Raw genomic sequence first — 115,343 nt, forward strand, 5'->3', positions numbered from 1 at the left:
ACGAGCCAACAGCAGCTGCACTTGCCTACGGTTTTGAAAAAGAAGAAGACCAGACGATTCTTGTATATGACCTTGGTGGCGGAACGTTTGACGTTTCCATCCTTGAGCTTGGTGACGGATTTTTTGAAGTGCGTGCAACATCCGGTGACAACAAACTTGGCGGGGACGACTTTGACCAGGTTATCATCGACTACCTTGTAGCTGAATTCAAAAAAGACAATGGTATCGATCTTGCTCAGGACAAAATGGCTCTTCAGCGCTTGAAAGATGCAGCTGAAAAAGCGAAGAAAGATCTTTCCGGTGTATCCCAGACCCAGATCTCACTTCCATTTATCACAGCTGATGCATCAGGTCCTAAGCACTTGGAGCTTACTCTTTCCCGTGCGAAGTTTGAAGACATGAGTTCCGACCTTGTGGAAAGAACAATGGGACCTACCCGCCAGGCGATGAACGATGCTGGTCTTTCTCCAAATGAAATCGACAAGATTGTTCTTGTAGGTGGATCTACTCGTATTCCGGCTGTTCAGGAAGCAATCAAAAAAGTAACAGGGAAAGATTCACACAAAGGTGTAAACCCTGATGAAGTAGTAGCTCTTGGTGCTGCAGTTCAGGCAGGAGTTCTGACTGGTGACGTAAAGGACGTTGTTCTTCTTGACGTAACACCACTTTCTCTTGGAATTGAAACAATGGGCGGTGTGTTTACGAAGCTGATCGACCGTAACACGACGATTCCAACAAGCAAATCGCAGACATTCTCAACAGCTGCTGACAACCAGCCATCTGTTGATATCCATGTCCTTCAGGGTGAGCGTGAGATGGCAGCTGACAACAAAACACTCGGACGTTTCCAGCTTAACGATATCCCCCCGGCACCTCGTGGTGTACCTCAAATCGAAGTATCCTTCGATATTGATGCGAACGGTATCGTAAACGTACGTGCGAAAGACCTTGGAACAAATAAAGAGCAGTCGATCACAATCACGTCTTCTTCAGGCCTTGATGAGAATGAAATCGAGCGTATGGTCAAAGAAGCCGAAGAAAATGCTGAAGCGGACAAGAAGCGCCGTGAAGAAGTAGATCTACGCAACGAAGCGGATCAGCTTGTCTTTACTACAGACAAAACGATCAAAGAGCTTGGTGAGAGCGTAGAGCAAGAAGATAAGGACAAAGCGGAAGCTGCAAAAGAAAAAGTACAAGAAGCTCTTAAAGGCGACGACATCGAAGCAATCCGAACTGCAAAAGACGAGTTGCAGGAAGTTGTTCAACAACTTTCCACAAAGATGTATGAGCAAGCAGCACAGCAAGCTCAGGCTCAGCAAGAAGCTGAAGGCCAAGGCGGTGCTGAAGGTTCAAAGCAAGACGACGACAACGTTGTTGATGCTGAATACGAAGAAGTGAACAACGAAGATAAAAAGCAGTAATGTCACTCGCGTGTTGAAACGAAGTCAAAGTCAAGGGCTCCTTGACTTTGACTTTTTACACGTTATGGGATTATTTAACCTGAAGCGTGTTGCAGTAATACCCTGGTGAATGATAAGATAATCGTTATGGATTAGCAGTCGGGAGTGGATACGATGAGCAAAAAAGACTTTTATGATGTACTCGGTGTATCTCAGGATGCATCTGATGCAGATATAAAAAAGGCGTACCGGAAACTTGCACGTCAATATCATCCGGACGTAAACAAAGAAGCAAACGCAGAAGATAAATTCAAGGAAGTCAAAGAAGCGTATGACACATTAAGCGACTCACAAAAGCGTGCACATTACGATCGATTTGGTCATACGGATCCGAATCAGTTCGGAGGCGGAGGAGCCGGTGCAGGAGACTTTGGTGGCTTTGGTGACATCTTTGACATGTTCTTTGGTGGCGGTGGCAGACGTGATCCGAATGCTCCACGTCAAGGATCTGACCTTCAGTATACGATGACTCTTGAGTTTAAAGAAGCCGTTTTCGGAAAAGAAATGGACATTGAGATCCCGCGTGAAGAAACGTGTGATACGTGTCATGGTTCAGGAGCGAAACCGGGAACAAAACCGGAAACGTGTAAGCACTGTGGTGGAGCAGGGCAACTTAACGTGGAGCAAAACACGCCATTCGGTCGTGTCGTTAACCGGCGAGTATGTAACCACTGTAGCGGTACCGGACAGATGATCAAAGACAAGTGCCGTACGTGCGGTGGTCAAGGAAAAGTGAAGAAACGCAAAAAGATTCACATTAAAATTCCTGCAGGTGTTGATACAGGACAGCAGATCCGTGTAGCCGGTCAAGGAGAGCCCGGTGTGAATGGCGGACCTGCCGGTGACTTGTTCGTGGTGTTCAACGTAAGACCTCATGAGTTCTTCAAGCGCGATGGCGATGATCTTTATTGCGAAATGCCATTAACCTTTGTTCAAGCAGCTTTAGGAGACGAGATTGAAGTACCAACGCTAAAAGGGAAAGTGAAGCTTAAAATCCCTGCAGGTACACAAACCGGTACGGATTTCCGTCTAAAAGGAAAAGGTGTAGCGAACGTACGAGGAGCCGGTCAAGGCGACCAGCATATTCGCGTTCGTGTTATTACTCCGAAAAACTTGAATGACAGTCAAAAAGACATTTTGCGACAGTTTGCGGAAGAAAGCGGAACGGAAGTACCTGATGAACAAAACGACAACTTCTTTGCAAAAGCGAAGCGTGCTTTTAAAAACTTTGGCGAGTAAATCATCCTTTGGGGAGCTGGTAGAATAATGAAATGGTCAGAAATTAGCATTCATACAACACAAGAAGCGGTAGAACCTGTGAGTAACATTATGCACGAAGCAGGGGCCAGCGGCGTTGTCTTGGAAGACCCGGGTGACCTTACCCGTGAATGGGACACAACGTACGGTGAAGTCTACCAGCTTTCCCCTGATGATTACCCGACTGAAGGCGTCATTTTAAAAGCTTATTTACCCGTAAACAGCTTTCTTGGTGAAACGGTCGAAGAAATTAAAGAAGCGATCAATAACCTTATCGTTCATGATATTGACTTGGGTCAAAACACCGTAACGGTGAGTGAAGTAAACGAAGAAGAGTGGGCGACCGCGTGGAAAAAGTATTATAAGCCCGTGAAAGTGTCCGGCAGGATCACCATCACACCTACATGGGAAGAGTACGAAAGAGTGTCTGATGAAGAACTCATTATCGAACTTGACCCGGGTATGGCATTTGGAACAGGGACTCACCCGACAACGGTTCTATGTATTCAAGCTTTGGAAAAGTATATGAACGAAGGGGACCGTGTGTTGGATGTTGGAACAGGTTCTGGCGTACTCAGTATTGCTTGTGCCAAATTGGGAGCCAAAGAGGTTTTAGCTTTGGACTTGGATGAAGTAGCGGTCAACTCGGCCCGCATTAACACGAAGCTAAACAAAGTCCAGGACGTTGTAACCGTCAATAAGGGCAATTTGCTCGAAGGTGTTGACGAAAAGCCGGATTTAATTGTAGCTAACATTCTGGCAGAAGTGATTGTCCGTATGACCGATGACGCTTTTGAACAGCTGCAGCCCGGGGGTACTTTAATTACCTCCGGAATCATTAAAGGAAAAAAAGAGTTGGTTAAAGACAGCCTGATCAACAGCGGTTTTACCATCACAGAAACAATCGAAATGGAAGACTGGCTGTCGATCGTGGCTAAAAAGTAAGGATAAAGGTGATGAATGTGCAGCGGTATTTTCTGGATGATACGCAATTTGAGGACAAATATGTTATTATAGCGGGTGATGACTCAAAGCATATCCAAAAAGTCATGAGGATGAATGAGGGAGACCAGATCATCTGCTGCAACAAGGCAGGTGACTGTTATTTGTCGAGGATTGAAGAGATTGAACCCGAAAAGGTAAGAGCATCTCTTCAGAAAGAAGAAGAGCGTATGTGCGAAATACCGGTGCACGTTACAATTGCCTGTGGTCTGACAAAATCAGACAAGCTCGAATGGGTTATTCAGAAAGGTACCGAGATGGGGGCATATGCCTGCATACCATTTGAGGCTGAACGTTCTGTTGTAAAGCTCAATGGAAAGAAAGCAGCGAAGAAACATGAGCGCTGGAACAAAATTGCCAAAGAAGCTGCAGAACAGTCACATCGGAAGCGGGTCCCGGAAGTTCATGAACTCGCTGCTTTTAAGCGGTTGTTATCCGAGATTGATAAGTACGACCACGTTTTGGTTGCTTATGAAGAAGAAGCCAGAAACGATGAGAAAAGCCGCTTGGTTAATACGCTTTCCAAGGCTGATGAAGGAGATACGATCCTTCTGATCTTTGGCCCGGAAGGCGGTTTTTCTGATCGGGAAATTGATGAGTTAGTCAGAGCAGGAGCAGGTACTTGTGCCCTCGGCCCGCGTATTTTACGAGCTGAAACAGCGCCATTATATGCCCTCTCAGCGATTTCTTACCATATTGAATTTTTGAGGTGAAGATGAATGCCTGCAGTAGCTTTTCATACATTAGGCTGTAAAGTAAATCATTATGAAACGGAAGCCATCTGGCAGTTATTTAAGTCCGAAGGCTATGAGAAAACGGATTTTGATCAAACCGCAGATGTCTATGTAATCAATACATGTACGGTAACCAATACTGGTGATAAAAAAAGCCGTCAGGTTATCCGCAGAGCAATTCGTAAAAACCCGGAGGCGGTTATTTGTGTTACTGGCTGTTACGCTCAAACATCCCCTGCGGAAATTATGGCAATCCCGGGTGTTGATATTGTTGTCGGAACACAGGACCGTCACAAAATGATTCCATACATTGAGCAGTTCCGTAAAGAGCGGGAACCGATTAACGGTGTAGGAAACATTATGAAAACCCGTGTTTATGAAGAACTCGATGTGCCTGCATTTACTGACCGCACCCGTGCATCTCTGAAGATTCAAGAGGGTTGCAATAATTTCTGCACATTCTGCATCATACCATGGGCTCGTGGTCTGCTTCGTTCCAGAAAGCCTGAGGATGTCCTCACACAGGCGCGTCAGCTTGTAGATGCAGGCTATAAAGAGATTGTCCTTACAGGCATTCATACAGGAGGATATGGCGAAGATTTTAAAGATTACAGTTTAGCAGACTTGCTGCTTGAACTGGAAAAAGTTGAAGGTCTCAAGCGAATCCGTATTTCATCAATTGAAGCCAGCCAGATTACAGATCGGGTGATTGACGTTATTGACCAGTCCGAAAAAATTGTCCGTCATCTTCACGTACCTCTTCAGTCCGGCTCTGACACTGTGCTTAAACGTATGCGCCGGAAGTATACGAATGAGTTTTTTGCTGAGAGGGTCGGCCGTCTTCATAAGGCACTGCCAGGTCTTGCAGTTACAACCGATGTCATTGTAGGGTTTCCTGGTGAAACAGACAAAGAATACCAGGAAACCTATGACTTTATCCGCGACCTGAAGTTTTCCGAGCTTCATGTATTCCCATATTCGAAGCGTACAGGCACACCTGCTGCCCGCATGGAAGACCAAGTCGATGATAATGTGAAAAATGACAGGGTTCACCGGTTAATCGAACTTTCCAATCAACTTGCTAAAGAATATGCGACTGCATTTGAAGACGACGTTCTAGAGATGATTCCAGAAGAAAAAGCAAGTGAAGGAGACCTTCTTGTAGGGTACACTGATAACTACATGAAAGTGAAAGTTCAGGGTGATGAAAACCTGATCGGTGAGATTGTGAAAGTGAAAATTACGAAAGCGGGTTACCCTTATAACGAAGGGCAATTTGTCCGTGTTGTAGATGAGACGAAAAAGGCTGCTGTTGCAGGTGACTGAATGTAATGAGGCTGTTCTTTAAGGGGTGTGATCCTTAGAGAACAGCCGTTTTTTGTTCGGAAGGAAAGGATGAATTTATGGTAAACTGCGAGGTTTGATATTAAATGATTCAGAATTCGACATAAAACAAAAAGTTCATCCGCTCTCCTTCAACAGCCTCTTTTCCCATATACTGTGTTAAATACGCTGAGGAGGCTCTTGAACCGCCCGTGCAAAGTGCAATGAGCGCAAATCAGCCCCTGAGTATAACAGAGCCCTAATATAAACAAGTAAGCGCTTCATGAATGAGTTTTCTTCTCTCGTCAAAAAATAGTAAACATGCTATGATTGTGAATGGACATTTATGTTGTACGTACGTCTATAAAAAATGGAAAGAGAGTGTGAAACAAATGAGTCAACAGCTTGCATCACTAATCGACCATACTTTATTAAAGCCAGAAGCCACGAAGGAGCAGATTGTAAAGCTTTCTGAAGAGGCTAAGGAATACAAGTTTGCTTCTGTATGTGTAAATCCAACCTGGGTCTCCACAGCATATGAAGTTCTTAAAGAAACACCAGAAGTTAAAGTCTGTACCGTTATCGGTTTCCCTCTGGGTGCATCCACTCCGGAAACAAAAGCGTTTGAAACAAAAGACGCGATTGGCAAAGGTGCAACGGAAGTGGATATGGTTATTAACGTAGGTGCATTGAAAACAGGGGACTTTGACCTTGTGAAGCGTGACGTACAAGCCGTTGCAGATGCAGCAAAAGGAAAAGCGTTAACAAAGGTAATCATTGAAACCGCTTTGCTTACTGATGATGAGAAAATAAAGGCATGTGAAATTTCAGTTGAAGCTGGAGCTGATTTTGTTAAAACGTCAACTGGATTCTCCACTGGTGGAGCTACGGTTGAGGATATCGCTCTTATGAGAAAAACGGTTGGTCCTGACATTGGCGTGAAAGCTTCAGGAGGAGTCCGTGACACACAAGCCACCCTGGCAATGGTCGAAGCAGGTGCTACCCGAATTGGAGCAAGTGCCGGAATTGCGATTGTTAAAGGTGAAAAATCTGATTCTGACTATTAATTTTATGTAAGGCCCGGCTTTCCATTGAGGATGCCGGGCTTTTTTTGGATTGGGTGGCGGTTACGATGAGGGTTATGCAGACATTTCATTGATTTATGGAGAGCTATCCGGATTTTATGCAGACTTTCCGGCTGTTTATGAAGAATTTCTGACTATTTATGGAGAGTTGAAAATTTAAAGAGAATTAGACACAATTCGACCTTTTGGTCGTCAACCAGTCAATCATCTTCCTCACTTTAGATTCTCATATCCTTCACCCTGTGAACCCATAACAGAAAGCCCGCAAACCGGTCTGTAAAGGGTAGGATAACGGCTGAGGAAATAACATTAAAGACGGTTGCAGCGTGGGCCAGCTGTACTGCAGGAGATTCTGCTGTGTACATAATCAGATCTGAAAACAAATGAATAAAAGGGAAGAAGAGAAGAGCTCCGATCACATTAATCCAGATATGGGCGTACGCAGTTAACCGGGATTCGAGGCTGCCGCCGATACTGGCAAGCCAGGCTGTCACACAAGTACCGATATTTGCCCCGAGCATTATGGCAATGCCTGTCGGGAGTGATAAGATGTTTTCATTCATAAATGACATGGTAATTGCCGAAACTGCCGAGCTGGATTGAATAATACCGCTCATAACAACACCGAGCATGAGGGCTATTGTTCCTTTCTCATCAGTGGAAATGAGCCAGTCATGAACAGATGCAAGAGAAGACAGTGGGTAGGCAAGGGTTTCAAAACCATGCATGGCAACAAAAATACTGCCGAGCCCAAAGGAAAAACACCCGAGACAAAATAAAACCTGGTTTTTTGTCATTAAAAGAGGCAATCCGATAATGAGAAGGGGAATTATCAGCCAGTTTATATCAAGTGCAACAATTTCGAGTGTCAGGCAAGTACCGATATTTGCTCCCAGCATAATCCCGATGGAATGGCGAAAAGAAATGACGCGGGTCGCCACAAGACCGACTGTCATTATCATCACTGCCGAGCTGCTTTGAAGGAGGCCGGTTACAACGGTCCCGATTATCAGACCTTTGTAAGGCTTGTCGATAAAGGATATGAGCAACTCAGACATCCGTCTTCTCTGAAGATTGAAAAGGCCCTGCCTCATCACAGTCATTCCAAATAGAAACAGGGAGATATAGATTGCAAATAATGAAAACAATTCTTTCATGGTCAACACCTCAGTTTATGTTTATGGATGAATGAGACAACCATGACAAGGAATTATTAGCGGATAAATGTTGACCAGGCGGAGCCATTCGTATATAATCATGAAAGACATGCAATTCAAGTGTGTCGTGATTGGTTGTTTGGAGGGAGGGAAACAGAATGGCAGAAACAAAAGTACGTAAAAATGAATCTATCGATGCTGCCCTTCGTCGCTTCAAGAAAACGATGTCTAAAGAGGGTACATTAGCAGAGGTTCGTAAACGTAAACACTATGAAAAACCGAGCATCAAGAAAAAGAAGAAATCAGAAGCAGCTCGTAAGCGTAAGTTCTAAGGAGAGGGTGTTTTTTTCTTGGATCTTCAAAAGCAATTAAATGAAGACATGAAGCAAGCGATGAAGAACAAAGAGAAGCAACGTCTCGTGGTAATTCGTTCCGTAAAGTCAGCTTTGCAAAACGAACAGATCAAACAGGGGAAAGAACTTACTGAAGATGAAGCACTCACCGTTCTGGGTCGTGAGATGAAACAACGAAAAGAATCCCTCCAAGAGTTTGAAAAAGCCAATCGTGATGATTTGGTTGCAAAAATCAAGGCGGAAATGGAAGTACTTGAAACCTATTTACCTGAACAACTGTCAGATGATGAGCTCCAAAAAATTGTTGATGAAACTATCGTTCAAGTAGGAGCCTCAAGCAAATCAGATATGGGTAAAGTAATGGGAGCCATTATGCCAAAAGTCAAAGGAAAAGCCGATGGGAATCAAGTGAATCGTCTCGTGGTTAAATCCTTGTCATAATAAAACAAGCAAGAGGATGTGCCTGAAAAAGGCCATCCTCTTTTTGTGAATTGCTGTGTTAATGAACATAGCCGGTTTCTTAACCATGTTGACTGTAGCGAATGCAGGACACTCCTGCGGAACCAGGTGGCAGGTTTAGACACAGGAGTGCAGAGGCGGGCGCTGAAAAAATCAAAGTCCGAAAATAGTGCCAACACTTCAGGGATATATTCTGGGGAAAAGTGGGTAAAACTATCCACTTGAGCAGCTAAAAAGCGCTTGAAATGAGATTTTGGTTTTAAAATGGACTTTTTCAGTGCCCTTGCGAAGCAAGAGCAGGCTCACCGGTGCCCCGGGGAAAGGGAGTGGAATGAACGTAAATCACAACCTGAACTTAACCGATCCTTGTGAACAGGAATAAATATTATGAAAAAGTATGAAACTTTCTTATAATGGTATTCGTATACACTAGTACCGCGCTTTCCATCACGATACTTACATAATTGAAAGGGGGGATGGACGGATGGTGATGAGATCTGTACGGATTTCAATCTATTCAATCTTTTTGCTCGCTGCCTTTTTGCTTCTCTTGTTTCCACCCGCGGCACAGAGTGACGGGGAAGGAAAGCTTGTTTACTATATTCCTGTTGAACAGACAGTAGAGCGTGGCCTTCTTGCTTTTATGGAACGTTCTTTTGAAGCTGCCGCTGAAGAAGGAGCAGACCATATTGTTCTTGAGGTGGACACACCAGGAGGCTTTGTGGATGCTGCCGGGCGTATAGCCAGTTTAATGAACAATACGGATATCCCCATAACAGCCTTTGTTGTCAATGAAGCTCTTAGTGCAGGAGCTTACATTTCTTTAATTGCAGACAACATTGTCATGATGCCAGGAACGGATATGGGGTCGGCAGCAGTAATTGACGGAGCGGGAAACGCAGCAGAGGAAAAGTCGCAATCAGTGTGGCTTGCCAGGATGCAGGATGCTGCTGAGAAAAATGACCGTGACCCGAAGTATGCATTGGCGATGGCTGATAATTCGATTTCCCTACCTGAATACAGGGCTGGTGAAGGTGAGCTTTTAACTTTTAACGCAAGGGAAGCTTTGGAAGCAGATTATGCTGAAGCAATTGTAAACAACCGCGAGGAACTTCTTGAGTTCCTGGAACTTGAAGGTGCGATTGAAAGAGAGATGGAAGTGAGCTTTGCTGAACAGATTGCCCGCATTGTTACTCACCCGGTCGTTGTTCCGATTCTGCTTTCCATAGGCAGCCTGGGGCTTGTTCTTGAACTGTATTCACCTGGATTTGGGATCCCGGGCTTTATGGGTACAGGCGCATTACTCCTCTATTTCTTTGGTCATACGGTGGCAGGTTTTGCAGGGTGGGAAACCTATATTTTATTTGGAATAGGCATTATCCTTGTAGTCATCGAGATATTAGTCCCCGGTTTCGGTATCTTCGGGATTTTGGGGATAGGGGCCATTATTGCAAGTCTTGTACTCGGATCCTACAGTACGGCGAACATAATGGTGTCTATCCTGATCGCGGCAGTGGTTACAATCGTCGCTGTCATCCTCTTATTTAAATATGCGGGCTACCGGGGACCGATGAAAAGAGTCATTCTATCAGATTCTACGAACACAGAAAAAGGATACATTTCAAACGTAACAAGAAATGAACTTCTGGGGGTCTCAGGAGAAGCTCTGACCGTTTTACGACCTTCAGGAACGGCTCTTATTGAAGATGAACGACTTGACGTGGTTTCTGAAGGAGGCTATATTGAACAAGGAAGGAAAGTAAAGGTAATCTCAACTGCCGGTTCAAGAATTGTTGTACGGGAAGTAAGTGACAACGGGTAATTGAATAGCTTTTGGATTATGAAAAAACGAGGAGGAAATACACATGGCAACAGATCAATTAATGATCCTGATAGGATTAGGAGCAGTTATTATTTTCTTTGTGGTACTATTCACTTTCGTACCTGTTATGCTCTGGATTTCTGCATGGGCAGCCGGCGTAAAGCTTGGCATTTGGCAACTGGTAGGAATGAGACTGCGTCGCGTAATTCCACACCGCGTTGTTAACCCATTGATTAAGGCTGTAAAAGCCGGACTTGATTTGAACACAAACAAACTTGAAGGTCACTACCTTGCAGGTGGTAACGTAGACCGCGTGGTAAATGCTTTGATCGCTGCACAGCGTGCGAACATTGAACTAAGCTTCGAACGTGCTGCTGCTATTGACCTTGCCGGCCGTGACGTACTTGAAGCCGTGCAAATGAGTGTAAACCCTAAGGTTATTGAAACACCTTTCATTGCCGGTGTAGCAATGGACGGGATTGAAGTGAAAGCGAAAGCACGTATCACGGTTCGTGCGAATATTGACCGCCTTGTCGGGGGTGCCGGTGAAGATACGGTAATCGCCCGTGTCGGTGAAGGTATCGTATCTACAATCGGTTCTTCCGAGAGTCACAAAAAAGTACTTGAGAATCCTGACTTAATTTCTCAGACGGTCCTTAAAAAAGGATTGGACTCCGGTACAGCATTTGAAATTTTATCGATCGATATTGCTGATATTGATATCGGTAAAAACATTGGTGCAGGGCTGCAGACAGATCAGGCGGAAGCAGATAAGAAGATTGCTCAGGCAAAAGCCGAAGAACGTCGTGCCATGGCTGTTGCGCAAGAACAAGAGATGAAGGCCCGGGTAGAAGAAATGCGCGCGAAAGTTGTGGAAGCAGAAGCGGAAGTGCCACTTGCAATGTCAGAAGCGCTTCGTTCCGGAAATCTCGGTGTAATGGACTACATGAACTTCAACAACGTTAAAGCCGATACAGATATGAGAGACTCCATCGGGAAGGCTACGGATGATGGAGAAGAGGGCGACAAAACAAAACGACCAACAGATCGATAATGGTCGTTGTACCGCTTTCATGAAGGGAGCGCTGAATAATGGAAGGGTTAATTAATCTGCTGCTCAACAACCCTCTGTTGTTATTGTTTGCGATCTTTGGTCTGATCAGTCTCCTTGGAGGAGCAGGTGCTGCTAAAAAAGGTGATCAAAACCAAAGGCAACGACCGCAACAAAGACAACAGAGCGGTCAGCCGGCACAAAAAGAACGGGATATCGATTGGAAGCAAATCTTCGGAGTGGAAGAAGAAGAGCAATACGACCGAAAACAGCCTCGTGCTGAGTCTGAAACATATCGGGCTCCAAGGTCTATGAATGATTCAGACCCCAGACCTGATCAATATGCAGCGGATCAACAAGGCCGTAAAGAGCTTGCTCAAACCACCGATGCTCTTAATGATCGATATGAAGAAATGAAGCGAAGAAAACAAGAAGCGAAACGGAGATCCGGTAAGATTGATGATGATTCTCCGATTTTCCAGAAAGACATCACTCGAAAAGAGAAGGTGGAATTGGATTTCAGCTCAATTTCAAAAGAAGATGCAGTCAAAGGTGTGGTCTGGTCAGAGATTCTCGGACCGCCGCGATCACGAAACCCGAGACGCCAAAACGGATACGGAAGAAGACGAGGGTAATTCCCCGTCTTCTTTTTTTATGTACTTACAATCCTCCAACAATCATTTCTTAAGAACAAGGCTGTGTTAAAGATCATTGTTGATTTATTAAAAATATTGATTGGAGCGAACGCACGACACTCCTGCGGGAGAAATAAACGTTTATATCATGAATGAGGTTTCGAATTACTCGGACGCAGAAAGCTGCGAAGCATACCTGGCAGAGGAAGAAGCAGGGGTACATCATATGCATGCAACAAGGCTTGTCGGCGCTCCCGCGGAAAGGGAGTGCGATAAGCGTAAATCAACATCTGAGTTTAACAAAGCCAATAAAAAAATGCCCTCATGCCGATTAGAAAGCGATTACCTTCCCAAAGACGAAAATTCCTTAAACAAGTGATACCTTACTCTTTTTTTACATAGATATGAGTGGAAAGGGGGTTCATCATGAAAAAGATGAGACGATGGGTCAAACAGTGGATGACAGAGAGAATGGAATTGCCTGCTGATGTCATGATGGACCTTCCCCGTATTACTATGGTCGGTCACCTTCACATTTACATAGAGAATCATCGGGGTGTTCTCCGTTTTTCAAAGGAGGAAATGCGTCTTCGTCTTGATGATGGCCAATTGCTTATCCGGGGGCAGGGGTTTGTGATTAAAAACATTCTCCCGGAAGAAATCCTTTTGGAAGGCAGAATTCTAAGCGTTCAGTATGTGTTTGAAACCTAGACGGGCAGGTGGGTGTTGATATGAAAAATATGTGGATAAACACATTTTCAGGCTACGTTCGTGTCAAGGTTGAAGGGACGTATCCGGAGTTGTTCATCAATCGCTGTAACGATAATAAAATCATGATCTGGGATATCAGACAAGCTGGTGAAAAGACCTATGTCTGTTCTGTTTTGCTTGATGACGTGAAGCGTTTACGGAAGGTTTCGAGGGAATCAGGGTGTAAGATCCGCTTTTTGGAACGAAAAGGAGCTCCGTTCTTTATCCGGAAGATGGTTATTAGAAATGGATTTGTAACGGGTACGGCAATTTTTGTAGCGCTTTTGTTTTTACTGGCTAATATGGTGTGGAATATCGAAATTGACGGTGCTTCGCCTGCTATGGAGCATGACATCAGGCAAAAGGTGGACGAACTCGGTATTCAGAGGGGGAAGCTCCAGTTCAGACTTCCTCCACCTGAAGTAATTCAGGAGGAAATCAGTGATGAGATACCGGATGCAACCTGGATCGGTGTTACGATCAGAGGTACCACCTATCACTTTCAGGTAGTGGAAAAGGAACTTGCGGAAAAAGAGCCGGCAGAGGCGCCTGGTCACCTTGTAGCTTCAAGGAAAGCGGTAATTCACCATATGTTTGTTGAACAGGGAAGCGCTGTAGTCGAAGCAAACCAGGTTGTTAAAAAAGGGGACTTGCTTGTTACAGGTCTTATAGGCAGGGAAGGAAAGGAACAGCGGGTAGCGGCAAAAGGAGAGGTGTTCGGTGAAGTTTGGTATAAAGCACATGTGACTGTCCCGCTGGAGCAGACGTTTCATGCTGTCACAGGTAATTATGATACACATCACTATATTAATTTCGGCAGGTTTCAGATGCCTGTGTGGGGTTTTGGAGATTCTGAATTTGAAGCCATTACAGAAGAGGAGTTCACCCGTTCTTTTTCACCATTTGGCTATACCCTTCCGTTTCAGTACAAAAGAGTAACGAATCGTGAAACAGAAACGGTGAATCAAGTACTGGCGTATGAAGAAGCACTCGAAACCGCAAAGGACAAATCGCGAATTGAGGTAATGGAACGGTTTAGTGAGAAAGCCGAAATTATGGGAGAAAAAGTTTTGCACGAAGAAGAGCAGAATGGTAAAGTTAAGGTAACCATACACTATCGAATAATCGATAACATATCCAGAAAACAACCGATCATCCAAGGAGATTGAGACTATTGACAGATATCAGACAAACGATTGATTTACAGGTACAGGACGGGAATGAAGTGCAAGGATTATTCGGTCCGAATGACCGTCACCTGACCCGTTTGGAAGAAAAACTGAATGTTACAATATTAACAAGAGGCGAGCAGGTGACTGTAGTTGGTACAGAAGACACGGTCCTGCTCGTCCAAAATGTATTGCAGATGCTTTTGGATCTGATCAGGAAAGGAACAACACTTCAGGAACGTGATGTTGTTTATGCAGCCCAGCTTGCCCAAAGGGGGCAACTGGATAAGCTTTCAGATTTATTTGATGAAAAAATCACCGTCAATGCAAAGGGCAAACCGATCCTCGCTAAAACAATTGGACAAAGGCATTATGTAAGTTCTATAAGAAAACGCGACATCGTATTCGGAATCGGTCCTGCAGGAACAGGGAAAACGTACCTGGCTGTTGTCATGGCTGTTCATGCGCTGAAAGAAGGACACGTGAAAAGGATTGTGCTCACAAGACCGGCTGTAGAAGCAGGGGAAAACCTCGGTTTTCTGCCTGGAGACTTAAAAGAAAAGGTAGATCCTTATCTGAGACCGCTTTACGATGCTCTTCATGATGTGCTGGGACAGGAACAGACAGTCCGTTTACTGGAGCGGGGAACTATTGAAATTGCACCTCTTGCCTACATGAGAGGCCGGACTCTTGATGACTCCTTTGTCATCCTTGACGAAGCCCAGAATACAACAAAAGAACAAATTAAAATGTTTTTAACCAGGCTCGGCTTTGGCTCAAAGATGGTCATAACCGGGGATTTATCTCAAATCGACCTGCCCAGGGGGAAGGTTTCCGGATTAAAAGTAGCCGCGGGAATTCTATCAAAAGTAAACGGAATTGATTTTCATTACCTTGAAGCTTCTGATGTGGTCCGCCATACACTTGTTCAGCGAATTATTGATGCGTATGATTCGGGAGAAAAAACTGAGGAGTAATCTTTAGGTAAAGACAGTCCAGCCTTTCACAGGGGATCGTCAGGAATATGAGGTGAAAAGAGTGGGGAAACGTTCATCACCCATAGATCAGCAGAAATGGTGGCAAAAACTTAAGGAGCACCGCTACATCAGGCATAGTTTATTTGTATTACTCGGGTTCCTTTTATATGCCGCTATGGTATCAAATGTTATACCTGAAACGTTAAATATAAGCCCGGGAACGATGTCAGACCAGGACATTCGTTCCCCGGTTACTGTTGAAGACAGGGATGAGACAGAGCAGAAGAAACAAGAAGCTGCTGAATCAGTCGACAGCGTTTATTCAATTGAAAGCAGATATGCTCAAAACCGTGTAGAAAAAATAAATGAAATTTTCCTTCTTGCAAAACAGGTACTTGATACTCAGGAAGAAAGAATACAGGCCTATGAAGCTTTTGAAGATAATGAGGATGCCGGACCTTCAGGTGCAGAGGGTGATCTGGAAGACGAAGAGAGGGAAATCCCCCCCGAGCCCCTGACTGAAGAGGAGAAGCTTGAAAACCTCCGGGCATTAATGTCTTCAAGGACAAGTCAGGAGCTGAGTGACCAGACACTGACTGCTCTGCTCAACTCTGATGAGGAGCAGCTGGATCAGGCTGAGCAGATTATTACCAATACGATCTACGATGTTATGGACGACGAGATCCGCATGGATGAACTTGATGTGGCGAGAGACCAGGCTGAGAGAAGGGTCTCTATCTCCATTGCCGACCAGGATCTGTACGAGGGCATGGTAGAGCTTGTCCGGTTTGGAGTGACAGCAAATTACCTTTATGATCAGGCTGCTACAGAAGAAGCGAGACAGCTTGCTGTGGAGACTGTTGAACCGGTTATGATTCGTGAAGGACAGCTTCTTGTGGCCCAGGGCCAGCTTGTCACAAGCGAAGTCTACCATCAGCTGGCTCTCGCGGGTCTGCTGGATGATCATACCAATATCTATCCTTACATAGGACTTGCCATCCTTGTCTTAATTATGACGGGTTTGATCGGGTATTTTTTAAGCGATGCGAAAACGTCTCTCAGAACGAATAATACCCATTTACTTATGTATGTCCTTATTTTTGGCCTTACTCTTGTAGTGATGAAGGTTGTGAGTTTTACACACCTGATTGAACTGCCGGGAATCAGTCTGATAGCCCCGGTAGCTATGGGTACGATGCTTATGACGATTCTTCTTCATCCGAGGGTGGCATTGTTTTCAAGTATGATGTTTGCTGTGACAGCAAGTATTATCTTCAATAATGAAACTACGAGTGTTGTAAATTTCACACACGGAATTTATGTATTTTTCAGCTGTGTAGCCGGAACCTTTTTTCTTAGCCAGTCACACAGAATGGCCCGGATCCTGCAGGCGGGATTATTTGTCGCAGGACTTAATATTCTAATTGTCATTGCTATTCTTATGCTGAGAAACGCTCAGTTCTCATTGTGGGAAGCAGGGCTGAGCGGAGCATTTGCAGCTGGGGCGGGGTTTTTGGCTGCAGTTCTTACGATCGGTCTTATCCCGTTTTTCGAAGCTGGTTTTGGTATTTTGTCTACAATGAAGCTTATCGAACTTTCAAGTCCCAACCACCCGCTCCTCAGGAAAATCCTCCTTGAAGCACCGGGGACTTATCATCACAGTGTTATTGTAGCTAATTTGGCTGAAGCGGGGTGCGAGTCCGTTGGGGCAAATGGGTTGCTGGCAAGAGTCGGGTCTTATTACCATGATCTTGGTAAAACAAGGCGTCCGCACTTTTTTATTGAAAATCAGATGAAAATGGATAACCCACACGATAAAATTTCTCCTCAACTGAGTAAAACCATCATTACAGCACACCCGTATGATGGGGCTGCAATGCTCAGGGAGCACCGGATGCCAAAGGAAATAATCGATATTGCAGAACAGCATCACGGGACAACGCTGTTAAAATACTTTTATTTTAAAGCGAAACAGGACGATGAATCTAGCGTAACTGAAGAAGAATTCAGGTACCCCGGACCGAGAGCACAGACCCGGGAATCAGCAATTGTCGGGATTGCCGATTCGGTAGAAGCTGCAGTCAGGTCCATGTCCAAACCGACACCGGAGAAGATTGAATCCCTGGTAAATAAAATTATTGCAGACAGGCTTGAAGACGGGCAGTTCAACGAGTGTGACCTGACCCTCAAAGAGCTGAATACTGTTGCTACTTCCATCTGTGAAACGCTTCAGGGGACTTTCCATTCCCGGATTGAATATCCCGATGAAATTACGGAGAAGAATGTGGATAAAGAGAAGGTGAAAAAACATGGATAAAGAAATTGTGTTAGTGGATGAAACAGAAGAGCTTTCAGACGTGCACGTTGAACTTGTACGCAGCGTCCTGGAAACAGCTTACGATGTTAAAGAAGTCAATCACGCAGCAGAAGTCAGTGTAACGTTTGTGACTGATGAAAAAATTCATGAATTGAACCGTGATTACAGAGGTATTGACCGCCCTACCGATGTTTTGTCGTTTGCTTTAAACGAAGGAGAAGATGAATTACCCCATTTTGAAGAAGGTGAAGATATTCCCGATCTTTTGGGGGACATCGTTATTTCCGTTCAGAAGGCACGGGAGCAGGCGGAGGAATACGGTCACACTTTTGAGCGTGAGCTTGGTTTTCTGGCAGTTCATGGCTTTCTTCATCTCATCGGCTATGACCATCAGACAGAGGAAGAGGAACAGGGAATGTTTAAACTTCAAGAGGAGATTCTGAAGCAGCATGACCTCAAAAAATAAACAGGCTTTTGTATCCTGGTCCAGGCTGATAAAAAGTTTTCGTTATGCATCTGAGGGTATTAAACATACATGGGCAAATGAACAAAACTTCCGAATTCACTCTATACTTGCCGGGATCGTATTAATTGCCTCAACACTTTTAGGTGTCAGCGTAGTTGAACAGGCGCTCCTGATACTTGTTATCGGTGGCGTTCTTGGACTTGAGCTGATTAATACCGCACTTGAGCGGTGCGTAGATATGATCACAAAGGAATACGCAATTGAGGCAAAAATTATTAAAGATGTAGCGGCAGGGGCTGTGATGGTGTTTTCCATTACAGCTGTTCTTGTTGGTATTACGATTTTCCTTCCAAAAATTATTGCACTTTTATTTTAGGCTTATATAGAGCTCCCGCTTTCCTTCACCTTCATGCGTGCTGTTCCGGAGCTTTGCAATCACAGGAAGTCTGTCTCCCATATTACGTTCACGGAGCACGATCCCTTGCAACTCAAATATAAGGCACTGAAAAAGTTGTTTTGTACTTTTTCAGTGGCCTCCTTTAGATTAAGGAGGCTTGCCGGCACCTCCACGGAAAGCGAAGGGCACGCAGAAAGGGCATCTTTATTTCCTGTACTCATAAGGAAGTAATTTCAACAGCAATAAAAAGAGCGGTTACCAGAACATGTTAAGGAAAGAGAAGGGAGACTCTGTTATGTGGAAGACTTTTCAAAGAAACCTTGTGGCAGGGTTTCTCTTTTTGCTTCCTGCAATTGCAACAATTTATGTTCTCCAGCTTTTATTTTCCATCATTGATAATTTCCTCGGCCCGTTTATCACTGATGTTCTCCGGGTAATGAGAGTCGTCAGCGTAGAGGAAGGAGGGCTTTATTTTCTCGGGGTATATACGCCGTTTACCGAACGCCTTGTGGGGATCGGCTTTATATTTACCCTGATACTGGTTGCCTGGATCGGAGCGGTAAAAAGAAAGGGAACAAAAGAGGAAGCCTTTACAGGAGTAGATCGCTTTTTCAGGAAAGTACCCGTGGTGAATTACATATATGGAACGGTGGATCAGCTGATTAATGCCTTTACTCAGGAAAGATCGTCTTTTCAGAAGGTGGTTATGGTAGAATATCCTCGTAAAGGTGTTTACACTCTTGGTTTTCTGACCGGTGAAACAAAAGGGGAAGTTCAGCGAATTACACAAAAGGATTCCATTAACGTCTTTCTTCCTACTACACCCAACCCTACATCGGGCTGGCTTGTCATTGTTCCTTTGGAGGATGTGACAATCCTTACAATGAGTGTGGAAGAGGGGCTGAAGTTTATTATCTCCGGGGGCGTTGTGGTCCCGCCGGATAAGGCAAAGGAACTGAATGAAGAATTTAATGAACAGCAAAAGGCTGAAAAGGAAAAGCTATTTAAAGACTTCGTAGTAAACGTAAGAAAGCATCGAAAGGGTGATTTGGATGGTCGACGCAAAGACATTGATAGCTGAAGCGAAAACAGCGAGGGAAAAAGCATACGTCCCTTATTCTAAATTTAAAGTTGGAGCTGCCCTTCTGTCAGCGGATGGACAGGTCTTTCACGGTTGTAATATTGAAAATGCTGCTTACAGCATGTGTAACTGTGCAGAAAGAACAGCGTTATTTAAAGCGGTCTCTGACGGGGTAACGAAATTCGAGGCGATTGCAGTAGTGGCCGATACAGAAGGACCGGTATCCCCGTGCGGCGCGTGCAGACAGGTGATGAGTGAACTCTGTGCCCCTCAAACGAAGGTTATTCTTACGAACCTTAAGGGAGATGTGTCGGAATGGACAGTACAGGATATCCTGCCAGGCGCTTTTTCAGGAGCTGATCTCGATGACTGAAAAAGTGTTTAAGTCAGGTTTCGTATCTCTGATCGGGCGTCCAAATGTAGGGAAATCCACCCTGTTAAATCAAATGCTGGGCCAAAAAGTAGCGATCATGAGTGACAAGGCCCAGACAACGAGAAATAAAATACAGGGTGTATATACAGAAGAGAGGGGACAGGTCGTGTTTATCGACACACCTGGTATTCACAAACCGAAGCACCGGCTCGGCGATTTTATGATGAAAGTTGTCGGAACAACGTTTAATGAAGTGGACACCATTTTATTTCTGGTTGACGCAAAAGAAGGCATGGGCCGTGGAGACGAGTTCATCATGGAGCGTCTTGCGTCTGTTAAAACCCCTGTATTTCTTGTGGTAAATAAAATCGACGAGGTTCACCCTGATGAGCTGCTTCCGTTTATTGATAAATACCGGAGCAAGTTTGATTTTGCAGAGATCATTCCTATTTCCGCTCTTCAGGGAAACAATGTAGAGACGCTAAAGGAGCAGATTTTTGCGAACCTTGAAGAAGGTCCCCAATATTATCCTTCCGACCAGATAACAGACCACCCGGAACGTTTCCTCATAAGCGAAATGATCCGTGAAAAAGTCCTTCACCTTACGAGGGATGAAGTGCCCCATTCCATTGCTGTGGATATCGAGCAGATAAAACTGCGGGAAGACGGGGAAACCGTTTATGTTTCAGCAGTCGTGGTAGTTGAGCGGAGCTCCCAGAAGGGAATTATTATCGGCAAAAGCGGCAGCATGCTCAAAGAAATCGGCAAACGTTCAAGAGAGGATATCCAGGCTCTGCTGGGTTCAAAAGTATTTCTTGAGCTGTTTGTCAAAGTAGAAAAAGACTGGCGAAACAAAGCCAAATACCTTAAAGAATTCGGCTACCGAGCTGATGAGTACTAAAAATTTTTGTTATTAAGGAAGGCTGATTTTGCAAAAATTGTTTTCTTTTTTGTGAAAAAGTAATAAACCCGTAGTGCCAAAGACTCCGGTTGCCGTGGGGGCCATGCAAGACCCTTCAAAGCTTCAGGAGGCTTGCCCACATCGCCCGGAAAGCAAAGGGCACTCAGGATTAATCTACATTTTTGTAGTGAGAATATCAGCGAAAGCAATCAATCAGAAAGGAAGGGATGCTCTTTTTGCCCGTGAAATCTGTTAATTTTTCCAAGTCATGAAAATGACTGATTAGAGGCACGCTAGTATGTAACGAAAGAATCAGCAAAATAAAGTCTGTTTGAAAGGGTGGAACCGTAAGTGAAAGAATTTTCTTGGAAGGTTTTCTCAGTCACAGGCAGTATTGATTCGTACTTGTTATTTAAGGAAATGGACAACAGAGACGCTGATAATCAGGATGAGGAAGAAGGAACAGAACAGGAACTTCAGCCTCCGGTGCATTAAAGGGTATCCCTTCTGCTGAGCTCGAGTGATTAAGCAAACAGCGAAGTGTGGTGTATGAATATGCTTCAAAAAGCAGAAGGCATTATTATCCGGACGAATGACTACGGAGAAACAAACAAAATCATTACGCTTTTCACAAGAGAGCAAGGGAAGCTGGCACTGATGGCGAAAGGTGCAAAACGGCCTAAAAGCCGGTTTGCCTCAAGTGCACAGCTTTTTATTTATGGCACATTTATTTTTCATCAGTCCAAAGGAGTAGGGACATTAAATCAGGCGGATATTACCGAATCCTTCAGAGATGTAAGAACCGATTTAATACTTACAGCCTATGGGGCATACATGGCGGAAATGATTGATAAGCTTACAGAGGACCGTCAGAGAAATCCGTATTTATTTGAACTGCTGTTTCAGCTTCTGAACAGGATGAATGAAGGTGAGGACAGTGAAGTCCTCATACGAATGTTTGAAACGAAGATGCTGCAGGTGGCGGGGATTGTTCCAATGCTCGATGCATGTGTCAACTGCGGGAGGCAGGAAGGAACCTTTGCTTTTTCCATAAAAGAGGCAGGCATTCTTTGTCATGCCTGTTATGATGTCGATCCGTACAGACTTGAAGCAGCGCCTGGAGTGCTTAAGCTTCTCCGCCTTTTTCACCATCTGGATGTGAGCCGGATCGGTAATATTCAGGTGAAACCGGAAACAAAAAAACAGCTGAAGTATATCCTTGAGCTGTATTACGATGAGTATTCAGGTCTCAGACTGAAATCGAAGCGTTTTTTAAGCCAGATGGAAAAATTAGAGTAAGGAAAGTTGACACCTCCATGCTTTTTAAGTAAGATACGAAATAACTACATACGTGTGCATGCATTGAAGAAGAGGAGTATTTAACCCCTCTGTATAAATCCTTAATTGAGGAAAAGCGAGCCCGGGACAGTGAGAGCCGGGTGTACAGAAGTTAAAGAAGGCGCTTTGGAGCATGGCTTTTTCGAAAAAGCAGGCTGACTTTTGTCAGCAATTAGGGTGGAACCGCGGGTAACTCTCGTCCCTATGTTCATGTTGAGCATAGGGGCGGGATTTTTTTGTTCCTGTTTCCAAGAATGGCCGTATCTCTCATGCAGCACACAGTTAGAATAGCGAATGGAGGGAACGTTATGAACGTTCAAGATATGATATTAACGCTCCAGAACTTCTGGGCAAAACAAAACTGTCTGATCACCCAGCCTTATGATGTTGAAAAAGGTGCCGGCACAATGAATCCCATGACCTTTTTGAAAAGTATCGGACCGGAGCCATGGAATGTGGCTTATGTTGAGCCTTCCAGAAGACCGGCGGACGGACGCTATGGTGAAAACCCGAACCGTCTCTATCAGCATCACCAGTTTCAGGTGATTATGAAACCTTCTCCTGATAACATTCAGGAGCTTTACCTTGAGAGCTTGAAGGAGCTTGGAATCAAGGCGGAAGAGCATGACATCCGTTTCGTTGAAGATAACTGGGAGCACCCTGCACTTGCTGCATGGGGGCTTGGCTGGGAAGTGTGGCTTGATGGAATGGAAATCACACAGTTCACTTACTTCCAGCAGGTTGGAGGACTGGAGGCAAACCCTGTCAGTGTCGAAATTACTTATGGTATTGAAAGACTTGCTTCTTATATTCAGGACAAAGAAAATGTTTACGACCTGGAATGGGTTAACGGAACAACATACGGTGATGTATTCCTTCAAAATGAATACGAGCAGTCTAAATATGCCTTTGAGATTGCAGATGCGAACATGTGGTTTACACTCTTCTCTACCTACGAGCAGGAAGGGATCAGGACGCTTGATGCAGGACTCGTTATCCCTGCTTATGATTATGTACTTAAGTGTTCACATGCCTTTAATATGCTTGATGCCCAGGGGGCGGTTAGTGTGACGGAACGTACAGGTTACATTGGCAGAATCCGTAATCTGGCCAGAAAGTGTGCCAAGGCTTATTACGATGAGAGGGAACGCCTTGGCTTTCCGCTTTTAAAAGAAGAGGAGGTATCAGACAATGAGTAATCGTACTTTTTTACTTGAGATCGGACTGGAAGAAATGCCAGCTCGTTTTGTTACTGATGCAATGAACCAGCTGAAAGAGAAAATGACTGCCTGGCTTAAAGAAAATCGTCTCAGCTATGAAGCTGTTCGTTCTTTCTCCACTCCCCGTCGTCTTGCTGTTCTTGTTGAAGGTCTTGAAGAGAAGCAGGAAGACAGAAGCGAAGAAGCGAAGGGTCCATCAAAGAAAATAGCTCGTGATAACGAAGGAAACTGGTCGAAAGCTGCCCAGGGATTTGCCCGTGGACAAAAAGTCGCAGTTGATGACCTTTACTTCAAGGAAGTAAAAGGAGAAGAATATGTGTTTGTTGACAAGTATATTAAAGGAAAATCAACAATTGAGCTTCTCGCAAGGGTTGACCAGCTGTTAACAGGCATCACTTTTGCGAAAAATATGCGCTGGGGAAATGGAAAGCTACGTTATGTGAGACCAATTAAATGGCTTGCAGCCCTTTATGGCAATGAAATTATTGATTTCAATATTGCCGGGGTACAGTCTTCCAATGTCACAACGGGACACCGTTTTCTAGGGGAAACAGTTGTTATCGAAGAAGCTTCTGAATATACGAGAACTCTTCTGAAGGAGCACGTACTCGCTGATCCTGCAGAACGTAAAAGTGCCATCGTAAAGCAGATTGACCAGCTGGCGGAAACGGAAGGCTGGGATGTGCCGGTGGATGAAGACCTTCTTGAAGAAGTTAACAATCTTGTTGAATATCCAACAGTCTTTTTCGGAACGTTTGATGAAAGTTTTCTTCATGTACCTGACGATGTCCTGATAACGTCCATGAAAGAGCATCAGCGTTATTTCCCGGTATTGAATAAAGAGGGAGAACTGCTGCCTAACTTCATTACTGTCAGAAATGGTGACCACCGTCACTTGGAAAATGTTCAAAAAGGGAACGAAAAGGTTCTCCGGGCAAGACTTGCGGATGCAGAGTTTTTCTACAAAGAAGATTTGAAATTGAACATTGATGATGCAGCAAACCGTCTTGAAAATGTTGTTTATCATGAAGAGCTTGGATCAATCGGGGATAAAGTCCGCCGTATAAAAGACTTATCTTCCCGTTTTGCAAAAAGGCTTAATTTTGACCAGGAGGCTGTCGGAACAGTAGAAAGAGCAGCCCACCTGAGTAAGTTTGACCTCGTCACCCATATGGTAGATGAATTTCCTGAACTGGAAGGCCGTATGGGTGAAGAGTATGCTGAAAAGGCAGGTGAAAAACCTGAAGTGGCCGCTGCTATCCGGGAGCATTATTTACCCCGCCACGCAAAAGATACACTGCCACAAAGGTCTGAATCTGCCGTATTGAGTGTGGCAGACAAACTCGATACTGTAGTGACCAGCTTTGGTATCGGGCAGATTCCGACTGGTTCACAGGATCCTCATGGATTGAGAAGGCAGACCGCGGCTGTTATCAGCATTCTTCTTGACCAGAAGTGGGATATAAAAGTAACCGACCTGTTTGATGAAGCGTTGGCCTTGAGTGAACAGCGTGGTGTATTGAAGCGAAGTAAGGAAGATGTTAAGGCGGACCTGATGGAGTTTACCGTCCTCAGGATAAAGAACATGCTCCAGGACAAAAACGTACGTTATGATATTATTGAAGCAGTGTTATCTGCAGGGATAAGCCGTGTGGATACGATTGTTGAAAAAGGCAGATTTTTAACGGAGCAGGCGAAAAAGCAGGATTTCAAGCATTTGGTTGAAGCGTTCAGCCGGGTTACAAATATTTCGAAAAAAGCTGAAGGAAATGTAATCCGGGCAGACGAATCTTTATTTAAACAGCCAGAAGAAAATCAGTTATATGCAACGCTCAGAGAGGTTAAACAGCAAGTTGTGAAGGCCCGGAGCAATGCAGATATTGAGAGTGAGTTTGAAGCATTAAAACAGCTTGAACCTGCGATTCATACCTATTTTGATAACATTATGGTTATGACTGATGATGCAAAAGTAAAGCAAAACCGTCTGGCTCAGATGAAGGAAGCTTCTGATGTCATACTGGCATTTGCAGACTTCCAGGCAATTGTTTTTCATTCGGAATAAAAGAAAGAACCTATGAAGGTAAAGAAGAATCCAGTTATATGAATGTCTCTGGATGAGGCGGTGATGATAATCGAGCTTAATAAACGACAGCAGCGTATTTTAGAGATTGTAAAAGATAAAGGCCCTATAACAGGGGAGCAGATTGCAGAAAAGCTCTCATTAACACGGGCGACGCTCAGGCCGGATTTGGCAATCCTGACAATGGCCGGCTTTCTGGATGCCCGTCCCCGGGTCGGATATTTTTATACGGGGAAAACCGGTGCGCAGCTTCTCACTGAAAAAATAGGAAAGCTGACCGTCAAAAATTATCAGTCGATACCGGTAGTAGTAAATGAATCAGCTTCTGTCTATGATGCAATTTGTACGATGTTTTTGGAGGATGTAGGTACATTATTTGTCGTTAACCGGACTTCTCATCTTGTTGGGATTCTATCCAGAAAAGATCTGTTAAGAGCCAGCATGGGCAAACAGGATCTGGAATCCATGCCGGTCAACATTATCATGACTAGAATGCCTAATATTACAACGTGTGAACCAACAGATCTTCTACTGGATGTTGCTCAGATTCTCATTACAAAACAAATTGACGGGCTGCCTGTTGTCAATTTCAAAGAGACTGATGGAGAGACCAAGATGGAAGTAGTAGGAAGAGTCACAAAAACCAGCATTACGAAAGCGTTTGTAGACATAGCGAACAACAAGATTGTTTAACAAACTCACCGGTAAAGATGCCTGCTTGCTTACCGGTACTGTTTTCGCACGTGTTGCTGTTATTACTGAATACTTTGCGTTCCCCTAGGAGTGACGCACATCAATCAAATAATTCAACAATGCTCTTTAACACAGCCATTGAATAGGATAATAAAGCAGGGGTTTCGAGACTCCTGCGGAAATCAACACCCGGGTTTTACAATCATTAAGCTTTATTCAATGCAAGACTGTTTTCGTAAAAATCGTTGCTTTAGCTAAAAAAAGTAAAAAAGTCGAAGTACTGAGGCTACTGTGGCGTGTGGGCCAGGCAAGTTCCCGAAGACCTATTGTTTTAGTAGGTTTGCCGGCACCGCCACGGATAGCGAAAGGCACGCAGGCTCCATCTTCTTTTTCTGTTCTCTTAGAGAAGTGAAAATAACAACAATCGATGCGGAAAAAGCGTAATCCAAAGATAAGCATTATCCACGCCAATCAGATAAAAGAGCAGTGTAAACAGGAGGGCGTCTCCCTTTATCTGCTCTAATGCGGGAATCAGGAGGTCGAAAGCGTATGAGCAAACGTCCGGTTGTATATGTTCTATCCGACTCAGTGGGTGAAACGGCGGAGTTGGTCGTTAAAGCATCAGCAAGCCAGTTTAACCACACGGGTATCGATGTGCGCAGAGTCCCTTACGTTGAAGACGAGGGGACAATTGATGAAGTGATTGCACAGGCAAAGGAAGACAATGGCATCATCGCCTTTACTCTCGTTGTTCCTGAGCTGAAAGATTACCTCATACAAAAGTCCAGCCATGCCGGTGTGCCAATTCATGACATTATCACTCCGATGATGGATTTACTGGAAAAACGTACAGGGGAAAAACCCCGCCTTCAGCCAGGGTTGATTCATACTCTTGATGAAGACTACTTTCGCAAAGTCGAAGCTATTGAGTTTGCGGTTAAGTACGATGACGGACGTGATCCAAGAGGAGTGAAAAGAGCTGATATCGTCCTGGTCGGTGTTTCGAGGACATCGAAAACCCCACTATCACAATACCTGGCACATAAACGTCTGAAAGTAGCCAATATTCCTCTTGTGCCGGAAGTGGATCCGCCGGAGGAACTTTTTCAGCTGGACAAGAAAAAGGTCATCGGTCTTAAAATCAGTCCGGAAAAACTCAACAGTATCCGCTCTGAGCGCTTGAAAAGCCTGGGGTTAAAAGAGGAAGCGAATTATGCTACTCTTAACCGGATTGAAGAAGAGCTGAGGTTTTCCGACAAAGTGATGGAAAGGATCGGATGCCAGTATATTGATGTGTCAAATAAAGCTGTTGAAGAGACAGCGAACATCATTTATAACATATACCGGAAAAACAACAATTAGTCCTGGCTGGGCTGACTAAGAGGGAATCACCTCTTAAGTCAGCCTTTTTTTTCACTCCGGTTGTATTTGCGGAATAAAGGTGTTCACGGAAGACCGGAATAAATGGCCGGGAGGTTTCCTGACCCTTTACTGAAAAGGAACTAAAGAAAGCAGTTGTAATGAACATAAAAATATATAAGTGCCAAATTTTAAAATCTCATTTAAAATGCTGGCGAAATCAATGCAGTTACTATATAATGAAAAATTGTGATTTATTTTTTTGTTTACAGAATGGAATATTGGAAAAAAGAACAAATAAATTTCAGATGTCAAGACTTTTTATCTTATTTTTGGTAAAGATAGTAAGTGTGTAATGAAAAAACGGCAGGAAAAGAAGGATTCGAACAGGAGATGTAGAATAGAGAATTATGTCACATAACTCCAGAACCGTTTTTATTGATGGAGATGCATGCCCGGTTCGTGATGAAGCTGTCAGGATATCCGGCCGGTATGATCTGCCTGTAGTATTGGTGAGTTCATATGCTCACGAAACAAGTAAAACGTTTCCCTCCCATGTTCAAAAAATCACAGTGGACCAGGAAGCCGAAGCTGCTGACATGGCTATTGTAAAAGGCGTTAAAAAGGGAGATGTCGTTATCACCCAGGACCATGGTCTTGCTGGATTACTTATTGCTAAGGGGGTTCATGTACTTACACCAAGAGGCAGAATCATTACAGATCTATACATTAATACGCTGCTGTCCATCCGGCACGATCAGGGAAAGCTCAGACGAGCAGGTAAGAAAACAAAAGGCCCTAAGAAGATGTCGAATGAAGACCGCAGACACTTTGAAAATCAGTTTGAAAAAATTCTGTCTAACAGGCAGGAATTTTGACGAATGAGGCGAATCTATAATAGCCATCCCTTAATAAAGAATGGTAATTTAGGGTGGTGAATCAACCTGAGTATGCGTATACCACAAGAAAAAATAGAAGAAATCCGGAAATCACAGGACATTGTTGATGTTATCGGTGATTATGTCCAACTAAAGAAGCAGGGCAGGAATATGTCCGGCCTGTGCCCTTTCCACGGTGAAAAAACACCTTCATTCTCCGTGTCTCCCGATAAACAGTTGTATCACTGTTTCGGCTGTGGAGCGGGCGGAAATGTCTTTTCATTTATTATGGAAATTGAAGGTGTCAGTTTTGTGGAATCGGTTGGTAAGCTGGCAGAGCGGGCAGGTATTCCCCTTCCCGAAGCCGCGGGTCAGACTCCCGAGAATTCAAAGGAACAGCGCAGAACCCGTTACTGGGTTGAAGCGCACAAACTGGCTGCAAAGCTCTATCAGCATGTATTACTGCAAACTGACGAGGGCAAAGAAGCAAAGCAGTACCTAGAAGAACGAGGGTTTGATGAAGAAACGATTAAAGAATTCCAACTGGGGTTTGCACCTGATTCGTGGGATTTTCTTACGTCCTTTCTGTCAAAACGGAACTATAACATGGATGAAATGATTGAAGCAGGTCTTCTCGCCAGACGGGACTTCGACGGAAAGCCATTCGACAGATTCCGAGGGCGAATCATGTTTCCCATCTGGGACCGTAAAGGCCAGACAGTTGGTTTCAGCGGACGCGTTCTTGGCAGTGGTCATCCCAAGTACATGAACAGTCCCGAATCTGATCTCTTCAATAAAAGCCAGCTACTGTATGCCTTTAACCGTGCCCGGCCATCCATCCGGAAAAAAAATGAAGTTATTCTGTTTGAAGGCTATGCCGATGTTATTTCTGCATACAGAGTGGGTATAGGTAATGGTGTTGCTTCCATGGGTACTGCCCTTACGGACCGGCAGATCAAAATGCTGAAGAGAAATGCCGACAAGGCAGTTCTTTGTTTTGATTTTGATGATGCAGGTCAGAATGCGACATACAAGAATGCAGAAATGCTCGAAAGTGCAGGAATGAACGTAAGGGTTGCCAAACTCGAAGAAGGGCTTGACCCTGACGATTATATCAACCGGCACGGAGGAAAAAAGTTTAAAGAAGAAGTTCTTGAAGGAAGCCTGACATTAATGGGGTTTAAATTCCGTTATTTCAGGAAAGGATTAAATCTCCAGGATGAAGGGGACCAAATTGAATATGTTGAAAAAATGCTGAGTGAAGTAAGCAAACTGAACCGGGCGGTGGAACGAGACCACTATATCCGGCAGCTCGCTGAAGAATTCAATTTATCACTCGACGCATTAAAACAGGAACTCATCCAAATTTATAAGAGACGTAAAAAAGGCAGGAAAGACGAACCGGCTGAAAGAAAGCCGGAGAGAAAAAGACTGTCGGTTCAGGCCGGGAAAAGGCTTCTGCCTGCTTATGCAAATGCCGAGCGTTTTCTGCTTGCTCACATGCTTCAGGATGCTGAAGTAGCCTTCAGGGTTCAGGAAAAACTTGGAGCATCTTTTAATATAGATGACTATCATGCGATTGCTGCTCATCTGTACAGTTATTACGGTGAGGGTCACCTGTCTCTTGCGGGCTTTATCGAACAGCTGTCAGATGAAGGACTCAAGCGGACCGTGAGTGAACTTGCGATGATGACAATCAATGTTGAATTGTCTGAGCAGGAATTGAACGATTATATTAAACAAATTCTTAACTATCCCAAAAGGCTTGAGATAGAAAGAATGAAGCAAGAGATGAAAGCATCACGGGATCCGAATGAGGCTGCTGTGATTGCTAAAAAAATAAGTGAAATGGAACAACAGCTTAAAAACAGCCTGTTAACATAGTGAGTGTCCGGCAGGGCATTCTCTAATACAAGAAGTTGTCGTGAACCAATGGAAGGAGGGATCGCATGGCTGAGAAACCTATTCGTCCTATGGCGGAAGGCGATCTAACCATCGATCAGGTGAAGGAACAATTAGTTGAACTCGGAAAGAAGCGGGGGGTGCTGACTTATGCTGAGATTACCGAACGTCTCGCAGCATTTGATCAGGACTCTGAACAAATGGATGAGTTCTTTGAATACCTCGGTGAGCAAGGTGTCGAGATTATGAATGACAATGAAGGTGTCAGTGTCCCAAGTATGCAGCAAGTTGAAAAAGAGGATGAATTTGACCTCAATGACTTGAGTGTACCTCCCGGGATAAAGATTAATGATCCTGTCCGTATGTACCTTAAGGAAATCGGTCGTGTTCCTTTATTGTCAGCACAAGAAGAGGTCAGTCTTGCAAAGCGTATTGAAGACGGGGATGAAGAAGCGAAACGCCGTCTTGCCGAAGCGAACCTCAGACTTGTGGTAAGTATTGCAAAGCGTTATGTCGGTCGTGGTATGCTGTTCCTTGACCTGATCCAGGAAGGAAACATGGGGCTGATTAAAGCCGTTGAAAAGTTCGATTATAACAAAGGCTATAAGTTCAGTACCTATGCCACCTGGTGGATTCGTCAGGCAATTACCCGTGCGATTGCAGACCAGGCGAGAACGATCCGAATTCCGGTTCACATGGTTGAAACGATCAACAAGCTTATTCGTGTTCAACGTCAGCTACTTCAGGATCTTGGCCGGGAACCTTCTCCTGAAGAGGTCTCAAAGGAAATGGATCTTACCCCTGAGAAAGTCCGGGAAATCCTTAAGATTGCCCAGGAGCCCGTTTCACTTGAGACGCCGATCGGTGAAGAAGATGATTCTCACCTTGGTGACTTTATTGAAGACCAGGAAGCACTGGCACCTTCCGATGCAGCTGCCTATGAATTATTAAAGGAGCAGCTTGAAGACGTTCTTGACACCCTTACGGACCGGGAAGAGAATGTGTTAAGGCTGCGCTTCGGACTTGATGACGGGCGTACAAGAACACTTGAAGAAGTAGGAAAAGTGTTTGGCGTTACTCGAGAACGTATCCGTCAGATTGAAGCAAAAGCACTTCGTAAGCTGCGCCACCCGAGCAGAAGCAAAAGACTTAAAGATTTTCTTGAATAGAATATTTACTGAACCTGGATATGGGATAATACCCGTATCCGGGTTTTTATTTACCATAAAAGTGATAAATTTCATTTACATTCTGTTCCTGATAAATCTGCAGGTACCTCCGGGACAAGAACTTCTGGAATGAATAGTGATTTATAAAGATTTATTTAACCCTATTAAAATGGGGCTGATTTCTTTCGATATTATTAATATGACTCAATAAGATCGGCAGGGATCGTTTATGGATGACAGAAAAAAAATCATTATTCGTGAAATAGAGTATTGGAGAAGGAATCGTCTCCTCCCTGAAGTATACTGCACTTTTTTGTTACGCCTTTATGAAGATAAGGAACATGACCAAAATGAAAGGAGAAAAGGTCTGTTCACTGACTTTACATCCCTTTTATACGTAACAATTGCCATTTCACTGATAGCGTTAACATTTCTTGTCATTTATTTTACTCAGTTTTCGTCGTCAATGCAAATAGCCTTGCTTTCGCTCATTCTGCTTGCCCTGGGAAGGGGGCTTTTCGTCACTTTCAGAAAGGGGTTGGCGGTTGTTCATATCTTTATCGGCAGCTGCGCTGTTCTCATGCTTTATACCCTTGTTTCACTGGCTCAAGCGATGTTTCCTGGGGCTAATGGAGCTTTGAATACAGTGGTTATCCTGGCGTGTATCACCTGGATGGCTGCAGGGTGGAAAACGGGCTTCGTTTATTTATTCGTCGCAGGAATTACCGGGTTATTTATGCTTACCATTGCGAGTGTATTTTTTTAAGAGAGTGCCTATGTTAAAATCATGTGTTGTTTTACGCTCATTGCAGCGGGGGCGCCGATGAGCCTCCAAGAGGTTTATACCTGCTTCTTCCTCTGCAAATAACGCTACGTAGGTATGTGCGTCGAAGCAATTCGAAGCTGATTCGTGGTGTACTGCTCGTTGCTCCCGCAGGAGTGTCGCATATTCGCTGCAATCAACATTTTCAATAAATCAACAACACTCTTTAACACAGCTAAGGGAGTACGTTAGCCTTTATTACAGCAGAACGGTATAATGGAAACCAAGTCAAAAATAAAGGAGACATCTGTTTATGGAGGTCATTGCACACCGGGGAAATACATTTTATGCACCTGAAAATACGATGGCAGCTTTTTTATCCGCTGCATCCTATAATATAAGCGGAATCGAACTTGACGTGCAGTGGACGAAGGATGGTGTGCCGGTTGTTTTTCATGATGAAAAAGTTGACCGGACCACAAACGGAAGTGGATGGATCCGGTCATTTACATACAGGGAGTTAAGACAGCTTGACGCAGGAAGCTGGTTTGCCGGAAGATTCGGCGGAGAAAAAATCCCATCTCTACAGGAAGTACTCGAATGGATGAAAGGTGAGGATATTACGTTGCATATGGAAGTAAAAAAGCCGCCGCGGCAATTTGAAGAGCTTCTGGATATGACGCTTGGGATGATTGAAAACCACGGGATGGCCCATAAAACAGTCGTCTCCACTTTTTATCACCCGCTCCTCACCTACATGGCCGGCCAGAAGAGAACGCATTTCCAGCGTGCATTCCTGACAAAAACCCCCTTGTTCAGGGGTATCCGGTATTTAAACAGTATTCAGGCACATGCGATTCACATCCGCCATTCCTATCAAGCTATGAGGTTCTATCCGTTGTGGGCAAAAAGCGGTATACCTGTAAGAGCCTATACCATTAATCGTGAAAAAGAGGCCCTGAGGTGTAAACGCCTGAATGTTACCAGTATTATAACGGATGATCCGAAAACAATGACATCGTTATTTCCTCAACCGGAACAATCACATGGTGAAAACAAAATATAGACAGACTTGTTTTTGTATAAAGTTCGGGTAATTGTAACAGAATCTACAAGAGAGAGACAATAATTCGCCTTTCCTCTTTTCACTTAAACGTTTTTAGAGTAAAATATACTATAGCTTTGTTAAGCTAAACTTCGGGACCGGTTTGGTACTATCCCGGTTTAAGACTTACTGACATTTGAAGGAGGTACATACACATGAGAGGGAAACCCCTTTATCCGTTCCTTGTAACCGCTTTTCTCGGAATCTTATTAATGATCGCTTTATCCTTTGTTGGGAACGTCCAGCAAGCTGAAATTGCTCAGGAAGGCGAAGAAGGAGAAAACGGAGAAGCAGAAGAGCAAGAGTTCGACGATCCGATTGAACTTGGGGAACACGTCTATGAGCAAAACTGTCTTTCCTGTCACGGCGGTGACTTAGAAGGCGGCTCAGGACCTGCTCTTAATGACGGCTCATATGACCAGGAGGCTATTCTAACTGCGATTGAAGAAGGTCCGGGTTCAATGCCTGGCGGTCTTGTAAGCGGCGAAGAAGCTGAAGCCGTAGCAGAATATATCTTAAATGAAAATGAATAAGAAGATGAAAAAGAAGGGATGATCTGTTCCTTCTTTTTGTCTATTTAAAATACATACTGATTAGGTGAAAAAAATGAAACCACAAGAGTTATCTGAGCGATTAAAAAAAGTTGCTTCATACATTCCAGAAGGGTCCCGCCTTGCAGATATCGGGTCTGACCACGCGAAACTTCCTTGTTACGCCTTGGAAAGAGGCCTGATTATTACAGCAGTTGCCGGAGAGGTAAATGAAGGTCCATTAAATGCGGCCAATAGAAACATTCGCGCAAAGGGCATGGAAGAAAGTATTCATGCTAAACTGGGTGACGGCCTGCAGGTGCTGGACGGCGAAACGGTTGACGTCATTACAATTGCAGGTATGGGAGGTCCCTTGATTGTCAGGATTCTAGAGGACGGGAAAAAAAGACTGGGTGCTTCCGTTCAAAGGCTGATCCTGCAGCCGAACGTTGCTTCTGATCATGTCAGGAAGTGGCTCTATGACAATCAATGGTCGCTAATTGATGAGCAGATTCTTGAAGAGGATGGTCATATTTATGAAATCCTGGTTGCTGCAAGGAGTGAAGCACCGGAAGCAGCTTATAACAAACATGAGCTTGAAAAAGAGATGTGGCTTGGGCCGTTTTTAATGAAGCAGAAAAATTCAGCGTTTGAATTGAAGTGGTCTAAGGAAAGAGAACAACTGAAGAAAGTGAAAGAGCAATTGTCCAAAGGTGGAAACACAGCAGCATTAACTGAAAAGAAGAAGAAAATTGATCAATATCTTATTTGGTTGGAGGAGGAGTTATCATGAAGCACGCAAACGGCCAGGCCATTATCCAGGCGTTCGAAGCTTTCTCTCCGAAGCACTATGCTGTGGAGGGAGATAAGATAGGACTTCAGGTCGGAACGTTAAACAAGCCGGTTAAAAAGGTAATGGTAGCACTGGATGTCATCGAACCGGTGGTAGATGAGGCAATCGAGGCCGGTGTGGATCTCATTATCGCACACCACCCGATTATTTTTAAGCCGATAAAATCCCTTCGTACAGATCAGGTATACGGCAGGACGATAGAGAAGCTGGTCAAACACGATATTACCGTTTATGCTGCTCATACCAACCTTGATGTGGCACCGGGCGGCGTTAATGACCTTATGGCTGAAGCATTGGGTATTAAAGAGGCGGAAGTCCTCGTAGAAACGTTTGAGGACCCATTGAAGAAGGTCGTGGTGTATGTTCCCGAAGAAAATGCACAACAGGTCAGAGAAGCTATGGGGCAGGCGGGCGCCGGTCACCTCGGAAACTACAGTCATTGTACCTTCAATACGAAAGGTACAGGAATTTTCAGGCCGGGAGAGGGAACGGACCCTCATATCGGGGAAAAGGGAAAGATGGAATATGTGGACGAAGTAAAGATTGAGTCTGTATTTCCTGCATCAATCGAAAAGCGTGTGGTTCGTGCGATGACGAATGCCCATCCTTATGAGGAAGTGGCTTATGACTTATATGAAATGGCGGTGCCGGGCAGAAAACTTGGCCTTGGAAGAATAGGTGAACTCAAAAATGAAATGACCTTAAAAGAGTTCGGTGAACATGTGAAAGAGGCATTCGGTGTAAGAGGTGCCAGAGTAGTCGGCGATTTGGATAAAAAGGTGAAAAAGGTTGCCGTTCTTGGCGGAGATGGTAATAAATATGTGAACCAGGCTTTATTTAAGGGCGCCGATGTATTTGTAACCGGTGACTTATACTATCATGTTGCACACGATGCAATGATGGAAGGTCTGATGATGGTTGACCCGGGTCATAACGCAGAAAAAATTATGAAACAAGGAGTGGCAGGTTTCCTTTCTGCTTTTATTGATGAAAAGAAATACAGCACGGAGGTTATCACTTCCAAAGTAAATACAGATCCGTTTCAGTTTATTTAAGATCAAGAAAAAGGCTGCACCAGAGTCCTATGCCTCTGATGCAGCCTTTGATTTCGCTGTTGAATGGCGTTATTTGTCCTTCCTCCGGGTCCAGAGAAGGAAGGTGAAGCCTGTGTGCTCTTTGCTTTCCGTGACGGTGCCTCCATTGCCACAGGAGTCGCAGACACTTCGGCACCATCAGCCTTTTAAGGGAAAGCAACAATCTTTACGAAAAAATCCTTCATTCATTACTGCGCCTGTTTCTTTTTCACTTTAGGAAGGATTTTACTCATCTTAACCTGGCTGACGGTACTCCATGTTCCTGGATCTTCTTCTTCAAATTGTTCAAGAAACTTGATGACTTCTTTTGTAATCGGAGTAGGTGTACTTGCGCCGGATGTGACAGCGACTTTTGAAATGCCTTTTAACCAGCTCAGATCAATCTCGTTGACGTTGGCAATTCGGTAGGCCGGAGTACCGGCGATTTCTTTAGAAACTTGTGCAAGGCGGTTGGAATTGTTACTTTTCGGGTCGCCAACAACTAAGAGAAGATCTGATTCTCCTGCTTGCTTAGCCACTGCTTCCTGCCGCACCTGGGTTGCCATACAAATTTCGTTATGAACCTCAGCATGAGGATATTTACTCAACGCTTTATTTATAATGTTTTTAACATCCCACTGACTCATGGTTGTCTGGTTTGTAATAATAATACGGTCAGAATCGATTGTGAGTTCATCCACATCAGCTTCTGATTCAACAAGATGAACGATATCCGGTGCTACACCCATAGCTCCTTCAGGTTCAGGATGCCCTTTCTTACCTACGTAGATCACGTGGTAGCCTTCTTGTTTTTTCTCCCGGATCAGGTCATGTGTCCGTGTCACATCAGGGCAGGTTGCATCTACTGTTGTAAGCCCTTTTTCTTTAGCCAGTTTACGGACCTCAGGTGATACACCATGTGCAGTAAAAATCACCGTACCTTTATCCACTTTTTTCAGTATGTCGAGGCGGTTCGGTCCGTCAAGGGTAATAATGCCTTCTTCGTCGAAAGCATCGGTTACGTGTTTGTTGTGCACGATCATACCTAAAATATAGATCGGACGTGGCAGGTCCAGGTTTTCAGCTGCCTGCCTTGCAAGAACCATTGCGTCAACAACACCATAGCAATAGCCTCGCGGGGATATTTTTAAAACGTCCATATTTATTCATTCCTCCTAAGAGACATTATCAAATAAGTAAGTATCACCCCTCATTATAAAGCACATAAGTGAAAAGGGGAACCACCTTGCCTTTTGCAACGAAGTCAAAAAAAGGTGCCCCCTGCATCGGGAGCACCTTTGCTATTAAGCGCCTTGGGAGTTCTTCATAATGAATTCGTAGGCTTCTTCTTCAGAAATATCATTTACAAGCATTAATTCACTAGCGATGAACTGTTTGGCACGGTCCATGTTTTTTCGGTCTTCCATATGAAGTCCGTTTGTACGCTCGCCTTCTTTGGATGTCAGGTTGGCTATCACACTGGCAGCGTCCATGATGCAGCCGGTTTTCAAAAGGGTTTCATTTTCTTTTGAATACGGTCTTGCAGCTTCTTTTTTGGAGGCGTTGAGGTCTGGCTGACTTAATGCAGAAGCGAGTTCGTCGACTTTGGAAGTCTCAATCACTTTTCTGAGTCCGGATTCTTTAACGCGGCCTTCCGGAAGCATTAACGTAACGTGGTTCAGTGGAAAGAAAACAACGAAGTAGTTAATTTTTTCGCCTAAAATATCTTTTTCTTCCATATCTTTAATGGTACCGGCACCGTGGTACGGGTAAACAACGTGATCACCGACTTTGAACATATACATTCCTCCATTACGGTTATAAGAGTTATTTTACCACAAAAAGATATAAATTAAAAATTTTACTATGATGGACAAGTTTCGTCAATACAAAATAAATAAGAAAGAAAAATCAGCCTTATTTTAAAAGACTGACTTTCTTTATACATAAAGCTTAGGGCCGGGGAGCCGGTCATCCTTTTTTGATATTCCGGGATTTTTTTCAGTCTTTTTCCCTGCCGGGCGATTCCTTCGTTTTTTAACAGGCCTGAAGGAAGGCTTCTTTTTACTGACGGCAACTTTTGCCGGTTTGTTGATTTCAACAACTTCTTCATTATCTGTGTCATTCGAATGATCTGTTTCATCCATTACTGCAGACTCATCGTCACTGTCACTGGCTCTCATGATAGCCATAAGCTGCGGGAGCGACTTCACAAGCGGGCCGTATTGCTGGACCATAGGACCTACAGTCTGGACTACCTGAACTGCTTTTTGTGCATTCTGGACAAGACCAAGAACAGAATTGATTCCGCCACCGCTGCTGACTGCATTTGTCAAAGAGGCGAGGGGACCCGCTCCCGCAGAGGCTCCGGCACCAGCTGAACTGCCGAATCCACCAAAGCTGCCAAACCCTCCTGCAGAAGACCCGGCTGCCTGTGCTCCTCCTCCAAAAAGCCGGGAGAGTAACCCGCCACCTTGTCTCATTGCAGCCTGCTGCGGCGGGCCGAAAGCAGAGCCGCCAAATGGACCGGCAGCTCCCCGGACCGGAAACATACCAGCTCCCGGACCGGGTCCTCTCATAAAGGGAGAGAAGGACGATTGACTTCCTGGTGGTAAGGGGCGTGGACCAAACATACCTACCAATCCTTTCACATACAATATATTCTCTTATTAGTTATATGCACACGCATTGAATTGGTCTGGGCGGTGGTCTTTTTTATGGAGTTTTTGTATGGGAGGCACACAACCCTGACGTTACAGACTCTTCGTGATCTTTCGAGGACAGGAAGGTAGTGAAGGTTATTACAGTCAACTCCGGATTACCGACCCTGCAGGAGCCCGTCAGAAGCCCTTTTTAAATCATTTGTAAGTGCTGCTGGCGCAGGATACCTTGTCCGTGTTAAAATATATAATTAGTGTATGCTGAGAAACAGTTATTTAGACGCGAAAAATGGAAAAAACAGGTTTGGTACAAATGCCGGACAAGTGTTTTAGGAAAGTAGGAAAAATAAATGAAGCATAATTTTGAACGATTTGAATTAAAGGGTTACATTATCGATGCCCTTATTGAGCAGGGAATTGATCTGCCTATGGAAATTCAGGAAAGGCTTATACCGGCAATCCGGAATGGCTCCGATGTCATAGGACAATCCCAGACAGGAACTGGGAAGACACTTGCCTTTTTACTTCCCATCGTTGACCGTATAAATGAAGACAAACGTCACGTTCAGGCTGTTATTACTGCACCGACCAGGGAACTTGCCCAGCAGCTATATGATGAACTCATGAAAGTACTCTCCCATTCAGAAGGAGCAGTGACTGCGAAGCTTGTGACCGGGGGAACTGACCGTGCAAGAATGGTTGAAAAACTGAAAAAACCTCCTCATATTGTTGTTGGAACACCGGGACGCATAAATGACCTGGTAAAAGATAATGCCCTTGATGTTCATCATGCAGAAATGCTTGTTGTAGACGAAGCTGATCAGATGCTTGATATGGGGTTTATTGAGGATGTGGATCAGGCAGCCTCCCGAATGGGAGATGATCTGCAGATGCTGGTATTCTCGGCTACAATCCCGGAAAAGCTCCAGCCTTTTTTACGTAAATATATGAAGCAGCCCAAACATGTGAAGGTTGAGCCGAAACAGGCATCACCAAAGAAGATAGAACACTGGCTCATTCCAGACCGTGACCGGGACGTTAAAAATCTGGCCGTACAAATAGCAAAAGCCTTTAATCCATTCCTTTGTGTCATTTTTGCTAACTCAAAAGAAATGGTAGATGAAGTGTATCTTGCATTTGCTGAAGCTGGTTTGAACGCTGAAAAGCTGCACGGTGGAATCCCTCCGAGAGACCGTAAAAAGGTGATGAAGAAGCTAAGGGATGCAGAAGTTCAGTATCTTGTAGCTTCGGACCTTGTTGCCCGTGGGATTGATGTAAAGGGAATCAGCCATATCATCAACGCTGAACTTCCGACAGAGCTGGAGTATTATGTACACCGGGTTGGCCGTACCGCGAGAGCAGGTTGGGATGGAATTGCAGCAACGATCATAAACAGAAAAGACCAGCAGTCCATTGAAAAACTTGAATCACAAGGAATCCCATTTATATATAAAGACCTTAAAAAAGACGAATGGGTCGACCTTGAGCAGAAGATGCGCCGGAAACGAATTCAAAACCAGCAGGTGGACAGCGAGATTAAGCTTAAAACACCAAAACCTAAAAAAGTAAAGCCTGGATACAAGAAAAAAGCCAAGCTTCAAGTGGAGCAGGAGCGAAAGCGCCAGCGGAGGCTTGAAACCAAGAGAAATAACCGGGCAAAAAGAAAATAAAGAAAGCAATACAGGGAGAGGATAACATGCTACTCGGATCACACGTTTCCATGAGCGGGAAGAAAATGCTTCTTGCCTCAAGTGAAGAAGCAGCTTCATACGGTGCAACGACATTTATGATCTATACAGGAGCACCTCAGAATACACGGAGAAAGCCGATTGAAGAGCTTAACATTGAAGCGGGCACTGCTCATATGAAAGAAAACGGGATCAGTAATATTATTGTACATGCTCCTTACATCATTAATATCGGCAATTCGCAAAAGCCAGAGACCTTTGAACTTGGCGTCAATTTTCTTAAAAGTGAAATTGACCGTACCGAAGCTATCGGTGCCAAACAGATTGTGCTTCATCCGGGTGCTCACGTTGGTGCCGGAGCGGACAAAGGGATCGAAAAAATAATTGAAGGTCTAAACGAGGTCTTGGATCCTGAACAAGACGTTCAGATTGCCCTTGAAACAATGGCAGGAAAAGGGTCTGAATGCGGCCGGAACTTTGATGAGCTTGCCAGAATTATTGATGGTGTTAATCATAATGAGAAGCTTAGTGTGTGCTTTGACACTTGTCACGTCCACGATGCGGGTTATGATATTGTTAACGATCTCGATGGGGTAATTAATGAATTTGACCGTATTATTGGACTTGACCGATTAAAGGTTCTTCATGTGAACGACAGTAAGAACGAGCGCGGGGCTCTTAAAGACCGTCATGAAAACATCGGATTTGGTCATATCGGCTTTGAAGCACTCACAAAGGTTATTTATCACGATGCTTTTGAAACGGTCCCTAAGATTCTTGAAACTCCTTATGTAGGTACTGATAAAAAGAATAAAAAAGCACCATACCGTTTTGAAATTAACATGATTAAGGAACGAAGTTTTCAGGAAGACTTAAAAGAGAAAATCATGGGTGTGTAATCCAAAGAAAGGCTGGCTTATGAGGAATATCCTTTTAAGTCAGCCTTTTTTGCTGTTCTGTAAATTTAAACTTGAACTCATGGCCAGTTGATATAATCCTTATAGGGTTCAAGCAGTTTTTCTGCTTTTTTATAAAGGGACGGATCAAGGCTTTTTAACTCGTTTTGCAAAGTAATCATATGTTTTGTATTTCCCACGTCTACTGGTTGTTTTTTCAGGATAGCAATAATTTGTTTGGCCTGCCTCACTGTGAGTGGAATTTTATATTGTTTGCTCAGACGCATCAGTTCTTTGACATCCAACTGATTAATCTTCTGATTTACCAACTGCTGAATAAATGGATTCAAAGGGGATTCCCTCCTTTATACACTTCTATTAACGTATGCAGAACAGGTCGTTTCGTTTCATGAATATGAGGCAAAAGCTTTCTGAAAATTTATAAAGAAATTACTGCCATAATATTGTATACTTTGTAATAAAGACTCTTTGAAATAAAACCTGCCATGAAGAAATGGGGGATATCCTGGGCATGGACTGTCATACTCTAATAAAAAACGAAGAAATAATGGAAACCATTGTAGAAATGTCTTCAGAATGGCTGCTCGTCTTCGATGAAAATGACACCCTTGTTTCACTTACCATACCATCTGAAGAGCAGGGAACGATAAACAGTAAAACATTCTTCACATTATTTCATGAGCACGAAGCGGATCGCTTTCACGTTTTTTTAAGGAAGCTCTCAGAGGGTAAAAAAGCATCCAGTGATTATTTTGAAATGACAGTTAACAATCGTGTGCAGCTGATGCATTTTGAAGGTATGGCACTTTCAGAGGGTGTGCTGTTAAAAGGGAAGAAAGTTAAAGAAGAGGCCGGAGACCTGATAGATGTCTTAAAACATATACCGATTCCTTCTTTTACGATTGATGTAGAAGGAAGAGTCCGATCCTGCAACCACCTCTTTATTGATGTATTAAAAACCCTTGACGAACCTCTTAACCCTGACGAACCATATTTAAATGATGACTATTCATTTCACCGGACAATTTCAAAGCTTGCGGATATTGTAAATATGGAAAATCGCAAAGCGGCTGTTGTATTCGAGAAAGAAGAGATACGTCTGACGATTTATGGTCATCTATTATCGCCGACGTTACTGTCTGTCTATATTAAGGATGAAACAGTTGAGCACAGGTTTGAACAACTGCTGACGTATAAGCAGCAGATGGAAAGTGTATCTCAGATAGCGGCGGGAGTCGCACATGAATTGCGTAACCCTCTGTCTGTCATTAAAGGGTTTATTCAGCTTTCCAAGCTGTCCAACAGTTTGAACAAATATTACGAGACCATTTCCTCTGAGATTGACCGGATGAATCTGATTATCGAAGATTTCCTGTCCATGTCGAGAAAAAAAATTGATAAAAAATATGTTCTGCCTTCAGATTTAATGGAGTCCATGCTGATGATTTTCAGGTCTGAGTGTCTTCTGCATGACATTGATTTTCATTTTTCCATAAGAAACTCAAGGCGCTATCTGTATGTGAATGACCAAATGATCAGGCAGGTTTTACTTAATGTGCTTAGAAATTCAATTGAAGCTTACGAAGAAGAAGACAAGGACTGTAAGTTTACGATGCTTACATCAACGTACGGAGACACATATTCTATCGAACTTCAGGATTACGGTCCAGGTATGCCGCCTGATGTCCTGGAAGAAATTTATAAGCCTTTTTTTACTACCAAAGATAAGGGTACAGGTATAGGTATCCCATTATGCAAGAGGATTATCGAGGAGCATAAGGGGACGTTGGATATTGAAAGTGAACCGGGAGAAGGAACGAAAGTAATAATTACTCTTCCCCTTTACGTTGAGATGGAGCCCTGATGCGTTTTTGTTGTTACGTAAAATGACTGTTTCGGAAGGTGGAGATCCCCTTCTGAAGCAGTTTTTTTTATTTATTTCAGGCTTTGCATAAGCCTTTGGAAATACAGTGACATGCTGAGGTGCGAAACTACCTGTCTGAATAAGCGAAAGTCTGCAGTTTAAGATAAATGATTGAAAATTTCTGTTGAGATCTTTATAATTGTACGTAAGAAGAAAAGTTTACTTAGTGCAACTTTTTAATTTGAGTACAACATTTTCGCGCATGGCACACATCCTTAGCGCGTATCATATATTACAGATGATATCTAATATGGACGTTTATCATACTGTGCATAGAAGAGGAGGAAATACACTATGGCTTTACATGACACCATTGATGTGCGGGAGCTGTCCGTGCATTATCACGGCCATCTTGCATTAAAGGATATTAACTTTTCTGTTGATAAAGGCCAGCTTATCGGGATTATCGGACCGAATGGTGCGGGTAAATCCACGCTGATCAAAGCCATACTCGGTTTGGAAAAAGCAAAAGGAAACGTGCGTTTGTTTGGAGAAACGATCAAAACATACCGTAAGCAAATATCCTATGTGCCGCAGAGAAATTCTATTGACTGGGATTTTCCCGTAAGAGTTGAGGACGTAGTCATGATGGGGAGGTTTGCCCATATCCCGTGGTATAAGAGAAGTTCAAGGAAAGACCGGGAAATGGCAAAGGATGCCCTTGAAAAAGTGGGTATGAGTGAGTTCTCAAAACGACAGATTGGAGAACTTTCCGGAGGTCAGCAGCAGCGTGTTTTTATTGCACGTGCTTTGGCGCAGAATGCCGATGTCTTCTTTCTGGATGAACCCTTTGTAGGGATTGATATGAAGTCTGAGGAAATCATTGTCAGGCTTTTGCATCAGCTGCGTGACAGTGGAAAGACGATTTTTGTCGTGCATCATGATCTAAGCAAAGTAGAGAAATATTTTGATCAGCTTATTTTGTTGAATCAGGAGTTAATCTCTGCCGGCTCAGTAAAGGATGTTTACACTCCTGAGTTTTTAAAGCGGGCTTATCAGGGGAGTGCAGCCGTTTTAGATGATAATGAAGGTTTTCTGGTGGTGAGCCAATGATTGAACAGATTTTAAGCTTTTTGGATCAGGTCGCACGGTATCCCTACTTACAAAATGCCATGCTTGCAGCGGTACTCGTAGGGATCATCTGCGGTGTAATTGGCTGCTATATTATCCTAAGAGGCATGGCCCTCATGGGGGACGCTATTTCCCATGCTGTTCTGCCGGGTGTGGTTATTGCCTATATGATCGGCGTCAACTTTTTTATCGGTGCGGTTATTACCGGTGTAATTACTGCTCTTTCAATCGGTTATATTTCACAAAACAGCAGGATAAAAGAAGACTCAGCTATAGGAATCATGTTTACTGCCATGTTTGCCCTTGGGGTGGTTCTGATTACAGCTATGCGTGGCTCAAGTGTTGATTTGTGGCATATTTTATTTGGTAATGTACTCGCTGTTTCCAGAACGGATTTATGGATAACCTTTGGTATCGGGGTATTTGTTCTCCTGGCAGTATTTATTTTTTACCGTCCTCTGCTTCTCAGTACTTTTGATGAAACAATGGCAAAAGCAACCGGACTTCCGGTACAGTTTATTCATTATATGCTCATGCTGCTTCTTTCACTTGTAACAGTAGCGTCGCTGCAGACAGTAGGAATTATCCTCGTTGTTGCTATGCTCATTACACCTGGGGCGACTGCGTACCTTCTAACTGACAGATTTCCGGTTATGCTCGGCCTGTCAGCCTTGTTTGGTGTTATTTCAGCAGTAGTCGGTCTGTTTTTCTCGGTTGTTTACGACGTATCTTCGGGAGCTTCTATTGTTCTGGTCGCTTCAGCTTTATTCTGTCTGGCACTCTTCTTTTCGCCCAGACAGGGAATCGTGTTCAGGTTTTTCCGTTCAGTAAGTGCGAGGCAAAGTTAATGTTTTTAACAGTTGAATATAGGGAAAAGAGATTATCAGACATAGATAGTCTCTTTTATTTTACATAAATTACCAAAAAGGTTCGAAAGGCAGTAATTCAAGCCCGATCATGGACCTGTGTTGGAAAAAGGAGAATAACGGAGATTGATAGAGTAATTCAGAGGTAATCCTTTGTGGAGACAGATGACCTCTGTTTAAAGCCGGGGAAGAAACAATGACCCGTTTGCGAAATTTGTCGAATGGGCGTATTATATACTCTCGTGTAAGAGAGGTTGACTGTTCTCCAAGGAGGGACATTCATTCATGAAAAAAAACCAACGGATAATCTTTATTGCAGCTGCCGCTTTTGTATTACTTGGCGGTACTTCTATTGTACTCGCTTTCCAAAATATTCAAATGCAAGAGCAGGTTGAAGAAATAAAAGCTGAAAAGCAAAAACAAAAAGAGCAGCAGATTCTGGAGGAAGAAATGGGGAGAATGGAGACCTATATCGACACCCTTCCGGACGATTATGAACTGGCAGGTTATGACTCCTGGCAGCGTGCTTCAATTATAGCTGATCATTTATATGAAGACAGTGACGGCAGGTTTAAGGAAGAGTGGGGCACATTTCTTGCACTTGAAGCAGAGAGAAAAAACATTGACCCGTTTCTTGTGTATGAATTGTTAAGAGTTGAAACAGGTGATACTTTTGACCCTGAAACAGTCGGTCCGGAAACCCAGTATGGACATGCTTACGGAATGGCACAGTTTATGAAGAATACCGGTCCCTGGATTGCTGATATGGCAGACCTTCCTTATGAAGACGATCTGCTATTTGACCCGTTTTATTCCATACAATTGTCTGTAGTTTACCTGGAATTCCTGTACAGCCAGTACGAAGACTGGGATTACGCCCTGACCGCGTATCACCGTGGAATTTACGGTATGGAAGCTTACGTTGAAGAACATGGAGATGCAAAAAGCTGGTATGCTGTGGAAATTCAGGAGAATGCAGAAGAAAACCAGCAGTTGGTCACACTGGATTACTAATATTGGCAGCTTTGCATTAGAGAGCGACTCATAAGGTATGCAGCCTTTTAGTCGCTCTCTTTTTCATGACATTTTTATTCCTCTTCTTCCAGGAAGTATTCTGAAGCAAGTTGGTAAAAGGCGAGCTGACTTTGTACAGGTCGTTCATTTTTCTTTCTTTTTATATATTTATACAAGCCATCCTTAGTCTGAATTCGTGCTTTTGTATTATCTTTTAATGTAATATCAAAAATCTCTTTAATTCTTGCTTTGCAATAAGCACTTTCAATCGGGAAAAGAATTTCGATTCTTTTTTCCATATTACGGGTCATCCAGTCTGCAGAAGAAAGATATGTGTTTTCATCTCCATTGTTATAAAAGTAGAAGATCCGACTGTGTTCAAGGAAACGGTCAACGATTGACCTTACTGTAATATTGTCACTCACTCCGGAGATTCCGGGTTTTAAACAGCATATTCCCCGGACGATTAAATCAATCTTTACCCCGGCCTGACTGGCTTCATAAAGCTTTTGTATTATCGTCTTATCGGTCAGTGAGTTCATTTTGGCCAAAATACGGCCGCTTCCGTGATTTTTTTGGTTTTCAATCTCCCGGTCGATAAGTCTGATTAACTGATCGCGGATGCCAAATGGAGATGTATAGATTTTTTTCCACTCCGGTTTACTCCTGAACCCGCTTAAGTGGTTAAAGAAATTGGTGGCATCTTCCCCAAACTCTTCATTACAGGTGATTATTCCTATGTCTGTATACAGCTTAGCGGTAGTATCGTTATAATTTCCTGTACTCAGGTGGACAAACCGTTCAATCTTCCCTTGATTTTGACGAACGATTAAGGTGATTTTACTATGGGTTTTCAGGCCGGTAATACCATAGATGACGTGTACGCCTGACTTCTCAAGTTTTTTAGCCCATTGAATATTGTTTTCTTCGTCAAAGCGTGCTTTGAGCTCCACGAGGACCGTTACTTGCTTCCCACCCTCAGCAGCAGTGGCAAGTGCCTTAATGATAGGAGAATCACCACTTACACGGTAAAGTGTTTGTTTTATGGCAAGTACATCCGGATCATTTGCAGCCTGGGTAATCCAGTCTACGATTGGCTGGAATGACTCATAAGGGTGATGGAATAAGAGATCGTCCTTTAATGCAGCTGAAAATAGATCACCTTCATTGATCAGGTCCAGTGGTGGTTTTGGAATAAGTGTTTCATTGACCAGGTGCTCAAAATAAGGCGCAAGTTGCTGATAAAAGAAAATCAAGAAGGAGAGGTCAATCGGTCCTTTAACTTCGTAAACATCTTCCTGATTAATATCAAGAGCATTTAGTAAAAATATCAGTACTTTTTGCTCCATGTTTCCCGCCTGCATTTCAAGCCTTACAGCAGCTCCGGATTTACGTTTTATCAGTTCTTTTTCAATCTGTCTCAAAAGATCCCGTGCTCCTTCTTCATGAATCGTCAGATCTGCATTTCGTGTGATCCTGAAAGGAGATACGGATTTAACTTTGAAGCCGGTAAACAGACGGTCAATAAAGTGACTTATTACCTCTTCCAGCATAATGAACAGTCTTGTTTTTTCTGTGCCGGACAGCTCAATATAACGGGTTAAAAGAGCTGGCACCTGAACAATTGCCAGCTTCTCGCGTTCACCGCCCAGCACAACTGCCAGGTTTAAACTTTTGTTTAACAGCATAGGAAAGGGACGGCGGGAATCAATGGCTATTGGTGTTAATACAGGAAGAATATACTGGTTAAATTGCTTTTCAATATAAATAAGCTGCTCAGAGGAGAGCTCTTTAATCGTGAGAAACCGGATGTCTTCTTTGTAAAGCTGAGGCTTAATGGTTTCGTTAAACAATTCATATTCTTGTTTTACAAGCTGGTGGTTTGTCATGCTGATTTTTTGAAGCTGTTCTCTTGGTGTTAACCCTGCCTTGTTATCCGGTTTGTTAAATCCAGCTTTGACCTGGTCTTTAAGGCCTGCAACACGTACCATAAAGAACTCATCAAGATTTGTGCTGAAAATCGCAAGGAACTTTAACCGTTCCAGTAAAGGGTTTTGTTCATCAGCCGCTTCTTCCAGAACACGTTTATTAAAAGCAAGCCAGCTTAATTCCCGGTTAATGTAATAAGCCGGGTTGTTTGAATCTGCATTTTTTTTGCCCGTTTTGTCAGATGTATTTTTCATCATCGGCTTTCACCATCCATCATCAATCTTTCTTTAATGACCCGAGTGCAGCAAACGAAAGTAAAGCAAGTTTTAGGGGCGTGGTACTATTGCCCGGTGTTTTCAGCAGTTTTTAAGAGAGAATATCAATTTTTATCCCAAATGCACGCTCAACATGTTTTTTATATTTCTGTGCATGAAACTCCTCGAAGTAAGCTTCTTTTCTTTTTTCAAGTTTTAAGTGGAGCACGTCTTTACTGTCTGAAGGAGCAAGAAGCACTTTTTCAACCGATCCTTGTTTAGACCGGTCCAGTCCGTAGGCAAGCCTTAAAATGGCACCGAGCTTTTCGTAACGGGAAAACTCATCCTCTTTAATCCAGTGTCTGAAGGGAGATGCATACTGATTCAAAAGAGAACGGTTACGAAAAGATGCGAGAAGGGCTACACCGAGCCTTTTGCCATGAGAGAGACCGTCGATGGACTGATTAGTAAGGAGGTAAAAGGTGTGCTGTGATCTCGACTCCGGATGGATTGATTCTCCGATATAAAAAACCCTGGCCGCCAGCTGAAGGAGATGTATATCCTCATGGCTGGCCGGTTCTCCTGTATGTTCATTAAGTGTATGTGCCAGGTAGGTGGCAAGAACAGAGATCCGCTTCTGGTGATCATAGTCAAGATTATAATTACGGCTTAACTGGTAAAAACTTTCTTCTGTTACATTTGGAAAGACCTCTATTCCTATTTCTTTTAACAGGGTTTCGAAAAACACACCTTCTCTCAGGCCTTTGCTGCTTACCACATATTGTTGGGACCCGGTGTATTCAATGAGAGTCTGAATAACAACGATAGCCGGCAGAATAATATCGGCTCTGTCTTTAGAAAGGCCATCCACCTGCTGGCGCTTTTTCAGTGTCATGGATTCCAGTCTTTCATAAACAGAAACCACATCTTTTAATGTCATTTCAAATTGATGGAGTCCTGAGAGGGGATAGTCTATACTATGCTGATGAACGAGAGCAAGATTTCTTGCGCTTCCCCCGATCCCGATTACAGGACCGGCAGCCTCTTTAAGCCAGGGGAGAGAGTCGAATGATTGAAGTAAAAACCGGCTGAGTTTTTTTGTTTCTGAGGGGAGGGGAGAGTCGCCTTCAAGAAAGTTCTGTTTCAGGGTCAATGCCCCAAAAGGAAAGCTGTGGTAATGTTTTAATTTTCGGTCTTTAAAAATGGTGATTTCTGTACTTCCGCCTCCAATATCTACGGTAATTCCAGTGCCGATATCAGTAGAGTTTACAACAGCAAGGTAGCCGTAACAGGCTTCTTTTTTTTCTGAAATAACATCAAATGTCATTTCAGTATAGCCTTTGAGGAGCTTTTCAATTTCCGGACGGTTTGATGCGTTTCGCACGGCAGCAGTGGCAACTCCGCGTATTTCACTAACATTGTACCGGTCAAGTACAGAGCAAAAACGGTCCAGAGTTTCCTTAATTATATTCATTCCTTTATTTGAAAGGCTTCCGTCATTCATTATATGAGAGCTTAAACGGGCAACGACTTTCAGGTTTTGAATTTCCCGGTAACACCGGTCTTCATTAATTTCGAAAATAACAAGACGAATGGAGTTCGAGCCCAAATCGATAATGGCTGTTTGTTTATGCATTTCAACACGTCCTTAAAAGGTAGGATTCTGCTCTTCATTATAAACGTTTTTATCTTGAAAAACGACTGAGCCCCGCCCCGGTGCTGTAATGTTTACAAACATAAACCCCTCATGTATACTACTGGAAGGAATAAATCGTAATCGTTCTTAAGGAACAGCGATAAAGGGCTGTGGATACTATGGACAAAAAGCAATCAATTATAGAAATAAACAACCTCTCATTTGCCTATAATGGGCGTAATGTGCTTGAAGATATTAATTTGTCGATTAAACCGGGATCCTTTCTTGGGCTTGTCGGTCCGAATGGATCGGGGAAGTCGACGTTAATCAAATGCCTTTTAGGGCTTTTGAATCCTGAACAAGGGGAAATCCGCCTGTTCGGTGAAAAGCTTGGACGCTTTCATAAATGGGAGGACATCGGTTTTGTGAGTCAAAAGGCGAACAGTTTTAACAGTGGATTCCCTGCAACGGTTTTTGAAGTTGTTTCCATGGGGCTGTACGGGAAGGTAGGGCTTTTTCGATTTTTAACCAAAAAGCATAAAGAAAAGGTAAGAGAAGCGATTGAACAAGTAGAGATGGAAGAGTTTATGCACAAAAATATCGGCCAGCTTTCCGGTGGTCAGCAGCAGCGGGTATTTATTGCCCGGGCATTAGTCAGTGAGCCGAAACTGTTAATTCTAGATGAACCGACTGTAGGTGTGGATGCCAAAAGTGTGAAGCGCTTCTACACGATGCTTAAGGACTTAAATCGCAATAAAGGCATTACCCTTGTTCTTGTTACCCATGATATTGGAGCGATGACTGAATATGTGACGGATGTAGCCTGCTTAAATAAACACCTCCACTTCCATGGTGACACGGAAGAGTATGAGGAGCAGGAAGATGATATGATGTCCAGAATGTACGGTCATGACGTCCAGATTATTACACACAACCATGACCCCCACCATGATCATTCCGCTGATGGAGGTCGTGAGTCTTGATCAGCGTATTTTTTCAGTATGACTTTTTAAAATATGCCTTGTATACGGGACTTATGGTTGGTTTTCTTGCACCGTTTCTTGGTGTCTTTCTTGTGGTAAGGCGCTTATCCCTTATAGCTGACGCCTTGTCGCATATTACGTTATCCGGTATAGCATTCAGTCTTTTACTCGGAAGGTATTACGGTTTTTTTGCCGGTTTAAACCCTATTTATATGGGAGCAGCCTTTTCTGTCGGCGGGGCCTTGATGATTGAGAGGCTCCGGACCGTTTATGTATACTACAAAGAGCTGGCTATTCCTATCATCTTATCTGCCGGGATCGGGATCGGTGTTGTGTTTATCAGCCTGGCAAATGGATTTAATAATGATTTGTTTAACTACCTCTTCGGAAGCGTAGTGGCTGTGAGCCGGTCGGATTTTCATTTGATTATTGCTATAACGGCTATTGTTACTCTTTTACTTATTCTGTTCTATAAAGAGCTGTTCTTCCTCAGTTTTGACGAAGATCAGGCCGTAGTAGCAGGAATCCCACGGCGCTTTTTGCACGTTTTGTTTATTATCATGGTCGCCCTTGTTATTGCTGCTTCAATGAGGGTAGTGGGAATTTTGCTCGTATCTTCATTAATGACACTTCCTGTAGCTGCAGCCATGCGGCTTGCCAGAGGCTTTAAACAGATGTTTATCTACGCCGTCCTGTTTGGGGAAATATCTGTCATTACCGGCCTTGTAAGTGCGTTTCATCTGGATCTGGCTCCAGGAGGGACGATCGTTATTGTTAACGTTATAATTTTATTAGTGGTTGTGCTGCTCACTCGAAAACGGGTGTAAAAGGTGTGTAAATGATGGAACTATTACAGCAACTTACGTTCTTGGAACGGGGCATTCTTGCCGGTTTGATTATCGGGTTTGTCTGCCCGCTCCTCGGGGCATTTTTACTTGTTAGAAGAATTACAATAATTTCAGAAGCTTTATCCCATATTACTTTAACAGGAATTGCTGCAGGGGTCTTTTTAAGCCAGTCTGCATTATGGCTGGGCTTTATTAATCCACTTTATACAGGGCTTGTTTTCTCTCTTGCCGGTTCTTTGCTTGTGGAAAAATTAAGACAGATATACAAGCATTTTCAGGAGCTTGCTATACCAATTATTTTATCGTCGGGAATTGGTATTGGTGCCATTTTAATCAGCCTTTCCCAAGGGTCCTATAACGAGTGGTACAATTATTTGTTCGGCAGCATTGTCACTGTAAGCCTCGGAGATCTTGGGTTTATCTTTTTTACGGGACTTCTTGCATTAACGATTCTTATTATGTTTTATAAAGAACTGCTGTCTATCTCATTTGACCAGGAGTTTGCAAAAACATCCGGCATAGGGGTGCGGCGGATTAACTTTTTCTTTTCCCTTCTCATTGCACTTGTGATTTCAATGTCAATGAAAGTCGTGGGGATCTTACTTGTCGGTGCCATGGTTACTCTTCCTGTTGCAGCAAGTATTCAACTGGCGAAAAGTTTTCGTCAGGTTGTCATTCTCGGCATTGTGTTCGGTGAACTGGCAATGATCGGAGGAATCTTTTTTTCTTATCATCTGAATGTGGCAACAGGCGGGATGATTGTTGTAACAGGTGTCGTTTTACTTCTTGCTGCTGTTGTATTGAAACGGTTCAGAACCGGGTTAGCATAAAACGGGAGGGTATACGAGTATGGATGTAAAAGAAGCGTTAACGATTATGAAGGATAAAGGGTACAAATATACGGATAAACGTGAAGATATTCTTACTTTGTTTTCTGACGAAAAACGGTATCTGGCAGCGAAGGATGTCCTCGCATCTTTACAAGCCAGATATTCGGGATTGAGTTTTGATACGATTTACCGTAACTTATCTCTGTTTACGGAGTTGGGGATTTTGGAGGAAACGGAACTCGAAGGCGAAAAAAAATTCCGGTTTGCCTGTTCCACCTCTGATCATCATCACCACCTGATTTGTGTGGATTGCGGTAAGACAAAGCATATTCATAATTGCCCGATGGATGCTATAGAAGATGATGCGGATGGTTTTAAAATCACAGGACATAAATTTGAGATATACGGATATTGCGGGGAATGTGGGGAGAAGCGCGCATAGTGGAGAGCACCGCCTTTTGGGCGGTGTTTTTGTGTGGATTTTTAGTTTGAGTGGTTTGTTTTTTGGATGGATTTTTTACTTTTCGCAGTTTATTTTTCAGGGTTAGAGTTTTATTTTTCAGTTTCGCTAGTTTATTTTTCAATTGTGCTTTTGAACAGCTGATTAAAATCATAAATACGCTTTTTCGTACCCAAATATGGGGAACAGCTAATCTTTGCAACAGCCTTGTTAATTTAGAACCATTTGTAAACCGTGAGAAGCTTCAGAGGTATGTTACGAGGCTTTCGTATCAAAATCATCATCCTTTCTGCAAACGTATATTCGGCTTGAGTGTTAAAAATCCTTCAAAACAAAAAAAGCCGGTACAGGGTCCGGCTTTTTTTATCACTGATATTCCTGCATCTCTTATCAAAATAAATGCTACGCTAAAATTAATTCCTTATTCAAATAAATTGCGGACAGTCTGTCTGGCTTCCTGCCAGCTGTTAACCCGATGCACAAGCTTTGGGACAGGGTCCTGATTGTATGGTGTATTCATAAGCACCACAGGAATATCGCACTCCTCGGCAATGTTTACAGCATTGTCGTGTTTGTCTTCAAAAAAAGCATGAACGCGGTGCTTTTTAACAGCTCCGATTTTATCGTGCTTTCCAATAAGCTCTATGTGGTGGTAGGGTAGTTTATTCGTATCGAACCAGTCCTTTGTAAGCTCGGAAAAGCGGCTGTTTCTGGCACTGATGTAAAAAAGCTCGTGTTTTCTTTCCCACTCCAGAAGGGTTTTTTTAGCTTCTGCAGCAAGCTTAGCCTCAGAGTAGAGGTTTCCTTCATGCTTTTGCATCCACGTCCAGAAATCCTCTTTACTGATTCCCAGGACATTACTTAAATCATACTCCGTGATATCATCCAGTGTCAGTTCACGTTTAAAATGTTCGTTCAAAGCCGGAATAAACGTTGCCGGATCCGTAATCGTACCATCAATATCAATGCCAAACCTGTATAAATTCTTCATATTTACTTAGAACACCTTCCTATCTCCAGTATTTACACACAATTGTGCGGGGTCAGACCCCCGGGCTCGTCACATACTATGGTTACGTCCGAATGATAAAAGGGGGAGAACCATGGACGAACGCAACAAGCGAGAGCGTGATTTGCGTCTTGTGGAAGAAGAACGAGACGATTTTAATGAACGGGAAGCCGATCAGGAGTATGACCGCGAATACCGTGAAGAAACGGCTGCTGAGGTAGCACCGGATGCCCGGCTGACGGATACGGCCGCTGATAATGACGGAGAAGCGGATTATACGGAAGACGCAACAGAAGGCAAGGGCTTAGGCGCAATTGCTGTAGCCTTGGCTATTGTCAGCTTGTTTTTCCTGCCTGTCATTTTAGGGGCAGCGGCAATCGTAATGGGCTTTATCACCCGTGCCAAGGGGCATGCCGGTCTCGGATATACGGCAATTGGTATCGGAGCCTTCTCAATCATTATCAGTTTGTTTTTGTCACCGTTCTTTTAACCGCAAAACCCTTAAAACTCCAGATGAAAGGCGCACACTCAAACGTGTGCGCCTTTCGTTGTAATCAGTTTAGTCTTTCTGCGCAGCAAGCTCTGCTTCTTTTTTTCGTTGTTCCTCATAGTGTGCCTCTGCCAGCTTATCGATTTCCTTTTTAAGTTCATCGACCATAATTTCTTCCGGAACTTTACGGATAATTTCTCCGTGTCTGAACAGTAACCCTTCGCCGCGCGCACCGGCAATACCAATGTCCGCTTCCTTTGCTTCACCGGGTCCGTTAACTGCACACCCGAGAACACTGACTTTAATTGGTGCATTTACCTGCTGGATATATTCTTCCACTTCGTTTGCAATACTGATTAAATCAATTTCAATACGTCCGCATGTAGGACAGCTGATAAGAGTAGCCGCATTAGCTGCAAGACCGAATGTTTTTAAAAGTTCTTTGGCTACTTTTACCTCTTCAACAGGATCGGCACTTAATGAAATACGTACTGTATTCCCGATTCCTTTGTTTAAAATGACCCCAAGACCGGCAGCACTTTTTACAGTCCCTGCAAATAAGGTACCTGACTCTGTGATTCCAAGGTGTAGAGGGTAGTCAAATGCTTTTGCGGCCTTTTCATAAGCTTCAACAGCCAGACTGACGTCTGAAGCTTTCATGGAAACGATGATGTCATGAAAGTCCAGATCCTCAAGGATTTTAATATGGTGAAGGGCACTCTCTACCATCCCGTCAGCTGTAGGATATCCGTACTTCTCAAGAATTTTTTTCTCAAGAGAACCTGCGTTTACACCGATACGGATCGGGATTTTCTTTTCCTTGGCAGCCTTAACGACGGCTTCCACCTTTTCACGGCGGCCGATGTTTCCGGGGTTGATCCGTATTTTATCCGCACCGCCCTCGATGGCTTTTAAAGCAAGCTTGTAATCAAAATGAATATCCACTACAAGTGGAATGTTAATGCGTTTTTTAATCTCCGGAATGGCTTCTGCTGCACGCATGTCCGGACAGGCAACACGTACAATCTGACATCCCGCTTCTTCAAGACGGAGAATCTCAGCTGTAACAGCATCCACATCATGCGTTTTAGACATGGTCATACTTTGAATAATAACTTCGTCGCTGCCTCCGATTGTCAGCGGTCCGACTTGAACCGGACGCGTGTTTTTACGATGGGTGATTTGAGTCACTGCGTGATCGCCCCTTTATATTAGTAAGAATAAAAATCAATAAATTACTATCCTCACACATTGTACCAACCGGCTGTGATACTGGCAAGGACTTAGATTTTTACCGGGGCAGAGAGGTTATGATGTCTGCTGCAGAGTTTCTTTATATACAGGGAAGCGATAGGTGCTGCCAATTCTGATATCGTGAGCATTTACATCGGGATTGAGCTTTTCAAAATCAGTTACAATCTTCTCAAAGTCTGCATCGAGGAGCACGTCCTGGTGAAGGGCTTTAACAATAGTATAAACAGTATGACCTGATTGAACGATCACTTCCTGGTAGTGAAGGGTATCAGCAGGAGGTGGTGCGGTCACAGGACTGTTTTCCTGACTTGTATCTTCGTACCCGTTGGTTGTGTTGGGTAAGGTCCCTTCAGTGAGATCATAATAAACACTGATGGCAAGTACCACGACAAGTCCGAAAATCAATAACTGCTTCATTAAAAGCACCTCCCGTTCACGGTTATACCCTATTCGTATGCTTGTCCCATCTTTTTATGACAAAAAATAAGGTGATCTGATAAATGTCAAAACAGGAAAAGTTAATTGTATTTATGCTCGGTCTGCTCCCATTTTTAATGGTTATCGGAAATTCCATGTTTATTCCACTTCTTCCTACGATGGAAGTGGATCTGGGTATTACAGCAGTTCAATCAGGCCTTATCCTGACGGTTTTTTCTGTGCCTGCAGCTTTATCCATTCCATTTACGGGCATTCTTTCTGACCGGGTTGGAAGGAAACGGGTTGTCATAAGCTCTCTTGCAACCATAGCACTCGGCAGTGTTGTATGTACCCGGGCGATGCTCATACCGGGAGAAATGGCTTACTGGATCCTTCTCATTGGCCGTTTCATTCAGGGGGTAGGAGCAGGAGGAACCGCTTCCCTTGCTATGACATTTATAGGGGACATCTTTAATGGTGAAAAAAGAAGTGCAGCTCTCGGTATCATGGAAGTGTTTAACGGACTGGGGAAAGCTGTAAGTCCGCTCCTCGGTGCCTTGGCAGCACTCGTTATCTGGACAAGCACCTTTTGGATTTACTTTCTCCTTTCGGTACTGGCTCTCGCAGGCATTTCAAAATACATTCATGAAACTCCATCAGATGATCCGCCTCTGAAGAGGAAAGAATACCTGCATACTGTCTTCTCTGCCATTAAAAGAGAAGCCCGCTGGCTGATTCCTGTTATGGTTTCAGGCGGAGCAGCATTGTTTCTTCTGTTTGGCCTTCTTGTATTTTTGAGTTATGAAAGTGAGAGGGTGTACGGGATTGGAGGTGCAGTGAAAGGAGTCATTATCGCTGTCCCTCTTTCGGTGTTTACCATTGCTTCCTATTATTCCGGAAAAAAAACAGGGCAGAATCCCGAAAGGATCCGGTCCTGTTTTACTCTCGGTTTTATGTTGATCGGCATACCTTTGACTCTGGCACTGGTAGGGAATTCTTTATTATTAACAGTCATCTATCTGATGTGCATTTCAGCAGGAATCGGAATTTTTCTTCCGTGCTGTAACCTCCTCGTTACATCTGCCGTCTCACAACATGAAAGGGGAATGGTGGTCTCTTTTTATCACACGATCCGTTTTCTTGGTGTGGCATTCGGGCCGGCAGTATACAGCTCGTGGATGTTTGACGAATGGGGGATGTTTGCTAAATCGCTTGTTCTCATTTTAGCTGCGGCAGTATGGGTTAAAGTAACGTATCCGCACACAGGTCTGGTCGTACAAAGAGGCTGATTGAGTCTTTTCACAGAGATGAATTACAGGTAAGATATGGTTAGAAAGACGTCGTTACAGAAATATAAAAGCGACCTGGAAGGAGAAAGAGAAACAATGAAACATAAACTGATGAAAAGTACGATGGCTGTTTTTGCAGGATGGTTCCTGTTTGCATCAATGGCATTTGCTGACGCTGCGCCAGGTGATGTCATTGTCACACTCGGGGAGGATCTGAATGCAGATCAACGGGCACAGCTTCTTGATGAGATGAACGTAGATGAAAATGAAGCACAGGTTGTCTATGTAACAAATGAAGAGGAACATCAATACTTAGGTAATTATATATCTTCCAGCCGGATTGGCTCCAATGCCTTATCTTCTTCAAAAATTACGCTCCTTGAAGAAAATTCCGGATTGAGCGTAAAAACAAACCGCATTGACTGGGTGAGTGAAGCCATGTACACTAACGCCCTTGCTACAGCCGGTGTTGAAGATGCAGAGATTTATGTGACAGCCCCATTCAATGTAAGTGGTACTGCTGCTCTTACAGGACTGATCAAAGCTTACGAAGTCTCAACCGATGAAGTCATACCGGAAGAGCAAAAGCAGGTAGCCAATGAAGAAATGGTTAAAACAGCTGAACTCGGTGAGAACGTAGGTGTAGACCAGGCAGCTGAGCTTATGACCCGTATTAAAGAAGAAATTGCTGAAGGTAATGTAGAAACAGAAGAAGACCTGCGTGATTTAATTGACCGCATTGCCGCAGAACTTGGAATTGAATTAACGGATGAAGAAAAAAATGGCCTCGTCTCACTGTTCCAGCGCATGCAGAACCTGGACATTGACTGGGGACAGGTGCAGGAGCAGATCGGAAGTATCCGGGAGAACCTGACAGATTTTCTTGAAAGTGAAGAAGGGCAGGGTATTATTGATTCCATCCTTGCCTTTTTTGAAGCACTGATCGATGCAGTAAGAAGCTGGTTTTCATCAGCTTTCATTTCACCATTTGTGAAATAACAATGGAGAAGATGACGCAACTTGATTTTCTGGGGGCAACAAATGGGGAGGTATTACTTCCTCATTTGTTGCTTTATTTTAGTTGATCAAGGTTGTTTTAACAAAAGTTGTAGTCACTATATTAATCCTCTTAAGATCAGAAAAGTCAGTTGTTGATTTCCGCTCATTGCACGCGGGCGGTTCGGGAGCCTCCTCAGCGCTTTGCGCTTCCGGGGTCTCCCCGGAACTCGCTTTTCCCGCAGGAGTGTCGCGCATTCGCTCCAATCAACACTTTTATTAAAACAGCAATGATATTTAACACATCATAAATACAATATTCATTTTATGATGCAATTAGAGTGGTGAAGTTGTTTTCGGATTTTGACTTTTTCAGTGGGTTTCTGTGCGCTGTGGGTCTTCCCCGGCATCTACTGACACAGGAGTCTCGGGCACTTCGGCTTCATTATTATTCCTCTTTTAAATACAACAATCCATTCTAAAGCATTGTTGTACAAAGATGAAACAGAGACTGCTCACTTCGTCTGGGGCGTCTTTCCTCAACTGCCAGGAGTCTTCGAACATCCCGGGAGCCTGAGGAATATCATCAACAGTGATCAATTATTGCTTCAATACAAAAAGCTTCAGGGCATCATTTGCAGAGGAGAAAAAAGAAGCTACGCTGGCTGCTGATACAAGCGATCTGAAACAACGGTTTAAAAAACACATGAAACCTATTTCGAATCTGTTCGTATATAAACTACATGCTATTATTTGTTATGATAGGCATAATGATAAATGAATTCTCTTTTACTGACAGGGGGATATAAAATGGAAATGTTGGAATCAGCAACAGTTGGCTTTCTTGTTGTGTTTCTGGGTACACTCTTCATCTTTGGTGAGATAATGGTGAGGTCAAAGGGATTGTTTGCGGTACTTGGTATTGGAATAATGAGTTTGTATTTTTCCTACCACCTTACAGCTGATGCAGGACTTTGGGTTGTTCTTCTCTATCTCATCGGTCTTGCACTAATTATTTTTGATGGGAAAGTCACTACAGACGGTACGATAGCACTGGTGGGGGTTCTGCTGATGATCCTTGGACTGTCACTTCCGACTCCTGGTATCATTTACGGCACACTCGTTGCATTCGCTCTGATCCTGGCTGTACCAAGTTCGTTTTTGTTCACTAAAGTATTTCCGCCAAGGAACCTTTGGAACAAAATGACACTGAAAGATAAACTGTCTTCTGAAGAAGGTTACAATTCCATGAATGAGACTTACAAGGAACTTGTCGGAAAATCGGGTGTAACCAAAACGCCGTTCAGACCGACTGGAACTATTGAAGTTGAAGGGAAATTGTATAGCGCGACTTCTGATAACCAGTGGATTCAGAGTGACGAAAAGATCAAAGTCGTCAGCGTCGACGGAACAAGAATCGTTGTTGTTCAGGATGAGTAGTTTTGACATAAAAATAACTGATTTCTTATTATGTTCCATTAGGCACCTTTAAAAGGTGTCTTTTTTGCTGTTGAAATAGGACACAGTATTATAAAAAATCAGAATAAATAGTTCTAAAGTACTGTTTAATGCTATACGACACGATTCAGCAAAACCTTTATAGGACTTTTACATGTGTATTGTTTATAATGATACTACATCAAATGTTCTATATTGTTATCCGATTGGTAAAGCATCCCAAGTGAATACTTAAATTAGCTTGAAAACAGCCGCAGTAAGTGAAACGAGATTGACGCACAACGGTTACAGAATTGGTTATTACCATTATGGTAAAGTCGATGATTATTCTGAACCATCCTCCTTCTAGTTCAACGGCAAACCTATCGAAAGGTAGTGACGCAAAGCTACGGGTCTAAGGGACGCGCTGTTCTATGACCGCCGAGCCACCTAGCAGGACATAATCGAGGGGAGGATTTAAAAGGTGGCAGTATCAGGACGAGTGGACCAATGGTATGATGAAGAATGGGAAGAGCTTATTAAAGAAGCATTGGACATGGGTCTAACGCATGAAGAGATCCGGTCATTTTTTAACAGCGGGATTATACATAAAGAAAACGTGATCCATAGGTAAATAAGAAGATCTTACAGGTACTTTCAATGGTTGTTGAAAGTACTTTTTTTGTCTGGATTAAAAGTACCATGCTGAGGATTTGATTTTTTGAGAGCAAAAGTATTGTGAAGCGTTCTAGAGGGTAAATAGAGGACAAGGAATTACCTTTCGAAACATACCTTTTGATTACATATGAGCCAGGAATTAACCCGGCACATTGTTTAATTGTTCAGGAAAGCCGGATTAAGATACAAAAAAACCTCCCATAATGGAGGTTTTCTTCTGCTCATTTTTTCATTTTCCATTTGTTAAATTCCAGGAAGTCCCGGAACTCCTCTTTGGAAACACCTGAGTTCATTGCTTCTCTGACCAGGGACTGCCATTCGTCATCGATAGCCCCTCTGTTAGTTGAGTGGTCAACATCGTCTCGTAGTAAGTGATCGACGCTGATATCAAGAACAGAGGAGATTTTCTCCAGGAATTGAATAGAGGGATTTGACTGTATATTGCGCTCAATTGCACTAAGGTAGCTCTTGGCAACACCCGCTCGCTGGGCAAGGTCTGTTAATGAAATTCCTTTTTCTTTACGATATTTTTTAACACGTTCGCCGATCATCGGGCATTCCCCTTTTCGTTATCAGGCATCTGCGATTATCCGGTTTTATATATATACGTATGTTTTATGTTCGCTATGACGGTTCATTGTTCACTGATTTGTTCGCTAATAATAAATATAGCATACTTTTATATTATGTGACATTTTTGGTCAAAAGTTTTATTATCTTTTTTTAATGCACCCTGCTTTCTTGGATTTTTACTGTGAAATACATAAAAAGAACGGGAAATTGTCCCCGTTCTTCCTCTTCCTTATTATTCTTCTGTTTTTGGCTTTGGAATGTACCTAAGCACCTGGAACAGCATCACGATTGCAATCGTCCAGTAAATACCGAATTGGAACGGTATGTTCAATCCTGTTACATTAACGAGTGCAAAGATCGTAGTGGGGAGGGTAACCGTGAAGGCTGCGAGTACCCAGCTGTGCTTGTAAGTCATATTGGGCAGGCCTACTGATTTTTTAAAGATAAAGCCGATGAGAGCAAGGAAGGTGACACCAATAAACTTACTTGCTGTATAAAACAAGTACATAAGCACGATGATCAGGCTTATAATAAGAGGCAGCATGCCTGAGAAGGCTTCAACCATATCTACGGCCTGAGTTTTTGTGAGATTCAAGTCGAGATCCTGATAGGACACAGGCTGCTGTGTAACACCGTTGGTTATCAGGATTGCTTCGCGTTCAAGAAGGGCGATCGCTTCGTCGTAGTTTCCGCTGATGTCACTTTGTGTTAATTCACCTGAAGGGTCGAAAATAATGGTCTGACCATCTTCTTCATTGATAACGGGCTCGTCTGTTTCATCTGACGTAAGAAGGCCGTTTTGAATCTGGAAATCCGGGACGTTTTCTTCCAGATGATTTTCCAGCTGGTTAACAAAGGAATAAATCGTTGTCCCAAGAGATATTGCAAGTGGAATAAGGGTAATAAACATAAGTAAAAATACATAACCGATCGCGCGTCCTATTTTGTGGTGACGAAAAGAGGCGATCATTTTCGGTGAATAAAGACTGGCAATAAACTGTTTAAAAATATTCATTCGTGCACTCCTTTTACAATCTGAATAATATCCTTTTTAATTCTAGCTGAAGTAGGAGATAAGTACAAGATTTCCTTATGCTTCCAGAGAAAGATGCTGTTTTTAATGGTTGGTTAAAAACTTAATAAAATCTTTACAATTCGTTAATAAAAGATTAAAACTTTAGCTGTAGGATGAACATCGTTGGACAAAAACAAACAAAAAATGAAACTTACTTCAGTCACAAGGGGATGAGATGAATGGAATTAGAACTTCGGGATCTGCTGTTTATGTTTTTCGGCGGATTGGCAATTTTCCTTTTTGGTATTAAATTTATGGGTGACGGTCTTCAAAAAGTTGCCGGGGAAAGACTTCGTGACATTCTTGATAAAACTACAAGCAACCCTGTGATGGGTGTATTTGCAGGTATCTTTGTGACAGTTCTTCTTCAGACAAGTACAGGGACGACAGTACTTACGATCGGACTTGTTAACGCCGGATTTATGACGTTCAGGCAGGCGATCGGCGTTATTATGGGAGCGAATATTGGAACAACAATTACAGCTTTTATCATCGGACTTAATATTTCTGAATACTCACTCCCGATTCTGGCAATCGGTACATTTCTGATTTTCTTCCTTAAAAATAAAAAAGCAAACAATTATGGACAGGTATTCTTTGGTTTTGGTGCTCTCTTCTATGGGCTTGATTTGATGGGAGACGGCCTTCGCCCATTAAGAGAATGGGAACTTTTCATGGATTTAACTGTACAGATGAGTGATAACCCGCTCCTTGGTGTGCTTATTGGTGTTATTTTTACAGTCAGTGTTCAAAGTTCCTCTGCAGCTATTGGCTTACTTCAGCAGTTGTATGCACAGGGAGCCATGGACCTGTCAGCAGCCCTTCCTGTTTTGTTTGGTGATAACATCGGTACAACAATAACAGCTGTACTTGCGGCTTTAGGTGCTTCTCTTGCAGCTAAGCGTGCTGCAGCGTCACACGTAATCTTTAACCTGGTTGGTACGATCATTGTTTTAATATTCGTTGTACCTTATACAGCCTTTATTGCAAACATCAGTGAAAGGCTAAACCTGAACCCTGAAATGCAGATTGCGTTTGCTCACGGGATTTTTAACACAGCCAACGTAATTATCCAACTGCCGTTTATAGCGGTTATTGCAGCGATTATTCTGAAGGTATTACCTGGTAAAGAGAGCGTTGTTGAATACAAGCCGCAGCATCTTGATCCATCCATTATTCAGCAGTCTTCATCAATTGCCCTTGGACAGGCGAAGAAAGAAACGCTTCGGATGGCTGAGTTGTCAGAGAAGGGTATGGTTGAAGCCCGGGAGTTTATTCGTACAAACCAAAAGCGTCATTCGGAGCTTGCCTTTCAGTTTGAGGATGCCATTAACAACCTTGACCGGAAAATTACAGAATATCTTGTACAGATTTCTGCGAATTCCTTATCAGCACATGATTCCGAAGAACATTCCATGCTTATGGATACGGTCCGTGACATTGAACGTGTAGGGGACCATATGGAAAACCTTGTGGAACTTGGAGAATATCAAATTGCCAACAAAGTAAAATTGAGTGACCTGGCCATGGAAGATATCTCTGAGATGTTTGATTTAACAATTGAAACATTGCAGCAGGCAATCAGTGCACTTGAAAATGGTGATATTCTCGCCGCCCGTTCCGTTGTACTGAAAGAAGAGCAAATCGATAAGATGGAAAGACAGCTTCGTAAAAAGCACATTATCCGTTTGAACGAAGGTAAGTGCAGCGGTTCTGCCGGCATTGTCTTTGTGGATATGATCAGTAACCTTGAACGTATTGGTGACCACGCTGTAAATATCGCAGAGGCTGTGATCGGAGAAGAATAATATGGTAAAATAGAAGGGGCGAAAATGCTCCTTCTATTTTTCTTAGTCAAAGGTGATTTTTGGTTGAGTGGATGCACCGGGTGCTGAGAAAGCTTCTGAATCGCCCCGCGGTAAGGAAGCGCATGCAGAGGAAATTAAAATCAAGGTTCAACAGCCTTCTTCTCTCTATGAAGAAGTCCTGCTGTAAAGGGATTCGACACTTTTTTATTTATTTTTAAAAAACAATTGACTTCTTGTTCCATCACATGCTAAGATATTCATTGTCTTTGAGAAAATAAATAACATCTTGGCGGTGTAGCTCAGCTGGCTAGAGCGTACGGTTCATACCCGTGAGGTCGGGGGTTCGATCCCCTCCGCCGCTACCAAGAAGGACCCTTAGCTCAGTTGGTTAGAGCAGACGGCTCATAACCGTCCGGTCGTAGGTTCGAGTCCTACAGGGTCCACCATACAACGGCTACATAGTTTTCAGTCTTTGCGGATAAGCTTTTTATACGGAGGAATACCCAAGTCCGGCTGAAGGGATCGGTCTTGAAAACCGACAGGGGCTTCACGGCCCGCGGGGGTTCGAATCCCTCTTCCTCCGCCATTATCTGTGATCAACGATTTATGTGTTCATACACTGAGCATGTAAATCGTTTTTTTATTGTCCGGGCCTGTGTTCACCAGGGAGTCCAAAAGCCTAAACAATGAATGGGATCACGGTCTTTTGATAAAATAGAGATACCCTGATGAGTGCGAGGTGTATGGAAAATGGATGTTAAAGTAACGAAAGAAGCCCAGGAAAAGATCCTGAGCATGACTGATAAAAAGAATAATAAACGTCTGATTATTGAAGTCGAACACGATACAGACGGGTGCGGGTGCATCGTAAGCGGAGTTGCCCGGCTTGTTCAGCATCAGGATGTTCCGGAAGGGTATGATCGCTTAAATTCCGATTTTAATAATGTCGACTTTGTTATAGACCCAAAGATGAAAGTGTTCTTTGATACCCTGGTGACAGTTGATTTTTCCAACGGTAAGCTGCAATTGAAAAGCCCGAACCAGATGCTTAATCCCCGTTTAAAATTTATACCCCGGCCGCAGTGACGGTTTCAGATCCATAAGTTATCCAGACGAATATCCCCAGAATAATACAATAAACAGCGAAGTAGGATAGCTTTGTATTTTGAACCATGCTGATCAGCCAGCGGATCCCGATAAGAGCAAATAGAAATGCGCTTAGGAATGCTATTGCCAGGCTGGCAGCACTTAATCCGGAGAAGGATGAAATGCTCGTCAATTTTAAAAGGGTAAGTCCGGAGATAATCGGTATCGACAGAAGGAAGGAGTACCTCAGTGCTTCTTCCTTTTTCAGTCCGAGCATCATAGCACCGACGAGTGTGCTTCCTGCTCTTGATATACCAGGTATTACCGCAATGGCCTGAGCCACACCGATCCAGCAGGCATCCCTGATTGTGATGTCCTCTTTTCCTTTTCGTTCCCTGAAGCCCCCGTGTTCAATAAAAATTAGAAAGATTCCGGTAATAATTAGAGCAACAGCAATAAGGGAGAAGTTTGTAATTCCGCTTCCCAGTGCACTTTCCAATAGTTTCCCTGCAATAAAAGTAATAAACGTTGAGACAAGAAGGAGAAGGACAAAACGGAAATCGTTCTTACCTGTAGAAGATCCTTTCAGAACATAATTGGCAGCATTTGATAATAAAGAATGAAGTTCTTTCCTAAAATAAACAAAAACAGCTAATAAAGATGCGAAATGCAGCCATACTTCAAAGGTAAGTGTTGGATCGTGGTAGGAGATTCCGAGCATTTTTTCTGCTATTAACAAATGAGCGGAACTGGAGATGGGGAGAAACTCGCTGATTCCCTGCACGAATCCAATTATGAGTGCTTCAAACCAATTCATGATAAATCTCCTTTCAGATAAAAGGCTTGTCTTCTATCACTTATATTTTTAATCGGATGATTCTATGACAAAGGAGAAGGAAATATAGAACCTGGTGAAGAATAGTTGTAATTGGGTATCAGGTGTTTATTGTTTGAACACCGAGGGTATATCTGGTAATGTAAAACGTAGAGCATGATAGGTGCTCTGCGATGTTGGAATGCCTGTCAGACGTGAGCATTCATTCGGTTGAAATGAGGCGCTGCCTCATTCACATAAAAAGGATTACATACTACTAAGGAGGAGATTTTAGATGGCTTTCACACTTCCAGAACTACCTTACACACACGACGCATTAACACCGCACATTGATGAGGAAACAATGCAGATTCACCACGGCAAACACCACAACACTTACGTAACGAAGCTAAACAGTGCACTTGAAGGGCACAGTGATCTTCAAAGCAAAAGCTTGGAGGACCTTCTTACTGACCTGGAAGCATTACCGGAAGACATTCGCGGAGCAGTTCGCAACAATGGCGGTGGTCACTATAACCACACACTATTCTGGCAGATCATGAGCCCGAATGGCGGCGGTGCACCAACTGGTGAACTTGCTGATGCCATCAACAGTGCCTTCGGTAGCTTTGACAAATTCAAAGAAGATTTCAAAAACGCTGCTCTAACTCGTTTTGGTTCAGGCTGGGCATGGCTTGCTGTAAACAACGGTAACCTTGAAATTACAAGCACACCTAACCAGGATACACCGATCATGGAAGGCAAGACAGGCATTCTTGGTGTAGACGTTTGGGAGCACGCTTACTACTTGAAGTATCAAAACAAGCGTCCGGATTACGTTGATGCATTCTTTAACGTAATTAACTGGGATGAAGTTGCTAAGCGCTACGCTGAAGCAAAATAAAAAATTGTAAAATAGTCGAAAGGGGTCCGGTTTTCCGGACCCCTTTCTTTTTTTATGATTGTGCAATGGAACTGTTTTGATTGGTTGTGCAAGTGGAGAGGAGCAGCATGGATGCAGGAGGGATAAGACAATGGATGAAGTTAGTGGTGAATTTCGGTGGAGTAATAGACACCATGACAACTGAAGCCATCTTTCTGCATTAAAATTAAATATCCCCCCTCTTATTATCCTGTATTGTCAACCAGCTCCCCTCTTTTTACATAATTGTTCGGGGGACAGACCCCGGTTTGGTCTGCATATCTGGGAATCGTTTTGGCACACTAATTGACGTACCTACATAAGGAGAGTTCAGCCATGAAACGATTCCTGCAGGCGCTTGCCGGTGATATAGAATTGAATAGAGATTTAGGGTTGCTCCTGTTAATTGGAGGCTTGTATTCCCTCGGAATTGCTTTATCCAATACATTTGTGAATGTATATTTGTGGAAGCAGTCGGGTGAGTATGTTGACATTGCGCTGTACAATCTTGCGGTTGTTATTTTCCAGCCATTGACCTTTATTCTGGCGGGGAGGTGGGCGAAGAAAATTGACAGGGTAATCGTATTGCGTCTGGGGGTTATTTTCCTCAGTGTTTTCTTTACAACTGTTCTGAGCATGGGAGAAAATGCCGGGAAGTATCTTCTCATCCTCGGTGCTTTACTCGGGATAGGGTATGGCTTTTACTGGCTGTCATTCAATGTTCTCACGTTTGAAATCACTGAGCCTGAGACCAGGGATTTCTTTAATGGTTTTCTCGGGATCCTTACGTCTTTTGCCGGGATGATTGGCCCGATTGGTGCAGGATTTATTATTACCCACATGCCCAGACTTACGGGCTACCGCGTTATTTTTGCGATTTCTCTCGGCCTGTTTCTCCTGGCAGTGGTATTGAGTTTTTTCCTGAACCGCCGTTCAGCAGAGGGGTCCTTTGAGATGAAAGACATCTGGAATTTGAGGAAAGAGGATGTGAACTGGAAAGCGATCTGTCATGCTCACTTTTTTCAGGGGCTTCGTGAAGGAACATTCATCTTTTTAATCGTAGTCTGGGTCTATGTAGCAACAGGCAGTGAGCTTGCATTAGGAACCTACGGTCTCGTAGCTTCTGCTGTAGCGTTCATCTTTTATTACCTTGCCGGTAGGTTTATAAAACCCTTATATCGGAAAAAAGCTATTCTTATTGGCGGAATCATGCTTTACGGCGCGATTTTTCTGATTATCTTTGATTTGAGCTTCACAAAACTGCTCATATACGGTGTTATCGTTTCCGTTGCATATCCGCTTTTGCTCGTTCCTTATATTTCTTTGACATATGATGTTATCGGGAGCGGATGGAATGCAGCAAAAATGAGAGTAGAATACATCGTTGTCCGGGAACTTTTTCTCAATTTCGGCAGAATCTCTTCCATTTTGCTTTTTATCGGTGCGGTTCTTCTTTTGGGAGATCAAAAAGGCATTCCGATCGTGCTCCTTATACTTGGGGCAGGGCACACCGTTATATACTGGGTCGTTAAGGGGATTAACCTTCCTCATACAGACGAAAAAGAGAACTTTACTGTGATGAAAAAACGTTAAAAATGACATTCAGGACTAAAGGTTGATGTTGAAAAAGAACACGAATATGCTATAATTAAGTTGAAATTTAACAGCGCCTGCGGTGTTGGTGAACTTCGAGCTTATTCGAACCGAACACCAATTCACACGGGAGCTTTACATTGGATGATGTACAGCACGCCTCTTAACTGAGGAAGCTGGAAATGATCCTGCGAGCACCCACCTGCTTAATCGCGGGTTCGTGATGTCTTTGAAGATAACCGCATTCGCGGGCAACCGTTTATTTAACAAACAATGAGACACCTTTTGCAGGGTGTCTTCTCTGTATTCTTTAAAAAAAGATGATATAATCAGATAGACAAAAAGCGGTCGTGCCGCTTCCGGATAACTTGGCGGTTAAGCCAAGTTTTTCTTTGTGTGCAGGAGACGTGATTACATATAGAAAGGATATTGCAATGGGAGAACGAAGACATAAAGCGCATGTACCGGTAAGGTTAAATACCCTGTTTTTTGTAGTATTTATCTTATTTTCAGCACTGATCCTGCGTCTTGGTATCGTACAGATTGTACAGGGGGAAGAGTACCAGGAGCAGCTTGAAAGAACGATTAATATCAGTTCGCCGATAGAAGCACCGAGAGGTCTCATGTATGACAGACACGGAAACGTGATTGTTGATAATGAGCTTCAGATGACGGTTACATATACCAACAGACGTACTCCAATGAAAGAAATGCTGGAAGTAGCAAGAGAACTTAACAGTTATATTACCGTTGAACAGGACCGGGTTAACGAGCGGGATATTAAGGATTTCTGGCTCATCTTGAATCAGGAACAAAATGATGCTCTTGATCTTACAGAATATGATGAGCCATTCGATATTCTCCCATTGGAAGAGCAGCGAAGTCTCGGATTAAGTGAGGATGAGGCTTACCGTGAACGTCTTGACCGGATTACTGATGAACACCTTGAAATGATTACAGATGAGGGAATGGAAGTGTTCGGCATCTGGCGTGAATTTATAGCAGGATATAACTTTCTTCCTCATAAAGTGCTCCAGGGAATTGAATATGAACAAGCCGCACGGATTATGGAGAACATGGAAGACCTCCCCGGCGTGGATATAATCAGAGACAGTAAAAGGAAATATCCATATGGTGAAACGCTCAGAGGAATTCTGGGGAATACCAATTCCATTCCAAGAGAACGGTTGGAGGAATTTATGGCAAACGGGTATTCGAGAAATGAAGAGGTAGGAATAAGTTATCTTGAATCCCAGTACGAAAATGTTCTCCGTGGACGCAACGGATCTCTTGATAACCACATGAACAGACAAGGAGAATTTTTAAGAAATCCTGATGTTAACATGGGCAGCAGAGGGAATGACTTAATTTTGAGCATTGATATGGAGCTTCAGCTGAGAGTAGAGCAGGCGATTGAAGAAGAATTATCCGATTCAGCCCGCCACTTTTTGGATGAAGAAGATGCTTATGTCGTGATGATGGATCCCAATACCGGAGAAGTCCTCGCTCTTTCCGGGTATAAAGGAGACCATGGGATTGTTGGGAGCAGCTTTGCTGTTGGTTCTTCCATGAAAGGAGCCACCATCCTGATCGGGTATGAAACAGGAGTGTTAAACTACGGAGATCAGGTAAATGACAGGCCGATCGAACTGAGAGGAACACAGAATTTACGATCCCACCGTCCGTTGGGAAGAATCAATGACATCCAGGCTCTTGAAAGATCTTCCAATATTTACATGGCTGAGGTGGCTATGAGAATGATCAACTATAAACCGGGTGTATCAACCAGTTTCGGCCCTACTGCCAATATTCACCGGACTTATGACATACTCAGGTATTATTACTCACAGTTCGGGCTCGGAGTAGAAACAGGAATCGACCTGCCGGGGGAATCCACAGGAATTAATGGCGGGTATAGTGATCCCGGTAATCTGTTTTATTTTACATTCGGTCAGTTTGATACGTATACGCCTATGCAGCTGGCACAGCACGTATCAACTATTGCCAATGGCGGTTACCGTGTGGCACCGAGACTCGTCTCAGAGATCAGGGAGCCTGGAGAAAACAAACATGAACTGGGTCCCCTCGCAAGACAGAATGAGCCGAAAGTTCTTAACCGCATCGACATGTCCGATCAGGATATTCAGCGGATACATCAAGGCTTTTACCAGGTCATGCACGGAAGCCAGGGAACGGCGGCTTCTTATTTCAGAAGTTTGGATTATGAGGTGGCTGGAAAAACAGGCACTGCCCAGGTATTTGTCGATGGTGAAGCTGCCAATAACCAGACACTGGTCGGCTTTGCACCGTATGATGATCCGGAAGTCGCATTTGCGATTATTGTTCCTGGCGTATCCCGTGATCACGGGGGCGTGGCCAACCGCATTGGAGTTGAAATCATGGAAGCCTACTTTGATTTAAAAGAAGGACGCCCCACTGATGTTGAAGAATCAGAAATGCTGTTTGACGATGAAGACTTCGGCGCAGAAGAGTCAGAAGAAGACGAAGAATAAAAAAGAAGCCGCCTCATAAAAATGAGGCGGCTTTTTGAGGTGAAAAATAGGCTGTGCAACCAGGCGCATCCTCCTTTACAGTCAGGAGGCCACTGAAAAAGTACAAAACAACTTTTTCAGTGGCTTTTATTTGAGTTGCAATGGCTCCATTCGGTTGCGCGCCTGTTACGAGTAATCCACTCTTAACAGGCTTTTAAAAAAAGCAACCGTTACGCTCATTGCTTAGAAGGCACTGGAAAAAGTTAAAGGCCGAACTTTTTCAGTGCCTTCAGTCAGGAAGTTAATTCTGAGACAATAGAGGGAATGGTCATTGAACTATCAAATATAAATTCCCCTTGTCTCAGAGCCATTTCCAGATTATTGTTACTGATATAATCATTAAACTCGCTCCGGTCATCAATAATGCCGGTTCTTTCGAGAATTCCTGCAATGTCACCGAAAGTCATACCGGATGTGACCACAAGAGCGGTCTGATAAACCATATCCTGTCCCACAGTATCTTCTTCATCAGCAGCTTCTTCGTTGCCTGCATCTGCTTTCAGCTCCTCGAGCTCCCTGACGCGTGCCTCAAGAGAGGCTTCGCTCTCCACCAGTTCATTATGCTCCTCCAGCGTTTTAATCACAAAGCCTGAAGACTCGAGTACTTCAAGAGCCTCCTCTTCAGTGACGTCTTCAAACGTTTCTGCTGTGGATTCGTTGTCGCCAAAGTAAAAAGCGCCGGCGAAGACTGTAGTTGTAAGGAAGACTCCTGCTGCAGTTCCTCTTAACCCGTTTCTGCTTAACATTCTAGAATCCTCCCTGTTACCTGTTATGAGCTAATAGCTCGTCGATATCTCCCTCAGAGCGGTTTGTTTTCTTTGAGATATCCTTTATATCGAAGCCTTCCTCATAAAGAGCAAGAACATCGTCCCGTGTTAGTTCGTTTGGAACACTACCTGTCTCAGCTGCAGAGGCTGCTTCGTTTCCAATGACAAATTCCTCTTCGATGGTTTTCATTTTCTTTTTTAACTGATACATCTCCTGCATCAGTGTAATTGAAAAGTTCTCCAGTTGTTTTTCCACGTCTTTTGCCGGGTCCTTACGGGTGAAAGACAAGATGAATAAAATGGCGCTGACGCTAAACATGGTTATGACTAGCCCACTCACATAGTTTCCCCCTTAACACTTATGTACGTGTAATGTTATACCACATTTTCATTTTGCTTCCTAGAGTCTTTAGCCAGATTTGTCGAATAACTCTCGTTCATTAGTTGCGAATGGTCGCAATTTTTGGTGAAAAATGAAAAGAGAACGATGTCTGAAGGAATGGGGTCTAAGTAAATACAACTTCAACAGGTTTTTTCATATGTGAGCCATGGGGGTGACAAACTATGACAATTTTGACTTCTTGTTGAGATTTCAAAGTCAGAGTAAGATGAAGATAGACAAGCTGGGAAACATCAATAGAAGGAGGCGGAGGCGTGTATACGAATCAGGTTACAGAGAGAGTCTCATCCTGGAAAAAATCAAGCGTATTTACTGTAATGGACCGAGGTCAGGTGGCACTGTATGATGATCGTCAGTCCCTTTTACGGTTTAAAGAGGGAGAGACTGCAGACATTCAATGGAAATGGATACACCTGCCAATGAAAAGTCAAAACCGGACAATTAATAAATTGATTGTTTATAACCGTTCAGCAGAAAATGTGGATGTTAAGCTTTCTGTCAGGTATCAAATGGTAGAACGGAGTGCCGAAGTCGTTTATTACTCCCCGAGCCAGGAATCATTGATCGTACATGATCAGAACTCTTATGCTCTATTTGGCGGGATCACAAGTCAGGGAACCCAATGTTCTTATTCCACATCACTTGTTAACCAGGAAGGAGCGACAGACATTGAGTATATGCAGATGCAGCCGATTGTCCAGTTCAGCCACGGGTGGGGGCTTGAATACAAACTTTCTCTGGAGCCGTATATGTCCGATTTTTTCTATGAGTGGGAAATGAAGCACGAAGATCTATTCTGGCTGGAAGAAGCACACAGTCAGTATCATACTCTGCTTCGTTCCTGTCAGCGTTGACAAGGAAAAAACCTTTACATTTAACATTCCCTCTTGATTGTCTCCTCAGTTTTTGCTATATTTTAAAAGTATGAGTAAAGATTAGAGGTTTGGAGGGAGATATCATGCGCGTTCAAGTTACATTAGCTTGCACTGAAACTGGTGACAGAAACTACATTACGACAAAAAATAAACGTAATAACCCAGATCGTATCGAAATGAAGAAATACAGCCCACGCCTTAAGCGTCACACTATGCACAAAGAGACGAAGTAATGTGGGAAAAAGCGACTTTAATAAGTCGCTTTTTTTAGTATAATGATAAAAGAACAGGGTCAGGCAAGATAGCTGTGTATGTGTGTAAGATTCAGGATGCAATTGAGCAACAAATTATTACGGAGCTGTGAAATGAGGTGTCACTGATGGAGGCTAAAGAAGTAAAGCGCCTGATGCGCAACGAGGTGAAACATCACCTGAGTAAAGAAGACCCCGAAGATCTTGCCTTAAAAACAAGCAAAATACATAATATACTTTTTGAACAGCCTGAATGGAAGCGTGCAGGGAATGTAGGGATTACTCTTTCTGTCGGCCGTGAAATTGATACATACGAGATTCTCGCAAGAGGCCTCGAAGAGAACAAACAGATGGCTGCACCGAAGTGTGATCCGGATAAAAAAACGTTGATCTTTTATCACATAACCTCCCTCGAACAGTTAGAGGACAGTTTTTACGGTTTGAAGGAGCCGGACCTGCTGAAGTGCAAAAAGGTGAACGAAGATGATCTTGATTTTCTTCTTGTACCGGGAATCGTGTATTCAGACAAGGGATACAGAATCGGGTACGGTGGAGGCTATTATGATCGTTTTCTTTCAGGAAACCCCAGCCTCTACACATGTTCTCTTGCCTACGAAATTCAATTAAGGGACAATCTGCCCACAGAGGAACATGATATAGCAGTAAAGTCGATCATAACCGAAAAAAGGTTTATTCGCCCATGAGTGTGCTGACTGTTGCGGGTATTTTTCTTCTGGCAGCAGGAGCCCGGTTTAAGGGGTCACTCACAAACAGCGGGACATTAATGGCTCTTTTGGTAGCTTTGTTTATTGGTGCTGCCTTTGATTTGTATGGACTGTTAATCCTTGCTGTCTTTTTTCTTACGTCTTCGATTCTGGGGAAAGTGCTTGATAAGAGAGTTGAGAGTAATACAATAGAAGAAAAAGGTAATCGCCGGGATGCGAGGCAGGTCCTTGCCAATGGAGGATGGCCTGCTGTTTGTGCTGTCTTTTATCTTTTTACCGGGGACAGTGTCTGGCTCATTGCTTTTTTGAGTGGTTTTGCTGCTGCTACCAGTGACACGTGGGCTTCGGAATTCGGTCGTCTGAGCAAAAGGTGTCCTCTTGATTTAATCAGACTTAAACCAGCTGTAAAAGGGCAGTCCGGTGCTGTGTCAGTCATTGGTACTTTAGGAGCGGCAGCTGGAAGTTTAATAATAGGTGTTTCTTCATTCCTGTTTATGTTTCTGAGCGAAGAACCGTTTACCATTTATACGTTTGTTCTCATTTCAGTGATTGGTTTTACTGCTCAATTGATTGATACAATAGCAGGGGGAACGATCCAAGCGTTATACGAGTGTCCCGGGTGCGGGGAGAAAACAGAAAGAACGCGCCATTGCGGGTATCGTACTGTCAGGATCAGAGGCATGTCATTTATAAACAATGACGTTGTTAACCATCTTTGTACAGCCTCTGCCGTTTTTATTACGTGGATTGTGTACGTGATCATCTAAAATGAGGTGAGCGGATTGCAAAACATTTCAAATCGTTATTCAAGACAGGAATTGTTTGATCCGATAGGAAGAGCCGGTCAGGAAAGACTCGCTGATAAAGAAGTATTCATTGTCGGTATGGGCGCCCTTGGTTCGGTCCTTGCCAACCATCTTGCGCGTGCAGGTGTAGGTTCTGTTTCTTTTGCAGACAGAGACTACGTGGAATTCAGCAATCTTCATAGACAAATGCTCTTTGATGAGGAAGATGCCAGGGAGATGGTTCCCAAAGCTGCAGCAGCAGAGCGGCGCCTTAAGAAGATGAATGCTGAAGTTAATATCAAGGGTTATATAACAGACGTGACGCATGAAAATGTCTTATCTCTTCTTCATAGTTCGCATATCGTTTTAGACGGTACAGACAACCTTGAAACCCGTTTTCTTTTAAATGATGCGGCATATAAGCTTGGCATTCCATACATATATGGCGGGGCAGTCAGCTCGCGGGGAATGCAGGCCACTTTCATCCCCGGTATTACTCCGTGTCTCCGCTGCATAATTTCTCCGTCATCGGGTACCGGAGAAACATGTGACACAACAGGGGTGCTGTCCCTTGCTGTGGATATCGCTGCAAGCTATCAGACGGTGGAAGCATTAAAAATTCTCACAGGTAATGAAAAGGAAGTTAGAAAAACACTTCTTACCTTTGATATCTGGAGAAACCATCGTTTTGAGATGAAAATGAAACAAAAAGATGATTGTGTAACGTGTACTAAAAAAGATTATCCTTCACTGACCGGTGGTGGAGGACCTGGAATTTTCACGCTGTGCGGAAGAGATACGGTTCAAATCGAAGGAAGAGAACCCTTTGATCTTTCCTACTGGGCAAAGCGTCTTGAACATCTCGGGGAAGTTAAAAAGACCCCGTTCCTCGTAAGAGTGCAATTGGAAGGAAAAGTTTACCCTCGTTCTCTTTCCGGATGGACGGACCCTTGTGCAGGGAACGGAAGAGGAGCAGGAAGCAAAAGTAATTTACGCAAAATATATCGGAAGCTAATACGAACAAAACGGAGGTTGGACAAGAAGTTGTCAAACAATACCTTCGTTTTTTGTTTTATGAGATTGTGAAATAGTGTACAATCTAAGTGGAGGCACCCGAAGCAAGTTAATCCGATTTTTTGCAGGTAATGGTGCCCGGGTAATCGAAATTCGATACAACGGGATTTAATAAACCAGATTGAATCGAATCAGGGAAGGTGGAGTTATCTTGCAAACACAATATGGAAACAAAACAACCAGAGTTGCTGTTATTGGTACAGGTTTTGTAGGTTCAAGTTATGCTTTTGCATTAATCAATCAAAATGTGGCAGATGAAATGGTGTTAATTGATCTCAATAAAGCGAAAGCAGAGGGGGATGCGATGGATTTAAACCACGGTCTGCCTTTTGGGTCTCCTATGAAAATATGGGCTGGAGATTATCAGGACTGCAGTGAAGCGGATATTGTTGTGATCACAGCCGGTGCTAATCAAAAACCAGGTGAAACAAGGCTTGACTTGATTGAAAAAAATGCTGTGATCTTTAAATCAATCGTAGATGAAGTGATGGGAAATGGCTTTAACGGTATATTCATTGTTGCAACAAACCCGGTTGATATTTTGTCCTATGCCACCTGGAAGTTCTCGGGGCTGCCGATGGAAAGAGTCATCGGTTCAGGTACTATTCTGGACAGTGCACGGTTCAGGTTTCTTCTCAGCGACTATTTAAATCTTGATGTAAGAAACATTCATGCCTATATCCTGGGGGAGCATGGTGATACCGAGCTTCCAGTCTGGAGCCAGGCTCGTGTAGGTCTCGAACCACTGGATCGCTATATTGAAAAATACAAACCTGATGCGTCTCAGGAAGATCTCGATCAGATTTTCGTTAATGTAAGGGATGCAGCCTATGATATTATCGAAAGAAAAGGAGCAACTCATTATGCGATTGCTCTTGGATTAATACGACTGACAAAAGCCATCTTACGCAATGAGAATTCCATCCTGACCGTTTCCACTCTTCTGGAGGGGGAATATGGTCTTCGTGATCTCTATATCGGAGTACCTGCCGTCGTGAATAAAAACGGCATCGAGCGGGTGGTTGAAATCGACTTAAATAAAGAAGAGATGCAGCAGCTTCAGGAGTCTGCATCAACGTTAAAAAAAGCCATGCAGCCTGTTCATGACATGATAAAATAACCATCGTGGAAGTTTTTTCCTGTTGGGTATTACAGCGGATAACTTTGTCAATCCAATCCATCCTATAAAAAAGAAGGAGGGATGGGCGTGGATAATCGCATATGGGTGATTCTTGGCGCTTTTATCGGAGGTTTGTTTCTTTATCGCATACGGTACCGTGTAATCAATGCTTTTTTAAAGCGTGCTTGGTTACGCCGGCTGGCTGTCAGTTCAGTTATGAGAATTCCTGCAGTAAGAGACCGGATGGTATCACAGGTGCTGCGCTGATTAACATGAAGGAGGTCCTGAATGGTTCAGGGCTTCTTTTCTGTTTTTTAAAACATGGCTGTGTTAAGGGTCATTATATAACGATGTGAAGTCTACGCGCCCTTTGCTTTCCGTGACGGTGCCGGCAAACTCCAGCAGAGTCTTTTATAAGAAAATGGACTTTATAAGTGGCTTCACAGAGCATGATAAGCTCACCGGGCACCCTTGGGAAATGGGAATGCGATGAGCGTAAGTTTTAGAGGGCTGTGAATATTGAAATAAAGCATGAATCTTCGTAAACCGCATCTTACCTTGATATAATGACAAGGGGGGATAACAAATGAAATGGAACAGTGTCTGCTTTGATTTAGATAATACATTATTCAGTCATGAACAGGCGTTTAAGCTTGCCATAGAGCAATGCTTTCATGAACTAATGAACGGTATATCGCATGTGAAGAACGTTTCCTTTGACGAGTTCTTCCCGCTTTTCAAGCATAACAGTGATCGTTACTGGGAATCGTTTGAAAAGAGAGAGGTGTCGCCCAAAGAGTACAGGCGGCTTCGATTTTTGGAAACGGTAAAAGAACTTGAGCTTCCTTTTACAGAAATAGATGCTGATTGGTTTCATGAACGATACTACGCTATTGTTGATGACTACAGCATCCCCTACGAAGGACTGGAATCACTTCTCTCGTTTCTCAGAAAGCATAAGATGAAGATAGGAATCATTACAAATGGTACAGCAGATACACAATATAATAAATTGCAAAAACTAGGTATAGCAAAGTGGGTTTCTGACCATCAGATGATTGTGAGTGAAGAGGTTGATGTGGCCAAACCGGATAAAAGGATTTTCATGCTTGCAAAAGAAAGGTTCGGTCTGCAGGAACCTGTTCTGTTTGTAGGCGATTCATGGAAGCATGATGTTATCGGAGCCATCGAAGCTGGCTGGGACAGTATCTTCCTGAATTCAAGAGGCGAAAAAAGAACAACAGAGCATTCACCGGTGGCTGAGTGTAACACTTTGTTACAAGTAAAGCAGGTGATCGAGAAGGAGGTCGGTGAATGAGTCTCCTCACTCAGCAGCTTAGGTTTTGGGAGCTGCTTTATCATCTCGTTAATAAAGAAGGAATGCGGGTCGTTCACCTTTCAAAGAGTGACCGGGAAGCGTGGCTTGAAGACGACAGAAAAGAACCATATCAGATTATCCGTATATGCAGAAAGGATTTGGACTGGTCAAGGGAGCTGCGCTCGGATATAAAGGAAACGGAACAAAAAGCTAAGCAGGTCAGAAAAAAACTGGGCCTAAGGCAGGCAAATGTAATCAGTTTGATTGTTTCCACGTATCCACCGGTTGACTCATGGGAAGAGTTAACCGACCGGCCGCTGCCTCTCACTGCCGGAGGAAAGCAGCAGATGAGAACCATACTGCTCACGGAGGATACGCTGCAGACAGTGATGTTTCCTCTTGCTACAGAATGGAAGTTAAAAGAGATGCCGGATTTCCTGCCTCCCGGAATGATTGAAGAGGAAGACGAGATGGTAAGAATGCTCCGGCGTCAGGTGAAAAAGGCAGAGGACAAACGGATTGAAGATGAAAGAAGTCTTTTTTTATACGGTAAACCGGTATTTACTTTCCTGCTGCTGGCTGCAATCCTGGGCATGTTTGCTTTAGTCGAACGGGAAGGATCATCCACGGATATTCGTACTCTTATTAAGTTCGGTGCTAAATTCAACCCTCTTATTCATGACGGAGAATGGTGGCGCTTTTTCAGCGCTATGTTTTTACACATCGGTTTTCTCCATTTGTTTATGAATTCCCTTGCGCTTTTTTATTTAGGCGGGGCAGTGGAACGGATTTTTGGCACAGGTCGTTTCATCATCATTTATGCTGTAGCCGGACTTTCAGGGTCTGTAGCGAGCTTTGCCTTTAATGAGCAGGTTTCTGCCGGGGCCAGTGGTGCTATTTTTGGTTGCTTTGGGGCACTTCTCTACTTTGGCCTTAAACATAAACGACTGTTTTTCAGAACGATGGGAATGAACGTCATTGTCATCCTCATCATTAACCTCAGTCTGGGATTCCTTGTTCCGATGATTGATAACGGGGCACATATAGGCGGACTTGTTGGCGGCTTTTTTGCTTCGGCAATAGTGAACCTTCCCAGATCTTCTTTCAATACAGGAAGAAGGCTTGCGGCTTTGGGGATTACTGTAATTGGAATTTCTGCTTTAATGGTTTACGGTTATACAAAGCCGTCAGATGGAAGCGGATCTCTTGCGTATGTTCAAATTGGTCAGGAGTACTTTCAGGAAGAGGAGTATGACGAAGCAAGGCGTTATCTGACTCTGGCTGTGGAGGGCGGAGTCCGAATGAAAGAGGTGTATTTCCTTTTAGGGAATACATATGCAATGGAGGATCAGCTCGATGAAGCTGAGCCATATTTCAAGAAAGCCATTGAACTCGATCAGGATTTTGCTCCGGCTCATTATAACCTGGCTCTGGTCTACTATCAGACAGGCAAAATTGAAGTAGCTAAGGATTCCGTAGAGCGGGCAGTGTCTTTGGACCCTGATAACAGTCAGTTCAGAGAGCTTCAGGAAGAGATTGAAAGGAGGAATCCGTCCTAAGCTAAGTGGAGCATTAGTTGTACTGAATCTTCGATAACAACTATAAAAAGCGCCGAAGCAGGCGGTCCGGAAAGGTATTCAGCCATCCCGGACCGCCTTTTTGTTTTGCCTTATATTACAAAGGGTCAGACCCCGTAAAATCAGAAATCGCTATTTTACAGGCTTTCCTTACCTGAACAACTGTTCAGGGTCTGACCCCTTGTAATAATTAAGGGGTTTATTTTATTTTTTGCATTGAAAAGGTGGTTTTGGCAGAAAATGAGGTGAAGGGAGGAGGGCTTTAAATGAAGAAGCTGCCAAAGAAACAACCGGTTTCACCATGTCTGAAAGAAAATATTGATTATCTTAACAGAGAGCTCGCGGTTGATAAGAGTTTTGATTTGATCAACCTTGATCTCGAATATGACGGTATTGAAATGGCTCTATACACAGTCGACGGTTTTGCAAAGGACGACGCTCTTACTCAGATACAAAGAGAATTAAACCATATCGACGGTGCAACAAAAGATAATATTCTTGATCACCTTCTCAAATCACGGATACCGTACATAGAGCTTGAAAAAGTAGATGATCTCGAAGAAGCTTTGGTTGAGATTTTGTCCGGTCCTGCTGTCCTTCTTATCGATGGTCAGTCCGAGGTACTTGTTATTGATACCCGTGAATATGAGATCAGAGGACCTTCTGAGCCGGATTCCGAACAGGTCATTCGCGGCTCAAGGGACGGTTTTGTTGAAACAATGGTTTTTAATGCAGGACTGGTAAGAAGGCGGATCCGCGACCGGAACCTGCGAAATGAATATATCAGAATTGGGCGCAGGTCTATGAGTGACGTGTGTATTACGTATCTCGCAGATATTGCTGATCATGAACTTATTGAATATATTAAGAGCAGCCTTGATGAAATTGACACTGACGGACTTCCTATGGGGGATAAGACCATCGAAGAGTATTTGTTCGGACAGCATAAGAATCCCTACCCGGTTGTGAGGTACACAGAACGCCCCGATGTTGCCGCCTCACACGTGCTGGAAGGACACGTTCTTATTACTGTAGACGGATCACCGAGTGTTATTATTACGCCGACAACATTTTGGCACCACCTTCAGCATGCTGAAGAATACCGCCAAAAGCCTATAGTGGGAAGTGCCTTAAGGATGGTTCGTTTTGCGGCTGTCTGGACAAGTATTTTTTTACTTCCCCTGTGGTTTTTATTCGCTCAAAACGCTGATCTTCTGCCAGAGGGGCTTTCCTATATTGGTATTGATGAACCTGGGGAAGTACCATTGATCGGCCAGTTTCTCCTGGCTGAAATCGGAATTGAGATGCTCAGGATGGCAGCTATTCATACACCGTCGGCTCTTGCTACCGCCCTTGGGCTTGTTGCTGCCATTCTGATAGGGGAAGTGGCAATTGAAGTCGGGCTATTTTCTCATGAAGTGGTTCTCTACCTTGCTATTTCCGCAGTAGGCTCATTTGCGACACCAAGCTATGAGATGAGTCTGGCAAACCGTCTGATGAGAATTGCCCTTCTGCTTTTATGCGCTTTTTTTCACGTACCCGGATACATTATCGGTACGACACTGCTTATCCTACTGCTTGCCGGTATGCGCTCTTTCGATACACCTTATTTCTGGCCGTTCCTGCCATTAAACCTCAGAGGGTTAAGGGATGTGGTTTTCAGAGCTCCCATGCCATTAAAGAACCGCCGTCCCAGATCAATCCACCCTATCGATCCGGACAAATAAAAAAGCTGACTCACGCACCTTTTGCGGAGTCAGCTTTTTGCATTTTCATCACCCATTACCCATATCACGTTCATACAATTCGTCTGTAATAAAGATTTTCTCTTTTTCAACTGCTGTACGGGAAGCCAGAACGAGACCGACAGGAGAATCTTTTCCGTCGTTTACAATCGTAAACTGGACGCCATTCTTATTCGCTTCCTTTACATAATTAGAATAGGAAGGATAATTAAGTGAGCCATTTATATACATCGTTACATCAAAATGATTTTTCATCATACGCAGTGCCTGATCATACATTCCACGCTCGCGCACCTGTCTGTTCGTAAGGGCAAGGTAGACCCGCTCTCTTAATGTGGAAAGAAAAAGCTTTCGCTCATCCGGCCGGATTTCAGGTGAACCATAGATGCCTTGCTTGAGTACTTCTTTTAATTTTTCCTCTGACATAGTAATTCCCCGTTTCTGTCTTGAGTTTGCTCAGTACTTCTCAATCTTTTTACATCCTCATTATACCAGTTTTTCTCGAGTCCTTACAATACAAATTCTTGTCCTTAACGGCGGCTTTCATTCATACACATAACCGAGGGGGGCTTACCAATGATTGAAGTCATCGTATTTACATTTTTTATTTTATTAACAGGAGTTGCCGTCGGTTCGTTACTTACCGCCAAGCTCGTCTTCTCCTGGCAGATGATATTCACTGTAACAGGGCTGATTTTCTTTTTTTTCGTATGGATCGGCATGCTGCTGGGAGGTTGGCTCTGGTTCCCTGATCCACTGTTAAAAGGGCTTATCTCTTTTGTTTCTGTTATTCTTGCGGTTTTTTTCTTTCGTACCTATCACCCATCCTTCGGTTACATTCCTACGAGAGGACTTTTGCACTGGGGTGTACTCGCGGTATTCTTTTTCTTTCTCGGTTTCGAAATCGGCATTGCAGGCTTCTCAAAGTGGTTCATCGTGTTGTTTACAGTCGTTTTTGCTGTTGGCGTGGTGAGCAGTGCCTGGCTTGTCTGGCGGTTAAAGAATTTAATGGAGTTTCGCTTTCTTGTTCAATATGTACCGATCCTTCTATTTGTTTTTATCGCAGTTTTAAAACTGGTATAATAAATGATGATCAGAGGCTGACGGAGGATAAAAATGAAAACCTATTTTGACATACAGCAGTTACTTAAACGCTTTGGGACGATCATCTATACTGGTGATCGTTCTGATGATCTTGACCTTATGGGAGAAGAACTGGGAGAGCTTCATAAAATGAACATGATTGATAATAACGACTATCTGCAGGCAAAAATGATCATCAGACAGGAGAAAAGCCGGATAGCACGCAGGTAACCGGGTTCTGCTTTTCCGGGGCCAGGATGATCCTGGGCCCATGTCACGGAGTCTGCTGCAAAGAATAGTGAAATCCCTAGGAACCATCACGTTTCCCTTCAGGAGGGCCATTAAATTCAGTCGTGCTCAGAAGAGAAAATCATAAGCAAATACATAAAATCGTGATACACTTATTTGTGTGAACAGCATAGAAAAAAGGGTGATACATATGGAAAACAAAAACTGGCTCGCCGGTGTGGATGTCGGCGGAACAACGATAAAACTTGCGATTTTAGATGAAGACGGCAGCTTTATTACTAAGTGGGAAGTTCCTACTGACATAAGTGATTCAGGTCATCACATACCTGGACATATAGCTTCTGCCCTGGGGGACAAGCTTTATTCCCTTGATGCAGGCTTTAAAGACATCAAAGGGATTGGTGTCGGTGCGCCTGGTTTTATTGAAGCAGATACGGGGTTCATCTATCAGGCCGTTAATATCGGCTGGAGAAACTATCCGTTAAAGGAGCGCCTTGAAAAAGAGACCGGGGTTCCTGTTTTTGCTGACAATGATGCCAATCTGGCTGCGGCCGGAGAGATGTGGAAGGGTGCCGGTGACGGTGCGAAGAATATGCTTTGTGTAACTCTTGGAACTGGTGTAGGCGGCGGTATCATTTCTGAAGGTTTCGTCCTTCATGGAGCCTGCGGAATGGCTGGGGAGATTGGTCATATCACTTCCGTACCTGAAGGGGGAGCCCCATGTAACTGTGGGAAAACCGGCTGCCTTGAAACTGTCAGTTCTGCAACCGGAATTGTAAGACTTGCTATGGAAAAGATTGAATCCAATAAAGCCGGAGCACTGTATGATCAGTTTGAAAACACCGGAATGATAACAGCGAAAGACGTGTTTGATGCAGCAGAGAAGAATGACCAAAGTGCGAAAGAGGTTATTCATGAAGCGATGTACCACCTGGGCCTTGCAATTGGGAATCTTGCAAACAGCCTTAATCCGAATGTTATTGTTATAGGCGGAGGAGTATCTAAAGCAGAAGAAAAGCTGTTAAACGCACTTCGGCCGCACTTTGACCGCTTTGCACTCCCGAAAATTGCTGAAGAAACGACATTCCAGATTGCCCGCCTTGGTAACGACGCTGGAGTGATCGGTGCTGCCTGGCTCGTTAAGGAAAAAGGATAATGATTAACAAGAATGAAAGAGGCTGAGACATAAAGAAAGTGTTTAGCTGAGAATCCGAACAATGCGCTAACATAGCGGATGAAATATACGCAGACTCCTGCGGAATTAAAAGGAAGCCACTGAAAAAGTACAAAACAACTTTTTCAGTGGCTTTTATTTGAGTAGCAATGGTTTCAGCGGATGCGCGCCTGATACGAGAAACCCACTCATATCAGGCTTTAAAAAATGACAACCGTTACGTTCATTGCTTAGAAGGCACTGGAAAAGTTAAAGATCGAACTTTTTCAGTGCCTTCTGAAAAGCAAAGGTGAGATCCCACAGTGACGAGCGCTTACTTCTTGAAAATGCGACGAGTTGCTTCGACGCAGTCAGCTTCACAGGTTAGCTGGCAGAGGAAGAAGCAGGAAAGCTGGAGGAGGGTAACCCGCTTCCCGTGGAAAGCGGAGTATATTTCAGGAGCAATGTATTTGCACCGCATTTATTCGTCCGGATTTTCGTTGACAAAACACTTCTGTCCCAGCCTCTTTCCTTTTTTTATCAGGTTCTGCAAACTCATTTGATGATTTATGCTGATTGCATGGATTGTCGCCGGTGAGCCCCTTTTAATACTTAGGAGTCCCGTTATTTTTGGCTCAACCATCACAAAACAGGTATACTATTAACGACTTCAGGAAAACAGGTGAAATGATATGGAAAATACAAACCTTCTTATCAAGGCAGAACACGTGAGTACGAAGGTACTGCGTGATATTTCTTTCGAGGTTCATAAAGGAGAAATAATAACACTGATCGGCTCTTCAGGTGCAGGAAAAAGCAGCCTTTTAATGCTGTTAAACCGGTTAAATGATCCCGAGGAAGGCAGAATTCTTTACAGAGGAAAGGATGTAAAAGAATATGATATTACCTCCCTCAGAAAGTCTGTAGGTATGGTGTTTCAGTCCTCCTCATTATTTGATGGGACAGTAGAGGATAATCTTAAGTATGGACCTGAATTGTTCGGTGAATGGGAAGAACAAATGGGAGTCCGCCTGTTAAAAAATGTCCAGCTTCCGGAAGAGTATCTTACGAGGGATGTGGAAGATTTATCAGGTGGGGAAAAACAACGAGTTGCACTGGCGAGGACACTTGCCAATAAACCGGATATTCTTCTTCTTGATGAAGTGACAAGCGCTCTTGACTTGAAAAACGTTGAAATGATTGAAGAGTTCCTGCTGGGACTCGTTCCTGATAAGGTTCATGCAGTTGTCATGGTTACACATGATGTTGCTCAGGCAAAACGCCTTGGAGACATGACAGTGTACATGGAAGAAGGGACGATCGTTGAAAGCGGCAAAAGCGAAGACTTGTTTAACAATCCGCAGACAGAGTCACTGCAGTATTTTTTGAAGGAGTGAGAGTATGGCACCTGAGATTTCAAACCTGTCCATGTTTCTGTTAATATTCTTTGTTCTCATTCCCGTATCCCTTTCCTATATTTATTCACTTGGCTTAAGCAGATCCATTGCCTGGTCATCATTCAGAGGGGTAGTGCAGCTGTTTATTATCGGGTATGTGCTTACATATCTGTTTTCACTTCCACCTTTAATCGGTATCTCTCTTATGCTCTTTGTGATGGTTACTGTTGCCACGTTTCATGCAAGTAAAAAGGGAGAAGGTATTCCATTTCTGAGGCCGGTTATTTTTTCAGTCATTGTGGGCGTCCAGCTTCTGATCCTCGCTATGTGGCTGGGGTTTGATATGATTAACTTTGAGCCTGACCAGGTTATACCTATGAGCGGTATGGTCATCGGAAACAGTATGATTGCAATCGGGCTGGCTCTTGAGAGAATGAAAAGTGAATTTAAAGAAGCAAAAGGCAAGATCGTTGCTGCCTTGTCACTTGGTGCAAAGCCCGAGCAAGCTTCCACAATCCTGATCCGTAGAATTGTAAAAGCAGCCATGATACCAAACGTGGATGGCTTAAAAACAATAGGATTGGTTCAATTACCTGGTATGATGACAGGTTTGATTCTGGGAGGGGTAGCGCCGATTGAAGCCATACGCTATCAGATTGTTATTTCTCTGAGTATCTTTGCTTCCGTGTCTCTGGCGGCTATGCTTGTGACAGTTATTTTCTACCGGTTTTTCTTTAATAAAAACCAGCAGATGGTGACGATTGGTGAAAAGTAGGCCCGGTTTTGTTATAACAGCCTTCCAAGCCGATCAGGTAATTCCGAAGAACGGCATAGCCATATGAAACTCAAAGGTGACCATTTTTCTCGCATATGAACGAATGAAAATCCAATTTTTTGGAAGGTGGATGTATAATCATAGTGGATTTGCCACTGGGACAAGCATGAGCATTCTTCAAAGGTTTTGGTTATTAAAAAAACGCTATAGCACCAATTGTTGCAGGCTTAGGAATTTAACATTCTGGAAAGAGGCAGGTGAAGGTGAAACTGTGAAGGGAAAGCAGCTTTCTTTGCGGACGGTGCTGATCATGCTGGTTGTCGCTGTCGTCGGTGCCTCGTTGCTGATGACGGACGTGCTGATCAACCATGCTGTGGGGAATAATATTTTGGAAGAACAGGAAGGTAAGGGACAGACGTTTGCCAAGCTTATTGCGAAGGAGGAACGGGTCATAGCGGGGCTGGAGGCTAATGATGCCGCATCTGTGCAGGAGTATGCGGAGAGGGTGCGGGAAACATCAGGCCTTTTGTTTGTTGTTGTGATGGACATGAATGCGGTGCGCTATTCACATCCGGACGAGAGTTTAATTGGGGAGCGGTTCATAGGGGAAGATGAAGGGCCTGCTCTGAACGGAGAAACGTATAGTTCCGTGGCAGAAGGAACACTTTCTCAGTCTCTACGTTCATTTGCTCCGGTTTATAGTAGAGATGGAGAGCAGATAGGAGCAGTCGCCGTGGGAGATTCGATTGAATCAATCGATGAGCTGCTATCGGATAATCACGGAATTATTCTCACGAGTTCCCTTTTTGGCCTAACGATCGGCATAACAGGCGCAGTGCTGATTGCCGCTTATGTCCGAAGAATCCTGCACGGACAGGAGCCGCGGAATATCGCTAGAACGTTTGAGGAGCGGAACCGGATGCTCCAATCCGTCCGGGAAGGCATTATTGCGGTGGATCAGGAGGGGGTGGTGACGCTTGTCAATGAGTCTGGGAGAAGGCTGCTTGAGGGTGCAGGATTGGATCAGGATCCGGTTGGCATAAAAGCGGTAGATTTTCTGCCGGAGACGGGGCTGCACCGGGTGCTGGAGACTGGAGAGGCGGAGCTGGACGAAGAACTGCGCCTGGAACGAATGACACTGCTGATTAACAGGGTGCCCCTGACTGTCGGTGAAGAAGTTGTCGGTGCCATCTCAACCTTCCGAGATAAAACGGAAATCAACGCGCTCGCTGAGCAGCTGACCGGCGTAAAGGTTTATAGTGAAGCGCTCCGTGCACAGTCGCACGAAATGAAAAATAAGCTGCACGTGATTTTGGGAATGCTTCACACAGAAGCATATGAGGAGCTGCAGGATTATATCCATGAGCTGACCGAGCTCGAATCCCCGGCTACTCATACCGCGCTGAAACAGTTTGCTGATCCGGTCCTCAGTGGATTCATGCATGGGAAGCTCAGCTATACCCGTGAAAAGCAGGTTCAGATGGAAGTAGTCTGCCCTTCTGTTATTCCTGCCCCTGTTGATCCCCAGATGAATCATCACTTAATTACAATTGCCGGTAACCTCATCGATAATGCCGTAGAAGCGGTACAGCAGCAGGAAACCAGAATGATTCGAGTAATGTTTCGCATTAAGGAAAAAGAACTGCTCCTTGAGGTGGGGGATAACGGATCGGGGCTGAGCGAAGAAGACCAGGAGAAGCTGTTTATGAAAGGGTATTCTACAAAGGGTGCTGACCGGGGATACGGCCTTTATCTTGTCTGGTCGACGGTTCAAGACTGCTCCGGGACGATTTCCATTGATACACTCAGAGAGCATGGGACGACTGTTATCGTCACATTGCCTTATGAAAGTCAGGAGGAGAAGCGATGATTAACGTGCTTATTCTGGATGATGATCCAATGGTCGCAAAGTGGAACAATTCCTATGTAGGTAAGCTGGAAGGCTTTCGTGCCGCCGGAACTGCACATACTTATGAGGAAGCGAAAAGACAGCTGAATGATAAACGGATAGACCTGCTTCTGCTGGATATCTACATCGGGGCTGATAACGGGTTGGAACTGCTTCAGGAGCTTCGTGCTGAAAGCTTATGGGAAGGGGATGTCATCCTCATTACGGCAGCGTCGGATGCCGGATCGGTCAAAAAAGCGATGCGGTACGGCGCAGTGGATTACATCATGAAGCCGTTTGATTTTGAACGGTTCCAGGAAGCGATGATGAAATATCGCAGCAGGAGGAAGCTATTCGAAGAGCATACCGTTCTGGATCAGCAGAAGCTGGATGAGCAGTGGTTTCCCAAGGGCGAAACAAAGGTGGACGAGCTTCCGAAGGGGCTCTCCGATAATACGTTTCTTACAGTAATTGATGGGATTATAAAAGTCGGAAAGCCGGCATTTTCCACGGAGGATGTTGCTGCCGGCACGGGCATTTCCCGTGTGACAGTACGGAAATACCTGAAGTATATGGCGGAAACAGGGATGGCTGGGGAACGATTGATCTACGGTACGGTCGGTCGCCCGCAGCATTTGTTTCTGCTTGATGACGAACAGCAGAAGAAGCTCCTGGAACGAGTAAAAGAATAAAGCAAGCGGGCTGACCGATGGACGGTCAGCTTTTTTTATTTACAAAATGAATTGTTAATTTACTCAATCTAGGATTCTGCGAAAAAATAGCTTACGCTAAAAAAACACTAGAAATGAAAGCGTTTTCCTGGGAGGGAGGAATTTGACAATTAAAAGATATAAAAGTGAAGCAGAAGAATTACACAAACGATTAAAAGGAAAATAGAAATGACAAACAGGGCGTCTGTAAAGAGCGCGGAGGAGTTAAGCCTCGCAGGTGCGGCTTATGGAAGACAGTATGATCGGCTTTACACGGCGCATCCCGTTCAGGAAATTTAACCAAACGATACACTTCGGGCCGCAGCAGAGCTATGGGCAGATCGGGTTTCCAAATCAAATCAACAACCTACCCGACATTCCCGGATTTTCCTTTGGGTTTTGAACGGCGGGTCAGAAGATATTACTGAGAAGATGAAAATAGCGGCAGTGGAGGCGATCACCGGACTGATTCCGGACGAAGAGCTGAAACCGTCCTATAGTATTCCCAGGCCCTTCCCTTAAATAATGAAGTGGTACGGATTGTGGCTAAAGCATTGGAAACGCAACAGAGAAACAGAAGGGAGCAAAACAGCATGGAAGCACTTGAACGTACAGTTAAAAAGCAGTCTTTGCATACATTACCTGAGGAGTCAAAGCAAAAGAGAAAGGTTTCTGTTTTTCATATTCCATTGCCGATATTTGCGGTTGTACTATTATTGACGCTTGCGGCGGTCTTCACGGAGACGCTGCCGGCCGGGATGATCGGAAGCCTGCTTATCATGATGGTTATTGGGGAAACGTTCGGCTGGATTGGGGACCGCACCCCAATCGTAAAAAGCTATCTCGGCGGTGGTGCGATCGTGGCGATCTTTGGTTCGGCCTACCTTGTGTACAGCGGCATTTTGCCGGACACGATGGTGACACAGGTTGACGAGTTCATGACAACAGGCGGGTTCCTGGACTTCTACATTGCAGCACTCATCACAGGCAGTATTCTCGGCATGAATTCGCAAATGCTCGTTAAAATCGGCTTACGTTATTTTGCACCTATTTTCGGGGCGATTGCCGGGGCAGTTCTGTTCGCAGCGATTATCGGGCAGATAGTCGGATTTACGCTTCAGGATGCGGTTCTCGTCATTACATTGCCGATCATGGGCGGCGGTATGGGTGCCGGAGCTGTTCCAATGGCTCAGGTTTATTCCGAATTCCTGGGTCAGCCGGCGAGCTACTATATCTCGATTCTTGTTCCGGCTCTGGCTCTTGGTAACGTATTTGCCATTGTGATGGCAAGCATGCTCCATAAGCTCGGCCAACGTGTTCCAACTCTCACCGGTAACGGTAAACTCATGGATGGTTTTGAAGAAACAAAAACGACGACGACATTCGACCTGAAAAAGCTCGGTGTCGGTGTCCTGGCAGCTATGCTTTTTTTCACCGTCGGCCAGTTGCTTGGAGTTATTCTGCCGATTCATCCATACGCCATCATGATCCTGCTGGTAGCAGCAGTCAAAATCATGAACCTGCTTCCTTCCACAATTGTGGAGGGAGCAAGCCAGTGGTATCAATTTGTAGCTAAAGCTTTCACCCTTGCCCTGCTTTTCGGTATCGGGGTTGCGTATACAGATCTTGGGGCCGTCTTGAATGCCTTGACGCTGCAATACGTGCTGATTGTCTTCGGTGTTGTAGGCGGAGCGATGCTTGGAGCCGGTATTATCGGACGACTCGTTGGCTTCTACCCGATTGAATCCAGCATCACTGCAGGTCTCTGCATGGCTAATATGGGTGGAACAGGCGACGTTGCGGTGCTCTCTGCTGCGAAACGTATGCAGTTGATGCCGTTCGCACAGATTGCCTCCCGTCTTGGAGGCGCCGTCATTCTTCTGCTGGCAGGCTTGTTGATGAGCTTTTTCTGATGAAGTGGTACAGTAAAGCTGCCATTATGAGGATATCTCATGTTAACAGCCTCCACTATATTTGAACAGTAGAATTAAAAAATCAGAAGGCAGAAGCGGCGGCGCTTCTGCCTTCATTACGTTATTGTAAAACACAGGCTACCTGTCAGGAAACAGCGACGAATAAAAAGTGGTACTATAATCAAGTTAGAGGAATAGTGGAGAATAGACTAAATGTTGAAACGGTAGTAGCGGAAAAGAAATTAATAGACAAAGAGCAATTTAAAACTGAAGAGCAAAGAAATTAAGGAGGAAGTCTATAAATTTGTGGAGAACTTACATATGGTAGTTCATATCAAACGGGTGGAAAAGCTGATTGAAAAGACGTATGATGATTACAGGCATTATCTGAATGAAGCAGATATTGATAACATTGAAGACAAGAGACTTTCTTCCTTAATCGATAACCGCATATGACAGAAAAAAGAATAAAAGGTACTGTAAGTGGAACCTCATCGTAACGAACGTATTCTCATATGAGTGATATAAAAAGTTAAACCTAAAATATGAACGTTAGTGCTGATAGATAACAGCTAGAAAAACGTTGGATGAAAGAAAGTTATTTAACCTGTTTTATAAGTGCACATTAATTATAGGGACAGGCTTGATCCTGGGAGGGGTAGCGCTGATTGAAGCCATACGCTATCAGATTGTTATTTCTCTGAGTATCTTTGCTTCCGTGTCTCTGGCGGCTATGCTTGTGACGGTCATCTTTTATTGGTACTTTTTTAATAAGGACATGCAGTTAATCGGAATTGTGAATGAAAAGAAAGAATAAAAAGGAGCTATTTGTAAATGTGGAATAATAAATTAGTTATTTTTTTACCGCTGACTGTCATGATTGGATTATTTGCGTTTGGTTACTATTCAATCATGGGTGCAGATGAGGTTACTAATGAAGACCTTGATGCAAGAACGGAATTGTACCTGGATATAGATGACACAGAAAACAGGGTAACTGCAGGCTGGAACTGGGAAACCATGCCGGGTGATGGTGTGATCGGCACTGATTATATCGAAATTATTCTTTACGACGAAGATAACAATCTTGTCGATGTGGATGTGAACGAAGCGGAACTGCAGCTTCTGCAGGGAGCTGATGAGATTTATTCAATTGACGAGATTAAGGAAAGTACAGAAGGGATTTTGTTCTCCTTTCCAAATATGATGGAAGACAATCTGACCTATGGTAACAGCGGCTCCATAAACATGACCTTTGATGCTGAAGAAGATGTTGCATACGGAGAGGTAAGGTACGCCCATACATGGACCCATGGGAGTTCGCTCGAATCCGGGACTCTGGCACCGGGGGATGTTTCATTCTCCAATGGAACACAATACTGGGTCTTAACAAGAACCTCACTTGAAACTGCGGGGGAATAATCTTGTGATCCGGGGAATGTCGTTTCAAAAGGGCGTCATGTTTATGGGGAAGCGTTATATCGCCTGTTCTTATGAAAAAGACGGAAGAATCCGTACCTGGGTAAAGCCGGTAAATGGGAAATCAATGTCCGCAGCAGGGAAGTTGGTTTTTCTCTCCATGCCTCTCTGGTATCATATCATTCTCGGTTTGCTTGTTTTATTTACATTAGGACCGCCAGTCATAGAAGCAGCAGGGGGGCCTGGCACAGACGGACTCCCTCTGGCTGCCATTCTTTTATTTCTGGCAGGCACACACTTTTACTTTCCCCGTGAACTTAGGAAGTATCACGGAGCGGAACATAAAGTCTTCAGTTACCGGGACAGGGTGAGCGCTCTTAATCGAAAACAGATTATGAAAGCTGAAATTACGAACAGACACTGTTCAACCAATGCCATTGTGATGTATTTCTTCATGTTTACACTGCTCTCAGCAAGTTTGGCTGTTATTGGTGGGATTGGGATTCACACCGTTATTAATGTATCAGCAGCAGGTGCCCTTATTTTAATGCCTGTTCTTACCTACTGGCTAAACAGAACAAAGGAAACGATGGTTCACCGTTTATTCTTCAGGATTTCGTTCTGGCTTCAGCGGTACGTTACCACAAAACAACCGGAGGAACATCATATTAACACTGCCATACGCTCTTACAGAAGACTGGCGTTTAAAGAGTTCCCTCAAAAGGTAAGGGAAAAGAGAAAGCCGAATAAAAAGGAGCGTATATCAATGGTAACTGCAGATGTCAGTGTTATTCCAGTAGGGAAAGCTACTACAAGTGAATCAGAACAAATTGCTGCTGTTCATGACCTTTTAAAAGAGTACGAAGGCAAGCTTACTTTTGAAGTGAACGCCGTGAGCACAGTGATTGAAGCCGAACTCTCTGTTCTCTTTGAAGTACTCCGGAAAATTCACGAACTGCCGTTTCATGACGGGGTTAAGAGAGTGGCAACAAACATTCGGATTGATGACCGCAGAGATAAGGAAGACTCCATGGAGGAAAAGAAAAAACGTGTTACTGAAAAAGCAAACAACTGATGATTAAGCAAAAGAGGATGCCCCGGGAAGGGACATCCTCTTTTACATCTAAAACACGTTTACATTGCTCCGCCGCCACCACGGACGATGTAGGAAAAAATTGTCATTACAGAAAACCAGCCAAAAACTGCAACAGTAACCGCTGCGAATCCTACGGCAAAGAAGTTTTTGTTCTTTAATTCCCGGAATAAGCCGAGGGCTGACAAGATCGCTACTAATAAACAAATAATCCCAAAGGCCATACTTTCGCCTCCTAACGTATGTAAAGTCCTGCGAAAACCATTCAATAAATAGTCTTTCCTAAGTGCATTTTTATTTTACTTGTTTTTTCACTTTTTGTCGAGTCCTTGTCATCTTCTTTGGAAAAACCTTTTCATTTTAGTACAATAGGAGTTAAGAGATTGGCTTTGTTAAGTTAATTATAAAAATGTTAAAAATTCAAGATTAAGCATAGCCTGGATTAATGAGGAGGAGAAGAAAATGAAGATTATGCAGATGCCGCTTGGCCCCCTGCAGACTAACGGGTACCTTATACATAATGAAGACAATCGGGCAATTATGATAGACCCCGGTGGAGATGGATTTAAAGTGCTGGAGGTATTGAAAGAAAAAGGACTGACTCTGGAAGCCATTGTCCTTACACATGCGCACTTTGATCACATTGGTGGAATTAATGAGATTCGTGAGGAAGTAAATGTACCGGTATTCGTTCATGAAAAAGAAAAGGAATGGCTCACCGACCCATCCAAGAACGGATCAGGAAAGTTTCCGGGATTGGACCTTATCAGCGTTAATGGAGAAGTGGAGACAATCAGCGGTGAGGAAACGCTCAAAGCAGGACCGTTCATTTTTTCCATGCTGGAAACACCCGGCCATTCACCGGGAAGCGTATCCTTTTATATGCCCCGGGAGAATGTCATTTTCTCTGGAGACGTATTGTTTCAGGGAGGTGTCGGAAGAACTGATCTCCCCGGAGGGCATACAGACACATTGTTATCGTCCATTCATGAAAAGCTGCTGACACTGCCCGATGAAACGATTGTAGCCAATGGTCACGGACCAACGACGACAATTGGTGAAGAAAAAGAATCTAATCCGTTTTTGAACGGGTTTTAAATCTGCAAGAGAGCTGTCCCGGAAGGTGGAATCCCACTTTTCGGGGCATTTTTTAAGAGGTTTAAAGGCTAATGTTGATAATAATCCGTTTGATATTAAAGGATAAACCTGTTCTTCCTCGAACCTCTAACAGAAGGGAGGAGAAGGTAAATGAAGGAACGACTTATAGAATTAATTGAAAACAGCCCGGACAAACGGATCGATTATGATTCTTTCATGGAAACATGCCTGTATGAACCGAAAACGGGCTATTATACAAACGAAAAGAAGAAGCTTGGCGGAAATGGTGATTTTTTTACGAGTAATCATGTTCATCCGGTTTTTTCGTGGACGATCGGACTGTTTGTAACAGAAGTCCTGGAAAAGGAACAACTTCCTTTTGTTTTCACGGAATTTGGAGCCGGGGATGGTACGTTTGCTCTTCATTTTCTGGATTATATTAAACAAGCGTTTCCCGAGAATTATGAGAAAATGAACTATTTTATTGTTGAGGTCAGCGGCTACCACCGGAATGAAATAAATAAAAAGCTGAAGTTGCATAAAGCTGCTGTACATATTTTAAAATCAATGGATGAGTTGAAGGAACATAGCAATGAAGGAGAAGGAATCGTTTTTTCGAATGAGCTTTTAGATGCGCTTCCCGCTCATGTGATCGCTGTACGTGATAGTCAGCTTAAAGAAGTTTTTATTACGTTGCATGAGGGAGAACTTAAAGAATCCTTACATCTGTGTGAAAACGAAAAGGTCAGATCCTGGTATGAAACTTACGGACCGGATATTCCTGAAGGGCACAGGACCGAGGTGTGTCCAAGAATGAAACAATGGATGGAGGAAGTGGCCGCCTGGATAAAGAAAGGGGTGGTTATTACAATTGACTATGGCTATACAAATGAGGAAAAATGCGAACCTGTGTTAAGGGAAGGGTCTCTCAGGGGGTATAAAAAGCATATGCAGGAAAATGATCCTCTGGCCAATCCTGGAAGCATGGACCTCACCTCCCATGTGCAGTGGGATGCATACAGAGCCATAGCAGCTGATGCTGGTTGGAAGGAGCTCGTTCACGAAAATCAAGGGACATTTCTGATGAAAGCAGGTTTGTTTACTTTTTTAAAGGAAACAACAGATGCCAACCCTTTTTCTGAACCTGCACGTCAGAACAGGGGAATTCGGTCTCTTGTTCAGCCGGGAGGTATCAGCGGGGCTTTTCAGGTGAACGTGCAGACGGTTGGGCTTAACAGCAGGCATAACTACTCCTATTTTGTCCGTGATCCCTACAAAATTTGAAAAAACCCCGGACAATTGTCCGGGGTTTCTTCAAAGACTATGTTACAGCCTAGTGACCTACTCCAGGTACCATGATAAACGTGGTATAGTAAGTGAAGCCTACGAAAAACAACGTTAAGTATGCGCCGAAGATGTAGATGTATGTGCGTTCAGTCAGGTTTAAGTAGCTGAGAGCCAAAAATACCCCAGTCTGACCGAAGAACAACATTGCCATTTCGTACATCCCACCAACCATAAAGAGAACGGCCATAATTCCAGTCCAGAAGCTGATTACACGGAACATGCGATCCATGATGCATCCCTCCTTTTATGTAGCTCGGAAACTTGCTTTGTTTTAGTATGCATTAATCAATACACTTTATTATAAAACGTAATTGTCCTTTTGTAAAACAAATCTGTGAGAAATCGAAAAGAAGCAGATTTTTGTCAAAATAAGCTGTATTTACGACTGAGCTTGAATAGAAATTGACGAACAGTGCAGAATAACTTTTTAGGAGAAATATTACTTTAGAAAAGGAATTTTGTTTATCCGGGTAGAAATTAAGGTAAAGGATAAATAAATGGTTTTTTACATTAACTATTTCGACAACAAAAATGGGAGGTTCCAGGTTATGAGTAAAATGGACACAAAAGATTTTATTATCGGTGCAATTGTAGGTGGCATTGTAGGAGCTTCAGCAGCGATGTTGACAGCACCTAAATCAGGAAGAGAATTGCGTGAGGATATCAATAAGCAGGCTAATTCTGCGAAGGATAAGACGCTTGAATTTACAAACGCAGCTAAAGAAAGAGGTAATGAGTACTCTCAGCTTGCCAAGGAAAAGTCCGGTGAGTGGACTGAAGCAGCAAAAGAGCAGTGGAGCCGTGTTTCAGATAAAACATCCCGTTTATCAGACAAGGCAGCTGATCTGAGCGAAGATTTATCTGCGGATGTAAAAGATATACTGGAAGAAGAAAAAGGTGAAGGGCAGAAACTTGCTCAGCAGGTCATTCAGGAAATTGAAGAAACACGCGAAAAGCTGCAGGAAGATGCAGCCGAACTTAAAAAATAATCGAAAAAGCAATCCCGTGCTTCCGGCAGGGATTGCTTTTCTTATACAACAAAAGGAGAAAAAGTTTTTTGAAGTAAGCCTCCAATGATGAAAAAAAAGAGGACGGTTCAAAGGCATTGAGCCTTATGAAACGCCCTCTTTTTATGTATGGTTGGGATGGCAGGGATCGAACCTACGATCACGGAGTCAAAGTCCATTGCCTTACCACTTGGCTACACCCCATCGCTCTACAAAATATAGGATGGCACTTTCAAAAAAAAATATGCACCAGGAAAGAAAAAAAGAAGGGAAATGGAAAAATGTGTAGAATAATGTATATCGAAACGAGTAAATACGAAAGGCTGGTGATGCCGATGGATGTTGAGCAATGGGCTAAAAAACTTCTTATGGATGCGGCAAGAAAGCAGGCATCGGATGTTCATATTCTCCCCACTCATCAAAAGGGTCTGATCAGGTACCGGATAAACGGTGAACTGATGGATATCCACGAAACAAGTTCTATCCTTCTTCAGAAAATGATTGCTCATCTCAAATTTTTATCCGGTATGGACATAGGAGAAAGAAGGCGGCCACAAACCAGTGCGCTGGAAATGTTTCTGGGAAAACACCTGTACTCCCTGCGCTTATCAACATTTCCAATGACTTTTTCCGAAACCCTCGTAATCAGGCTTCTTCGCCAGGGCAGTCCTCCCCCGTTAAAAAATCTTACACTTTTCCACTCCCAAGCACAAAAACTCCTCAACTTCAGTTTTTCCAATCACGGTCTTATCCTTATTTGCGGTCCTACAGGATCAGGTAAAACAACCACACTATACTCGTTAATGAACGAGAGTATCTTTGCAGAAAAGCGAAACGTCATATCACTGGAAGATCCTGTGGAGAGAAGGCACGATGAATTTTTACAAATGGAAGTCAATGAAAAGGCCGGGGTCAATTATGCAGAGGGGCTGAGAAATGTGCTGCGCCACGACCCTGATGTCATTATGATCGGTGAAATCCGTGACGAAGAAACTGCAAGGATGGCATTTCGGGCAGCCATGACCGGTCATCTTGTTTTATCCACACTGCATTCCTCTACAACAGCTATGGCAGTCAGGCGTCTTGAAGAGTTCGGTATGTCGAGAACTGAGATATCGGAAACGCTCCTTTTGGCAGCAACTCAGACATTGGTCAGGTTATCGTGTCCCTACTGTAAGGAAGAGTGTCACATATCCTGCTCTGTTTCACGGAAAAGAGCTGCTATTTTTGATATCCTCTATGGTCATGATCTTCAAGGTGTCATCAACAGAACGATCCCCCCGGGTTCAAAGATGGAAGATCACATGAAAAAGGCATACTCTCTCGGATATTTGTCCGGTTTTGAAATTAAAAAATGGGAGAGGCGGTCATATGTTAAAGCGTAAAAGCGGACCATTTAAGAATGACCTGGAGAGAGGAGAGTGGTTAAAGGAGCTAGCCGTATTAACGAAAGAAGGATACCCCATCAAGGAAGGACTCATTATCCTTGAAAGGTATTATGATAGCAGGACAAGCGAAATGATTCGTGCGGTATCAGAGGCTTTGCGTCAGGGAGAATATTTTTCCGATTTCCTTACTGAATACGGGTTTTCAAAAGAAATCACAAACCACCTTCTTATGATGGAAAAGTACGGAAATTTTCACAAAGGGCTAATGATATCCGCTGATCTCTGTGCTGCCAAATATCAATTAACTCAAAATGCAAAAAAAATCCTTCAATACCCCCTAACGATGCTGTTTGCTTTAATTGTACTGGTATCTGTTGTACTCCGGTCGATCCTTCCTCAATTTGAACTGTTCTTTCTCCAGATGGATCAGGAACTTCCCATGATCACTAAATTTCTTTTTACTCTTCTTCAGTTTTTTGATCTTCCTTTGCTCATAACAGGGTGTGCCATACTGCTTACAGTCCTCTGGCTTCTCAAATCCTGGCCGCCTCATCGGAAAATCCGGATTTTGCTGTGCCTCCCTTTTATAAGAACCTACACAAGATCGTTCCTGACATATTTCCTTGTGACCCAGCTTTCACCTATGTTAAACAGCGGATTGTCATTGAATCAAAGCCTGGTTATGTTGTCTAAGGACAGCCAGTTACTTTTTTACAGAGAGGAAGCCAAACGGATAAAGCACGATATTCAAAAGGGAGAGCTAATGTCGCGTGTGATTAACACCCATTTCCATTACGAAGAACAGCTTGAAACAGTCATTGCTCTGGGAGAAGCAAAAGGAAGAATAGGTGAAGAATTGGAACGATACGGCTCCTTCTTATTTACCCGTATCACATTAAAATTGGAGGGAGCTATCAGAAAGGTGCAGCCGGTTTTATATATTGTTATTGGTCTGTTTGTTCTTGTTTTATTTTTATCGTTAATGCTCCCGGTATTTCAAATGACTACTACCTGGTAAAAGTGTAATTGTTAAGGAGGTGAGGATGAGGTTTTAATGATGGATAAAAATTGAAAAGAGGTGCAGGAATGTTAATGAGGCAAGAGGGTTTTACATTAATTGAAATGGTGATTGTTTTAATGATCATCAGTATTCTACTCCTGATTGCAGTACCGGGTCTCGGAAAAAACACAGAAGTGGCGAATGATAAAGGGTGCGATGCGACCATTGAAATGCTTCAGGCTCAGGCTCTGGCATATAAGGCGCATCATAATAAGCCGGTGGAAAACCTTGAGAAGTTGAAAACTGAAGAGTACGTCACCCGGATTACGTGCCCTGACAATTCAGAATTAACAATTGATAACAAAGGCAAAGTGAGTAAAGTTGGCGGGGAATAGAGGGCATACCCTAATTGAACTTGCTGTAGTTCTGTCCATTCTTTCCTCTTTACTTCTTATTACACTGCCATTATTTAAACAGCCGGAAACCGGGGAAGCGGACTTATTTTTTGAGCTCCTAGAAAAAGACTTTTACTTTGCACAAATGAAAGCTGTAAATGAAGGGAGGACGGTTCATTTTGTTTTTGACAGTGTAGATAATAAATATGTGATTATGCAGGGAAGATCAGAATTACAGGTGCGGTATTTTCCTGAAAAATTAAGCGTTGCAGGCACGTCCATGGGTCTGTCCAATCCACAGTTTCTCCAAAATGGAAACGTGAGCCGCTCCGGCACACTTACATTTAATTATAATAATAAAAACCTCTACCGCATCGTTTTTGTCTTTATCAGGGGGCGTTTTTATATTGAAAAAGTGTAGCGGGTTTACACTGGTTGAAATTGTGATCAGCTTGTTTCTAATATCATTGATTGCAGGAACGATGCTGCCGGTTTATATTCAGATAAAAGAAGAGAGGGTCTGGCTGGAGCAGGAGCTGTTTGTTCACGGAAAACTGACTGAACTCATTCTGGCGTACTACTATGATGAGCCTGAACTTCCCGATTCTGTTGAGCGAAATGGAACCGTGTTTTTTGTCAGAGCAAAACACCTTGAAAAAAGTGAACTGGAGGTTTGTATCCATTGGCAGTATAAAACGAAAACAAGGGAAAAGTGTTTATACAAAATCGAATGAACAAGCTTTTACTCTGATTGAATTGGTTGTCTCCCTGTCGGTTTTTATGATTATCACCGCTGTTCTTCTATCTCTTTACCCCGTTTTTCTTACCAAGCAAAGTTCCCCTTATACCGATGAACCGGTCATGCTGTTTATGTTTCAATTTCAAAAAGCATTGAGATCTGCAGAACAATACTGGACGGACAGTGACGGCAGGAGACTGGTGATGGAAATGGCAGTCGATGGCACGGTTCAGACTGAAACGTTTATTGTTCATAACAACAGGATTGTAAGGCAGGTGGAAGGAAGAGGGTATGATGTATACCTGGAAGAGGTTACCTCTGCGTCTTTTACGATCGTAAATCAAGGCGTCGAAATTTCCGTTAGACGAACGGACGGCCGTGAGTATGAAAGAAGGCTCGGTTCTATCACAGGAACAGGTGATGATGATGAAGAATGACAAGGGGTTTGTCATGCTTACAGCTGTTTTTATTCTCCTTGTCTTCAGTGGCTTAATACTGCATCAAGTCACCATTCTCAAGTCAGAACAGTCCTTTACAGCTATGCATTGGGAATTGATTCAAATGGATAATCTGCTGCTTACGGGCAAAGAGTTTGTGTCTGCGTTGATTCTAGAAGATGATGGTGATAAGTTACAATTAGGAACAAAAGCTACCGGTGACGGGATCATACGCTATGAGGTGACTTTGATTTCTGATGACATCTATTTCATTCGATTGAAGGTGGAAACACATTCAGGGGCAATGCGGGAAGGAACGTTCTATCTGAATGTTACAACCGGCGCAGTGACGGATTGGGAAGAAGGAGGAGTGCTTGGATAATGAAAACAAGTAAAAAGACGATTTATCTGACCGGCTTTATGGGTGCGGGGAAATCGACGGTGGGAAAGCTGCTTGCTCAGAAGCTTGGGCTTGGCTTTATTGATCTTGATGAATATATCGAAGAAAAAAGCGGCAAAACCATACCTGAAATATTTACAGACTCTGGAGAGGCATGCTTCAGAAATCTCGAGTCAGAGGCTCTCCGGGAGGTTTCTGTTAAAACGGCCGTGATCTCTACCGGGGGAGGGGTGACAGAGAAGGAAGAAAACCGCAAGTTGATGAAAAGAACCGGTACAGTCTTCTTTCTTGATGCCCCTTTTTATGTGTTATACGAACGGATCAGAGACGACAAAAGCCGCCCTTTAGCCAGAGGGGAAAAAGAGGTGTTAAGGGAACGGTATGAGAATAGAAGACCTGGTTATGAGTGGGCTGCACTCACTCTTGATACAAAAGGGTGTTCACCCTATGAAGTCGTTCAAAAGGCCCTTCAGCACTTTGATGAATAGTTCATCACGAATCAGGTTACAATGGAGAAGAGTAATCTGAGAAGGTGACAAAATGAAAACAAATGACTATGTGAAATTTGTAACCCAGCAGGTTGTTGAGTATGCGGATCAGCCTAAAAGTGAAAGAATAAAGAAACGGCAGGAGAAAAAGGAAGCTCGTCCTCCCGCTATGCATCGCTGGTTCGGACTTGTACCATTTGCTTTTTTGCTCGTTTATAAAAAGAATAGAAACAGACTGCAGAAACAAAAATAATCAACCCCCGGTGCCAATCTTACGCACCGGGGTATTTTTTACTTCTATGATCAGGCTTTTATTATCTTCTGTAAGGAAGAATGACCCTCCTGATGTTAAGTGGGTGCTGGTGTAAATAAAACAGACCTCCATTTATAATCGACATATTGATTTTCGGCTCATACTGATTTCTGATAGCTTCTTTTTCATTTTCATACGTTTCAGGCACTGTTTCTGACTGCTCATAAAAGGTGTCCAGTAAACGTAGGTCTGCCTCCATTTTGTTAACAGCATCATGTGCCCATGCATGATCTTCTGTTTTAAGTTCATCCTCAAGGTACTGACGGATTCTGTTCATCCCGCTGGCAGGCTTAATCAGAGGGGAGACGGTAAAACAGTAATCGGGAATAACAGGCTCTAAAGGACAGTCGAGCATTTGATCACAAAAACCATCTACCATTTCCCCATTCACTAAATTAAGGCCCAGGGAAACGAGCCGGTCTTTCTTTTTTTCGGCCTCATAAGAGATTTTTACATTTACATTCAGCCAGGGTAAAAGAGAGAGCGAGCCGCCGGTAAGACTTGTCCGGGCAACTTTTTCATACATTTTAACATGGGAGCCCAGTTCTTTTGCCAGCCGGAAAACCTGGTGAAGTCTGGGTGCACCGAAGTGAATCCGTTCCCCTTTGAGGTCTTCGGGTGCTTTCGTCTCATCCGTAATGAGTGTGAGCTCCATAGGATTTGGTACACCGCCGATTTTTTCAAGATAATGCCAGTAAAAGGGGCGGTTCATCAAATTCTTATCCATGTCAATACTCAGCTGTATATGAAGGTGGCCGTCGCTTTGTTCAATGACAGGGCTGTCATTTTCCTTGAAAAATGTCTTAAGGTAATTATGCACGTCCGTTTGCAGCATACTGTTCATCCTCCTCTCCGGAATCAATACAAGCAGTGAGATTGTCAAGCTTAATTCTGATTTCACCATCTGATTCAGAGTGGTTCAGAATGTTTGATATATGAGCTTCAAGCTCTTCTTCTCTCATCTTTTCCAGGATATCGTCAAGCTTTCCGATGACTTCTTCAAACAGCCCGATTTTTTTGTACAAGGTTTTCAGTATATGATCTTCTACGGTATTCAGTACGGCAAAGTTATATATGTGCACGTCATGCTCCTGGCCGAGCCGGTGAATCCGTCCGATCCGCTGCTCAATACGCATCGGATTCCAGGGAAGGTCATAGTTGATCATGTGATGGCAGAACTGAAGGTTGATTCCTTCTCCTCCTGCTTCCGTTGCAATAAGCACCTGCGCTCTGTCTTTAAAGAGCTGTTTCATCCAGTCCTTTTTGCTGCGCTTAAAGCCACCGCGGAAAGGAACGGCCTTAATGCCGTGCTGGGCAAAGTACCACTGAAGGTAAAGCTGGGTTGCACGGTATTCTGTAAAGATAATCACTTTATCGTCAATGGACTGAATTAATTCAAGCGCTTTTTCTGCTTTCGCATGACGTGTAATTTTCTCTACAATCCCCATGATTCTCTCCAGCTCTGCTTTGAGGGAAGGTGCCATTTCTTCCTGGCTTAAAAGACCTTTCAGTGTCATATAAACAGCCTCCCGGCTTGAACAGCACTCCCGCTGTAACGTAAGAACAGTAAAGGGGAACAGGCTCCACTGATATTGATTTCCCCAGCGGTTTTTAAGAGCTGAAACGTGATCATAAAGCTGCTTTTCTTCGTCTGAGAAATCAATTTCCACCGTTTTTACGATCCGCTTCGGCCAGTCCATATCAGAGTCAGAGCGGCGGTTTCTGATCATTACCTTCTGTACAATCTGTCGTAATTCCTCATGCTGATCGGCATCTTTAAATTCTTTCGTAAAGGCTTCTTCATTTCCCAGGTGTCCCGGCTTTAAAATTGAGATGAGGTGGAATACTTCACTGAGTTTGTTTTGTACTGGTGTAGCTGTAAGCAGCAGACAAAACTTCTTTTTTAATTGACGGACAAATTGATAGTTTTTTGTATTCTTGTTTTTAAGTTTATGGGCCTCATCGATAATGATCATGTCATATTTCTGTTCAAAAATAGTAGAACGATGTGGATCCCGCTTTGCTGTATCAATGGAGCTTACGATCACGTCACACCTGTCCCAGACATAATGTTTGCGCTGCTCCACGGCGGGAATAAAAAATTTCTCATTAAGTTCACGGCACCATTGAGTGACCAGGGATGCAGGAACAAGGATGAGTACTTTTTTCACAAGGCCGCGAATCATATATTCTTTTAGAATCAGCCCTGCTTCAATGGTTTTACCAAGACCTACTTCATCAGCAAGGATGGCTTTTCCGTTCATTTCTGTCAGTACCCGCTCTGCTGCTTCCATCTGGTGGGGAAAGATGGTCAGGTGCGGCAGGTGTGATGGTGCACGGAGTCCGTCAAAGTTATCTATAATCAGCTCCTTTTCAGCTTCAATTGCCATCTTATACATCTGCCAGTTCGCCCATGGTCCGTTTTGTTCAACCCGTTCAAGAAATGAGGATGTCCATTCTTCATCAAAAATCAGTTCCGGAGTGTTCATATATAAAGCTCCTTTCATTACACTTATTGACATAGTTTAGGTTCATTGTGAATTAAAAAGGCTGCCCCAAAACACACTTTTTGGGAACTCTCAACCGCTCATCGCTGGTCTAATGCGCAGGAGTGCGGAGGAAGCCACGGAAAAAGTTTATTTTTTTTAGATAGGCTCAGAGAAGGTAGGTGTTGATCTACGCTCATTGCACTTTCCGCTTCCGGGGTCTCCCCGGAACTCGCACCTCCCGCAGGAGGGTCGCGCGTTCGCTCCAATTAACACATTTTTATAACGACAATGACCTTTAGCACATCCAAAAATCAAAACTCACTTTATGTTGCAATCAGAGCCCAAAAGTGGTGACATCATTATCGGACTAAAGTGGCCTCGCGGAGCACAAGGAGGCACACCGGCGCTTCCATGGAAAAGGAACGCATTGGAGCGAAAATTAACACAAGAGTTTAACAGAGCCTCACTTAAAAAGTAGTGCTCCTATTTGAAATTGTCTAACGATGTTATTGCCAATCAAATTAAGAAAGTGATACCATAGAGGTGCAAAAGTTTTCATCAGTTTATATCTTTTCCAATTCCATAATTTCTATGAAAGAGAGTACTGTTCCTTTTCAAGTTTGGTCAATTACATATCAGGCGAATGAAAGCAAGGGGAGAGCTCGTATATAAGCGACGCCGAAGGAGCAAGCAGGGATCTGTGAATCTCTCAGGCAAACAGACTCTTGTTAGACGCAACTCTGGAAAGGGCCCGTAACAGACGGGACACCCATGGGGACACTTTCTTTATTCAGGGAAAGGAAACTCTCAGGTACATCAGACAGAGACCTCACCATATTAAAAGGGAGGTCTCTGTCTTTTTTGATGGGAAAAGGGAAGAGAAGAAGAGCATAAAAGCAGCGGTGGAAGCGCTGTCTACTAACCGGAGGTGCAAGGAGCATGGGAAATAAAACACCGTTATACGATGTGTACAAAGATCAGGCGAAGACAATCGACTTTGGCGGCTGGGATTTACCGGTTCAATTTTCAAGCATTAAAGATGAGCATGAAGCTGTCCGGACGAAAGCTGGCCTTTTTGATGTCTCTCACATGGGAGAGATCGATGTGCAGGGAAACGGAGCTGAAGCTTTTCTTCAGAGTGTCTTTACAAATGACGTTGAAAAGCTGAAAACAGGGGGCTGCCAGTATTCAGCTATGTGCTATGAAAACGGCGGAACTGTTGACGATCTCGTTTACTATAAACGTGGAGAAGGAGATTACCTCCTCGTTGTGAATGCATCCAATATTGAAAAGGACTACAACTGGCTTGTCTCCCGTGCAGAAGGTTTTGAGAATGTAAATATAGTTAATGTCAGTGAAAATTATGCACAGATTGCTATTCAAGGTCCTCTTGCAGAGAAAGTTCTTCAAAAAGAAACAAATACAACTCTTTCTGACATTACATTTTTTAAATTCCGTGATGGCGTAAGTATCGGCGGTGTTGAAGCCCTTGTATCCAGAACGGGATATACCGGGGAAGACGGCTTTGAAATTTACTGTAAGCCTGAAGAAGCAGCCACTCTTTGGAACCTCCTGTTAGAAGCAGGGAAAGAAGAAGGCATCCAACCATGTGGACTGGGTTCACGCGACACACTGCGGTTTGAAGCGCGCCTTGCTCTTTACGGACAGGAACTGACAAAGGATATCACACCAGTTGAAGCAGGGATCGGTTTTGCTGTCAAAACCGACAAAGAAGCTGACTTTTTCGGGAAAGAAGTCCTGAAGGAACAAAAGGACAACGGGCCTTCACGAAAACTCGTTGGTCTTGAAATGATCGACAAAGGCATCCCTCGTACAGATTATGAAGTATTCAACAGTGACGGAGAAAAAATTGGTTTTGTAACGACAGGGACACAATCTCCGACACTGAAAAAAAATGTCGGGCTTGCCATCATAGATAAAGACTTCACTGCTATCGGAACAGAAGTGGAAGTTCAGGTTAGAAAACGTAGATTGAAAGCAGTAGTTGCAGCAACACCATTTTATAAAAAATCCAACTAGATCAAACAAACAGGAAGGGGAGAAAAAGGATGACATTTCGTTATTTACCGATGACTGAAAAAGATTTACAGGAAATGATGGGAGCAATCGGAGTCAATTCAGTTGAAGAGCTGTTTAATGATATCCCTAAAGAGGTCCGCTACAACGGGGATCTGAAAATTGAGAAGGCCCTGGATGAAACCGCCCTTGTTAAAGAAATGCAGCGTCTTGCAAACCGTAACTATAATTCAAAGGACTACCCGTCCTTTTTAGGAGCAGGCGTGTATGAACACTACATTCCATCCATCGTCAACCACGTAATCGGCCGCTCTGAATTCTACACGGCATATACACCTTACCAGCCGGAGATTTCCCAGGGTGAGCTTCAGGCAATTTTTGAATTTCAGACAATGATCGCAGAACTTACAGGTATGGACCTTGCTAACTCATCCATGTATGACGGCCCTACAGCTCTTGCTGAAGCAGGTATGATGAGTGCTGCTCACACAAAGAAGAAAAAGATCCTCGTTTCTGAAACTGTACATCCGGAAGCCCGTGAAGTCCTGATTTCAAACGCGAAGGGGCAGGGAATTGAGGTCATTGAAGTTCGTGAAAAAGACGGTGTGACCGACCTGTCCCACCTGAAAGAACTTTACAATAAAGAAGTGGCAAGTGTCATTGTTCAGTATCCGAACTTTTTAGGTAATGTAGAAGATTTAAAAGCAATTGAGGAGGTTGCACATGAAGAAAAAGCGCTGTTTGTCGTCTCATCAAACCCGGTGAGCCTTGGTGTTCTTGAGCCGCCGGGAGCTTTTAATGCCGATGTGGTGGTAGGAGACGCTCAGCCATTTGGTATTCCGGCACAGCTTGGGGGACCTCACTGCGGGTACTTTGCCACCACAAAAAAGTTAATGAGAAAAGTCCCTGGACGTCTTGTAGGACAGACGACAGACGATAAAGGACAACGAGGATTTGTATTGACCCTGCAGGCACGTGAGCAGCATATCCGTCGTGACAAAGCCACAAGTAACATCTGTTCCAATCAGGCTCTGAATGCCCTGGGTGCGAGTGTGGCCATGACAGCACTTGGAAAGAACGGTGTAAAAGAGATGGCTTATCAGAACATCCAAAAAGCTCATTATGCCAAGGAAAAGCTTATTGAAGCAGGTGTGGAAGTCGTCAATGGTACCCCATTTTTCAATGAGTTTTCAGTGAAACTTCCGAAGCCAGTGAGTGAAGTAAACGATGAATTACTAAATGCAGGGATGATCGGCGGATTTGATCTGTCACGTCATTATCCTGAAAAAGAGAATCAAATGCTACTTGCATTTACCGAGCTTCGAACAAAAGAAGAGATCGATCATTTAGCAACTGTATTGGGGGGAGCAAAATGAGCAGCGAAAACCAAGCATTAATTTTCGAACTAAGCCAGGAAGGCAGAATCGGACACAGTCTGCCGGAGATGGATATTCCCGAGAAAAGCCTGGATGAATTACTCCCGCAAGCCTATCAGCGCAAAGAAGAAGCGGAGCTGCCGGAAGTGTCCGAACTTCAGATTATGCGCCATTACACAGCGCTTTCCAAACGGAATCACGGTGTTGACTCAGGCTTCTACCCACTGGGTTCCTGTACGATGAAATATAATCCGAAAATTAACGAAGATGTAGCCCGGTACCCCGGGTTTGCTCATATTCACCCGTACCAGCAAGAGAAAACCATTCAAGGTGCACTGGAACTTATGCATAAGCTGCAAACGTCTCTTGAGGAAATTACAGGAATGGACCAGGTTACTCTTCAGCCTGCTGCAGGAGCACACGGGGAATGGACCGGCCTCATGCTGATCCGTGCCTACCATGAAGCAAACGGAGACTTTAACCGTACAAAGGTGATTGTTCCTGACTCTGCTCATGGAACAAACCCTGCCTCTGCAGTGGTTGCAGGTTTTGATGCTGTGACCGTCCGTTCGAACGAGCGGGGTCTTGTGGATCTGGATCACCTCCGTGAAGTAGTGGGTGAAGATACAGCGGCATTAATGCTTACTAATCCGAACACCCTCGGATTATTTGAAGAAGAAATCGTGGAAATGGCCACCATTGTTCACGAAGCTGGAGGAAAACTCTACTATGATGGTGCCAACTCCAATGCAATTTTAGGAATTACACGACCGGGAGATATGGGATTTGACGTTGTTCATCTAAACTTGCATAAAACCTTTACAACGCCACACGGAGGCGGTGGACCCGGTTCAGGTCCGGTTGGTGTGAAAAGTGACCTTGTTCCTTACCTTCCGACACCACTTATCGTTAAAGACGGAGATAAATATCGTTTTGAGTATAATGTTCCGGAATCAATCGGACGGGTGAAGCCTTATTATGGAAATTTTGGCATTAACGTACGTGCTTATACGTACATTCGTACAATGGGACCAGTCGGACTTCGCAATGTATCTGAGTATGCGGTACTGAATGCGAACTATATGTTCAGAAAGCTTGAGCCATACTTCGACGCTCCTTATCAGCAGCATTGTAAGCATGAATTCGTATTATCCGGGCGCCGCCAGAAGAAACTTGGTGTTCGTACCCTTGATATGGCAAAACGTCTTCTTGATTTCGGGTATCATCCGCCTACAATCTACTTCCCTCTTAATGTGGAAGAATGCCTCATGATTGAGCCTACTGAAACAGAATCGAAGGAAACACTTGATGAGTTTATTGATGCAATGATTCAAATTGCAAAAGAAGCAGAAGAAAACCCTGAGATTGTTCAGGAAGCTCCTCATACAACCGTTATCGGCCGTATGGATGAAACAACAGCAGCGAGAAAGCCGGTATTAAGATATACCAAGGAATAGAACAGGAAACGCCTCATATACGGGGCGTTTTTTTGTGTAATGAGGTATCAGACCTCTGATAATTTTTATGGAGGCAAAAGGGATTAACAGTAACTAATAAGGCTGTTCCCGGCTTTGCTCTTGCGTGGTTGCGTCAGTCTTGACTTTCTCACAAGTGTCACGTTTTCGGTTCAACTACGATGCGGTGTGAACTAGGATAACTCTGCCGAAAAAAGACCGCTTATATATTTTGGCCTCCTATGGTGCGAATTTAATTATCATGGGTCTTTGACTTAAAGATCGTAGTTGAATTATTAAAAGGTTTTTTTCGTAAAGGTTGTTGCTTTAGCTGAAAAAGGTAATGAAGCCGAAGTGCCTGAGACTCCTGTGGCCGGCAAGACCCCGCAGAAATTTAGCTTGAGGAGGCTTGCCGGCACCGCCACGGAAAGCGAAGGGCACGTAGGCTTCATCTTCTTTTCCACTACTCTAAAGGAAGTGTAAATAGCAACAATTAATACGAAAATAGCCTTTGAAGAGGCTGATTCCAGTGAATGGAGGACATTATTTCGGGAACAATGAGCTCTTACTTTACGAATGAACTTCGAGTATCTTAGGTGTAAAAAGCTACGAAGCATTATTGTCAGGAAAAGAAGCAGGGGTACTCCAGAGGCTTGCAACGAGGTTCACCGGTTCCCTGCGGAAAGGGAGTGCAGGGAGTGTAAATCAACACCTGACAAAAGCCACAAGAAAAAGAGACCGTTCATAATGAACGATCTCCCTGCCGTTATTTTTTAATTTTCCCTGTCCATTTGCGGAATCCGCCTTTGAGCTGGACAATATCTTCGGCACCGCGTTTCTTTTTAAGAACTTTTGCAGCCTGAATGCAACGGGCCCCCGATTGGCAGTAAATATAAACCGGCTTATCCGGGCGGATTTCCGTCTGTCTCTGCCGCAACTGTGACAATGGAATGTTCCGGGCCCCCAGAATGTGTCCAGTGTTAAACTCTTTTTCTTCCCTGATGTCAATAAGCTGGGCTTTTCGATAGTCTTTCTTAAATTCTTCCGTCTCCAGTGATCTCAGGTATTTCGGCTTGATCACACGGGAAACGATAAAGAATATAAGAATTACAGTAGTAATAGCAAGAATCCATGGTGTCATCGTACGTATTCCACTCCTTCTAAATTGTCTCTGTTGAGCACTCCTCTAGTAATGATATATGGAAACAGCTTAAACTGCAATCGTATTAAACGAACCTTTTGTCATAAGAGGGAAAATTCGTTATGATAGACGGGACGTCATCAGCAAAGTGAGGAACTGATATGAAAGAAAAATGGTATTTTATCGATTCAGGGGATAAAAATCCTTATTATAATATGGCGCTGGACGAAAAGCTGATGGACTGGCATCGGGAAGGGAAGATTCCGCCTGCTGTTCGTTTCTATGGGTGGAATCCGGCGACATTGTCAGTAGGCTACTTCCAAAAAGCAAAAAAAGAGATTGATATGGATGCGGTAAATCGGCACGGGCTTGGTTTTGTAAGAAGACCCACAGGGGGAAGAGCGGTTTTGCATGAAGATGAGCTTACATACAGCGTCATTGTCAGTGAAGATCATCCACAAATGCCGGATACGGTAACGGAAGCATACCGGGTGATATCCCAGGGACTTCTTGAAGGGTTTCTTGAACTTGGACTTGATGCAGGATTCTCCATTCCCCGGACGGAAGAGGAGCGAAACAACCTGAAAAATCCACGGTCGGCTGTATGCTTTGATGCATCATCATGGTACGAGCTCGTTGTGGAGGGAAGAAAAATTGCCGGCAGTGCCCAGACCCGTCAGAAAGGGGTTATTCTTCAGCACGGCTCAATCATCTTGTCATTGAATGAAGACAAGCTGTTTGATGTGTTCAACTACCCAAATGACCGGGTGAGGGAACGGATGCAGCGAAGCTTTAAGAACAAGGCGGTAGCCATAGAGGAACTGTTAGGTAAAAAAGTTCCTGTAGAAAAGGCAAAGAAAGTTTTTAAAGAAGGCTTTGAAAAAGGGTTGAACGTTCGCCTTGAGCATATTGTACTTACTGATGAACAGGAAAAGGAAGTTCAGGTACTTGCTTACAGAAAGTACGGAACAGATGATTGGAACTATAAATCTTAATGTTTTGAACCTTGCACCTATGGTGTGAGGTTTTTTCAATTTATTAACTTAATTTGGACCCCTTCATTTATATTTTCAACAGGGAAAAAATGTGGTAACATTTCATCTTGCGCTGTTATTTAAGATGAGAAGAATTAAAGTCATTGAAGAAAAATGCAATCAACAAATTTAGTCGAAATCAGCGTTTTTCCGCAAAAAATGTCTGATTTACTCATTTATCCTCTACCGAATGAGGAATTTTAAAGTTGACAAAAATGTTTTTCTTTACACAAAACGCAATATATAGTGTTTTTGATAAAATGTTTAACACAATATATTGATGGGTACAGAAAACTATGGTAAGCTGAAACAAGATTAATTACACCAAAGATTACCATCCGTCACCTATATATAGGTGGCGTTTGATCTTTGACAACCAGATATACGCATAAGAATTTTATAAAGAAAGCAAAGGGGAGAATGCATGTGACAACGTTTATGTCTGCTATGTCGATTAATGTTGAGGAACTGAACCGGGATATTGAACAGTTCCCGCAAGTGTTTCCAATCACTCCTGAGATGAACAAAATGCAAAGCGGAGTATCACGATTGGTTATGCTGGACCGCTATACGTTTAAAGATACAGAAAAGAAGACACTGAAAGAAGGAGACTTTGTCGTGCTGACTGTGAAGGCAGATCCGAAGTTTCCTGCAAGAGGATACGGCCATGTTCTTGAAGTCGACTGGATCCAAAGTAAAGCGAGAATCCAGGTTGACCAGGAGTTCCATGGCGTACTGGATAATGCAGAAGAAAAAGAAACAGGAGTTGTAACCCGTTCTCTTGATACGATTGATAAGCCTCTTGAAATTTACTACGAACAGATTGCCAAGCGTAATGCGAAGGGCCTGGCAGAAGTAGAAACTGACCCGGTTAAACGGGAAGAAAGCTTTCAGAAGTTTTATCACGAACTGGTGAATATGAACTTCGTACCTGCAGGGCGTGTACTTTACGGAGCAGGGGCAGGTACGGATGTTACGTACTTTAACTGCTATGTGATGCCGTTTGTAGCCGATTCCCGTGAAGGGATCTCTGAACACCGCAAACAGGTCATGGAGATTATGAGCCGGGGCGGTGGTGTGGGAACGAACGGTTCAACACTCAGACCGAGAAACACCCTGGCCAGAGGAGTAAACGGGAAATCATCAGGGTCTGTTTCCTGGCTTGATGACATCGCGAAGCTTACTCACCTTGTCGAACAGGGCGGTTCAAGACGTGGTGCTCAAATGATTATGTTATCTGACTGGCACCCTGACATTCTGGAATTTATCATATCGAAAATGCAGAATCCCCGTATTTTACGATACTTACTTGAAAATACCGAAGATGAGCAGATCCGGAGTCTTGTAAAAGACAAGCTTAAATTCACGCCGCTCACTGAAGTGGAAGAGGCAATGTATCAGAGCATTGTTAACTATAAAACGATAGAAGGCCAGGGCGGGTTCGACGTAAAGGTCATCGCTGAAGCAGAAGAGAAACTCCGCACCGGCGGCACCTACACGGTGAACAACTCCGAATTCCTTACCGGGGCCAACATCAGCGTCTGCATTACAAAAGAATTCATGGAGGCTGTTGAAAATGACAGTGAGTACGCCCTTCGCTTTCCTGATGTAGAGAATTATTCAAGAGAAGAGATGGAAGCATACAACCGTGACTGGCATGAGTATGGGGACGTTCGTGAGTGGGAAGCTATCGGGTTTGGTGTCAGAACATACCGTACAATCAAAGCGAAAGAGCTATGGAATCTGATTAACGTCTGTGCAACCTACTCAGCCGAGCCTGGCATCTTCTTTATTGACAACGCCAATGAGAAAACAAATGCAAGTGCGTACGGACAAAAAGTGGTTGCAACAAACCCGTGTGGGGAACAACCTCTTGCGCCATACAGTGTGTGTAACCTTGCTGCTGTTAACCTGGCGGAAATGGCAGACAGGGAAACAAAAACGGTGAACTTTGAAAAGTTAAAACAAACGGTAGCCACCGGTGTCAGAATGCAGGATAACGTTATCGATGCAACACCTTATTTCCTGGAACAAAACACTAAGCAGGCTAAGGGTGAGCGCCGTGTCGGTCTTGGTGTGATGGGTCTTCATGACCTGCTCATTCTGACAGAGACGGTTTACGGATCGGAAAAAGGGAACAAGCTCGTGGATGAAATCTTTGAAACGATTGCAACAACCGCGTACCGTACAAGCATTGAGCTTGCAGAAGAAAAAGGAAGCTTCCCATTCCTTACCGGTGAATCAGACTGGGAAACAAAAACACTCCGTAACGCCTACACTGAAACTGGCTACATGCAGGGGATGCCGGAAGATATCAGGGAAGGTATTAAGAATTACGGGATTAGAAACTCTCACCTTCTGACTGTGGCTCCCACCGGATCTACCGGAACCATGGTCGGTGTCAGTACCGGCCTTGAACCATATTTTTCCTTTTCGTATTTCCGAAGCGGACGCCTCGGTAAATTTATTGAAGTAAAAGCGGAAATTCTTCAGAAATACCTGGATGCGAACCCGCATGTGGATCCCAATGAGCTGCCGGAATGGTTTGTTTCAAGTATGGAACTTTCACCGGAAGCTCACGCGGACGTACAATGTGTGATTCAGCGCTGGGTAGACAGTTCACTCAGTAAGACAGTAAACGCCCCGCGGGGATATACGGTTGATCAGGTAAAATCAGTTTATGAGCGCCTTTATAAGGGAGGAGCGAAAGGTGGAACGGTTTATGTTGACGGAAGCCGTGACTCACAGGTTCTTACCCTTAAAGCTGAAGAAAATGACATGAACGAACCAGCAGAAAAGCTTTCCGATCATGCTCAGGAAAAAGGGAAAGTGGTTCTCCTAAATACCATTTCCGACTTACGCTCTACATCAGTAAAGTACGGAAATGAAGTAGGAGACAAGTGTCCTGTCTGCCGTAAAGGAACAGTAGAAGACCTTGGCGGATGCAACACATGTACAAACTGTAATGCACAGTTGAAGTGCGGACTATAATGGAATAAAATAAGAGGCTGTTTTAAAAGGGGGGACCCCTCCCTTTTGAACAGCCTCTTTTGTTCTGTACATGAGCGAGGTAGTCCGGCGGTTTTATTTGTAGTATACTAAGAAACAGAGAAAAGACTGTTTTTGCTTTCAAGCGCACTGTTACCCTTGGTGTTCAGGATGCAGGGTGTTTTAAGCGGGGGAAGTTTGGAGGGGACAGTATGCCAACACCGAGTATGGAAGATTACTTGGAACGAATATACCTGTTAATCGAAGAGAAAGGCTATGCACGTGTGTCTGATATTGCCGAGTCACTTGAGGTGCACCCGTCATCGGTTACAAAAATGGTTCAAAAGCTTGATAAAAAAGACTATCTTATATATGAAAAGTACCGTGGGTTAGTACTGACGCCCAAGGGTAAGAAGATCGGCAAGCGCCTTGTATACCGACATGAATTATTGGAAGAATTTATGAAAATCATTGGTGTGGATGGTGAAACAATCTATCAGGACGTAGAGGGGATTGAGCATCACCTCAGTTGGGATGCGATTGACCGGATTGGAGACCTTGTTCAATATTTTGATGAAGAACCTAAACGTGTGGACGATCTCCGGCTTGTACAAAAGAAAAGTGAAGAACAGGAGCAATCATAACGCTGGTTATGGTTGCTTTTTTTTGGTTGGACTCACGGCTGCCTTGAAAAAGAATTAGAAACGGTGTTATATCCCTTCATTCAAATATAAATTCGCACGGTGCGTTGTGAAGATAAGAGGAACAGGATAACTCAGCCGAAAAAAGACCGCATACCATACGCCCATACGCCATAGTGGGAATATATTGCTCCCAACGTCTGTGTTCACAATGATTGTGGTTTTTGTGAAGGATCTATTCGTAAAGATTGCTGCTTGTGCTAAAAAAGAAATAAAACAGGAGTGCCCGAGACTTCAAGATTTAGACGAGTTGTATTACCAAAAAGCGAGCATTTTTTTGTTATGTCACCCTTACAATGGAATAAAGGGGGAGTGGCCTGTGAAGATAGATGGCGTTTTTGCTGGCGGAGGTGTGCGAGCTCTTGCGTTTGTTGGGGCCCTCAACGCCA

Annotated in this window: 116 protein-coding genes, 4 tRNA genes, 1 other RNA gene and 2 riboswitches (2 of these 123 cut by a window edge); of the genes, 99 read left to right on the forward strand and 22 right to left on the reverse strand. The window is 43.7% G+C overall.

The window, feature by feature from the left end; genetic code table 11:
• From dnaK to deoC, 6 genes are all read left to right on the forward strand, one after another.
• Positions 1-1,421, forward strand: the 3' portion of a protein-coding gene (dnaK, locus tag EBO34_RS02500; RefSeq protein WP_122896377.1) for a molecular chaperone DnaK. 430 nt of this gene lie to the left of the window's left edge; 1,421 of the gene's 1,851 nt are visible here — the last part of the coding sequence; the start codon falls outside the window, past its left edge; its stop codon occupies positions 1,419-1,421.
• A 153-nt stretch (positions 1,422-1,574) separates the two neighbouring features.
• Positions 1,575-2,699, forward strand: a complete 1,125-nt coding sequence (dnaJ, locus tag EBO34_RS02505) for a molecular chaperone DnaJ (RefSeq protein WP_122896378.1) — start codon at positions 1,575-1,577, stop codon at positions 2,697-2,699.
• 27 nt (positions 2,700-2,726) lie between these two features.
• Positions 2,727-3,662 (forward strand): 50S ribosomal protein L11 methyltransferase, encoded by a 936-nt coding sequence (prmA, locus tag EBO34_RS02510; RefSeq protein WP_122896379.1) that lies wholly within the window; start codon positions 2,727-2,729, stop codon positions 3,660-3,662.
• A 17-nt stretch (positions 3,663-3,679) separates the two neighbouring features.
• Positions 3,680-4,432, forward strand: a complete 753-nt coding sequence (locus EBO34_RS02515) for a 16S rRNA (uracil(1498)-N(3))-methyltransferase (protein ID WP_122898462.1) — start codon at positions 3,680-3,682, stop codon at positions 4,430-4,432.
• Positions 4,433-4,438: 6 nt separating this feature from the next.
• Positions 4,439-5,779 (forward strand): tRNA (N(6)-L-threonylcarbamoyladenosine(37)-C(2))-methylthiotransferase MtaB, encoded by a 1,341-nt coding sequence (mtaB, locus tag EBO34_RS02520; protein ID WP_122896380.1) that lies wholly within the window; start codon positions 4,439-4,441, stop codon positions 5,777-5,779.
• Between the two features lie 389 nt (positions 5,780-6,168).
• A complete protein-coding gene (gene deoC / locus EBO34_RS02525; RefSeq protein WP_122896381.1) occupies positions 6,169-6,843 on the forward strand; it encodes a deoxyribose-phosphate aldolase in 675 nt (224 codons plus the stop codon).
• A gap of 236 nt (positions 6,844-7,079) precedes the next feature.
• Here the strand turns inward: deoC and EBO34_RS02530 are convergent, their stop codons facing one another.
• Positions 7,080-8,018, reverse strand: coding sequence for a Na/Pi symporter (locus tag EBO34_RS02530; RefSeq protein WP_122896382.1), 939 nt, complete (start codon positions 8,016-8,018; stop codon positions 7,080-7,082).
• A gap of 158 nt (positions 8,019-8,176) precedes the next feature.
• Here EBO34_RS02530 and rpsU point away from each other — a divergent pair, with 158 nt between their 5' ends.
• From rpsU to EBO34_RS02675, 28 genes are all read left to right on the forward strand, one after another.
• The gene (rpsU, locus tag EBO34_RS02535) at positions 8,177-8,350 is read left to right on the forward strand and encodes a 30S ribosomal protein S21 (RefSeq protein WP_122896383.1); all 174 of its coding nucleotides are present in this window, start codon (positions 8,177-8,179) and stop codon (positions 8,348-8,350) included.
• An 18-nt stretch (positions 8,351-8,368) separates the two neighbouring features.
• Positions 8,369-8,812, forward strand: coding sequence for a GatB/YqeY domain-containing protein (locus tag EBO34_RS02540; RefSeq protein ID WP_122896384.1), 444 nt, complete (start codon positions 8,369-8,371; stop codon positions 8,810-8,812).
• 508 nt (positions 8,813-9,320) lie between these two features.
• Entirely contained in the window at positions 9,321-10,652 is a 1,332-nt protein-coding gene (locus EBO34_RS02545; protein ID WP_122898464.1) for an NfeD family protein, read from the forward strand.
• 43 nt (positions 10,653-10,695) lie between these two features.
• Positions 10,696-11,706, forward strand: coding sequence for a flotillin-like protein FloA (gene floA / locus EBO34_RS02550; protein WP_122896385.1), 1,011 nt, complete (start codon positions 10,696-10,698; stop codon positions 11,704-11,706).
• Positions 11,707-11,744: 38 nt separating this feature from the next.
• Positions 11,745-12,338 carry a hypothetical protein gene (locus EBO34_RS02555; protein WP_122896386.1) on the forward strand — a complete coding sequence of 198 codons (594 nt, stop codon included), beginning with the start codon at positions 11,745-11,747 and terminating at the stop codon, positions 12,336-12,338.
• A gap of 426 nt (positions 12,339-12,764) precedes the next feature.
• A complete protein-coding gene (gene yqfC, locus EBO34_RS02565; protein WP_183163680.1) occupies positions 12,765-13,049 on the forward strand; it encodes a sporulation protein YqfC in 285 nt (94 codons plus the stop codon).
• Positions 13,050-13,069: 20 nt separating this feature from the next.
• Positions 13,070-14,257 (forward strand): sporulation protein YqfD, encoded by a 1,188-nt coding sequence (gene yqfD, locus EBO34_RS02570; RefSeq protein ID WP_122896388.1) that lies wholly within the window; start codon positions 13,070-13,072, stop codon positions 14,255-14,257.
• Positions 14,258-14,262: 5 nt separating this feature from the next.
• The gene (locus tag EBO34_RS02575) at positions 14,263-15,234 is read left to right on the forward strand and encodes a PhoH family protein (protein WP_122896389.1); all 972 of its coding nucleotides are present in this window, start codon (positions 14,263-14,265) and stop codon (positions 15,232-15,234) included.
• A 61-nt stretch (positions 15,235-15,295) separates the two neighbouring features.
• Positions 15,296-17,551, forward strand: coding sequence for an HD family phosphohydrolase (locus EBO34_RS02580; RefSeq protein WP_122896390.1), 2,256 nt, complete (start codon positions 15,296-15,298; stop codon positions 17,549-17,551).
• Complete coding sequence (ybeY, locus tag EBO34_RS02585) at positions 17,544-18,017, forward strand: rRNA maturation RNase YbeY (RefSeq protein WP_122896391.1); 474 nt, start codon at positions 17,544-17,546, stop codon at positions 18,015-18,017. The genes EBO34_RS02580 and ybeY overlap by 8 nt, the downstream gene beginning before the upstream one ends.
• Positions 18,001-18,393, forward strand: coding sequence for a diacylglycerol kinase family protein (locus EBO34_RS02590; RefSeq protein ID WP_122896392.1), 393 nt, complete (start codon positions 18,001-18,003; stop codon positions 18,391-18,393). Before ybeY ends, EBO34_RS02590 begins: the two co-directional genes overlap by 17 nt.
• A 316-nt stretch (positions 18,394-18,709) precedes the next feature.
• On the forward strand, positions 18,710-19,495 hold the full coding sequence (locus EBO34_RS02595; RefSeq protein WP_122896393.1) for a DUF502 domain-containing protein: 786 nt from the start codon (positions 18,710-18,712) through the stop codon (positions 19,493-19,495).
• Entirely contained in the window at positions 19,467-19,868 is a 402-nt protein-coding gene (gene cdd / locus EBO34_RS02600; RefSeq protein ID WP_122896394.1) for a cytidine deaminase, read from the forward strand. Before EBO34_RS02595 ends, cdd begins: the two co-directional genes overlap by 29 nt.
• Positions 19,861-20,769 (forward strand): GTPase Era, encoded by a 909-nt coding sequence (era, locus tag EBO34_RS02605; RefSeq protein ID WP_122896395.1) that lies wholly within the window; start codon positions 19,861-19,863, stop codon positions 20,767-20,769. The genes cdd and era overlap by 8 nt, the downstream gene beginning before the upstream one ends.
• 351 nt (positions 20,770-21,120) lie before the next feature.
• Entirely contained in the window at positions 21,121-21,264 is a 144-nt protein-coding gene (locus EBO34_RS02610; RefSeq protein WP_122896396.1) for a YqzL family protein, read from the forward strand.
• A 60-nt stretch (positions 21,265-21,324) separates the two neighbouring features.
• Entirely contained in the window at positions 21,325-22,068 is a 744-nt protein-coding gene (recO, locus tag EBO34_RS02615; protein ID WP_122896397.1) for a DNA repair protein RecO, read from the forward strand.
• Between the two features lie 347 nt (positions 22,069-22,415).
• Positions 22,416-23,306, forward strand: coding sequence for a glycine--tRNA ligase subunit alpha (gene glyQ, locus EBO34_RS02620; protein WP_122896398.1), 891 nt, complete (start codon positions 22,416-22,418; stop codon positions 23,304-23,306).
• Positions 23,299-25,389: a glycine--tRNA ligase subunit beta gene (glyS, locus tag EBO34_RS02625; RefSeq protein ID WP_122896399.1), complete on the forward strand. Its 2,091-nt coding sequence runs from the start codon at positions 23,299-23,301 to the stop codon at positions 25,387-25,389. Before glyQ ends, glyS begins: the two co-directional genes overlap by 8 nt.
• 63 nt (positions 25,390-25,452) lie before the next feature.
• Positions 25,453-26,100, forward strand: a complete 648-nt coding sequence (gene ccpN / locus EBO34_RS02630) for a transcriptional regulator CcpN (protein ID WP_122896400.1) — start codon at positions 25,453-25,455, stop codon at positions 26,098-26,100.
• A gap of 549 nt (positions 26,101-26,649) precedes the next feature.
• A complete protein-coding gene (locus EBO34_RS02635) occupies positions 26,650-27,462 on the forward strand; it encodes a pyruvate, water dikinase regulatory protein (RefSeq protein WP_122896401.1) in 813 nt (270 codons plus the stop codon).
• 407 nt (positions 27,463-27,869) lie between these two features.
• The gene (locus EBO34_RS02640; protein ID WP_122896402.1) at positions 27,870-28,337 is read left to right on the forward strand and encodes a YaiI/YqxD family protein; all 468 of its coding nucleotides are present in this window, start codon (positions 27,870-27,872) and stop codon (positions 28,335-28,337) included.
• Positions 28,338-28,409: 72 nt separating this feature from the next.
• Positions 28,410-30,221: a DNA primase gene (dnaG, locus tag EBO34_RS02645; RefSeq protein ID WP_249413980.1), complete on the forward strand. Its 1,812-nt coding sequence runs from the start codon at positions 28,410-28,412 to the stop codon at positions 30,219-30,221.
• Positions 30,222-30,286: 65 nt separating this feature from the next.
• On the forward strand, positions 30,287-31,408 hold the full coding sequence (gene rpoD, locus EBO34_RS02650) for an RNA polymerase sigma factor RpoD (RefSeq protein ID WP_122896404.1): 1,122 nt from the start codon (positions 30,287-30,289) through the stop codon (positions 31,406-31,408).
• Positions 31,409-31,637: 229 nt separating this feature from the next.
• Entirely contained in the window at positions 31,638-32,174 is a 537-nt protein-coding gene (locus EBO34_RS02655; protein ID WP_122896405.1) for a hypothetical protein, read from the forward strand.
• 310 nt (positions 32,175-32,484) lie between these two features.
• A complete protein-coding gene (locus tag EBO34_RS02660) occupies positions 32,485-33,237 on the forward strand; it encodes a glycerophosphodiester phosphodiesterase (RefSeq protein ID WP_122896406.1) in 753 nt (250 codons plus the stop codon).
• 194 nt (positions 33,238-33,431) lie between these two features.
• Positions 33,432-33,809, forward strand: coding sequence for a c-type cytochrome (locus EBO34_RS02665; protein ID WP_122896407.1), 378 nt, complete (start codon positions 33,432-33,434; stop codon positions 33,807-33,809).
• A 73-nt stretch (positions 33,810-33,882) separates the two neighbouring features.
• Entirely contained in the window at positions 33,883-34,599 is a 717-nt protein-coding gene (locus tag EBO34_RS02670; protein ID WP_122896408.1) for a tRNA (adenine(22)-N(1))-methyltransferase, read from the forward strand.
• Positions 34,593-35,714: a Nif3-like dinuclear metal center hexameric protein gene (locus tag EBO34_RS02675; protein WP_122898468.1), complete on the forward strand. Its 1,122-nt coding sequence runs from the start codon at positions 34,593-34,595 to the stop codon at positions 35,712-35,714. The genes EBO34_RS02670 and EBO34_RS02675 overlap by 7 nt, the downstream gene beginning before the upstream one ends.
• Positions 35,715-35,941: 227 nt before the next feature.
• Here EBO34_RS02675 and EBO34_RS02680 read toward each other — a convergent pair whose 3' ends face one another.
• The 3 genes from EBO34_RS02680 to vrrA form a co-directional block, all read right to left on the reverse strand.
• Entirely contained in the window at positions 35,942-36,892 is a 951-nt protein-coding gene (locus tag EBO34_RS02680; RefSeq protein ID WP_122896409.1) for a 4-hydroxy-3-methylbut-2-enyl diphosphate reductase, read from the reverse strand.
• A gap of 144 nt (positions 36,893-37,036) precedes the next feature.
• Positions 37,037-37,531, reverse strand: coding sequence for a CarD family transcriptional regulator (locus EBO34_RS02685; protein ID WP_122896410.1), 495 nt, complete (start codon positions 37,529-37,531; stop codon positions 37,037-37,039).
• Positions 37,532-37,672: 141 nt separating this feature from the next.
• Entirely contained in the window at positions 37,673-38,284 is a 612-nt protein-coding gene (gene vrrA / locus EBO34_RS02690; RefSeq protein ID WP_183163682.1) for a VrrA/YqfQ family protein, read from the reverse strand.
• Between the two features lie 458 nt (positions 38,285-38,742).
• Here vrrA and EBO34_RS02695 point away from each other — a divergent pair, with 458 nt between their 5' ends.
• Positions 38,743-40,062: a DEAD/DEAH box helicase gene (locus tag EBO34_RS02695; protein WP_122896412.1), complete on the forward strand. Its 1,320-nt coding sequence runs from the start codon at positions 38,743-38,745 to the stop codon at positions 40,060-40,062.
• Between the two features lie 26 nt (positions 40,063-40,088).
• On the forward strand, positions 40,089-40,979 hold the full coding sequence (locus tag EBO34_RS02700; protein WP_122896413.1) for a deoxyribonuclease IV: 891 nt from the start codon (positions 40,089-40,091) through the stop codon (positions 40,977-40,979).
• 77 nt (positions 40,980-41,056) lie between these two features.
• Here the strand turns inward: EBO34_RS02700 and EBO34_RS02705 are convergent, their stop codons facing one another.
• Positions 41,057-41,326 (reverse strand): DUF2624 family protein, encoded by a 270-nt coding sequence (locus EBO34_RS02705; RefSeq protein ID WP_122896414.1) that lies wholly within the window; start codon positions 41,324-41,326, stop codon positions 41,057-41,059.
• 182 nt (positions 41,327-41,508) lie between these two features.
• Between EBO34_RS02705 and EBO34_RS02710 the strand changes: the two genes are divergently transcribed.
• From EBO34_RS02710 to EBO34_RS02725, 4 genes are all read left to right on the forward strand, one after another.
• Positions 41,509-42,861 carry a two-component system sensor histidine kinase NtrB gene (locus EBO34_RS02710; protein WP_183163683.1) on the forward strand — a complete coding sequence of 451 codons (1,353 nt, stop codon included), beginning with the start codon at positions 41,509-41,511 and terminating at the stop codon, positions 42,859-42,861.
• A 354-nt stretch (positions 42,862-43,215) separates the two neighbouring features.
• On the forward strand, positions 43,216-43,974 hold the full coding sequence (locus EBO34_RS02715; protein WP_122896416.1) for a metal ABC transporter ATP-binding protein: 759 nt from the start codon (positions 43,216-43,218) through the stop codon (positions 43,972-43,974).
• The gene (locus EBO34_RS02720; RefSeq protein WP_122896417.1) at positions 43,971-44,840 is read left to right on the forward strand and encodes a metal ABC transporter permease; all 870 of its coding nucleotides are present in this window, start codon (positions 43,971-43,973) and stop codon (positions 44,838-44,840) included. Before EBO34_RS02715 ends, EBO34_RS02720 begins: the two co-directional genes overlap by 4 nt.
• A gap of 303 nt (positions 44,841-45,143) precedes the next feature.
• Positions 45,144-45,872 carry a transglycosylase SLT domain-containing protein gene (locus EBO34_RS02725; RefSeq protein WP_122896418.1) on the forward strand — a complete coding sequence of 243 codons (729 nt, stop codon included), beginning with the start codon at positions 45,144-45,146 and terminating at the stop codon, positions 45,870-45,872.
• Positions 45,873-45,946: 74 nt separating this feature from the next.
• Here EBO34_RS02725 and EBO34_RS02730 read toward each other — a convergent pair whose 3' ends face one another.
• Together EBO34_RS02730 and EBO34_RS02735 are read right to left on the reverse strand one after the other, a co-directional pair.
• Positions 45,947-48,058 (reverse strand): RNA degradosome polyphosphate kinase, encoded by a 2,112-nt coding sequence (locus EBO34_RS02730; protein ID WP_283234575.1) that lies wholly within the window; start codon positions 48,056-48,058, stop codon positions 45,947-45,949.
• 109 nt (positions 48,059-48,167) lie between these two features.
• Entirely contained in the window at positions 48,168-49,691 is a 1,524-nt protein-coding gene (locus EBO34_RS02735; protein ID WP_122896419.1) for a Ppx/GppA phosphatase family protein, read from the reverse strand.
• Between the two features lie 179 nt (positions 49,692-49,870).
• Between EBO34_RS02735 and EBO34_RS02740 the strand changes: the two genes are divergently transcribed.
• From EBO34_RS02740 to EBO34_RS02755, 4 genes are read left to right on the forward strand one after another with little or no spacing between them, the layout of a single operon-like run.
• Positions 49,871-50,674 carry a metal ABC transporter ATP-binding protein gene (locus tag EBO34_RS02740; RefSeq protein WP_122896420.1) on the forward strand — a complete coding sequence of 268 codons (804 nt, stop codon included), beginning with the start codon at positions 49,871-49,873 and terminating at the stop codon, positions 50,672-50,674.
• Positions 50,671-51,501: a metal ABC transporter permease gene (locus EBO34_RS02745; protein ID WP_122896421.1), complete on the forward strand. Its 831-nt coding sequence runs from the start codon at positions 50,671-50,673 to the stop codon at positions 51,499-51,501. The genes EBO34_RS02740 and EBO34_RS02745 overlap by 4 nt, the downstream gene beginning before the upstream one ends.
• A 14-nt stretch (positions 51,502-51,515) precedes the next feature.
• A complete protein-coding gene (locus EBO34_RS02750) occupies positions 51,516-52,352 on the forward strand; it encodes a metal ABC transporter permease (RefSeq protein WP_122896422.1) in 837 nt (278 codons plus the stop codon).
• Positions 52,353-52,371: 19 nt separating this feature from the next.
• Positions 52,372-52,794, forward strand: a complete 423-nt coding sequence (locus EBO34_RS02755) for a Fur family transcriptional regulator (protein WP_122896423.1) — start codon at positions 52,372-52,374, stop codon at positions 52,792-52,794.
• Positions 52,795-53,233: 439 nt separating this feature from the next.
• Here the strand turns inward: EBO34_RS02755 and EBO34_RS02760 are convergent, their stop codons facing one another.
• Positions 53,234-53,803, reverse strand: coding sequence for a 5' nucleotidase, NT5C type (locus tag EBO34_RS02760; protein ID WP_122896424.1), 570 nt, complete (start codon positions 53,801-53,803; stop codon positions 53,234-53,236).
• Positions 53,804-53,915: 112 nt separating this feature from the next.
• Here EBO34_RS02760 and EBO34_RS02765 point away from each other — a divergent pair, with 112 nt between their 5' ends.
• A complete protein-coding gene (locus EBO34_RS02765) occupies positions 53,916-54,311 on the forward strand; it encodes a DUF308 domain-containing protein (protein ID WP_122896425.1) in 396 nt (131 codons plus the stop codon).
• Positions 54,312-54,380: 69 nt separating this feature from the next.
• On the opposite strand, the gene ispG is transcribed toward EBO34_RS02765, so the two are convergent.
• Both ispG and EBO34_RS02775 read right to left on the reverse strand, forming a co-directional pair.
• Entirely contained in the window at positions 54,381-55,502 is a 1,122-nt protein-coding gene (gene ispG / locus EBO34_RS02770) for a flavodoxin-dependent (E)-4-hydroxy-3-methylbut-2-enyl-diphosphate synthase (protein WP_122896426.1), read from the reverse strand.
• 117 nt (positions 55,503-55,619) lie between these two features.
• Positions 55,620-55,982 (reverse strand): hypothetical protein, encoded by a 363-nt coding sequence (locus EBO34_RS02775; protein ID WP_122896427.1) that lies wholly within the window; start codon positions 55,980-55,982, stop codon positions 55,620-55,622.
• An 83-nt stretch (positions 55,983-56,065) separates the two neighbouring features.
• Here EBO34_RS02775 and EBO34_RS02780 point away from each other — a divergent pair, with 83 nt between their 5' ends.
• The 4 genes from EBO34_RS02780 to EBO34_RS02800 all read left to right on the forward strand — a co-directional run bounded on the left by EBO34_RS02780 (position 56,066) and on the right by EBO34_RS02800 (position 60,338).
• Complete coding sequence (locus EBO34_RS02780) at positions 56,066-57,271, forward strand: MFS transporter (protein ID WP_122896428.1); 1,206 nt, start codon at positions 56,066-56,068, stop codon at positions 57,269-57,271.
• A gap of 96 nt (positions 57,272-57,367) precedes the next feature.
• Positions 57,368-58,270, forward strand: coding sequence for a DUF1002 domain-containing protein (locus EBO34_RS02785; protein WP_122896429.1), 903 nt, complete (start codon positions 57,368-57,370; stop codon positions 58,268-58,270).
• An 807-nt stretch (positions 58,271-59,077) separates the two neighbouring features.
• Positions 59,078-59,707, forward strand: coding sequence for an NfeD family protein (locus tag EBO34_RS02795; RefSeq protein ID WP_122896431.1), 630 nt, complete (start codon positions 59,078-59,080; stop codon positions 59,705-59,707).
• A gap of 363 nt (positions 59,708-60,070) precedes the next feature.
• A riboswitch (cyclic di-GMP riboswitch) is annotated at positions 60,071-60,158 on the forward strand.
• A 30-nt stretch (positions 60,159-60,188) separates the two neighbouring features.
• Entirely contained in the window at positions 60,189-60,338 is a 150-nt protein-coding gene (locus tag EBO34_RS02800) for an anti-repressor SinI family protein (RefSeq protein WP_122896432.1), read from the forward strand.
• Between the two features lie 265 nt (positions 60,339-60,603).
• On the opposite strand, the gene EBO34_RS02805 is transcribed toward EBO34_RS02800, so the two are convergent.
• Together EBO34_RS02805 and EBO34_RS02810 are read right to left on the reverse strand one after the other, a co-directional pair.
• The gene (locus EBO34_RS02805) at positions 60,604-60,933 is read right to left on the reverse strand and encodes a helix-turn-helix domain-containing protein (RefSeq protein WP_122896433.1); all 330 of its coding nucleotides are present in this window, start codon (positions 60,931-60,933) and stop codon (positions 60,604-60,606) included.
• Positions 60,934-61,187: 254 nt separating this feature from the next.
• A complete protein-coding gene (locus EBO34_RS02810; protein ID WP_122896434.1) occupies positions 61,188-61,970 on the reverse strand; it encodes a DUF1189 domain-containing protein in 783 nt (260 codons plus the stop codon).
• A gap of 239 nt (positions 61,971-62,209) precedes the next feature.
• Between EBO34_RS02810 and EBO34_RS02815 the strand changes: the two genes are divergently transcribed.
• The 5 genes from EBO34_RS02815 to EBO34_RS02835 all read left to right on the forward strand — a co-directional run bounded on the left by EBO34_RS02815 (position 62,210) and on the right by EBO34_RS02835 (position 64,924).
• The gene (locus tag EBO34_RS02815; RefSeq protein ID WP_122896435.1) at positions 62,210-63,838 is read left to right on the forward strand and encodes a Na/Pi cotransporter family protein; all 1,629 of its coding nucleotides are present in this window, start codon (positions 62,210-62,212) and stop codon (positions 63,836-63,838) included.
• Between the two features lie 288 nt (positions 63,839-64,126).
• Positions 64,127-64,203: transfer RNA gene (locus tag EBO34_RS02820), tRNA-Met, on the forward strand.
• A 4-nt stretch (positions 64,204-64,207) separates the two neighbouring features.
• Positions 64,208-64,284: transfer RNA gene (locus EBO34_RS02825), tRNA-Ile, on the forward strand.
• Between the two features lie 47 nt (positions 64,285-64,331).
• A tRNA-Ser gene (locus EBO34_RS02830) sits at positions 64,332-64,424 on the forward strand.
• A gap of 164 nt (positions 64,425-64,588) precedes the next feature.
• Positions 64,589-64,924: an iron-sulfur cluster biosynthesis family protein gene (locus tag EBO34_RS02835; RefSeq protein WP_122896436.1), complete on the forward strand. Its 336-nt coding sequence runs from the start codon at positions 64,589-64,591 to the stop codon at positions 64,922-64,924.
• Here EBO34_RS02835 and EBO34_RS02840 read toward each other — a convergent pair.
• The gene (locus tag EBO34_RS02840) at positions 64,905-65,741 is read right to left on the reverse strand and encodes an undecaprenyl-diphosphate phosphatase (protein ID WP_122896437.1); all 837 of its coding nucleotides are present in this window, start codon (positions 65,739-65,741) and stop codon (positions 64,905-64,907) included. The genes EBO34_RS02835 and EBO34_RS02840 overlap by 20 nt on opposite strands.
• Positions 65,742-66,033: 292 nt before the next feature.
• Between EBO34_RS02840 and EBO34_RS02845 the strand changes: the two genes are divergently transcribed.
• From EBO34_RS02845 to EBO34_RS02860, 4 genes are all read left to right on the forward strand, one after another.
• On the forward strand, positions 66,034-66,642 hold the full coding sequence (locus tag EBO34_RS02845; protein ID WP_122896438.1) for a superoxide dismutase: 609 nt from the start codon (positions 66,034-66,036) through the stop codon (positions 66,640-66,642).
• A gap of 354 nt (positions 66,643-66,996) precedes the next feature.
• On the forward strand, positions 66,997-68,253 hold the full coding sequence (locus EBO34_RS02850; RefSeq protein ID WP_122896439.1) for an MFS transporter: 1,257 nt from the start codon (positions 66,997-66,999) through the stop codon (positions 68,251-68,253).
• Positions 68,254-68,324: 71 nt separating this feature from the next.
• Positions 68,325-68,511: non-coding RNA, 6S RNA (gene ssrS, locus EBO34_RS02855), on the forward strand.
• 149 nt (positions 68,512-68,660) lie between these two features.
• On the forward strand, positions 68,661-70,766 hold the full coding sequence (locus tag EBO34_RS02860) for a penicillin-binding transpeptidase domain-containing protein (protein WP_249413981.1): 2,106 nt from the start codon (positions 68,661-68,663) through the stop codon (positions 70,764-70,766).
• A 272-nt stretch (positions 70,767-71,038) separates the two neighbouring features.
• On the opposite strand, the gene EBO34_RS02865 is transcribed toward EBO34_RS02860, so the two are convergent.
• Together EBO34_RS02865 and EBO34_RS02870 are read right to left on the reverse strand one after the other, a co-directional pair.
• On the reverse strand, positions 71,039-71,551 hold the full coding sequence (locus EBO34_RS02865) for a hypothetical protein (protein WP_122896441.1): 513 nt from the start codon (positions 71,549-71,551) through the stop codon (positions 71,039-71,041).
• Between the two features lie 16 nt (positions 71,552-71,567).
• Positions 71,568-71,912 carry a hypothetical protein gene (locus EBO34_RS02870; RefSeq protein ID WP_122896442.1) on the reverse strand — a complete coding sequence of 115 codons (345 nt, stop codon included), beginning with the start codon at positions 71,910-71,912 and terminating at the stop codon, positions 71,568-71,570.
• A 314-nt stretch (positions 71,913-72,226) separates the two neighbouring features.
• Here EBO34_RS02870 and EBO34_RS02875 point away from each other — a divergent pair, with 314 nt between their 5' ends.
• From EBO34_RS02875 to EBO34_RS02920, 10 genes are all read left to right on the forward strand, one after another.
• On the forward strand, positions 72,227-72,826 hold the full coding sequence (locus EBO34_RS02875; protein WP_122896443.1) for a hypothetical protein: 600 nt from the start codon (positions 72,227-72,229) through the stop codon (positions 72,824-72,826).
• A gap of 104 nt (positions 72,827-72,930) precedes the next feature.
• A complete protein-coding gene (gene rpmG / locus EBO34_RS02880) occupies positions 72,931-73,080 on the forward strand; it encodes a 50S ribosomal protein L33 (RefSeq protein ID WP_122896444.1) in 150 nt (49 codons plus the stop codon).
• A 146-nt stretch (positions 73,081-73,226) separates the two neighbouring features.
• Entirely contained in the window at positions 73,227-73,802 is a 576-nt protein-coding gene (locus tag EBO34_RS02885) for a 5-formyltetrahydrofolate cyclo-ligase (RefSeq protein ID WP_122896445.1), read from the forward strand.
• Complete coding sequence (locus tag EBO34_RS02890) at positions 73,799-74,590, forward strand: DUF92 domain-containing protein (protein ID WP_122896446.1); 792 nt, start codon at positions 73,799-73,801, stop codon at positions 74,588-74,590. The genes EBO34_RS02885 and EBO34_RS02890 overlap by 4 nt, the downstream gene beginning before the upstream one ends.
• Positions 74,591-74,605: 15 nt before the next feature.
• Positions 74,606-75,694: a ThiF family adenylyltransferase gene (locus tag EBO34_RS02895; RefSeq protein ID WP_346725791.1), complete on the forward strand. Its 1,089-nt coding sequence runs from the start codon at positions 74,606-74,608 to the stop codon at positions 75,692-75,694.
• A gap of 139 nt (positions 75,695-75,833) precedes the next feature.
• A complete protein-coding gene (locus EBO34_RS02900; RefSeq protein ID WP_122896447.1) occupies positions 75,834-76,802 on the forward strand; it encodes an L-lactate dehydrogenase in 969 nt (322 codons plus the stop codon).
• 87 nt (positions 76,803-76,889) lie between these two features.
• The gene (locus EBO34_RS02905; protein WP_122896448.1) at positions 76,890-77,069 is read left to right on the forward strand and encodes a hypothetical protein; all 180 of its coding nucleotides are present in this window, start codon (positions 76,890-76,892) and stop codon (positions 77,067-77,069) included.
• A gap of 319 nt (positions 77,070-77,388) precedes the next feature.
• Entirely contained in the window at positions 77,389-78,120 is a 732-nt protein-coding gene (locus tag EBO34_RS02910; protein ID WP_122896449.1) for an HAD family hydrolase, read from the forward strand.
• The gene (locus EBO34_RS02915; protein ID WP_122896450.1) at positions 78,117-79,679 is read left to right on the forward strand and encodes a rhomboid family intramembrane serine protease; all 1,563 of its coding nucleotides are present in this window, start codon (positions 78,117-78,119) and stop codon (positions 79,677-79,679) included. The genes EBO34_RS02910 and EBO34_RS02915 overlap by 4 nt, the downstream gene beginning before the upstream one ends.
• A gap of 284 nt (positions 79,680-79,963) precedes the next feature.
• The gene (locus tag EBO34_RS02920; RefSeq protein ID WP_122896451.1) at positions 79,964-81,424 is read left to right on the forward strand and encodes a spore germination protein; all 1,461 of its coding nucleotides are present in this window, start codon (positions 79,964-79,966) and stop codon (positions 81,422-81,424) included.
• Between the two features lie 48 nt (positions 81,425-81,472).
• Here the strand turns inward: EBO34_RS02920 and EBO34_RS02925 are convergent, their stop codons facing one another.
• A complete protein-coding gene (locus tag EBO34_RS02925) occupies positions 81,473-81,868 on the reverse strand; it encodes a YueI family protein (RefSeq protein WP_122896452.1) in 396 nt (131 codons plus the stop codon).
• Positions 81,869-82,018: 150 nt separating this feature from the next.
• Between EBO34_RS02925 and EBO34_RS02930 the strand changes: the two genes are divergently transcribed.
• The 12 genes from EBO34_RS02930 (at position 82,019) to EBO34_RS02980 (ending at position 93,104) form a co-directional block, all read left to right on the forward strand.
• The gene (locus EBO34_RS02930) at positions 82,019-82,525 is read left to right on the forward strand and encodes a hypothetical protein (RefSeq protein WP_122896453.1); all 507 of its coding nucleotides are present in this window, start codon (positions 82,019-82,021) and stop codon (positions 82,523-82,525) included.
• A 33-nt stretch (positions 82,526-82,558) separates the two neighbouring features.
• Positions 82,559-82,756 carry a YqgQ family protein gene (locus EBO34_RS02935; RefSeq protein WP_122896454.1) on the forward strand — a complete coding sequence of 66 codons (198 nt, stop codon included), beginning with the start codon at positions 82,559-82,561 and terminating at the stop codon, positions 82,754-82,756.
• Between the two features lie 208 nt (positions 82,757-82,964).
• Positions 82,965-83,930: an ROK family glucokinase gene (locus tag EBO34_RS02940; protein WP_122896455.1), complete on the forward strand. Its 966-nt coding sequence runs from the start codon at positions 82,965-82,967 to the stop codon at positions 83,928-83,930.
• Between the two features lie 689 nt (positions 83,931-84,619).
• Positions 84,620-85,324, forward strand: coding sequence for an ABC transporter ATP-binding protein (locus EBO34_RS02945; RefSeq protein ID WP_122896456.1), 705 nt, complete (start codon positions 84,620-84,622; stop codon positions 85,322-85,324).
• 4 nt (positions 85,325-85,328) lie between these two features.
• Positions 85,329-86,099 (forward strand): ABC transporter permease, encoded by a 771-nt coding sequence (locus EBO34_RS02950; protein ID WP_122896457.1) that lies wholly within the window; start codon positions 85,329-85,331, stop codon positions 86,097-86,099.
• Between the two features lie 271 nt (positions 86,100-86,370).
• Complete coding sequence (gene dcuS / locus EBO34_RS02955; protein WP_183163685.1) at positions 86,371-87,969, forward strand: DcuS/MalK family sensor histidine kinase; 1,599 nt, start codon at positions 86,371-86,373, stop codon at positions 87,967-87,969.
• Complete coding sequence (locus EBO34_RS02960) at positions 87,966-88,679, forward strand: response regulator (protein ID WP_122896459.1); 714 nt, start codon at positions 87,966-87,968, stop codon at positions 88,677-88,679. The genes dcuS and EBO34_RS02960 overlap by 4 nt, the downstream gene beginning before the upstream one ends.
• A 560-nt stretch (positions 88,680-89,239) precedes the next feature.
• Positions 89,240-90,610 carry a 2-hydroxycarboxylate transporter family protein gene (locus EBO34_RS02965; protein WP_249413982.1) on the forward strand — a complete coding sequence of 457 codons (1,371 nt, stop codon included), beginning with the start codon at positions 89,240-89,242 and terminating at the stop codon, positions 90,608-90,610.
• A 321-nt stretch (positions 90,611-90,931) separates the two neighbouring features.
• On the forward strand, positions 90,932-91,066 hold the full coding sequence (locus EBO34_RS21030; protein WP_283234576.1) for a hypothetical protein: 135 nt from the start codon (positions 90,932-90,934) through the stop codon (positions 91,064-91,066).
• Between the two features lie 127 nt (positions 91,067-91,193).
• On the forward strand, positions 91,194-91,427 hold the full coding sequence (locus tag EBO34_RS02970; protein ID WP_346725792.1) for an ABC transporter permease: 234 nt from the start codon (positions 91,194-91,196) through the stop codon (positions 91,425-91,427).
• Positions 91,428-91,444: 17 nt separating this feature from the next.
• Positions 91,445-92,032 (forward strand): hypothetical protein, encoded by a 588-nt coding sequence (locus EBO34_RS02975; RefSeq protein ID WP_122896461.1) that lies wholly within the window; start codon positions 91,445-91,447, stop codon positions 92,030-92,032.
• A gap of 16 nt (positions 92,033-92,048) precedes the next feature.
• Positions 92,049-93,104 carry an MTH1187 family thiamine-binding protein gene (locus EBO34_RS02980; protein ID WP_283234587.1) on the forward strand — a complete coding sequence of 352 codons (1,056 nt, stop codon included), beginning with the start codon at positions 92,049-92,051 and terminating at the stop codon, positions 93,102-93,104.
• 59 nt (positions 93,105-93,163) lie between these two features.
• On the opposite strand, the gene EBO34_RS02985 is transcribed toward EBO34_RS02980, so the two are convergent.
• Positions 93,164-93,346 (reverse strand): DUF2759 domain-containing protein, encoded by a 183-nt coding sequence (locus tag EBO34_RS02985; protein WP_122896463.1) that lies wholly within the window; start codon positions 93,344-93,346, stop codon positions 93,164-93,166.
• Positions 93,347-93,584: 238 nt separating this feature from the next.
• Here EBO34_RS02985 and EBO34_RS02990 point away from each other — a divergent pair, with 238 nt between their 5' ends.
• Together EBO34_RS02990 and EBO34_RS02995 are read left to right on the forward strand one after the other, a co-directional pair.
• On the forward strand, positions 93,585-94,220 hold the full coding sequence (locus EBO34_RS02990) for an MBL fold metallo-hydrolase (RefSeq protein WP_122896464.1): 636 nt from the start codon (positions 93,585-93,587) through the stop codon (positions 94,218-94,220).
• 150 nt (positions 94,221-94,370) lie between these two features.
• Positions 94,371-95,504 (forward strand): class I SAM-dependent methyltransferase, encoded by a 1,134-nt coding sequence (locus EBO34_RS02995; RefSeq protein WP_122896465.1) that lies wholly within the window; start codon positions 94,371-94,373, stop codon positions 95,502-95,504.
• A gap of 49 nt (positions 95,505-95,553) precedes the next feature.
• Here EBO34_RS02995 and EBO34_RS03000 read toward each other — a convergent pair whose 3' ends face one another.
• The gene (locus EBO34_RS03000) at positions 95,554-95,796 is read right to left on the reverse strand and encodes a DUF2626 domain-containing protein (RefSeq protein WP_122896466.1); all 243 of its coding nucleotides are present in this window, start codon (positions 95,794-95,796) and stop codon (positions 95,554-95,556) included.
• 319 nt (positions 95,797-96,115) lie between these two features.
• On the opposite strand from EBO34_RS03000, the gene EBO34_RS03005 reads away from it, so the two are divergent.
• The gene (locus EBO34_RS03005; RefSeq protein ID WP_122896467.1) at positions 96,116-96,556 is read left to right on the forward strand and encodes a YtxH domain-containing protein; all 441 of its coding nucleotides are present in this window, start codon (positions 96,116-96,118) and stop codon (positions 96,554-96,556) included.
• A gap of 148 nt (positions 96,557-96,704) precedes the next feature.
• Here the strand turns inward: EBO34_RS03005 and EBO34_RS03010 are convergent.
• Positions 96,705-96,778, reverse strand: a tRNA-Gln gene (locus tag EBO34_RS03010).
• A 77-nt stretch (positions 96,779-96,855) separates the two neighbouring features.
• On the opposite strand from EBO34_RS03010, the gene comGA reads away from it, so the two are divergent.
• From comGA to EBO34_RS03055, 9 genes are all read left to right on the forward strand, one after another.
• The gene (gene comGA / locus EBO34_RS03015) at positions 96,856-97,959 is read left to right on the forward strand and encodes a competence type IV pilus ATPase ComGA (protein WP_236785028.1); all 1,104 of its coding nucleotides are present in this window, start codon (positions 96,856-96,858) and stop codon (positions 97,957-97,959) included.
• On the forward strand, positions 97,946-98,980 hold the full coding sequence (gene comGB / locus EBO34_RS03020) for a competence type IV pilus assembly protein ComGB (protein WP_122896468.1): 1,035 nt from the start codon (positions 97,946-97,948) through the stop codon (positions 98,978-98,980). Before comGA ends, comGB begins: the two co-directional genes overlap by 14 nt.
• A 68-nt stretch (positions 98,981-99,048) precedes the next feature.
• Entirely contained in the window at positions 99,049-99,357 is a 309-nt protein-coding gene (comGC, locus tag EBO34_RS03025; RefSeq protein WP_122896469.1) for a competence type IV pilus major pilin ComGC, read from the forward strand.
• Positions 99,344-99,778 carry a competence type IV pilus minor pilin ComGD gene (gene comGD / locus EBO34_RS03030; RefSeq protein WP_122896470.1) on the forward strand — a complete coding sequence of 145 codons (435 nt, stop codon included), beginning with the start codon at positions 99,344-99,346 and terminating at the stop codon, positions 99,776-99,778. Before comGC ends, comGD begins: the two co-directional genes overlap by 14 nt.
• Positions 99,765-100,091 carry a type II secretion system protein gene (locus EBO34_RS03035; RefSeq protein WP_183163687.1) on the forward strand — a complete coding sequence of 109 codons (327 nt, stop codon included), beginning with the start codon at positions 99,765-99,767 and terminating at the stop codon, positions 100,089-100,091. Before comGD ends, EBO34_RS03035 begins: the two co-directional genes overlap by 14 nt.
• Complete coding sequence (locus tag EBO34_RS03040; RefSeq protein ID WP_249414054.1) at positions 100,018-100,533, forward strand: competence type IV pilus minor pilin ComGF; 516 nt, start codon at positions 100,018-100,020, stop codon at positions 100,531-100,533. The genes EBO34_RS03035 and EBO34_RS03040 overlap by 74 nt, the downstream gene beginning before the upstream one ends.
• A complete protein-coding gene (gene comGG / locus EBO34_RS03045; protein ID WP_183163689.1) occupies positions 100,523-100,915 on the forward strand; it encodes a competence type IV pilus minor pilin ComGG in 393 nt (130 codons plus the stop codon). Before EBO34_RS03040 ends, comGG begins: the two co-directional genes overlap by 11 nt.
• Positions 100,915-101,421 carry a shikimate kinase gene (locus EBO34_RS03050; RefSeq protein WP_122896474.1) on the forward strand — a complete coding sequence of 169 codons (507 nt, stop codon included), beginning with the start codon at positions 100,915-100,917 and terminating at the stop codon, positions 101,419-101,421. The genes comGG and EBO34_RS03050 overlap by 1 nt, the downstream gene beginning before the upstream one ends.
• A 52-nt stretch (positions 101,422-101,473) precedes the next feature.
• Positions 101,474-101,674, forward strand: a complete 201-nt coding sequence (locus EBO34_RS03055) for a YqzE family protein (protein ID WP_122896475.1) — start codon at positions 101,474-101,476, stop codon at positions 101,672-101,674.
• A gap of 61 nt (positions 101,675-101,735) precedes the next feature.
• On the opposite strand, the gene EBO34_RS03060 is transcribed toward EBO34_RS03055, so the two are convergent.
• Positions 101,736-102,569: a YqhG family protein gene (locus EBO34_RS03060; protein ID WP_122896476.1), complete on the reverse strand. Its 834-nt coding sequence runs from the start codon at positions 102,567-102,569 to the stop codon at positions 101,736-101,738.
• Positions 102,547-104,223: a DEAD/DEAH box helicase gene (locus EBO34_RS03065; protein ID WP_122896477.1), complete on the reverse strand. Its 1,677-nt coding sequence runs from the start codon at positions 104,221-104,223 to the stop codon at positions 102,547-102,549. The genes EBO34_RS03060 and EBO34_RS03065 overlap by 23 nt, the downstream gene beginning before the upstream one ends.
• A 643-nt stretch (positions 104,224-104,866) precedes the next feature.
• Positions 104,867-104,958, forward strand: a riboswitch (glycine riboswitch).
• Positions 104,959-105,162: 204 nt separating this feature from the next.
• Here EBO34_RS03065 and gcvT point away from each other — a divergent pair.
• Genes gcvT through gcvPB form a run of 3 tightly spaced genes read left to right on the forward strand, consistent with a single transcriptional unit; the run spans position 105,163 to position 109,093 of the window.
• Positions 105,163-106,263: a glycine cleavage system aminomethyltransferase GcvT gene (gene gcvT / locus EBO34_RS03075; RefSeq protein ID WP_122896479.1), complete on the forward strand. Its 1,101-nt coding sequence runs from the start codon at positions 105,163-105,165 to the stop codon at positions 106,261-106,263.
• Positions 106,264-106,292: 29 nt separating this feature from the next.
• Complete coding sequence (gene gcvPA, locus EBO34_RS03080) at positions 106,293-107,636, forward strand: aminomethyl-transferring glycine dehydrogenase subunit GcvPA (protein ID WP_122896480.1); 1,344 nt, start codon at positions 106,293-106,295, stop codon at positions 107,634-107,636.
• A complete protein-coding gene (gene gcvPB, locus EBO34_RS03085; RefSeq protein ID WP_122896481.1) occupies positions 107,633-109,093 on the forward strand; it encodes an aminomethyl-transferring glycine dehydrogenase subunit GcvPB in 1,461 nt (486 codons plus the stop codon). Before gcvPA ends, gcvPB begins: the two co-directional genes overlap by 4 nt.
• A gap of 763 nt (positions 109,094-109,856) precedes the next feature.
• On the opposite strand, the gene EBO34_RS03090 is transcribed toward gcvPB, so the two are convergent.
• Positions 109,857-110,231, reverse strand: coding sequence for a rhodanese-like domain-containing protein (locus tag EBO34_RS03090; protein WP_122896482.1), 375 nt, complete (start codon positions 110,229-110,231; stop codon positions 109,857-109,859).
• A 161-nt stretch (positions 110,232-110,392) separates the two neighbouring features.
• Here EBO34_RS03090 and EBO34_RS03095 point away from each other — a divergent pair, with 161 nt between their 5' ends.
• From EBO34_RS03095 to EBO34_RS03110, 4 genes are all read left to right on the forward strand, one after another.
• A complete protein-coding gene (locus EBO34_RS03095) occupies positions 110,393-111,226 on the forward strand; it encodes a lipoate--protein ligase family protein (protein ID WP_122896483.1) in 834 nt (277 codons plus the stop codon).
• 459 nt (positions 111,227-111,685) lie between these two features.
• Positions 111,686-114,256, forward strand: coding sequence for a vitamin B12-dependent ribonucleotide reductase (locus tag EBO34_RS03100; RefSeq protein ID WP_249414055.1), 2,571 nt, complete (start codon positions 111,686-111,688; stop codon positions 114,254-114,256).
• A 209-nt stretch (positions 114,257-114,465) separates the two neighbouring features.
• A complete protein-coding gene (gene mntR / locus EBO34_RS03105) occupies positions 114,466-114,897 on the forward strand; it encodes a transcriptional regulator MntR (protein ID WP_122896484.1) in 432 nt (143 codons plus the stop codon).
• Between the two features lie 376 nt (positions 114,898-115,273).
• Positions 115,274-115,343, forward strand: the beginning of a protein-coding gene (locus tag EBO34_RS03110; protein ID WP_122896485.1) for a patatin-like phospholipase family protein. The gene runs 827 nt beyond the window's last position; 70 of the gene's 897 nt are visible here — the first part of the coding sequence; its start codon is at positions 115,274-115,276; the stop codon falls past the right edge of the window.

It is taken from the genome of Alteribacter keqinensis, assembly GCF_003710255.1.
GTDB classification, from domain to species: domain Bacteria; phylum Bacillota; class Bacilli; order Bacillales; family Salisediminibacteriaceae; genus Alteribacter; species Alteribacter keqinensis.

Excerpts from the sequence above, each read along its gene's own strand:
- era (WP_122896395.1), top strand. The coding sequence starts at position 19,861 with ATGACTGAAAAAGTGTTTAAGTCAGGTTTCGTATCTCTGATCGGGCGT.
- EBO34_RS02840 (WP_122896437.1), bottom strand. The coding sequence starts at position 65,741 with ATGAATTGGTTTGAAGCACTCATAATTGGATTCGTGCAGGGAATCAGC.
- EBO34_RS21030 (WP_283234576.1), top strand. The coding sequence starts at position 90,932 with ATGGTAGTTCATATCAAACGGGTGGAAAAGCTGATTGAAAAGACGTAT.
- rpsU (WP_122896383.1), top strand. The coding sequence starts at position 8,177 with ATGGCAGAAACAAAAGTACGTAAAAATGAATCTATCGATGCTGCCCTT.
- EBO34_RS02920 (WP_122896451.1), top strand. The coding sequence starts at position 79,964 with ATGAAGAAGCTGCCAAAGAAACAACCGGTTTCACCATGTCTGAAAGAA.
- yqfD (WP_122896388.1), top strand. The coding sequence starts at position 13,070 with ATGAAAAATATGTGGATAAACACATTTTCAGGCTACGTTCGTGTCAAG.
- mntR (WP_122896484.1), top strand. The coding sequence starts at position 114,466 with ATGCCAACACCGAGTATGGAAGATTACTTGGAACGAATATACCTGTTA.
- EBO34_RS03055 (WP_122896475.1), top strand. The coding sequence starts at position 101,474 with ATGAAAACAAATGACTATGTGAAATTTGTAACCCAGCAGGTTGTTGAG.
- EBO34_RS02960 (WP_122896459.1), top strand. The coding sequence starts at position 87,966 with ATGATTAACGTGCTTATTCTGGATGATGATCCAATGGTCGCAAAGTGG.
- gcvPB (WP_122896481.1), top strand. The coding sequence starts at position 107,633 with ATGAGCAGCGAAAACCAAGCATTAATTTTCGAACTAAGCCAGGAAGGC.
- EBO34_RS02750 (WP_122896422.1), top strand. The coding sequence starts at position 51,516 with ATGGAACTATTACAGCAACTTACGTTCTTGGAACGGGGCATTCTTGCC.
- EBO34_RS03060 (WP_122896476.1), bottom strand. The coding sequence starts at position 102,569 with ATGCTGCAAACGGACGTGCATAATTACCTTAAGACATTTTTCAAGGAA.
- mtaB (WP_122896380.1), top strand. The coding sequence starts at position 4,439 with ATGCCTGCAGTAGCTTTTCATACATTAGGCTGTAAAGTAAATCATTAT.
- rpmG (WP_122896444.1), top strand. The coding sequence starts at position 72,931 with ATGCGCGTTCAAGTTACATTAGCTTGCACTGAAACTGGTGACAGAAAC.
- EBO34_RS02815 (WP_122896435.1), top strand. The coding sequence starts at position 62,210 with ATGGAATTAGAACTTCGGGATCTGCTGTTTATGTTTTTCGGCGGATTG.
- comGB (WP_122896468.1), top strand. The coding sequence starts at position 97,946 with ATGTTAAAGCGTAAAAGCGGACCATTTAAGAATGACCTGGAGAGAGGA.
- EBO34_RS02835 (WP_122896436.1), top strand. The coding sequence starts at position 64,589 with ATGGATGTTAAAGTAACGAAAGAAGCCCAGGAAAAGATCCTGAGCATG.
- yqfC (WP_183163680.1), top strand. The coding sequence starts at position 12,765 with ATGAAAAAGATGAGACGATGGGTCAAACAGTGGATGACAGAGAGAATG.
- rpoD (WP_122896404.1), top strand. The coding sequence starts at position 30,287 with ATGGCTGAGAAACCTATTCGTCCTATGGCGGAAGGCGATCTAACCATC.
- EBO34_RS02595 (WP_122896393.1), top strand. The coding sequence starts at position 18,710 with ATGTGGAAGACTTTTCAAAGAAACCTTGTGGCAGGGTTTCTCTTTTTG.
- gcvT (WP_122896479.1), top strand. The coding sequence starts at position 105,163 with ATGGGAAATAAAACACCGTTATACGATGTGTACAAAGATCAGGCGAAG.
- EBO34_RS02805 (WP_122896433.1), bottom strand. The coding sequence starts at position 60,933 with ATGATCGGCGAACGTGTTAAAAAATATCGTAAAGAAAAAGGAATTTCA.
- comGC (WP_122896469.1), top strand. The coding sequence starts at position 99,049 with ATGTTAATGAGGCAAGAGGGTTTTACATTAATTGAAATGGTGATTGTT.
- EBO34_RS03000 (WP_122896466.1), bottom strand. The coding sequence starts at position 95,796 with ATGGATCGCATGTTCCGTGTAATCAGCTTCTGGACTGGAATTATGGCC.
- ccpN (WP_122896400.1), top strand. The coding sequence starts at position 25,453 with ATGATAATCGAGCTTAATAAACGACAGCAGCGTATTTTAGAGATTGTA.
- EBO34_RS02945 (WP_122896456.1), top strand. The coding sequence starts at position 84,620 with ATGGAAAATACAAACCTTCTTATCAAGGCAGAACACGTGAGTACGAAG.
- EBO34_RS02715 (WP_122896416.1), top strand. The coding sequence starts at position 43,216 with ATGGCTTTACATGACACCATTGATGTGCGGGAGCTGTCCGTGCATTAT.
- EBO34_RS02735 (WP_122896419.1), bottom strand. The coding sequence starts at position 49,691 with ATGCATAAACAAACAGCCATTATCGATTTGGGCTCGAACTCCATTCGT.
- EBO34_RS02950 (WP_122896457.1), top strand. The coding sequence starts at position 85,329 with ATGGCACCTGAGATTTCAAACCTGTCCATGTTTCTGTTAATATTCTTT.
- EBO34_RS02915 (WP_122896450.1), top strand. The coding sequence starts at position 78,117 with ATGAGTCTCCTCACTCAGCAGCTTAGGTTTTGGGAGCTGCTTTATCAT.
- deoC (WP_122896381.1), top strand. The coding sequence starts at position 6,169 with ATGAGTCAACAGCTTGCATCACTAATCGACCATACTTTATTAAAGCCA.
- prmA (WP_122896379.1), top strand. The coding sequence starts at position 2,727 with ATGAAATGGTCAGAAATTAGCATTCATACAACACAAGAAGCGGTAGAA.
- vrrA (WP_183163682.1), bottom strand. The coding sequence starts at position 38,284 with ATGTTTCCGGTCCGGGGAGCTGCCGGTCCATTTGGCGGCTCTGCTTTC.
- EBO34_RS02930 (WP_122896453.1), top strand. The coding sequence starts at position 82,019 with ATGATTGAAGTCATCGTATTTACATTTTTTATTTTATTAACAGGAGTT.
- EBO34_RS02995 (WP_122896465.1), top strand. The coding sequence starts at position 94,371 with ATGAAGGAACGACTTATAGAATTAATTGAAAACAGCCCGGACAAACGG.
- EBO34_RS02685 (WP_122896410.1), bottom strand. The coding sequence starts at position 37,531 with ATGTTCAAAGTCGGTGATCACGTTGTTTACCCGTACCACGGTGCCGGT.
- floA (WP_122896385.1), top strand. The coding sequence starts at position 10,696 with ATGGCAACAGATCAATTAATGATCCTGATAGGATTAGGAGCAGTTATT.
- comGA (WP_236785028.1), top strand. The coding sequence starts at position 96,856 with ATGTGTAGAATAATGTATATCGAAACGAGTAAATACGAAAGGCTGGTG.
- EBO34_RS02760 (WP_122896424.1), bottom strand. The coding sequence starts at position 53,803 with ATGAAGAATTTATACAGGTTTGGCATTGATATTGATGGTACGATTACG.
- EBO34_RS03065 (WP_122896477.1), bottom strand. The coding sequence starts at position 104,223 with ATGAACACTCCGGAACTGATTTTTGATGAAGAATGGACATCCTCATTT.
- cdd (WP_122896394.1), top strand. The coding sequence starts at position 19,467 with ATGGTCGACGCAAAGACATTGATAGCTGAAGCGAAAACAGCGAGGGAA.
- glyS (WP_122896399.1), top strand. The coding sequence starts at position 23,299 with ATGAGTAATCGTACTTTTTTACTTGAGATCGGACTGGAAGAAATGCCA.
- EBO34_RS02810 (WP_122896434.1), bottom strand. The coding sequence starts at position 61,970 with ATGAATATTTTTAAACAGTTTATTGCCAGTCTTTATTCACCGAAAATG.
- EBO34_RS02640 (WP_122896402.1), top strand. The coding sequence starts at position 27,870 with ATGTCACATAACTCCAGAACCGTTTTTATTGATGGAGATGCATGCCCG.
- EBO34_RS02865 (WP_122896441.1), bottom strand. The coding sequence starts at position 71,551 with ATGTTAAGCAGAAACGGGTTAAGAGGAACTGCAGCAGGAGTCTTCCTT.
- EBO34_RS02635 (WP_122896401.1), top strand. The coding sequence starts at position 26,650 with ATGAGCAAACGTCCGGTTGTATATGTTCTATCCGACTCAGTGGGTGAA.
- EBO34_RS02940 (WP_122896455.1), top strand. The coding sequence starts at position 82,965 with ATGGAAAACAAAAACTGGCTCGCCGGTGTGGATGTCGGCGGAACAACG.
- EBO34_RS02890 (WP_122896446.1), top strand. The coding sequence starts at position 73,799 with ATGAGTGTGCTGACTGTTGCGGGTATTTTTCTTCTGGCAGCAGGAGCC.
- EBO34_RS02990 (WP_122896464.1), top strand. The coding sequence starts at position 93,585 with ATGAAGATTATGCAGATGCCGCTTGGCCCCCTGCAGACTAACGGGTAC.
- EBO34_RS02850 (WP_122896439.1), top strand. The coding sequence starts at position 66,997 with ATGAAACGATTCCTGCAGGCGCTTGCCGGTGATATAGAATTGAATAGA.
- gcvPA (WP_122896480.1), top strand. The coding sequence starts at position 106,293 with ATGACATTTCGTTATTTACCGATGACTGAAAAAGATTTACAGGAAATG.
- EBO34_RS02530 (WP_122896382.1), bottom strand. The coding sequence starts at position 8,018 with ATGAAAGAATTGTTTTCATTATTTGCAATCTATATCTCCCTGTTTCTA.
- glyQ (WP_122896398.1), top strand. The coding sequence starts at position 22,416 with ATGAACGTTCAAGATATGATATTAACGCTCCAGAACTTCTGGGCAAAA.
- dnaG (WP_249413980.1), top strand. The coding sequence starts at position 28,410 with ATGCGTATACCACAAGAAAAAATAGAAGAAATCCGGAAATCACAGGAC.
- EBO34_RS02670 (WP_122896408.1), top strand. The coding sequence starts at position 33,883 with ATGAAACCACAAGAGTTATCTGAGCGATTAAAAAAAGTTGCTTCATAC.
- EBO34_RS02775 (WP_122896427.1), bottom strand. The coding sequence starts at position 55,982 with ATGAAGCAGTTATTGATTTTCGGACTTGTCGTGGTACTTGCCATCAGT.
- EBO34_RS02780 (WP_122896428.1), top strand. The coding sequence starts at position 56,066 with ATGTCAAAACAGGAAAAGTTAATTGTATTTATGCTCGGTCTGCTCCCA.
- EBO34_RS02655 (WP_122896405.1), top strand. The coding sequence starts at position 31,638 with ATGGATGACAGAAAAAAAATCATTATTCGTGAAATAGAGTATTGGAGA.
- dnaJ (WP_122896378.1), top strand. The coding sequence starts at position 1,575 with ATGAGCAAAAAAGACTTTTATGATGTACTCGGTGTATCTCAGGATGCA.
- EBO34_RS02980 (WP_283234587.1), top strand. The coding sequence starts at position 92,049 with ATGTCGTTTCAAAAGGGCGTCATGTTTATGGGGAAGCGTTATATCGCC.
- EBO34_RS02730 (WP_283234575.1), bottom strand. The coding sequence starts at position 48,058 with ATGATGAAAAATACATCTGACAAAACGGGCAAAAAAAATGCAGATTCA.
- EBO34_RS02665 (WP_122896407.1), top strand. The coding sequence starts at position 33,432 with ATGAGAGGGAAACCCCTTTATCCGTTCCTTGTAACCGCTTTTCTCGGA.
- EBO34_RS02680 (WP_122896409.1), bottom strand. The coding sequence starts at position 36,892 with ATGGACGTTTTAAAAATATCCCCGCGAGGCTATTGCTATGGTGTTGTT.
- EBO34_RS03100 (WP_249414055.1), top strand. The coding sequence starts at position 111,686 with ATGCATGTGACAACGTTTATGTCTGCTATGTCGATTAATGTTGAGGAA.
- EBO34_RS02785 (WP_122896429.1), top strand. The coding sequence starts at position 57,368 with ATGAAACATAAACTGATGAAAAGTACGATGGCTGTTTTTGCAGGATGG.
- EBO34_RS02845 (WP_122896438.1), top strand. The coding sequence starts at position 66,034 with ATGGCTTTCACACTTCCAGAACTACCTTACACACACGACGCATTAACA.
- EBO34_RS02975 (WP_122896461.1), top strand. The coding sequence starts at position 91,445 with ATGTGGAATAATAAATTAGTTATTTTTTTACCGCTGACTGTCATGATT.
- EBO34_RS02720 (WP_122896417.1), top strand. The coding sequence starts at position 43,971 with ATGATTGAACAGATTTTAAGCTTTTTGGATCAGGTCGCACGGTATCCC.
- EBO34_RS03050 (WP_122896474.1), top strand. The coding sequence starts at position 100,915 with ATGAAAACAAGTAAAAAGACGATTTATCTGACCGGCTTTATGGGTGCG.
- EBO34_RS03005 (WP_122896467.1), top strand. The coding sequence starts at position 96,116 with ATGAGTAAAATGGACACAAAAGATTTTATTATCGGTGCAATTGTAGGT.
- comGG (WP_183163689.1), top strand. The coding sequence starts at position 100,523 with ATGAAGAATGACAAGGGGTTTGTCATGCTTACAGCTGTTTTTATTCTC.
- EBO34_RS02765 (WP_122896425.1), top strand. The coding sequence starts at position 53,916 with ATGGACGAACGCAACAAGCGAGAGCGTGATTTGCGTCTTGTGGAAGAA.
- EBO34_RS02700 (WP_122896413.1), top strand. The coding sequence starts at position 40,089 with ATGCTACTCGGATCACACGTTTCCATGAGCGGGAAGAAAATGCTTCTT.
- EBO34_RS03095 (WP_122896483.1), top strand. The coding sequence starts at position 110,393 with ATGAAAGAAAAATGGTATTTTATCGATTCAGGGGATAAAAATCCTTAT.
- EBO34_RS02695 (WP_122896412.1), top strand. The coding sequence starts at position 38,743 with ATGAAGCATAATTTTGAACGATTTGAATTAAAGGGTTACATTATCGAT.
- EBO34_RS03090 (WP_122896482.1), bottom strand. The coding sequence starts at position 110,231 with ATGACACCATGGATTCTTGCTATTACTACTGTAATTCTTATATTCTTT.
- EBO34_RS02590 (WP_122896392.1), top strand. The coding sequence starts at position 18,001 with ATGACCTCAAAAAATAAACAGGCTTTTGTATCCTGGTCCAGGCTGATA.
- EBO34_RS02795 (WP_122896431.1), top strand. The coding sequence starts at position 59,078 with ATGGAAATGTTGGAATCAGCAACAGTTGGCTTTCTTGTTGTGTTTCTG.
- EBO34_RS02660 (WP_122896406.1), top strand. The coding sequence starts at position 32,485 with ATGGAGGTCATTGCACACCGGGGAAATACATTTTATGCACCTGAAAAT.
- ybeY (WP_122896391.1), top strand. The coding sequence starts at position 17,544 with ATGGATAAAGAAATTGTGTTAGTGGATGAAACAGAAGAGCTTTCAGAC.
- EBO34_RS02935 (WP_122896454.1), top strand. The coding sequence starts at position 82,559 with ATGAAAACCTATTTTGACATACAGCAGTTACTTAAACGCTTTGGGACG.
- EBO34_RS02740 (WP_122896420.1), top strand. The coding sequence starts at position 49,871 with ATGGACAAAAAGCAATCAATTATAGAAATAAACAACCTCTCATTTGCC.
- EBO34_RS02910 (WP_122896449.1), top strand. The coding sequence starts at position 77,389 with ATGAAATGGAACAGTGTCTGCTTTGATTTAGATAATACATTATTCAGT.
- EBO34_RS02925 (WP_122896452.1), bottom strand. The coding sequence starts at position 81,868 with ATGTCAGAGGAAAAATTAAAAGAAGTACTCAAGCAAGGCATCTATGGT.
- recO (WP_122896397.1), top strand. The coding sequence starts at position 21,325 with ATGCTTCAAAAAGCAGAAGGCATTATTATCCGGACGAATGACTACGGA.
- EBO34_RS02985 (WP_122896463.1), bottom strand. The coding sequence starts at position 93,346 with ATGGCCTTTGGGATTATTTGTTTATTAGTAGCGATCTTGTCAGCCCTC.
- EBO34_RS02555 (WP_122896386.1), top strand. The coding sequence starts at position 11,745 with ATGGAAGGGTTAATTAATCTGCTGCTCAACAACCCTCTGTTGTTATTG.
- EBO34_RS02725 (WP_122896418.1), top strand. The coding sequence starts at position 45,144 with ATGAAAAAAAACCAACGGATAATCTTTATTGCAGCTGCCGCTTTTGTA.
- EBO34_RS02710 (WP_183163683.1), top strand. The coding sequence starts at position 41,509 with ATGGACTGTCATACTCTAATAAAAAACGAAGAAATAATGGAAACCATT.
- EBO34_RS02755 (WP_122896423.1), top strand. The coding sequence starts at position 52,372 with ATGGATGTAAAAGAAGCGTTAACGATTATGAAGGATAAAGGGTACAAA.
- EBO34_RS02885 (WP_122896445.1), top strand. The coding sequence starts at position 73,227 with ATGGAGGCTAAAGAAGTAAAGCGCCTGATGCGCAACGAGGTGAAACAT.
- EBO34_RS02545 (WP_122898464.1), top strand. The coding sequence starts at position 9,321 with ATGAGATCTGTACGGATTTCAATCTATTCAATCTTTTTGCTCGCTGCC.